Origin of the sequence: Planomicrobium stackebrandtii, assembly GCF_030814955.1 — a bacterium.
In the GTDB taxonomy this organism is placed as follows: domain Bacteria; phylum Bacillota; class Bacilli; order Bacillales_A; family Planococcaceae; genus Planococcus; species Planococcus stackebrandtii.
In genome coordinates this window covers 458,017-540,267 of sequence record NZ_JAUSWB010000002.1, presented here as the reverse complement: position 1 = coordinate 540,267, position 82,251 = coordinate 458,017, and the positions used below count along the sequence as shown (strand labels likewise).

Sequence of the window (82,251 nt, the reverse complement as noted above, 5' to 3'; positions counted from 1 at the left end):
GTAGGAGCAATTCCATCTCCATCAGCGTTTATTACACTAAAATCCAAGTTTTCTTCGAAAACATTCGAATAATACATCTCATAGTTCGAAGCGTTATCGTATGCCGCTACATAATTAAATTTCCAAAGTCCCCCTTCATCCATTGCTCCTACGGTGTAAGAACCTTCAAATAGACCACTGACTTCATTCAAGTATAACCTGATGCTAATTCCTCGATTTCCAGACGGAGGATCAAAACTTGCATTCAGGTATTTCACTCCCGAATTATCATCTTCTGCCTGGGCTTTTACTGTTATTGCTTCTCCAACAGATACTTCCTTAGAAGATACATTAATATTTTTAACTATTGGGGGAGAACCGTCTCCTTCCGCTAAAGTCGGAGAAATACTGAACACAAGTTGAAACATCAATATAAGTATTAAAAATGAAGCTACTTTTTTCATTTTAGGTCTTTTGACCATTACTAATAACCACCAATCCTGATTTTATTGAAATATGTACCATATTTATTATATAGTTATTCCGCCACGATTATAAGAGTAACTTACTATTAGTGTCGAATAAGTTTATACATAAGAAAAGTCACTCGGGATTTAGAATCCCAAGTGACTTTTCTCAAAATATTTACCTAAAGTCTTCATTCATCGCTCGTGCCAAGAACACCGAGTACTCGGCTCTTGTTGTAGAAGCGCCAGGTCGGAACGTCTCGTCCGGGAATCCGGTGGTAATGCCGTTTTCATACAGCCCCGAAATATACCCTTTTGCCCAATGACCTGCTTTTACATCATTGAAATGGTTCTTGTCGCTTGCATCCAGTTCATATGCGATGCTGATGACCTTGGCCATTTCAGAACGCTTCAAAACATCATTTGGCGCAAAAGTGCCATCCGGGTTCCCAGTGAACAAACCTGCTTTGGTCACGGCCGCAATGTAGTTTTTGCCCCAATGCTTATCTGGAACGTCTTTGTAGCCAGAAGAAACGTCTTCAATCGGTAAATCCAATGCCAAAGCCAGCATCTTCGCCGCTTCTGCACGTGTCGTATCCTTGTCAGGTTGGAAACCGCCATTCGGGTAGCCGCCAATAATTTGGTCATCCCCTAAGTACATGATTTCATCCAATGCCCAATGAACCACTTTCAAGTCAGGGAAGTTGCCGTCGACGACTGTGACGCTAATGGCCGCACTGCTGTTGCCATCAGCATCCATTGCGGTAATGGACAGATTCGTTCCGACTTTTTGTTTCTTGATGTTCACTTCATAGCTGCCTTTGGAATCGGTTGTTGCCGTTCCGATGGTAGTTGAGCCGTTTTTCACACTCACTATAGACGCCGCTTCCGCTGTTCCGATGATGCGTGTGGAGTGATGTGTCACCTTGTTCTCGAATGAAAGGGCTGGAGCTGTGCCGTCTACGACTCCGGTTTCTCTTGCTGAGCTGACATTTCCAGCCGAGTCTGTGGCAGTTACCGATAAAGCCGTGCCTGTTTGTTGCTTAGCAACCGCAATAGAGTATGCTCCGTTGCTTGCCGCTACAGCTTCGCCTAATAAAACACCTTTTGATATAACTTTCACAGTTGATCCGGCCTCTGCCGTTCCCGTTACTTTAACAGCGCCTGCAATTACTTTGTCGACTACTGGTTTTGCCGGGGGTGTGGCGTCTGTCACTGTAGTATATGTGGATTCACTGATGTTCCCTGCATCATCCATAACATAAAGCACCAGCTCCGTACCCGCAGCCAACCGTTCAATTGAGCTTTCGAAATGACCATTGCCGTTCACCTGTATGGTATTGATGATGGCATCATTGGCCAAGATCGTTAATTCTGAGTTCGCTTCTGCTGTTCCTGTAATGGATGTCGATTGATCTGTCACTTTTTGAACTATTGGTTTATCTGGAGACGTGGCATCCACTACTACTCGTTCCGTAGCTTCACTTTCATTTCCATTCGCATCCATGACAGACACGTACAATCTAGTTCCGGCGATTTGCTTAGGAATCTCCATTTCAAAGTAAGAATAACTTGAATATCCTTCCTGCGAAGAAATTATAGTACCAGCTTGATCGCGAACAATAACTGTTCCATTATCTATTTCAAATGAAAGATAACCCGAAATGCTAGTTGAATTATCCTGGATTTCATCAACTGCAGGTGAAGGAATATCTACAATCTTCAATGCCTGTCTAGCGTTAACCAATCCGTTTCCATAGTAATAATCTTTGCCATAAGCGCCCAAATCTTTTGTAGTGGTCAGTAACCGAGTCACGACCTCATCATTCGTCAGATCTGGTTCATTTGCTAAAACCAATGCTGCAACACCTGATACCACTGGCGCTGCCATAGAGGTACCACTCATCCAACCGCCTGAATTGTACGGAAGGGTCGAGTAGATGGAACTGCCGGGTGCAACAATATCGACATCATATCCATAGTTAGAAAAATACGACTGATAGTTTGAAGAATCTGTTGAACCCACCGAAATAACGTTGTCATAGGCAGCTGGATAACGTGTTTGGGAACTTGAGTCATTTCCTGCAGAAGCCACGATAACCAAGCCACTTTGATAAGCGTATTGAATCGCATTATTATAGGAAGTATTGTAAGTGTAGCTGCCAAGACTCATATTGATAATATCAGCACCGGACCATACAGCCTGGTAAATGCCTTCAATTACATCGGATGTATATGCCGTTTCTCCTTCAAAAACATCAATCGGCATAATGCTTGTTTGCGGAGCCACCCCAGTACCAAATGCATAGTTATCAATTGAACTACCAATGATACCAGCAACATGAGTTCCATGATCATCGACACTAAATCCTGTGTCTGAAGTAAAGTGTGGCGAAACAATCTGATTTGCTAAATCTTGATGATTGATATCGAACCCTTGATCTAAAACCGCCACAACAACATCAGAAGACCCCATGGTTTTATCCCAGGCTCTTTCTGTCTCTATATTTGTGTGATGGTATTGGTAGTAATTGAAATAAGGATCGTTCGGTGTGTAGGTCAGCTGAACCAAGTGATCAGGCTCTACACTTTCAATGTCTTTTCTTGCTTCTAATTCCTCAATAAAAGCATCAACCGTTTCCCCTTCCGGAACTTTTAATGTCGCGATTTCATCAGTATCCACAGTGTTTACAGTCACAGCATCCAAATCCTTCTGTTCACTTTTCACACTTTCTTTAAATGTGACGATGACTTGGTCCGTCTCTTTTGCTTGCGTGACAATCGGTTCTTCACCTTCAGCATATACACTAGTATTCAAAGTATTGCCTAATAAAACCACACTCAATAGTGCAGCTGAAATTTTCATGCCTCTTCTCATTCTCTTGTCTCCCTCAATTTATCCTATTATTGCTAAGATGTTTTATATTACCTATATTATTATACTTTATACCTAATAATAAATACTATGTAAGAAAAAATAAAACCAGCAAAGTCAGTAAAAGTACTGACTTTGCTGGTTTTTCGCATTTAGGATACTGCCGAGATTTCTCATACTAAGTTGTTTTGCCTAGTGGCGCAGTTTCTTCACTTAATGCCATTTATTGCGGTTCTATTTTCCAATCGGCGAAGAAACCTTGTTCAGGAACTCTCGAACAAGCACCAAATAATCTTCGTTTTCTTCATGCTGCGGGGAATGTCCGCTGTTTTCAAAAATGACCAGTTGCGAATTCGGGACTTTCTCTGCTATCAGTTCGGAGCATTCGACCGGGGTGATCCAGTCATGTCTCCCCACAGTCACAAGAGTAGGTACCGAAATTTTATAGAGGTCATTGTCTAAATTGAAATTCGGCTTATTATAGCGGAAGGCATAGTTATGTGTTTCATAGCGGTAATAAATAGAGTCGAGCCGCTTCTTTACCGCTTCTTCGTCAAACTCAACTGTATACAGCGGTTGGATTGCGGTGAACATTTCCTTCAGTTCTTCATTGGATTCTGTTTTACCAGCGAATAGCCGGCGGATGCCGTCTTCTTCAATGCCTGGCAAGTTGCTGTCTAATGCACGATCGATCGATAAATGATCAAAGCCGTTGTTCGAACCAGTGTCCCTTAGTAGCACATGGGTGACATTATCGGGATATCTTAAGACATATTCCAAAGTCAGAAAGCCGCCATATGACCCGCCAAGAATTTTTATCGGACCATCCACCAGTTTTTTTCGCATTTCTTCAATATCGGCCGTCCATTGCTCATGCGTGAACGGCGGGTTTCCTTGCGAGCGGCCTGAACCCCGCATGTCCATAAAGACCAGGCGATACTCATCTCCTAAAGCTGAAAAAGCCTTAATATCGCCGCGGCAATCGCCTAATCCAGGCGCTCCATGAATAAAGAAAATCGTTTCCCCTTCAGGATTGCCATGGACTTCATAATAGAGTTCATTGTCATTAATCGTTGCGAACAAATTGCATCTCTCCATTCTTAGATTATTTTTTGACGAATTTAGGGTCCAAAGCATCTCTTAGACCGTCTCCTAAGAAATTATAAGCAAGTACGACAATCGTAATGGCGACTCCCGGCAAGATTCCAAGAACCGGCGCAGTCCATATATATTGCTGAGAATTCTGCAGCATATTCCCCCATGTCGCAGTTGGTGCCTGAATTCCTAATCCCAGGTAACTGATGGCACTTTCCGTCAAAATAGCTGCAGCAATGGTCAATGTCCCGGCCACAATGATGGAAGGAACAATTTGAGGAATAATATACTTGGTTAAAATACGAAATGGCGTTGCCCCAGAAGCATTGGCGGCTTCGACAAACTCGTATTCTTTCCATTTCAACGTTTCACCGTATACAACACGCGCAATTTCCATCCATCCGGCTAAAGCGATGACCACGATAACCATAGTTGGGCTTGTGCCAAGCACGGTCAGTGCAACAAGGATAAAGAAGAAAGTTGGAATAGCCATCATGGCTTCGGTGATTCTCATCAGGATCGATTCAACCACTTTCCCAAAAAATCCTGCACAGGCTCCGACAACTGTTCCGATCAATAATGAAAACAGCATGGCAACTAATCCAACGATTAACGTTACTCTGCCTCCATGGAGCATACGGGCAAACACGTCGCGGCTTAAATCATCGGTTCCAAAAGGGTGTTGAAATGACCATCCTGCCAATGACCCCGCTGCCTGCAGTTCTTCAGGATTTACTGTCCAAACGACTGGTCCCAGAAATACCGCTACATGAATAAGCACCAAAAACCAAAATGAAGCATATGCGACTTTATTGTTGCGCAAAGCTTTTAAGACACTTGTTTTCCCTTGGCTCGGATTCGCATCAATTTCCCCAGTCAACGTCGGTTTTACTGATACCATCACTTCTCACCTCCTGTTCAAACATTTTTAACCCTAGGATCCACTCGAGAATACAGGATATCGACAAGTAAATTACAAACCACCACCACTACCGTAATAACCACAGTAACACCCATAACCAGCGGATAATCTCGGCCTCTTGCTGCTTCGATGATCAATGTGCCGATTCCGGTCCAGCCGAAAATGGCTTCAGTAATTACTGCTCCGCTCAATAGCCGCGGAATCAACATGCCAATGATGGTAATGATAGGGATCAACGCATTGCGAAGGGCATGAACGTATAAGACGATAGATTCTTTTGCCCCTTTTGCCCGAGCAGTACGAATATAGTTTTGAGAGATGACTTCAAGCATCGACGAACGCGTGAAGCGGACAATATTCGGCAGCACGGTTGTGGTTAAGATTAGGACAGGCAAGATTAAATGGGATACATATCCCCATAGACTAAACTCTCCCCCTCTAGAACCTACTCCAGAAGAAGGAAGCCATCCCAAATTTATCGAAAACAGCAAAATCAGCATAAGGCCTAACCAGAATGCCGGCACTGATAACCCAATGACACTAAAAAAATTGATGACATGGTCTTGGGCTTTTCCACGCTTGATCGCGGATAATACCCCTAAGAATATTCCAAGCAAGACAGAAATTATAATGGTGAAGACAGTCAGTTCAATCGTATAGGGAAGCCGTTCTAAAATACGCTGGGTAACGGGTTCGCTCGTATTAAAAGAAACTCCAAGGTCACCTTGTACAGCATTCGTGATCCAGTCGACATAACGCACCAACACCGGTTGATCCAATCCTAAGTTTTCAACCATGGCTTGGCGTTCTTCCGCAGTTGCATCCATCCGCATGGTACTGGATGGCCCGCCAGGAGCAAGATTGATGAGAAAAAAAGTAATAATGGTGACAATCAGCAATAAAATTATACTCTGCCCTAATCGATTAACTAAAAATCTTAACATTTCATGTCCTCCTCCCTCTAGATAGTAGGAATGGAAGTGCACTCAAGAGCACACTTCCATTTTTTATTTATTCTTCAATGTACCACTTATGAATATGGTGAAGAGCGTCGCCAAAGGCCAGATCTGGAACACCTTGTAAGCTATTGACACGCACTTGTGCTTCTTGCGGATACCAAAGGAAGATATACGGAAGCTCTTCTGACATGAACTTTTGTGCTTCAATATAAATTTCTTTTCGTTCTTCAATATCGCTGGTTTGTGCACCAGCCTCTAATAGAGCATCCAATTCAGGATTTTGATAAGCCGGTATGTTATTTCCAGCTACACTATTTGAGTGCATGTATGCAGATAGATCCGGATCCGCAGGATATCTCCACCAGTTTAAGCTCATTTCATAATCGCGGTTTACGACCACATCTTGGATCATGGAATTCCATTCCATTGCATTCAAGTTGACGTCGAACCCTGTCGACAGCAGGTATTGCTGAACCATTTGCGACACTGCTTCTAAATCGCCTTGAATTCCGATTTCAAAATCGATTGTAAATGGTTCTCCGTCCTTATCAACAATCCCGTCGCCGTCCGTATCTTCCCAACCTGCTTCTGCAAGAAGTTCTTTCGCACGTTCAGGATCATACTCGTATCGGGTTACATCATCCGTATAATAATCGGCTAATGCAGGAGCGATTCCTGCATCGGCAATGGTTCCATATCCTTTCAGAACCGTGTCAATAATATTTTGGCGATCTATTGAGTGAAGAATCGCCTGCCTCACCCGTACATCCTGATACTTCTCCACTTCCTGGTTTGCAATGATCCAGAAGAATCGAGGAGTTTCACGGGCTTCCACCGTTACGTTTTCTGCACTTTCAATTCGATCAATCGCTGACAGGTCATCCAAAGCAAAGATGGATAATTCTCCGCTAAGCAGCTGTGCAACGTGTGTGTTGGCATCGGCCAATACTTTGTATTCCACTTCATCCAAAAGTGCAATATCGCCATAAAAGTCGTCATTGCGCTCTAACACAACACTTTGTCCAGAAGTGTAGCTCTTCAATTTAAACGCTCCCGTACCAACCGGATTTTCTTTATTAAACGAAGTTAAATCCCATGGGTCTTGCCCTTCAAAAATGTGCTGGGGAATAATTTCTGTATTAAAGCTCAAATAGGCGGGTAATGCTGCCACGGGGCTATCCATAATGAATTTGACCGTGTAATCATCCACTACTTGAACCTCTTGCAGCATCTGGAAATAAGAAGTGTTATTTGCACCTAACGTTTCATTCAATACAATTTCATTAAATGTGAAAGCTACATCTTCAGCTGTGAACTGTTCCCCGTCATGCCAAAGAACATCGTCTCTCAGATGGAAGGTCCATTCCAGTTCGTCTTCCGATGTTTCCCATTCGGTCGCCAAATCAGGAATCGGCTCTAAATCTTCACCGGTTTGGGTCAACCCGGAAAAAAGGACTCTGTTTACAACATTCGATTCCGCATAGGCATTGGGGTGCCACGGATTAAATGTGGGATCGGCTACAATCGGGATTGACACGCTGCCGCCTGATTGTGGTTCACCCTCTGCCGCTTGTTCACCTTCGCCTTCTGCACCTTGAGTCGAGGTCTCGTCACCGCCCCCATACGAACAGGCAGCAAGAAGCACGATGGACATCAATAAGGTGAATAAAACAATCCATTTATTGTTTTTCATCTTCAAATTCCCCCTTAAATTATTTTGCCCATGTTTCTTCCAGCACTCTGAAAATATTGCCTCCAGCTACTTTTCGGATATCTTCTCTGCTGTATCCCTTTTTCACTAACCAGCGGATAATATTCGGGAAACATTCAGCCGGATTTTCCAATCCTTCCACATATTCCACTCTTTGCATTCCGGCCATTTGTGCACTTTTTATAGAAAGCTTTCCGGACAGCAGCTCGTGCGTCCCTACATGATCACCAAAAAGTGTATCCGGCCCAAATGCTACGTGATTAATCCCGACCAGATTTGCTGTATATTCGAAATGCTCCATAAAAGATTCAATGTTGTGCTTTGGATGATTGTGGGTAATCGTCGAATGCGGAGCCGCTTCAATTGCGATGACTCCGCCTTTTGCCGCACACGCCACGATTACATCATCAGGCTTCATGCGTTTCGTATCCCATAGCCCACGTGCGCCAGCATGATTGATGGTGACAGGCTTTTCACTCGTTTCAATGGTATCTAGGGACGTTTGGTCGCCTGCATGGGAAACATCGATGGTAATTCCCAACTTGTTCATTCGTTGAACTGCTTGTTTTCCAAAAACTGTGAGTCCACCGTCATTCGGTTCCCTTAAACCCGCTCCTAAGGAATTGGCTTCAGAGTAGACGATTCCCATGGTGCGTATGCCAAAGCCATACAGAACATCCAGGCGATCAAGTTCATTTTCGATCATCGTGGAAGATTCCAACGCTCCGACAAAAGCGATTTTCTTTTCTTTTTTGGCACGATATAAATCTGCTATGCGTTCCGCTTTAATGACCATGTCCTGGTGTGCGATATCACTGAACCGAATTCCGATATCGTGGATTACATCTGACCATTTCCAACCGGCCTGCGAAGTGACCATTGCTGTTCCATCCATGAAGTTTTCAAAAATTACATCTAATCCAGATTGGCTTAATGCTTCAAACGCTGTCCAATCACGGCCTTGACGCCTGAATTCATAAAACTCCTGTAAATTATCCGGCATGATAAACGTATGTTCATGCATGGAAACCATATAATCTTCTTCCATAATGGTTTGCACTTGTTCTTCTTCAGCCGCTGAAACCGGGTATTCATAAGGCGCAACACGATCGTTTTCTTTAGAAAGCTTGTACTCTTTATAATCCGTCCCTGCTTCTAAATACTGAAAAGATTTGTAGCCATCATAATTTTTCTTGTTTCCCTGTTTTTCGATTCGCTGTGTCATACTTACACTCCTTTTGTTTTCTATGTTTTTTTATGAAACCATAGTTAAATAAAGCTGGACTATATCGTTACAGACTCTTGGCTTTGTTCTTTGGATGAAATTGCTTGTTTGAGTGTTTGGCCTTTTTCTAGTGGGTAATGGCATGCGGCAAAATGTTTATCACGAACTTCCAGTAACGGTGGCTCTTCAATTGCACAACGTTCCGTGGCGAGTGGACATCTTGTTCTGAAATGGCATCCTGAGGGTGGATTTGCAGGAGAAGGAACTTCTCCTTTTAAAACAATTCGTTCTTTTTTAAGGCGGGGATCGGCTTCTGGTACTGTAGAAAGCAATGCAGCCGTATACGGATGTGCTGGGTTGTCGAAGATATTATCCGTTTCGGAAAGCTCTACGATTTTCCCGAGATACATGACTCCGACCCGATCCGATATATGGCGAACTACATTTAAGCCATGTGCGATAAATAGCATGGTCAATCCTAACTCTTCTTTGAGTTTCATCAGCAAATTGAGAATTTGCGATTGCACCGATACATCCAAAGCGGATACGGGTTCGTCCGCTACGACGAATTCAGGATTCAACGCCAGTGCCCGGGCGATGCCGATTCGTTGGCGCTGCCCTCCAGAAAATTCATGAGGGTAATTGTGGTAACGGCTTGGATCCAAACCAACCAGTTCAATCATTTCTTTAATCTTCTTTTCTTTCTCAGCTCCTTTCGCAATTCCATGAATGTCATACATTTCACCTATGATTTCGCCCACTGTAAATCGCGGGTTTAGTGAACTAAAGGGATCCTGATAAATGATTTGCATCTGTTTCCGAAGTTTTCGCATTTCATGGCCTTTATACGCTAAAATGTTTTCTTCTTTAAAGAACACCTGGCCATCTGTTGGTTCTTGCAGTCTAAGGATATTCCGGCCCAGGGTCGATTTTCCACATCCTGATTCTCCAACAAGGCCTAAGGTTTCGCCTCTGTAAATTTCAAACGTTACATTATCAACCGCTTTGACTAGTTTCTTGGAACCGGTAAAATAACCACCTCCTTTAATCGGAAAATATTTCTTCAAGTTCTCGATCTTCACTAAAGGTTCTGCTTGTTCAGTAGGAAGGCTCTTTGATTCCGGATTCAATAAATTCACCCCCTTTTCTGTCGTTGCTCAATGAGTCGTTTTCAAGCAGCTGGTCTACATGCCAGCAAGCGACTTGCCGGGTTCCCCTGAATTCCAAAGGCGGCATTTCTTCATGGCATTTCTCGGTAGCAAATGGACACCGTGGAGAAAAGCGGCAGCCGTCCGGGACTTCATTCAAACGGGGAATCGAACCTTCAATCGAATTCAAAGGAACACCCCGCTCGCCATCCATTCGAGGCACTGAATCGAGCAGACCTTTTGAGTACGGGTGCAGAGGTTGGTCAAAAAGGTCCTGAGTATCCGATATTTCCATAATTTTACCGGCGTACATAATGATGATGCGGTCTGCCATCTCAGCTGCGACACCGATGTCGTGTGTGATCAGCATGATCGACATATTGCGCTCCCTGCGCAATGAGCGCAACAGTTCCAAAATCTGTGCCTCAATTGTGACATCGAGTGCCGTTGTCGGTTCGTCAGCAATCAGGAGTTCCGGTTCAGACGCCAATGCGATGGCGATCATCACCCTTTGCCTCATCCCGCCGGACAGTTCATGAGGGTATTGCTTTAAGCGGGCTTTCGGGTCTGAAAGCCCGACCAGCCGGATCATTTCTTCCGCTCGTCTCCAGGCCTCTTTTTTGCCGATCGGATAGTGGAACAGAATCGCTTCAGTGATTTGTTTGCCTACGGTGAAAACCGGATTTAATGCCGTTAGCGGCTCCTGAAAGATCATCGAAATCCTCGAGCCGCGAATTTTCCGCATCTCCTCATTGCTTTTCTTTGCCAGATCTTCGCCGTTGAACTTAATCGTCCCTTCACGGATTTTTCCGTTTTCAAATTCGACGAGGCGCATGATGCTCATGGCTGTGACACTTTTGCCGCTCCCGGATTCTCCTACGATGCAAATCGTATCCCCCCTGTTCAAGTCAAAGGAAACGCCATCTACAGCTTTTACAAATCCTTCTTTTCCTTGATAAGCAGTCACCAGATTGTCAATTTCCAAAATTTTATCCACTTGCAGTCACCTCGCCTTTAAATGAATTTTTTAGTCAGGAAGTTTCTTCTGGACGGAAAGTTCACCTTGCCTAAGATGGCGTTCAGTTTTTTCACATGCTCCTGCAGGATCGGCAGCTTTTCTTCGCTTTGTTCCTGAGATAAGCGATATTTAGGGCCCGCGATGCTTAATGACCCTAAAATTTGATGCTTGTTGTCAAACAGCGGGACCGAGCAGGCAGCCACATCGTCGAAAGTTTCTCCTTCGCTATAGCACCAGCCTTGTTCTTTCACTCGTTCCAAGTGCCCAAGAAACGTTTCTTTGGATTTGATGTGCTTGGCGCTATGGGCAACCCCTTCATCTACAATGTTATGTTGAATTTCAAGAGGAAGGTACGCCAATATCACTTTATGAGAAGCCCCGATATACAAAGAGCTTCTTTTTCCCACCGATTCCGCAAAGCGCACTTTTTGTTCACTTTCAACAATTTTGACAAACACCCCTTCCTCTTCATCCAGAATAGTCAGCACAACACTTTCGCCTGTCTTCAAGGCAATTTCTTTCATAATCGGCTGAATGATGCTCGATATGTTCAGATGCTCTTCCACCACATTATTCAACTCGATGAATTTAATGCCCAACTCATATTTTTTTGTTTCCGGGTTGCAGTACAAATAGCCTTTATCCTCAAAGGTCGTCAGAATACGGTGAACGATGGTGTGGTTCATGTCTATCTGACGGGATAATTCTCTTAGCCCCCATGTTGGCGTTTCAACTGTGAAGGCATCCAATATACTTAATGCCTTATCAACTGTTTTCGAACTCATTTGTCCTCATCTCCTTGGTTCTATAATCGAACCACTGCTTCTAATAGTGTTATTAGTTATAAATTTAACACTTTTTCAGAATAAATCAATAGATTTTATCAAAATATTCTGATTTCTTTATTAAGTGTTGGAGGGATTCCGCTTCAAAGTAAGTATATCGTTATATATGGAACTAACTCTTTAGAAGAACCAAATACGTATTGCCTCCACAAACCGAAAGAAAGCCCATTCCAGTTCTGGAATGAGCTTTTTACTATTTTCTTTGGAATCTGCTTAACGAAAATCTTCATTCATCGCGCGTGCCAGGAATACAGAATACTCTGCTCTGGTTGTTGATGCGCCAGGCTGGAATGTCTCACTTGGGTATCCGGTGGTGATGCCATTTCCGTAAAGATCCAAAATATAGCCTCCCGCACAATGTCTGGTTTTGATATCACTGAAATAGTCTGTTTTGCTCGATTTCATTTTGTGCACATTAGTCGAATAAAAATCACGTTTTACGTTTAGTTGAGAATACCAGATTTTTTCTAGCGGTTGTGACATCTTCAGCTTTTAATCAGATTGGATAATTCATGATGAGCTTTTACACTTTACATCGTAACCTATTGACGACAAATAAATGGGATTTACTCATAAGAATAATAACGTGACCCTATTATTCTTATGAGCAGCGCTCTAATATCTGAAGAGGTTCTCTAACAGATTCCAACAAAGTTGTACAAATTAATAAAAGTTATCAATATGGTAATATTTTAAAAATAGTAATATACATTAACTATTAACGAGGTTATAATATAAGTAATTTGAATTACTAAATATTTTAAAAACAGTATATTATGTTTATTTTTATACCAAAAAATAAGTTAAATTAATCAATTTTAGGAGATGAAGATATTGACTAATTGCTACGTTCATAAAGAAGCCCTTTCCGTTGGTACTTGTGTATCTTGCGGTAAATTTATTTGTGAAAATTGTAATACCGAGTTAAAAGGAAAAAACACCTGTAAAAAATGTGTAGATGAACTATTTGTAGAAAACCTAAGAAAAATGGACAAATTAGAAGATACCAGTAAAGCCCAACAACCTATGGTGTTTATGAATGCTGGAGGTGGCGGTGGTGCGGCAAGCTCCTCGTCAAGCGGGAGTGGAGACTTAGCACGAGATCCTGTTTATACAAAGAGCAAAGTAGTTGCGGGCTTACTTGCTATTCTTCTAGGAACATTCGGAGTCCACAAGTTTTATTTTGGCAAATGGATTCAAGGGATTCTGTATTTAATTTTCTTCTGGACATACATCCCAGCTTTACTTGGAATTATCGAGGGAATCCGATACTTGGTGTTGTCTGATGACGACTTTGCACAAAAGTATGATAAGGGATATAGAGCTTAACTATTGTCTACTTAAGTATAAAGAAGCCGCAACCGTAAAACCTCTAGGGTTTTACGGTTGCGGCTCTTCTTTTGTGATCAATTTCCGGTCAAATAATATTATCAACTTTGGGACATTAAGAAACAACATTAGCAATTTACACAAAATTGCTGTCCACCGAATTCAAAACTATAACCTTTTTAAGTTTCGAAGAGCTTTTGGATGGTATCAGTCATATGAGATTTCTGCATCTACGCTAATTAATACTCCCTAAATATTTGTAATAGATGCTAGCGTAATTAGAAGGAGCAGTTAAAGTATTATTATAGAAAAATGAAGCTTAACTGCCCTTCTCCACGTTTTCGTTATAACTAACTTCTGTTTTTATCTGAACTCACTATTTAATGCTCTTGCAAGAAACACTGAAAACTCCGCTCTTGAAGTAGCCGCACTAGGTCTGAAAGTATTGTCTGGATATCCAGTAGCGATGCCGCTTTGAGTTATTCCTGAAACTGATTCTGATGCCCAATGGGTGGATAGTACGTCTTTAAATACTTGCTCATTATTAGCTTCTAGATTATACGCTAAGGCCAAAACCTTCGCCATTTCAGCACGAGTAATATTTCTGTTAGGCTTGAAAGATCCATCAGCATAACCATTGAACAAACCCGCAGATGTTACTGCGGCAATATCACTACTTGCCCAATGGCCATTTATTAAATCTGAATATTCAGTCTTTTTATTCGAAGCCGGTATCTTCAGTGCAGTTGCAAGCATCTTTGCTGCTTCAGCACGCGTTGTGTTTTTATTCGGCTGGAAACTTCCATTGGGAAATCCTTGAACTATATTTTCTTCTGTTAGATATAGTATTTCATCATAAAACCAATTACTGAACTCTAGATCAGAGAACTTTTCAGCTACTACGGTTACAGTTGTTTCTTTGCTTACATTTCCAGCTGCATCTTTTGCTGTTACAGATAAAATAGTTCCTGCTTTTTGTATTGGTATTGAAATTGTGTAATTCCCACTACCTGTCGTTTTAGCGGTTCCAATTACTGTTGTTCCAGCTTTAACACTAATTGAAGATCCAGCCAGCGCAGTTCCTGTTATGGTTGTTGATGTACTTGTTGGTATATTTGCTAATGGTTTTGATATTATTTCTCTATCAGACAAGTAATAGTATCCTCCTATTAATATTGTTCCTTTTACTCCTTCAATTTCTTTTACAGCAATCCCATCTGTGATATTAGCGATAGAATCTACTTCGATACTTACTGGATTTTCACTTAACTTTAGATTTCTTAAAAATATTTTAAAACCATACTGTGCATTATCTTTTGTTGTCAAATTAGTAATCCGTATGTTCTGCAAAAGTTCTTCGGGAGTATTCGGTTCAATATCTATACCACTTTCTGGTAAAGTTCCATTTGTTTTTGAAATATTGGCATTGACAATTTCTAAATTCTTTGCAGATATTATAGAAATACCTTGCCTACGATTATTAATTAAAGTTGGATTTAATATCTGTATATTTTCACTAAATTTCGCTTCTAATGAACTTCCTATATAAATTCCATCTCCCCAGCAGTTAGATATATGTGGATTCTCAATGGTAATATTTTTTGCCCCCCTTATACTTATACCAAATCCCCATTCCCCAGTTTTCCCTAGGTGGTAATCCCTGTCACCTTGTATTTTTAGTTCACCCAAAATTTTTACATTTTCGACATCAATTATTCTGATAACTTCATAATGATCTCTATCATTTGCAATAGCTTTCAAAATAGAGTTTTTTTCAAAGTCTAAAGTAATATTACTTTTCAATACTACCGAGTTATTAGTATTTATCAGATATACACCTTCCGGAACCTTTACAATTCCTCCTCCGGCTTTGCTTTGAAAATTAATGGCATCTTGAAATGCTTTTGTATCATCCGTAAGGTTATTTCCTTTAGCACCAAAGTCCATCACATTTACAGTCTGTTCAGCTTTCACTTCAACCGAGAAAAACACCATAAAAGATAACAAAAAAATAGAAATAAATACCCACAAATTTTCATAAATTATTTTTTTCATATTTTTAATGCTCCTTTAGTTGTATTTTTTATAATTATATTTTAAATATATATATATAAATATCATTATTTTTGTTTTTTTTAAAAATAATATATAATACACATTATTTTTTTTACAATAAAAAATACTAAAGTCTCTTTTTTTTAACAATATATTTAAATTTTTAAATTTTTAGTTTTAATTAAAATGACTTTTTACTATAATAAAAATAGTTTTTTTAGTTATCTTGATTCATTTTAACCGAAAATAATATCCTATTTTTTTCTTGAAAAGTAATGATATACATTTATATTTCATATATTTTTTAACAAGTTATACTTTAATGAATATTTAGATATAATTTATTAGAAATTCCAAAACATTTTCTTTATTTGATACGTAAGTGTCAAATAGTGAACACGTTGTTTCTTAGAAAAGAAAATGCCTTTCCGTTTTTTTGTCGGAAAGACATTTTTTCTTTTGGATATAACAGCCTTTCGGAAGTACCTTCGATTAGGGCATGAGATAATCGATGTTCCGTTCAGCCGTCATGTCCAGCTGCGGAAGTTCTTCAAAAAGAAATTGAAGGTAGAAAAATGGATTAAAGCCATTCTCTTTGGTGGTCTCTACGAGACTGTAGATGATGGCACTAGAATTCGCTCCGCTTGTCGAAACGGCAAACAGCCAGATTTTTCGACCGATTAAGAACGGTTTAATCGACCGTTCGGCGCGATTGTTATCTACCTCGATATGTCCACCCTTCATAAACGTTGTCAGCTTGTAGTATCGATTCAACGAATAACTTATTACTTTGCCGGTTGCTGCTTGAGGGAAATGATTTCTTTTTGTTCATTTAGCCATGCTAAATAAGCATCCAGCACAGGCTGGCTGTCTTTTTGTCTTATTTTCAACCGCTCTTTTGCGTCCAGATTTTTGATTTTACGTTCAATCGTGAATAATTGTTTAAAGAAGTTGAGTCCCTTTTGGGCAATCGTCGAACGGGCAGCACTTGATGATGGACTCTTCAATGTCTACAGCGCCTCATCGAATTTCCGGCGGACATGTGCCCAACAGCCCCCGAATTCCACATTCTCAAGCGGATTCATAACCGGCATATCCGTCAACGTTGAGATAGCCTTCGTAGCCCTTCAAGAAATCCTTCGGATTTTCACTCGACCGGCTCACTCGGTAATTGAAAAGGACCATTGGTTTTTTCGAAACGCCACTCGTTCGATAGAGCCACATGTACGACTTGGATTGTGTAGTCTTGTCAGGCTCATCAAGTATTTGTAAGCCGGTTTCATCGGCATGAAGCAGCTCTTCTTGCAGGAGTTGCCGATGGAGATAATCGTAAGATGGGTTGTGCTCGAAATCATCCAGTTCGAGAGGATCCGGCCTATCGAACAGCCCTTTTTCCAATCGCCGGTAATAGAACCAGAAACCATTGTAATCTCGGAATAGAATCTTGAGTTTGTCTTTCTTCCGATTACAGAACACAAAAAGCACATTGGAAAAAGGATTGAGCTGAAACAATCCTTGGACGATGACCGGAGATCCGTCGTTACAGTAACCAAATACACCCGCTCAACGATCCGGCTGTTCACCATAATGGGGTAAGTGTCCAAAGGACCTTTAGTAACAGTACGTCCTGGAAGCCACTCACCACCTCGATTTCTCCGTTTTTTATTTTCAATGTAATAATCCTGTCACTGCCGGTGATAAAATACCCAATAACGCGTTTTAAAATTCCCCATTCATCAAGGATAATCGACATATACCAAGTTGTAGAGGAGTGTGTGTCGATGTTGAAAATGGAGGAATTTTTTATAATTCGGAAACTGCACCAAAAGGGATGGTCGTTAACAGCCATTGCCGAAGAGACCGGCTTTGACCGGAAAACCATAAGGAAATACATAAATACCGAAAAGCTCCCTCGGAGCTCCAAGCGAACGAAACGGGCAAGCAAATTAGATCCGTATAAACCCTACTTACTTCAACGGATTCAAGAAGGCACCAACAATTGTGTGGTGTTACTCGAGGAGATGCGGGCGCAAGGCTTTGACGGGAAAAGTACAATCCTGAAAGATTTTGCGCAGCCGCATCGGGAACAGCCGAAGATACAGGCAACCCGACGCTTGGAGACGCCACCTGGTCAACAGGCGCAGATGGATTGGGCAGAAGTCGGTCTGTACGACGTTGATGAACGTCTTCAAAAAATCTATGGGTTTTTGATCGTGCTGGGGTATTCGCGGATGAAATATATCGAGTTCACCACCGACATGAAATTGGAGACCTTGATGAAATGCCACATGAATGCCTTTGCCTATTTCAACGGCATTCCGAATCAAGTTCTCTACGACAATATGAAAACGGTTGTCATTCGGCATACAACGGTAGAAATCCGCTTCAACCAAAAGTTTGAAGACTTTCTCGCTTACTACGGCGTCACGCCCAAAGCGTGCAAACCCTACCGTCCGCAAACGAAAGGGAAAGTTGAACGAACGGTCGATTACATGAAACGAAACTTCTTGTAAACGTCAAGCCAAAAGTTGACCAGGTCGCTCATTTAAAAGTTGACCACCCTCTACTTAGATCGACCTGGATTCCAAGGTCTCTCGTAAACGATAACTCTCGCCGTTCATATCGAGGATATGAGCTTTGTGAGTGAGTCGATCCAACAAGGCGGCGGTCATCTGATCATCGTGGAAAACTTCGTTCCATTTATTGAACTCCCGGTTGCTGGTGATGATCATGCTGCCTCTTTCGTAACGGCTGGAGAAAAATTGAAACATCAATTCAGCTGCTCTTTTGTGGTATGGAATGTATCCCAATTCATCGACCAGAACCAAATCAGCTGCTAACCACTTCTTTTCGAGTTGGAGGAGCTTTTTCTCGTCTTGTGCTTCCATGATTTCGTTGGCCAGCCCGGCGGCGGTATAATACCTGACCTTGTAGCCTTTCTCAATCGCGATTTGAGCCAAGCCAATCATGATATGCGTTTTGCCGGTCCCCGAATTTCCGATCATCAGGACGTTGCGTTTATCATAAATATAATTGCCTTCGGCAATTTCCAATACTTTTCTTTTGGGCACATGGGGCGCACGCTCAAAATAGAAATTGGCTAAGGTCTTCTCGACAGGGAACCGAGCTTGCTTACGCGCCAGTTCCTTCCGTTTGATTTCCCTTTCCGCCACCTCCAGTTGGAGGAGATGATAGAGAAAGGACTCATAGGTCATTTGTTGTTCGTTTGCTTCCCGAAGATAGACCTCCAGTTGCGCTCGGATGGCCGGAAGGCGCAACCGTTTTAAGTAATCTTCCAGCTGGAAATGATGCTCATTCAATGATAGATACCGCCTTTCAATAATTCATTGTAATCTCCCAATGCAGGAGGCTTTACGCGAATGCTTTCCGTGACTTCGTACATCATGGGCAGGGGATTGGCGATGGCCGGATGCAAGGTTTGATAAAGAAACTGTTTAACCGCATCGCAAGTGAATAACTGTTTCTCCACGCTCTGACGGACGGCGTTCTCGACTGCCGAAGCCGGATAATCCCGATGCAGCTTCAATACACGAATCAGTTCTTTGCCATGACCATACCGCAGGTTGGTTTCCCGGTAAAACGACTGATAAGAGGCGGGCAGTGTGTTCTTTTTCAACGGACGCGCAAAAGGGATGGCACGTGGTTTTCGCTCCAATTCATCCAGGTAATGGTCGATGTCCAATAATTCGCCGTGTTGCGTGTAAAGACGCTCGTGTTCGGCAATCGTTTCTCCGTCGATTTGTACGATGATTTTATCGACATACGCATGCAGAAACGCATCCTTCCTGCCGGAATAGCGGGTCGGGACGGAATACCGGTTGGTCTCGAAATTCACCAGTGCCAGCGTGTTAATGTTTACCCGAATGCGGCGTGCACAGTCAAACCGACCGAGAATCGGCAGGAGAAGTGCTTTTTCCTCTGTGAACCGTTGGTGCACAAGTTCAGTTGAATTCGGTACTTTATGTAAGTCGTAACGATCGCAACACATTTTCAAGTAATCATTCAGCTCTTCGAAGCTGGTCACTTTAGGAACGGGCACCAGAAATTGCGCTCTGGCTGTTTGAACGAGCTTCTCCACTTGCCCCTTCTCATTTCCTTTTGCCGGAGCACAAAATTGAGCATCGAACAAAAAGGCCGAACGAAACGCGATAAACGCTTCTTGTTCTTCCCGTTTCGTCCCTTCCAACACTTTTTTGACCGCCGTCTTCATATTGTCGTACACAATCGTCTTCGGTACGCCACCGAAATAATTGAACGCATCGAGATGCCCCTGGAATAACGCCTCTTGACGCTGGTGGGGAAATACTTTCACAAAGATTTTCCGGCTATATAGAAGTCGCATGCAAAAAAGCATGCATTTGATCTCGCTGCCATTGAGTTCGATGATGACTTCTCCCCAATCAAATTGGCCGAATTCACCCGCTTGAAATTCCAACGGAATCGAGGATGGGGGCGACAATAAATTCCACTCCTGTTTTACCTGGCGAACGAAATGGCGGACCGTCGATTCACCACCGGTGAATTGGTAGTCGTTCACAAGGCGGCGATAGATTTGTGCAGCTGAATGGCGCTGCTTCAAAGGGGCTGTTTGATCTTCCTGCATCCATTGAAGAATCAAGGGTTTGACGGCATCGATCGCTGGCCTTTTGATGGGGGCGGTTCGGGTATAGCGAGGAACCTCATTCTGTTCCAATGCTTTCCGAATCGTCTGTCGTGAATACCCCAAGTCTTTTGATAACTGCCGGATTGATCTTTTTTCCACATAATGAGTTTTCTGATAAGCTCAATATTAGCCATCTTTATCATTCCTTTTCCTCCCGAATCATGCTTGTTCTAGACAAACATAATGATACGGGAAACATGATAAAGGTGGTCAACTTTTTGATGAGCGAAACCCCTTCAAGTGGTCAACTTTTATATTAGCGTTTACACTTCTTTCAACGCCGGCATGAACCGACACTTGAAGCATTGAACCAGGACATGCGCAAATGGCTGGATCAGATCGCAAACAAGAAAAAGAATGAAACGACCCAGGAACCGCCGGTTCAGCGCTGGCAAAAGGAACAGTCTTTTCTGCAGGCTTGGGGAACGAAGGAGTTGTTCCCGACCACGCATTGGGAAATGCGTGAAGTCAGTCGCGACTGTTTCGTCTCCTACTTGGGGAATAAGTATTCCGTTCCGTTTCGGTATGCCGGTCATCAAGTGAAAATCAAGGTGACGCTGGAGAAGCAATTGGAGATTTTTGACGAAGTGGAATGCATTGCGCAACACCCGATTCTTTCTGGTGAAACACGTACTCATGTCCGCTTTGAACATTACGAGGGAATGCAGGAGGCAAAAGAAAAAGAGCGAAAACAACAGAATCCCATCGGTTTGGCGACCCAGGATTCAATCGTTTCCACTCCTTACGTTGAAGCACGTTCCCTCGCAGCTTACGCCGCCTTTGAAGGAGGTGATTTCGAATGAAATCCCTTCTGGAAGAACGGCTGCATCAGCTGAACTGGTCGCATACGGCTAGCCAGCTCGATGATTTGGTCGAGAACGCTTCTACCCATAATGTATCATATTTCGACTTTTTACACACGGTGGTTTCGGGGGAATGGGAACACCGAGAATCCACCGAATTGAACCGAAGGATTCACCGAGCGAAACTCCCTTACACCAAAACCATCCATGATTTTGAGTTGGCATTTCAACCTAGTCTTAACGAGCAACGCATCAACGAAACACTGACCTGTCGGTACATTGCGAAGGGGGAAAACCGCCTTCTCCTGGGACCGCCAGGTGTCGGCAAGACGCATCTTGCGATCGCTTTTGCATTGGAAGCCCTCACCCAAGGCTATAGTGTCCTGTTCCTCACCGCAGCCGATCTGGTCGCGGAGTGTCACAAGGCAGAAGCCAAAGGTACGGTCTCCCGGCTCATCAAGAAATGGACACGGCCGGATTTGATCGTGTTGGACGAGGTCGGCTACTTTCCGTTTGACGAGTTCTCAGCGAATATCTTTTTCCAAGTCATCTCGAAGAGATATGAGCATGGCGCGATGATTCTCACCTCGAACAAATCGTTTATCGAATGGGGAAAGGTCTTCGGGGATGATGTCTTAGCCACAGCCATTCTCGACCGCCTGCTTCACCACTCGGTGACATTTAACATCAAAGGCGATTCTTATCGCCTGAAGGAAAAGAAAAAAGCCGGAATTTATCCGGCTACCCCACCTGCAAAGTAGCTCAATTGGGGAATTTTATTCCGGCTATATTAGGGAAAAGTAAACCGGCATTGACACCTTCCACATCACTGGACCAAAGGATCTCCACTTTGCCGATATTGGCTGATTGGGGCTGTCCAATACAATTCTTTCTCTTTTCTTTTCAAAAAACTCCTCCCAGAAATTCAATTCTGGAAAGAGTATCTCATTAAGAATCTTCTATTAGAATGTGTTCGCTATTGGACGCGCTTGCGGTAAAAAAAGTCACTACCGTCAGGTAGTGGCTCTCTTGTTTTCTCAAGTGGCTCAAAATATGACATAATTAGCTCATTTCGTTGGCAGTATTCATAAATCAAGGCGCTTTTACCGGCAGGTAGTTACGTGTAAGAGCAGTGTGATAAAATTAGTTAAAAACACACATAGTATTAAGGTAGCTTAATAAACAATCACCTTAAATAAAGTTGTCTCCTTTTTTACAATATCGAATTCACATGATAGCATGTTGCTTTTATTAAAGTGTCTATTAAACCGTAATTAGTCAATAAGTTAAAGTAGATTTCAATTAAAGATATTTCTTTACTGCCTAATAGAAAACTTCTGCTCCGCCAATTTTCTCTCAAATAATTCTAATAACTGATCTTTAAACTCCGAACGCTTTAGAGCAAACTCTATCATTGTTTCGATAAATCCGAATTTCTCCCCCACATCAAAACGCTGTCCTTCAAATTCATATGCAAAAACGCGCTGGACTTCATTCAACTTCTGGACGGCATCGGTCAATTGAATTTCCCCATGAGCCCCAATCTGATGCTCTCCTAAGTATTTGAATACTTCTGGAGTTAAAATATAGCGACCCATGATGGCGTAATTGGATGGAGAAGTTCCATAAGTTGGTTTTTCGACAAATCTTTTAACCTCAATCAATTTCCCTTCAACAGAAACAGGATCAATAATACCATATCTTTCCGTATCTTTTTCAGCTACTTGCTTTACGCCAATAACACTTTTACCTGTCTTTTCGTTCTGATCCATCAATTGAGCCAGGCATGGTTCATCATTTTCAACAATATCATCCCCTAATAATACAGCGAAAGGCTCGTTACCGATAAACTTACGTGCAGTCCAAATTGCATGGCCCAAGCCAAGCGGTTGCTTCTGACGAATAAAGTGAATTTCTACTTTAGAAGTTTCTAAAACAGAATTCAGCATTTCTTGTTTACCTTTTAACATGAGTGTATTTTCCAACTCAAATGCATGATCAAAGTGATCTTCAATAGCACGCTTGCCTTTTCCGGTCACGATGATGATGTCTTCAATACCAGAAGCAATAGCTTCTTCAATTATGTACTGAATCGCTGGTTTATCGATGATTGGCAACATTTCTTTTGGCATTGCTTTTGTAGCTGGTAAGAATCGAGTTCCTAGACCTGCAGCAGGAATGATGGCTTTTTTCACTCGCATATTTGCACCTCTCGTAATCTAACTTTTCGAGACTACTTAGTTTTACAACTAAGCTAAAGCTTCTTTTACTACTAATTATATATAACACTAATTGTAAACTTTTTTATTCGAAGATTCAAAACATCCAGCAACTACTTTACGGTAGTAGATAGTATAAGAAGAAACTTAGGTTGAAATTGTTTAAACTATTTTTTTAGCTTTTAAAACTTCGACGATTCTATATATTTTAACTACTCTACGTTATTAATCGTATATTTCACAAACTTATAGTTCAACTAAACCAAACTTAAAGTTTCAAGAACTGTTCCATCTTTAAATAATAATTTGGTTATAATAAAAAAATCAATTTATTTTTTCAATACTTTCTTCTTTACTTTATTAAATAACAAAACTATTTCTTTATAGTTAATTAAGACAATTACAATAAATATAAATAACTCTAATAAATTACCTTGATTAATATTACAGTACATAACAAATATTTGGAGGAAAATCAAAGAAATTGTAAAGGAAAGTTTGAAAGTATTTAGTTTTATTTCTACAAATTTCTTAGTGTCTCTAATTCTCAATACCCAAACTATAAAGAAACTTATCATAGTCGCTATAGCTGCTCCGTTTATACCCAATATTGGAATTAGAATAATGTTTAAAATTATATTCAATAGTCCACCTATTATTGAAGTCTTAAGAACTCCCGCAGTTTTTTTCGATGCTATATAATTAGTACCTAAAAACCCAGAAAAACTAGAAAAAACAACTCCAAGAAGTAAAAAAGGAACATACCTCCAAGCTTCGAAGAAAGCATCTGAAACAATTAATCCCATTAGTAACTTCAAGAATAGAAGTATGAGAGATGTCACAATAAGCATTGTAAGCGAAAAAACATTAAATACTGTTGTATAGAATAAAGATTTTTCTTTAGAATCTGCTTCTTCAATTGCTGACATCTGCCAAGCTTGAAAAAATACTGAGTTAATAATACTTAAAATACTTGGTATTCTTACCGCTACTGCGTACAAACCCACTGAACTCAAACCCATATAATACGTAATTAAATAACGATCGGATACCCCCATAATCCACCACATTAGTGCATTAGGAATTAAGGGGATACTAAAAATTAACATTTCTTTTAAAAGTGATTTATTAAATTTTTTGATATTGATATCTTTTTTGATGTTCCCATAAAAAAAGATAAAGACACTACTTAAAGTAAATGCTGTAATAAAACTCAACAAATATCCTTTAATTGACATTTCCAAAATTACTAAAAAAAGCAGATTACTTATTAATAGAAGTAGCGACGTTACAATCCCATTTATTGCAAATAATTTAACACTGCCATTTGCCCTAACATATTGTGCTAGTAAACTATTTAAGATTTGCACCACTAAAAAAATGTAATAATACTCGATATATTCTTTAAATGGAAAAATTAATATTACAAGTGGATAACTTAGTATTAAAACAAATATACCCAAAGCGCTCACAAATAAAGAATTGATTAAAACTGACTCTTTATCATAGTTTTTGTCCATTACAAATCTTAAAATAGAGTTACTAATACTTAAAGTAAAAATGGGAATGACAAGAGTGGCTGTTACTGTCATTAAATCTACAGTGCCGAATTGGCTAGGCGTTAAATAAAATGTATATAAAGGAAGAAGAAATAAAGATATTAATTTCACACCTAAACTTCCAACAGCGAAAATCAAAGAATTATTTAAAAGTTTCTTATAAATATTCATTTTATCTCCTTAACATTTACCACTTTCATTCTATTACAATAATATAGTGTTTTATAGAGTGGTAGTTTACACTGGAAAACCTATTAAACTATAACTTTTACTCCTTAATATCTTTATACAACTTTTTAAAATTCTCATTCGATTCTATTTGTACATCTTTAATTTTTTTAAATACATCTGAAAATTTACTTTCGTTTACAAAGTTACTTAAAACTGTATCAATTTCTCCAGAATGATTATAATCTATCGAATATTTCTCGATATTTAAGTATTTGTAACTCTCTTTTCCTTTCTCCTCATAAGATATGTTAAGTGCAGGAGTACCAGATAGCCATGATAATATACACATATGTAAACGTGTTCCAACTACAAAATCAAAATTTGTTAATCTTTTTCTAAGATCATGTAAGTTATAAAAGCTGTCATCCACTTTTACACTATTTTGAACTTTTTTATCCAGTTCACTGTAGATTTTCTTTGCTACTAAAGAATCGTCTTTATACATAGGCTCTCCTTGACAAGTTGATAGGAAAGTAACTTCATATCCGTTTTCATAAAAATAATTTACAATACTCTTGATTAAATCAAAATAAACTTTCTCACTTCTATCATCAAATTTCCACTCTCTAACCGAAATTGCAACTTTATTGTTCTTGATTTTGGAATAATCAATAGTTTTCAATAAAAATGCAGCATCTTTTGTTTGAAACAAATTCTTAAAGTTTCCTAATTCCAAAGTTCTATTCATAGAAATGTCATCTCTTACATAAAATAAATTAAAGTGTTTAACATATTTAGCAAATATTTTTGAGTCTTTTTCCTTAAAAGGCCCTATAGATTGAGAATACATATAAATTTTTTTCCTTAATAAAAATTTATATAAAGTCATTAATTGAAGACGTCTTTTGAAGCTATAGTAGCTATTGATATATCCTCCTGGTGCTGAAATTATTGCATCAAAATTTCTATGTTCTTTTGATGAGATCAACAACATACTTAATATAATTAGTCCAACTACTGGAATTTTAATTACTCTTAATGGTAAAAAGGATTGAATCCAGTTTTTTTCTGGATATATTTCCTTGATTTTCTTTAAGTGAGGAACACTATAATAAACTTCATTCCCCGCCTCCTCAAATTTTTCACCTATCGAAAAAATTAAAGCTGCATCACCATTATTTAATGGAACTGTGTTCTCAATTAATATTTTCATTGTTTCTCCTATCTTCACTTAAATTTAATTAAATATTTTTTTGTATTTTAGGAACTGCTCTCTTACATCAATCTGCACTTAAGATTTCAAAGAAATCTTTTCTTATTTTATCCGAATTAAAATTACTTTGATAGAATTCTGATGCACTTAACCTCATATTATCCTTTTTCTCAATTGAAAGATTGTTAATAGAAATAATGGCTTGCTCAATTTCTGAAAGACTCGGATTTTTACTAATAATTTTTCCAAAGTCACTCTTTACAATTTCAGAATTTCCTCCTACATCAGTAGCGACTACTGGTATTCCATAAGCAAGTGCCTCCATTATAGTTACTGGTATTCCTTCAGATGCACTAGTATTAATAAATATATCAACAGGATTATTTATATAAAACTCATGAATTTTTTTGTTTTCTATAGATCCGAGTAAGTTTACTTGCAGTTTAGAATTTTTTTTTGAGTTAACTAGCTTCTTAACCTTTTCCATCTCAGTGCCGTCTCCAATATGAGTCCATGCAATTTCAATCCCAGTCATACTATCCAAAGCTCTAAATATCATGTCTATTCTTTTTATCGGAACTAGGTGAGAGCATGATACAATTCTTAACTTATTATCTGCCGAAGCCACACTTTTTCCTTTTAATAATTTTTTTGTTCCTAAATAGTTAATATTTATATTTTCTAAAGTGAGTTTTAAAGGATTTACTACATCTGCCTTATACATTTCGCATACGTTTCTGCTAATAAAGCTAACTTGATCCAATAGGGGGTGATATAGCTTTCTAAACAGTAAGTTTGTATAGAGATTTTTTTCTCCATCAATTTCGAAAGAGTGGGCCAATGAAATTACTTTAATACCAGGTAATTTTTTTTTGGATAATGCCATTGCAAAGGCCGTTCCATAATACCATGCAGAATAAAAAACCCAATTTTTTGAATCCTCTTTAGAAATTTTAATACTTTTTCCTAAAAAATCATCAAACATTTTTTGAAATGCCAAAAAACTTAATACTCTCTTCAGATATGACTTTGTAAATAATCCACTTCGAATTCCCTCGAATAATTCAATTAAGACATATTTGTTTGTAACTTTTTTTATAGATTTCAATAAACTGTTTCTTAAAGTTATACTGTTAAAAGATAAGTATTCCACATTCGAAAAGCCATTAATAGTTTCTTTTAGTTCTGCGTCATAGGGTGATATAAATATGACTTTTTTAAATGTATTAGCTGCATAAATTATTTCATTTTTTAAAAAACTATGTGTATTATGTGAGAATATAATAATATTATTACGCATGCTTTATTTCTCCTATCTACTACAAAACTCTTTTAGGATTTAAAATAAAAAACTTTTTTTGGATTCGCAGATATCTCTTCTTTTTTATACATTTCATTAACTCCAATTGCCACGCCCATTAGAATCCATGGAAACAGACCAACTCTTATTTCTCTATAAAAATAGTATCCTGTAGAAAAAACTTGATAACTTAAAAGGCCTACTAAAGAAGCTATGATTAATACTAAAACTTCTTTATTGTTTATGTTTTTCTTAATGTTTTTCAGGAAATACATTGAAATAAACAATATTAAAGAATATTGAAGGAAAAATCCTAATCCACCGTAAAGAACTAGTATATTTACTGGTTCTACTTCAATGAAAAAATTTAAATCCCCCTGACTTTGAAATACTTTAGATAATCCAAATAAATAATCCATAGGACTATCTAATAAACTAATTCCATATTCTATTTGATCTGTTCTTTCACCGCCATTTGTTTTAAATAACTCAGTCCATCTAAATACTATAGTTTCAACAAATTCGTTTCCTGCTTGATACAAAGAATATCCGAAAGCGTAGACGACTATTATCAAGACAGAAAAGTATATAGTGGGTTTAAAGCTTTTTTTATAAATATAGACATCTATTAAGTATAATAAAATTACAGCAAATACAAGAGCTAACATCCCTGCTCTGGCTTGGCTTGTGACTATATTTAAAATAGAAAGAAGTATCAGAGAAATTGAAAGTAGTTTGTACTGATTTAAGTATTTATATACAGAATATGCAAATATAAAGAAGAAAGTGGCTAATCCACCATTTGCTGTGGCAAATTGTGCTATTCCATGAACCCTTATTGCATGTAAGGATCTATCTAGATGAGATAACTGAATATCTACTTTCGTGAAAGGATACATTTCTACAAGAAATAACCTTCCTGCCCAAGGTATCCACTGTAAAACACCTATCAACATACCTACGTTTGCGATTATTAAAAAGTATTTAATAAAAACTTTAGCACCTATTTTATTCTTATAAAATATTATTAAAAATGAAATTAAAAACAAAAAGCGTACAATATACTGAATAGAATCTGTTGGAAATTTAAAAGTTCCAAATGCTGAAATTGAACCATAGAAAGCTGAAAGAAAAACTTCTAGAACTATCATTCCACAAATAATTAAAATTGGCTTTAGTACATACGGAATCGCAATTTTTCCTAGTAGAAGAATTAATAGTACAAACATTCCAATTGGTGTTAATAAATACAATACGGGTACTCCAAAAGATCCTATATTTAAAAATGGAAGTATTGATAAGAAAAGAACGAAAAAAAGTGTCACTTTGTTTAAGTTTATAGTGTAATCATTCATTTATATCTTCCTTTTCCGACACTATACTAGTATAAATTTCATTGTATGTACCTTCAATATTAGACCAATTAAACTTATTAATACTTGACACACAATTAATAGACAAATAATTGTATTTATTTATAATTTCAAGAACTTTTTCGGCAATATTTTTAGGATCGAGCGGGTTTACTGAGTATCCTATAAAACCATTTTTGAATTGTCTATCAAATCCTTGGTCTACTGTATAAATAATTGGCAGCCCTTGACTCATAGCTTCAGCATATACTAATCCAAAGGTTTCTTTTAATGAAGGCATGACAAATATATCGTGACTTCTATATACATTTAATAACTCCTCCTTTTTGAGAGGTGTTATGTAATTCACATAAGATTTTCCTATAATTTTTTTATAAATATTTTCGTCTGTAATTTTTCCTACTATAGTAAATTCAATTGAGAAACCTTTTTGTTTCAGCAACTCAATAGCCTGAAGTGTACTTGTTATATTTTTATTTTCATTAATTTCTCCAACATATAGTAATTTGAGGTTAAAGCTTTTTTCTAATCTTCGGTTACTCCCTAAGTTATTTATCCAAAAGTCATCTATTCCATTCGGAATCACAACGGATTTTTTTCTAACTTCCTCTTTTTTAAATTCGGGAATATACTTTTCAATAACAACCTCTCTATAAGCTTCCGATAAAAATACGATTTTTTGTGCGTGAAATAATATACTAAGTCCAGTTTTTCTTAAGTAAATTACTTTTTTAAAGAATATATTCACATCTGTATTTCGCACTGCTACAATATAAGGCAAATTATACTTTTTTTTCATTTTCATTGCTATATATCCATTAGAAAAAAGAGAATGAGCATGTATTAGAGAAAAATTTTCTACATCATATTTTTTTTGAAGATTCTTTTGAATCTTATAATGTTTTATATGATAAAAAAATCTATCTATTTTTTTGAAGTTAGGGCTTACCGTTATATATTTCCCATGATTAGAAATGTTTTCCTTATCATTTTTCGCTATCGGAACAAAGACATCTATATCCATCTTCTTTTGTATTTGTTTTTCATATAAGTTTTTATAAAAAAGACTTCCATTAAAGTAGGAATTTACATGTAGAACTTTTATCTTAACCAGTCCCTCCTTTTAATAATCTACAATCTCCAGTAACTATAACCTCTGTCTATAATTTCTTCTTCATTTAATATGCTTTTTATATCAATAAGCACTTTTTCTTCTTTTTTCATTTTTCCATACAGTGAATCCAATTTAGTAAGTGAAATTTCTTTGAACACATTATGTGCCACCGCTAAAATTATGCAATCAGCATCTTTGATATCATTAAAATTTGTTAATTCAATATCGTATTCTCTTTTAGCTTCTTTTGGATCTGCTTCAGAATCCACGATAATCGGATTTATTCCATACTCTCTTAAATTTTCAATGATATCAATTACTTTAGAATTTCTAGTATCTGGTGTGTTTTCTTTAAATGTAAGTCCTAATATTACTACTTTTGATTTTTTAACAACTTTGTTTGCAAGTATTAATTTTTTTATAGTGGCTTCTGCTATAAACTTCCCCATACCATCATTAATTTTTCGACCAGACAGTATAATTTGACTATGATATCCTAACTTCTCAGCTTCATATATAAAGTAATATGGATCTACACCTATACAGTGTCCTCCAACTAAGCCTGGATAGAATTTTAAAGCATTCCATTTAGTGTTCATCGCTTCTATCACTTCATTAGTATCAATATTCATACGATCAAAAACCATAGCAAGTTCATTCATAAATGCAATATTTATATCACGTTGACTATTCTCGACAACTTTAGCTGCTTCTGCTACTTTTATAGAACTTGCTCTATGTACTCCAGCTTCAATGACAAGTTCATATACTTTTGCGATTTCTTCTAAACTTTCTTTATTAATTCCTGAAACAATTTTAATTATTTTTTCTAAAGTATGTACTTTATCACCTGGGTTAATACGTTCTGGGGAATAACCTACACTAAAATCAGTTCCGCACTTTAGTCCGGACTCTTTTTCTAAAATCGGAATACATATATCTTCAGTAACACCAGGATATACTGTTGATTCATATACCACTATGGAACCTTTGCTAAGGTTTCGTCCAATAATTTTACTTGCCCCTTCTACAGGTGCTAAGTCTGGAGTTTTATCTGAATTAATAGGAGTAGGAACAGCTACAATAAAAAACTTAGCTTCTCTTAATTTCACCTCATCTGACGTAAAATCGACTTTTGCATGCTTAATAGCCTCATTACCAATTTCATTTGTTGGATCAATACCTGATTTATATAAATCAATTTTACTAGTATTTAAATCAAACCCAATTACTTTTACTTTTTTTGCAAATGCAACTGCTATTGGCATACCTACATAACCTAAACCAATAACAGCTATTTTTTCTTTATTTTTTATAATTTCTCCAAACAATTTCATTTTTATATCCCCTTTTTATATGTTTTCAATTATCCTAATAAGCTTTTTAGTTAGTACTTTAAAATCGTAATTGTAAGCTACTTCTCTTGCATTATTACCCATTTCACGGCTGCTTACTTCACTATCGAAAAGTCTAATAATTGCTTTGGCAATGTCTTCAGGACTCTGTTTAATAGCACTTATTCCGCATTTAGTACTCTCACAGATACTGTAACCGGTAGAGTAGGTCTGAATTATAGGTTTTCCAGCAGCTAAATATTCAAAAAACTTATTTTGACTTTGACCGTATTTATCCAAAGAAGTACTAGAATTATGTAAAATATTAGCATGTGACTTTTTTAAAATTGCTGGGATATATTTTTTTTCAACTCTACCTTTAAAAATAACATTATTTATATTTTCTATTTCACATCTCTGTTTTAACATTTCACTTTCATCACCTGAACCGTAGATGAGTATTTTGATATCTTCTATTCCTTCGGACTGAATAATCTTAGCTGCATCTAAAAGCATTCCAATATTGTTTACTTTCCTTATAGATCCTGCATAAACTATATTTCTAAATTTTTGGCTATCCAAATCCGAGTCACTTATTTTATTCTTCAAACTATTTTTATCAAAAGTATCTATTATGACACCGTTACTTATATGACTAACTTTGTTTAAATCGATTTCCTCTTTCCAGCCCTTATCAACTATATAGTCTTTTCCACCTTCCCAAGTCATAATTACAGAGTCAGCATTCTGATAAATCCACTTTTCACCCTGATATAAAGCTTTTATGACAGGGTTTTTTCTGCTTAATAGACCATACGCTACTATGCTTTCTGGCCATAAATCTCTTACCTCACAAATACAAGGTACGCCAAACTTTTTTGCTATCTTTATACCCGCTACCATAGTCAAAGGATGGACACTCGAAGCTAAAATCACATCTGGTTTCCCATATTTTTCAGCATATTCTTTTGCAACTACAAAAAGATTCTTATAAAAGGTGAGCATGTTCATTACTCTTTTTTTTCTATCATTTCCGTATTTAGTTGTTTTGACAAAAACAAAAGGTATGTCTCCCGAATTTTTACTCAAATACTTTTGATTTCCGGTATCAATACTTTCTTCAGAATTATGTATTGTTGATGCGCAGAAAATAGTGGGATTATATCCTTCGTTCTTTAAATTTTCTGCAAACCAATAATGTCGGCCTGCTTGGTCTTTAAACATATTTGTCGCATAATGATTCCATATCCATACATTCTTTTTCATACTCTATGCTCTCCTTGCCGGTAACCCGATATATAGACCGGCTTCTATCGTATCTTTCACCATTACTGCACCCGCACCAATTTTGGAATCTCTGTGTAAAGATATATTATTGCTAACTATGCTACCTATTCCTAACCAACAGCGACTACCCACTTTTACTGTCCCAGCTAAATGAACCCCTGGAGAGATATGAACAAAATCCTCAATAAAATTATCATGGTCTATAGTAGATCCAGTATTAATGATGCAACCTCTACCGATTTTAGTTGAAGAGTTAATAACTACACCACCCATTACTACCGTACCTTCCGCTATCTCGACTTCTTCTCCGATAACAGCTCGTGGATGAATTAATACTGGTATAGTTGCAATTAATTTATCCAATGTTTCTTGGATTTTCTCTCTTGTGGAATTACTACCTATGGCCACAAAAATATCCCATTCATCAACATATTCCTTCAAATTTTTTGTATTACCAATCACATCAAGACTAAGAGATTTTTTCAGAATTTCATCATCGTCTAAAAAAGCAATACGCTGCCATTCATTCATCTTAAGAGCAATATCTGCTACTACTTTTCCATGACCGCTAGCACCAATAATAAGAAGTTTCTCTTTCTCACTTTTGTTCATGTTTTTCAGTCCCTTTAAAAGCTTCCATAGTAACAGCAGTATTCGAGCTAATGCCTTCTCGAAGAAACACTTTCTTTAAAGTAAGCAATATAATTTTCCAATCTCCAATGAAGCTAACTTGTTTAGTATATTTTACATCGTACTTAAATTTTTCTTCCCAGCTAATAGCATTTCTACCATTTACTTGAGCAAGCCCTGATAGACCTGGTCTAACATCATGACGTTGCTTTTGATACTCACTGTATAAAGGCAAGTATTGTACTAATAAAGGTCTTGGTCCGATAATAGACATATCTCCTTTTAAAATGTTTAAAAGGCCTGGCAGTTCATCCAAAGAAGTTGATCTTAAAAACTTACCATACTTGGTCAATCGGATATGATCGGGTAATAAGTTTCCACTTGTATCTTTTTCATCAGTCATAGATCGGAACTTATACATTGAAAAGATTCTTTCATTTAATCCTGGTCTTTCTTGTTTAAAAAGTACTGGACTTCCTAATTTTGTTCGAACAAGGATAGCTACAATAAAAAAAATCGGGAGAAGAACAATAATAGCTAATAAGGAAAGAATGAAATCCATTGGACGTTTTAAAAATCGTTTATATATTCCACCTTTAGAAACACTCATACTTATTACCACAACCCTCGAATTATCTTCACTATTCTTTCTAACTGCTCATCCATAATCTTTGTATCACTAGGCAGGCAAACCCCATTCTCAAACAATTTCTCTGAAACATCCGTCCCGACAAAATCATACTTCTCAAAGTATGGCTGTATATGCATTGGCTTCCAAACTGGTCTCGACTCAATATTTTCGTTCTCAAGAGCATCCATGACATCAATTGGGCGAATCTTTCCGGTCAAGGTCATAGCGCTCAACCAATAATTCGGTTTATCCCATTCATTGTTTGGCATGAATTCTATACCTTCAAGGTCACTAAGATTATTTTTATAAAAATTGTATATGTAATTTTTTTTCTTAACTCTATTGTCCAAGACTTTAAGCTGTCCTCTACCGATTCCAGCAACTACATTGCTCATTCTATAATTGTAGCCTAGTTCGCTATGCTGATAATGTCTTGCTTGATCTCTGGATTGAGTAGCCCAAAATCTTGCTTTTGAAATACGCTCTTCATTGTTTGAAACAAGCATCCCACCACCTGAAGTGGTAATGATCTTGTTGCCATTAAAGGAAAAGATACCGTAATCACCAAAAGTCCCAGTATGCTGACCTTTGTAATAAGTTCCCAGCGATTCCGCTGCATCTTCAATCAAAGCAACGTTATATTTTATGCAAAGTGCTACAATTTGATCCATATCTGCTGATAAACCGTATAGATGGACTAACAGTACTGCCTTAACTTGGGGATACTTTTCAAAAGCCTTTTCTAAAGCCTTCGGAGACATATTCCATGTCTCGTAATCACTGTCGATAAACACCGGAATGGCATTTTGATAGATGATCGGATTTGCAGTTGCTGAAAAAGTCAAAGTCGAACAAAAAACGATGTCGTCTTTTTCAATGCCTGCGGCTTTCAAAGCTAAGTGGATAGCTGAAGTACCAGATGATAAAGCAGCGGCGGCTTTAGAACCGACTTTAGCCGCTAGTTCGTTTTCGAATCTATCTACATTTGTACCAAGAGGAGCAATCCAATTTGTATCAAATGCTTCTTTTACATATTGTTGTTCATAGCCTTCATCGCTCATATGAGGTGATGATAGAAAAATTCTCTCGGTCATTTTTGCTTGCATCCTCCCATGGTCTACGTATTATTTTATTAAAACATAGTATTCCTATCAGTTACTGACTTTTAGTAACTTTTTATCATTCAAATCAATGTTTTTTCTGTTTGCTAACTCAATCAAGACATCTTTTACTTCATTACCTTGCATCCGAGGAAATTTCTCCAAAAGATATTTCAACTCACCCTCACTAACCGGATTCGCTTTCCCAACATAAATCTTCGGAAACACTTGCTCTGTTTGAATTTCGTTTTCATTTAATAGTTCTTCAAATAGTTTTTCTCCTGGACGTATTCCGGAAAAATTGATACCAATTTCACCCTCAGAATAACCAGACAAGCGAATCAAATTCTGTGCCAAATCGACAATCTTCACAGGTTCTCCCATATCTAAAACAAACACTTCTCCACCTTCTGCTAATGTTCCAGCCTGTATAACTAAACGAGAAGCTTCAGGAATCGTCATGAAATAACGAGTCATACGAGGATCTGTCACTGTAACTGGACCACCAGCCGCAATTTGTTTCTTAAACAAAGGAATAACTGAGCCACGGGAGCCGAGTACATTACCAAAACGTACAGCCGCAAATTTCGTATCGCTACGTTTAGCAAGGTTTTGAACAATCATTTCTGCAAAGCGCTTTGTTGCACCCATGACGTTCGGCGGGTTCACTGCTTTATCAGTCGAAACCATAACGAAATTGCCTACGCCGCTCAAATGCGCCGCTTCTGCAACGTTCTTTGTACCGTAAACATTGTTCTTGACCGCTTCCATCGGATTTCCTTCCATTAACGGCACATGCTTATGCGCCGCTGCATGGTAGACAACATCAGGTTTGTACGTTTCCATAATTTCCAGGATACGTTCACGATCTTGAACATCGGCAATTATTGGAATGATTTCAGTATCAGGAGGCAGCTTTTGACGAAGCTCCATATCAATCAGGTAAATCGAATTTTCCCCGTGCCCTAAAAGCAATAGCCTTTTTGGACCAAAGCGGACGATTTGGCGGGAAATCTCGGAGCCAATCGAACCGCCTGCGCCAGTCACCAGGATGGTCTTGCTGGTCAGTTGATTGGCAATTTTGTCCATGTCCAGCTTGACTTCGTCGCGACCTAACAAGTCTTCGATTTTGACATCCTGGATATCTGTCACCGACACTTTACCGGTCATGATATCTTCAATTAGGGGAATTGTTTGTGTGCGTATTCCTGAATCCATACAGGTTTTAATCAACTCGGCGGTTTCCTGTTTGCCGAGTGATGGAATCGCAATGATGATAGTATCAATTAAGTTATCTTTCGCAATATCAGCTATGTCCTGCGTACCTCCATGCACAACACGTACTCCGTAAATATCAAGGCCTTGTTTATTTTTGTCATCATCAACGTACAAAACAGGCAATAAACCATTTTCAGGATTTGTCAATAACTGACGAGCCACTAAGGTTCCGGCTTTTCCCGCCCCTATAATTAAGGTACGTTTCAGCTCTGAATCCTTATGCCTGATTTTTTTATCCCGGAACAAGCGCCAGGACAAGCGCGAACCACCAATTAAGATTAGATGCAGCATCCATGTGATAGCCAGTGCACGGAACAAGACATCTCCTCTGTACATATACTGCACAAGACCAATTACTACGATTGACCAACTTACAGCTTTGAAAATTGAGGTTAGTTCACCAATAGAAGCGTATTCCCACACTTTGCGGTATAAGCCATAGTACATAGCTAAAGCGTGATGTGCGATGAAAATTGTTAAAGCGCTTGCCAAAAGAAACTGATTTTGAAGTACATCCGTATAGGGATAAAGCACATAATAGCCGACAAACACAGAGAAAAATACAATTAATGAGTCCACTATTAACAATAATGAAACACGGTTCTTCAGAGACATAGGGTCAATCCTTTCGTTATCCAGTACTATATTCATAAGTCAGTAAAAATCTTTTCTCATTCTAGCATACTATGAATTGGAAATGATAGGATTTTATAAACAAAATAATACTTTTTTATTATTTATTAAGCAAATATATTCCACCATTTCCCTTTACGGATGTCTTCCGGCTCTAAAACATGTAAATGATCATCCAGTAGGATGCGGTCATTGTTCTCCAGGAAAATATCAACCATGTCGTGCTGATTCTTTTTCTCGAGGTAATCCAGGCCTTCGTTGAAAAGGAACGGCCGCTTGTCCAGGCTGTGAACATCTGAGCCATAAACATGAATCAAATTAGCATCAATTAGAGTCATTGCAGTGCGTTGGATGGCTTTACCGAAGCTCCCTGCTACGGATCCTGCAGTAACCTGAGCCATCGCACCATGGAGAAGCAGCTTTTTCAACCGCTCAGGTTTTTCGATGATGCCTTGGTTGCGCTCCGCATGGGCAATAATCGGCACATAGTTGCGTGTGATCAATTGCTGGATGATGGGAACGGTGTACGCCGGAATTCCAGAGGATGGCAATTCCAGCAGAACATAACGTGATCCCGCCATCGTTAATGCTTCTTTTGCTTCCAGTTTTTCCGGCAGCTTTTCACTCAGCCGGCATTCCTGTCCGCTGTATATCTTAATTGGCAGCTGCTCTTGTGCAATGTAGCTGTTGACCAGCTCTAATTGTTTTTTTAAGGCAGCGAGGTTTGTATTGAAGTTCGGATGAAATGCGTGAGGCGTGGCAATAATGCCCGTCAATTGTTCTTCGACTGCTTTTTCCAGCATTCGTTTTGTCTGTTCCATCGTTTCAGCCCCATCATCAAGACCGGGCAGTATGTGGGCGTGTGTATCGATCATTGTGTCGTCCTCCTCAGGTGCTTAAAAAAAAGTAAAAAGGAAAATCCTTTTTACTCTGTATTTCCATAATATTGATAGTAGTAGCTGTCTTTTGCCAAGGCATAGTTATTTAACACCGCGCCAATCAGGCGGCTGTTAGAAGATTCAATGGCTTCTTTTGCTTTTAATGCCATTTCTTTTTCCGTATTGCCTGAACTAACCACTAAGATAGTGCCTTCACATTTGTTTGCAAGAATCTGTCCATCGGTTACAGAAAGAACAGGCGGAGCATCGAAAATTACAAGATCATACATATCTTTCAACTGTTCGATTAACGCTGTCATCGATTTAGAAGCAAGCAATTCAGCCGGATTCGGTGGAATTGGGCCGCAAGTCATTAAGTCCAGGCGCTCAACCGCTGTTGGACGGATGACTTCCTGGATAGAGTTTTGGCGCGTTAAGACGCTTGATAAGCCCACTGTGTTTCCCATACGGAATGTGTAGTGCGTCGTCGGTTTACGCATATCGCCATCCACCAACAAAACTTTTTTGCCTTCCTGGGCAAAAACAACTGCCAGGTTTGCGGATGTTGTCGATTTTCCTTCTGACGGTGCCGCTGATGTGACAACCAATGTACGGATTTCTGCATCCGGTGATGAAAAGTTAATATTTGTGCGCAAGGTACGGAATTGTTCCGATACGAATGAACGTGGTGTTGTAAATGAAATCAGTTTACGCGCAGTTTCCTGCAATACCTTTTTCTTTCTCGCCATTGCGTTATCCCGCCCTTCTCTTCGATGTAGTAGTTTGTTCCAGTTTTGCCTCTTCTTTAATAGGAGAAATGATTCCAAGCATTGGAATTCCAAGAATTTCTTCAATGTCCTGTTGCGTCTTAATGGACGTATCCAAGTACTCAAGCAAGAATGCGATACCAACTCCGAGCATCAAGCCAATCACAGCCGCAATGGCCATATTCAAAATTGGATTCGGTGCAACTGGCGCCGGATTTTCTTTTAAAACTGCTGGTGAAAGAATTGAGACGTTATCGACATTCATCAATTCCATGATTTCGCCTTCGAACACTTCAGCTGTTGTATTGGCGATGTCCACTGCCACTGCAGGATCCTCATCTTGTACAGTAATATTGACCACTTGAGAATTCTCAGCAGTAGCGACAGTAATTTTGTTATTTAGCTGCTCAACGGAAATATCAAGGCCAAGTTGGCTTGATACTTCGTCTAAAATCGCCGGGCTTTTGATGATAACGGAATATGTATTGATCAATTGAAGGTCAGTTTGGATGTTCTGGTTTGTCAATTGGCTGGCTTCTGTCTCTTCCTGATTAACCAAGATTTGTGTCGAAGTCTCATACATCGGGGTTAAGACTAAAAATGATACGACACCTGCGATCGTAATAGCTAAAATCGTCATAAGTGCAATTAACCCGGCCCTTTTTTTCAGGGTTTTAAAGAGGTCTTGTAAGCTGATGGTTTCTTCCATGTGGTGATTATCTCCTTTTATTTTCAAATTCTTATCATTTTTGATTCATAAACAACTTAAAATAGTATAGCATAGGTAAGAGTCGAAGGAACTTCCAATTTTAAAAAGTTATGTAGGCTATTAGAATTATTTATGCTATCTTTATTTGTAAGAATGGGTTTTTTTGAAAGGGGTATACCATGAAATTGTATAAAATTGGAGCAATAATTGCTGTTATTATTTGTATCATTGCACTAATATTTAGCTACTTAATCTGGCAAGACAGACTAGAAAATGTATTGGAGCAGCCAAAAGAAGCTGACGCACAGACTTCTGCCGAACCACAAGAAGAGCCTGAAACCTCAGAAAGTGTCGATTCTGTGAACATCGAAGACTTAACTGTTAATATGGATGACGAAGTCCAACAGTTATTTGCAGACAGAAGCGACGGCGAGAGCTTGAAAATGCTCATTGCCGGTTCGGCAGCACTTGAATCCGGTGAACCCGGCTACGCAGAGCAATTGCAAATTTCTTTAGAGGAAGCGTATGGCAACTTTATCGAAATTGATGTCGTTACAGTAGTAAGAACTTCCGAGTTTTTGGTTAACGTTGATTTGTCGGCGGGCTATGACTTAGTGCTGTTGGAGCCGATGACGTTGATGAACAATGACCGCATCGCCATTGAACAAGAGCGTGAACATATCGGTGCTTTTGAATCTGATATGACGGCTAAAGTTGCAGATTCCGTTCTTGTGCTTCATCCGCCTCAGCCAATATACGGCGCTGGCTATTATCTAGCACAAGTTACGGCACTTGAGGAATTTGCATCGATTAATGGTTATCCTTATATTGACCACTGGTCCGCATGGCCAGATACAGATGACGAACAGCTCCAAGATTATTTAACAGAAGATGGGTTGCCGAATGACAGAGGCGCAGAGACATGGGCACAAGAATTGGAAGCGTATTTTATCGCTGACTAAAGGGGAATTTGTTAAATGAGCAGAAGAGAGAAAAAGAACAAGAAGAAAAAATGGCCGTGGGTTTTAGGAATTTTAGGATTGATCGTTATTGGCCTTGGCATTTACTTGTTTACTGTCTACAATAGCTTCACCAATACACTGGAAGAAATTCATGAGCCGATCGAACGCGAAGCATCAGAAAAACGCACAACCGATCAAGGAGTAGTGTTGAGCGAACAAGATCCTTTCTCCGTAGTGCTGCTTGGCGTTGATGAACGCGAAGATGACCGCGGCCGTTCAGATACCGTGGTTGTATTGACAGTAAACCCAGCAGAACAATCCACGAAGATGGTTTCAATTCCGCGTGATACGTATACCGAGATTGTCGGACGCGGTACGATGGACAAGATCAACCACGCGTATGCATTCGGCGGCATCGAAATGTCGATGGCTACTGTTGAAAACTTATTGGATATTCCGATTGACTATGTGATGCAAGTGAACATGGAAGGCTTCCAGGATATCGTCGATGCAGTCGGCGGCGTGGAAGTAAACAATGCGATGGCGTTTGACGAGTTTGCGGCGGGGAACATTGAGTTAAATGGCGAAGAAGCATTAGGCTATGTGAGAATGCGCAAGCAGGATCCAGAAGGCGACTTTGGCCGTCAGAACCGGCAGAAGCAGGTGATCCAAGCAATCATGAAAGAAGGCGCATCGGTTAACAGCCTGTTGAATTATAGAGGCATTTTTGACGCTCTCGGCAACAACGTCCGCACGAACATGACGTTTGACGAGATGATGGATGTGCAGTCGAACTACCGTGATGCGATCGGCACTGTCGATCAGATCATTGTTGAAGATGGTACTGGTGAGACTATCAACGGAATTTGGTATTATATGATGGATGATGCTGAACTGGCAGAGATCCAGACGACGTTAAAAGAGCATTTGGATATGTAATAGATTTGAGCGCAGTCCTTTTATGGATTGCGCTTTTTCTTTTTGTGAAGTTTATGTTTTAAAGGATTTTATAAGCCGCTTCGGTCGCTTTGGAGTGGACTCCCGCGATAAGCCAGTCAGCTGAGAAACGCTGCCAGTCTTATCGCTCCGTCCCCTCCTTTTACGCGCCTCAGCTTAAGACTTGAAATACTCAGCAAATAACAGGAGTTTGTTGGGGATAGTAGAATAGTGGTTCTGGAACCGCATGGCGGCGAAAGTGCACGCGCCTGCGCTTAGATATGAGAGCGAACTTGCTATCATTGTGGGTATGAATTGAGCGGGTGCCTGGCACCTACACAACATTTTATCTATCCCTCTCAAATTTTCTCCACACAAAAACCCGCTCCTGTCGATCAGGCAGCGGGTTTTGTGGGCTATTTTACTGGACCATCTGGCGCTCCGATAAAATCATCACTTTTTTTATAGTCACCATACTTGAGTTGCTTTAAACCGTATTCTTGAACAAAGTGCATAAAGGCTTGCCGCGGCATACCAAGCTGCTTTGCGCTAACCGATGGCCCTAAGTTGTTCTTGACGTAGAGGTCTTCCATGACTTCTACCAAGGCCTTGTTATGTCGCCGCTCTACTTTTTCTCTGTAAGAGTCGTACTCCGTCATAAGCCTTTCATCTCACTTTCCTATTGATCTATATAGGTCCGTTGCATCTTCCTCCTACTAATATTTCCATTATAGTATCTTCTGACTAAAATCACTAGTCAAAATGGCATATTTCACTCCATAAATTTCTAATATCCGAACTAATAGCTCATATTGGTAGAACTTTCAGCCTATTACAAGACTTAAGGTTACTGCTAATACTCAATGCAGCCGGAAGGAAAAATCCTTGATTTCCGCCTCTTTGATGAAGTTCTCCATAACATGATCGCTTTCAAATTCACGGGCTTTGATGCGATCGCGCTTGGACATTTTCCGGTATTCCGTTTCACTCGACAGCAGTTTTTCAATTTGCGTTTGGACGCTGAAAAGTTCGCTGTCTGCGGAGAACGAATCGCCGCTTTCATACGGCGGCAATTGGTGAAGGAATCCTTCCGTCAATCCGAACGGATCGTTGATTTTGGCCGTGATTCCCGGAATGCCGCAGCCTGCCGCTTCAATGAGTGGTACGCCCATTCCGACAAAACAGAACGTATCCTGCAGCGCACGTTTCTTATCTCCTATTGTGGCAAAGTCTCCGTGCATCACGATATGGTCACGCGCCGGGGAATTGGCAATTTTCTCCCGAAGATCGTCTTCGTCCTGTCCAGACCCGTAAATATGGTATGTAAATTTCGGATCGAGTTGGATCAGCTCTTCCATGATATCAATCATGTAATAATTATACGTCCGAAAATGTGCCAGCCGTCCTATAGAGACGATGCGGCGCGACTCGAAGTTGCCCTGCGTTTCGCTGTTCGAGCAGAAATCCAGCGGCATCGGAAAGATCGAATTATTCAAGGGCTCTCCGATCGCCTTCTCGGTCATTTTCTGGATAGACGGGTTCATAAATAACAGCCTTGTATGGAACTTCGGATCGATCAGCTTGAGTGTTTTGATGACCTTTTCCGTGCGCTCTTGTTTGTAGCTTTCGGGGTGGTAGACGCCAGACAGCCGCTTGCTTGCGGGCAAAAGATACGACAACAAGAACGACTTTGGACCAAACGAATACACCAAATCGAATTTGTCTTCGAAACGCGTACGCAGCATTTTGGTGACAAGCCACATATTGACCGAAGGATCTGTCGTGTCTTCGTCCACTATGATGGTCACGCCTTTAACGGTTTCTAATTGACGCAGCAAAGGACCTCCGCTGCTGAACAGAAACAGCGTGACGTTATAGCCGCGGGCGCTGAGCCATTTGACCATGCGGACCACCAGCATTTCCACACCGCCCGGTTTCATATTTTTATGAATAAGTGCAATCGACTTGATCGGACGTGCTTGTTTTTCGAAATCGAAGAAATGGTCATTGCTGAATGTAATCATCTACTCACCCCGTCTAATGGTATCCCTTAGCGTCTTCTGAGAAAATCGGCATATTTGTATTTTTGAATGTACCAGTCGAGTGTAATGCGCAGCCCGCTTTTAAATGGCGTAAACGGCGCAAATCCAAGAACCGGCTTTTGTACAGGTGGGGATGCTCTTGAATGGAGACCGTCTCCATTTTCTTCATTGCGGTCCGGAGAAGAGCCAGGTCCCTGGAAATGTTCGTTCAGCAAGGCCGTGATGTGCTTTGCAAGCTCTCGGTCATTCAAACCGGCATTGTAATCGATTTCATAGCGAGATCCCGCTTCTCCCAAATGGAATACGGTGTCGACCGCTTCGCACAAATCAACGATAAACAACCAGTTGCGTTGGCGCCCTTGTTCTGGAATCACCAGATTGCCCTCCAGCGCCTGGCGAATCGAGCGTGGCACAAGTTCATCTTCCTGCTGCATCGGCCCAAAAACCTCCGGGCTCGCAGTGGTCACGACATTCAGTCCGTACTCTCTATGGAAACTTTGGATCATGGCACCGGCCCGTTGTTTGCTTTCGCTGTATAAGGTGCCGCATTCCGTTTCTGCAAGGGACAAATGGTGGAAACGCGACGCTGCATATTTTGGATTGGACTGATGCGGCCCTGCCATCCACGCGCTTTGCGCGGCATGCAGCAAGTTCATCGTGCCGAGCACATTGGTTTGTTCGTAGAGCCGGATTTCCCCGACCCGGTCCTGGCTGCGCGTTTCCGCCGCAAAATGGATAATGTCTGTGATGTCATAAAGCTCAAACAAATGGCTGATGGCGTAAGCATTCCGGATATCGACACGGTGGAACGAGTAGCGGTTGGCCTGATCCGGACAAGGAATGTTATCCGGGTTGGCGGCTTCGGTATTGTAATCGATATTGACCAGCTGATAATCCGGATATTTGTTTAGATAATAATGGATCATATTGGAGCCGATAAACCCGTGGCCTCCGGTGATAAGTATGGTTTTTGCACTCATAGCCGCTCACCCCCTTGCTGGATTATTAAAGAATGTCAGATAGTGTTATTAGCTTGCACACATCCTGCGTACTGCCATTTGTACCAGGAATAATTCTTATAATGAAACATTAGAGTTAAATCTAGGTTAAAAGACGTTATTTTCTAAATTTTTAATTAGTATACATCTAAATTGGATATTTTGCATCATAATATACGAAATATATAATTCTTTATGTTCATATTACATCAAAATAGTCGTGACTATCTGTATAAATGGAAATAATTTAATATTTTTTTATTTATTTTGGGTCTATTACTCGATGCTCTGTATAACCTAAACCAGTCTTATAGATCACTCATTAAATGTCTGATGCTGCTTTAAACAGCAAAATGGGTGTGATAGCGAAAAATCTGCTGCAAGCGACATTTCATAAACAGTGCCGTTGTTGAACTAACTCCTTCATTTGACCTGCAGGGATATCAAAGTGATTTTTTCGCTCATTGAAATCACTTTTTTTATTTTTTCCTTCTATATAATAAGAATCGTTTTCTACTTTGTACATAAAAAAACAAGCACCCCTTTCAGGATGCTTGCTTCTATTACTCGATTGTTATTCCGTATTTCGCAAAGCCGTTTGCTGCGGCTTCCAGGTAGCTGATGCCGCTGTCTGCAGGAATCAGGCTCTGGGCTGCTGCTGAAGTTTCAAATACCAGGCTTGGATCGCCTGTGAGTGGTGCGAATGACCAGTTGCCGTCAGCTGATGGATCGATCGTGCCGAGCTCTTCCATATAGTCCTGGATGACTTGGCGATTCTCATAGGCATAGTCAATCGTCTCCGTGGCATTGCGGACACCTGGGAAGTTGCCGCTTGCACGGTAGTTGTTGGTTACAACCAAGAACTCCTGATCCGCCGCTACAGCCTCTCCCGCGTAGGAAAGGTTCTGGATGCGGCTTGCGGTTTCGTTGACCGTGTTGCCGTCCGCATCGTATTTCGCGGGCTGTGTAATGTCGATTTCGTACGTAACTCCGTCGATGACATCAAAATTATAGGTGCGGAAATCAGGATTGATGAGCTGCTGCTCGCCGGTTGCTGCTGGGTCTACCTGCAGGAACTGACCGGCTGACATCTCGAGCCATTCTTTCAAATCCGCTCCGGTCAGTTTTAACGCGAAGACTGTGTTGTCGAAGACATACAGATCCGCTACGTTTTTGATGGCGATTTGGTCGGTTGCGATATTGGTGTAATAGTCGCCGCCGTTGCGTCCGCCTGCTTTAAACGGAGCTGCAGCTGACAACAATGGCAAGTCCGCGTTCGCTGTGCCTGTTCTCTGCTGTTCCACGTACCAGCTTTGGGCATTGTTGACGATCTGGATGGATGGATCGTCCTGCACCAATGAGAAATAGCTGTTGATCGGTGCAGTGGTTTCGCCGACCGGGCTGCGAACATATTCGATGGTGCCTTCATGCGCTTCTTTGACGGCTTCCACGACCTCTTCCGCTACCTCGTCGGTAGTGGCATCAATGGCGCGCAGTTCTGCCTGCTCGTCGGTCACTGTCCAATTTTTGCCCTTTTTCTCCAGTGTCAGATCAATGACGCCTAAATGGCTGCCGAATTTACCAGGCATCACCACAGGTGTGCCGTTGATCAAGCCCTTTTCCTGGTCGACGTTGGCTAATTCTGAATACGAGCCTGGGAAGACGTCATGGTTGTGGCCGGTGATGATCGCATCAACGCCTTCGACTTCCGTCAGCTGATAAGTAATGTCTTCTTCCCCAATGTCGTGGGTTTCGTCGCCCATCCCGGAATGCGACAGGACGACAACGACATCAGCGCCTGCTGCTTCGACTTCTGGAAGGAATTTCTCGACGGATTCAACCGCGTCTTCTGTCGTTACCTTGCCTTCCAGGTTGGCGCGGTCCCATTTCATGATCTGGGGCGCAACAACACCGATGACACCGACTTGGATGGTGTGTTCCTTGCCTTTTCCATCCACGACTTTTTTGTCGATGATGGTGTATGGGTTAAAGCGGTTTTCGCCAGTTTCGGCGTCATAGACGTTAGCATTGAGTACTGGGAACGGCGCTTCTTCTAATGCGTTGTCCAAGTAGTCCAAGCCAAAGTTGAATTCATGGTTGCCGAGTGTCGAAGCATCAAAGTCGAGTGATTCGAGCGCCGCGTATGCCGGGTGCAATTCATCGTCTTCGAGTGCATCCACAGAAACTTTATAGCCGCCGAATGGGGTTCCTTGGATCAAATCGCCGTTGTCGAACAGCAGCGTATTGCTGTTTTCTTCACGCGCCTGTTCGATCAACACGCCAGTTTTGGCGAGGCCGAGTGAGTTTGAGACTTTATCCTGGTAGTAATCATAGTTCACAAAATTGGTATGAAGGTCGGAGGTGCCGAGAATTTGCAGGGAGACTTCCTTGGCGTTTTTCGGGTTTCCACCTTTGCCCCAGCCATGTCCTTTGCCTTGCCCATGCCCTTTGCCGTTGCTTTGTGCTTTTTCCGAGACTGCTTTACCGGGTGCGTCAGGTGCTGAAAGTGCAGGCACTGCGGCAAACAAACTGCTCATCGCCAACACGGAGGCTGCGGTTGCAGCGGTCAGCTTCTTGTGAATCGTCATCAATCCATCTCCTCGTAGTAAGAATTGCGAAACAACTCCAGTATACCCTTCGCCTCCCGAAATGGAATGTGAACAGAGACCTAATTTTTGTAAATGTTCGTGAGTCTTTTTGTAAATTTAATGAATTGGGAGTGAGGAGGAAAGGCTTATGGAGGCAAAAAGTGCATCAAAAGATAGGTATTGAGTAGAGTATAGAAGAAATCGCTCCGGGAGGACGCTTTCGGGCCCACAGGATGTGGGTCATGCAGCTGGCGCGACAGGATGTCGCGGTGCCAGCTGCCGCGGGCTTGCGCCGAACTAACTCGGGCTACTGCCCGAATGGATTTCGGCACTTCGCTTTCCCCGCAGGAGTCGCCTCCCTGCGTGATTTCTTTAGTATTTTGTTAAAAGTGATGATGTCGCTGTTGTATTTAAGACAGTAACTTCTACTGTCTTACTATTAGGCTTATAAGAATGTGGCAGAAACATCGATCTATCCTATCAGTATCCAGCGAAGGCGCGTGCAACACCGCCGACAAGCGATTCTAAAACTGCACTCCATCTATCTCCCCCAAACTTAGTTAGTTTCTATTTATTAAATAACCCCAAGCTGAGCTGCGTCCACGGAGTGGGTTCCCACAATAAGACTGGCAGCGCACCTTAGCTGCCTGGCTTATTGTGGGAACCCACTTCAAAGCGGCCGAAGCGTTTATAGAACTGAAGGAAAACTACCACAACCTGTTCAGCGGCAGAACCTGATATTGCGGCGTTCGATGGTATAATAGAGGCAAAGTTTTATAGAGTTACAGGAGGGCTTGGCATGTTTCTGAGTATTCTTCTTTCACTGGCTGCGATTGCCGGCATCATCTATGGAATCAAGAAGAAAAGCGAGAAGTGGATTGTTGGTTCCACTGTTTTGTTGGCTGCCGTCATCATTGTGCTCCTACTCTTCAGCTTTATTTATTTAAGAAATCCTTATTAACAGGCAAACCTTGGTTATAAACGTTTGCTGCATTTCAATTTTTCAAAATATGTTCTATCTGCACATGCATAAATACAAAACCAGCCTTCTTATATACAGAAGGCTGGTTTGTTTTTGCTATGGGACCAATCGGTTGATCACTGGCAGTTTTTGCATGGCCAGGATGATGCCGAACGAAATGGCGAATATTAAGATCCAGACGAGCGGCACGCTGATAATCGGGTTGAACGTGGTTTCATTCAGTCCGAAGAATTTATTCAAGTAAATCTGGATGAGCGGGTGAATGACATAGATGCCGAATGTCGCCGTGCTGATCCGTGTGATCAAAGCGCTCGGTTTGATCTTTTTGCTCATGTGCTGGAATCCGATAAAGATGAACAGCGTGATGAATAAGGCGTTCGGGCGGTAATGCTCGTAGAAGAAATCATCAAACTCGCCTGCCGGCAAGCCTGCGTTCAAGTAATACGTTCCCCCAAGCGTGACAAAATAGCCGATGATGGCGAGTCCGCCAAGCGGCAGCAGGTATTTTTTCGGCACCGGATACAGCACGAGATAGGCGCCTAGCAGGAAATAGCCGATGTATGGCTCGAACAATCCTGCGGTAACGGCGAGTTCAAACTCGAAGAACTTTGGCAGGAACGGCAGGAAACAGGAAAAGCCGATCCAGAACAGCAGGAATGCCTGGAAAGTTTTCTTGTCCATGTGGTCGACGAGCAGCTTCAAAAATGGCGCCATCAAGTAGAGACCGGTAATGGTGTAGAGGAACCACAAGTGGTAATAGACGTCGTCGGTCAGAAATTGGACCAGGATTTCATAAGGGGTATACGACTCGCCCAGCTCGTAAATATTGTACAGCGTGTAGATGATGCTCCAGAAAACCAGCGGAATGACGACTTTCGCCAGCCGCTTCTGCAGGAATTGCCAGACGCTTTCTTCTTTGTCGCGCGTCAGCAGCAAGGCACCGCTGAGCATGAAGAAAATCGGCACGCACCAGCGGAGGCCGGCATCGAACACATTGGCGAAATGCCAGATCCAGTCGTCCGTGGTGGTGCTGTTGATGATTTTCGAAACTACATGAATGCCGACTACCACAAAAATCGACAAGACCCGCAGCCAATCCATATAGTCGTATCTTCTGGCCATGTGGGCAACTCCTTCTTCTCTATATGTAAAACGTTTTTCGTGAAATGATCGTTTTTGGGGTGTTGCGCCGGAGTTCCACCCTTCACCACTATCGGAATGCTTCGATATGCAGCGAGTTATTTTCTCGACTCTTTTATTCCCTTTCTCATTTTAGCCTGTCGCGGGTGTTTGAACCACTACGATTTGATTACAACTGTATGACAGACTCTATTCCATTAGCTGCCGGCATAGGTTGCGGATGTCTTCGCGGTTGGCGTCGAGCAGTTCCTGGCCGAGTCCGACCAGGGCATTCAGGTTTTCTTCCGAGCCGTCGTCGAGCTTTTCTCTGCCTTTTTCGAGCAGCTCAATCTGGAACCGGTAGTAGCGTTTGGCATCTTGCCGGTCCGGCAGCACATGATTTAATTGATGGTGGACGACGTCCGAACTGCCGTCCATCAGGATATACCAGAGCGGGCGCGCCCAGCCGAGCAGCCCCCATGTTCGGACGCCCCCAAATTCGATGGTCAGCTGCGGATTTCCGGTGCCGAGCGACACGATCAGCAACTCTTCTTCCGGGAAAAGTTCTTTTGCTTCCGCATAGGCGCACATTGCCGGGTTGTTGGCGAAAACACCGCCATCGATAAAACTGGAACCCGGATAGGCTGGAATCTTTTTCGGTACAAAATAAGTCGGAGCTGCAGAAGCCGCCCGAGCCACATCCCGCATCAAGACATCCTCTTCAATCTTCTTCGTATGCACGTCACGGCTCTTGAAAAAAGTCGTGAAACGCCCATGAATTTCATAGCTCGGAATCACGACATACGCCAAGGCTTCAGACAGCATGGTGTGCCCAAAGTATTTCTTCAAGGCTTTTTCCAGCGCACGCGCGTGGTAGCGGCGAGAAAAAATGCCGCGGGTGATTTTATAGAACAGGGATTTATCAAAAATTTCGTGAGACTCCTCCAAATAAAACCCGAGAAATTGCTCGGCTGTGTAACGGGGGTTAGCCGGAGTTTTTCTGTCCGGCGCAACCAGCCCGAGTGCCAAAATTCCACCTGTCGAGGTCCCTACCACCAAATCAAACAGCTCGGCAATCGGCTTTTCCGTCTGCGCTTCTATCTCAGCAAGCAGCATCGCCGGAATAATCCCCCGCACCCCCCCGCCATCGATGGATAAAATCTTTTTCATATCTCCCACCCGCTTTCCGGTTTTTCCAATCCTTAGAATTGTAAGAAGCTGTATAGGTTGAACATGAGCTTTTTCCGTCGCTTTGGACGCGCCGGCGCTAAGAGTTAAATTGGAGCACTTGCAAGTCTATAAGTTTTCCTATTTGTTTCATAAAGATATGTAACTGATTTGCGGGATAGCAGCAAACAAAAATCATAAGTTCAACAAAATAGCGGATTTATATCAAAAATAATAAAGTGGATATTATTCTAGTGTAAGTATTCTTATAATTTAGATAGTATCTTATTTTTTTGATAATAAAATGATCGTATACTGGGTCCTGAGATATAGTCCACGATCCAGTTTTTTACTATCTTTTTTGCATAGCTAAAATAAAGCTGGAAGGAATTTAAAATTTGGATTTATTAGGAGATTAATTGTAACAAACAAACTAAAAAAATGACTTGAAACTCATTTTTCATAAAAATAAACCTTTATTTCATTTTTTATTTGTTTGAGAAAGCCTGCTGTTATAGGGTTTCTGGGGGTAGTATTATTTTGTTATACAACTGTAATATAACTGCAATTGAATTGACGTTGTTTTTAATGTGTTCTCTCTATATAGTAAATGACAGAGCAAAATATTATTAATTCATATACTTGGATAATAAAAAACTTGGAGGAACCAACAACAATGAAAAAACTTTTCTTTACGCTACTTACAGCAGGATCATTGCTATTTGCTAACTCAGCCACGGGTGCACAAGCCGCTCAACCAGTTCAGACTAACGCAGCTTCTTCTTACGAAACTACTACTTCATCTGTACAGCAAGTTGCAGCAAGCAAAGCAACTGCAAAATCAGGTACTTTTAAAACAAAATACAACTCAAACGTTCGCGCTGATGCGGGAACAAAATACAAAGTCGTGACAATGGCTAAAAAAGGTTCAATCGCTACAGCTACTCACCAAAAGAAAGTCGGCAACTCGACTTGGTACAAAGTGAAAGTCAACGGCAAATCAGGATGGGTATTAAGCACATTGCTAACTTCTACTACTGTCAAGAAAGCTTCAGTTTCAACAGCTTCTTCTTCATCAGTCGTTTCAGCAGCATTGGCACTTAAAGGCATTCCATACAAATTTGGCGGAACGACTCCATCTGGATTCGACTGCAGCGGATTTATCCAATACGCTTTCAAACAAGCAGGCAAGAGCGTTTCACGCACAACGCTTTCACAATATGCTGAGACTTATAAAGTAAGCAGCCCGCAGCCTGGCGATTTAGTATTTTTCGCCAACACATACCGCGCTGGCATCTCGCACGTTGGTATTTACATCGGCAACAACCAGTTCGTACACTCTGGCGGAGCGAAAGCTGAAGTCAAGAGCATGAACGATCCTTACTGGGGCAAGAAATTCCACAGCTACAAACGTTTCTAATCAAATAGGATTTCCAAAAGGGTGACCCGAATGTCTGCTGAAAGCAGGCCTTTGCTGGTCCCCTTTTTTTATTTTGTTTTTAAAAAGGGACAAATTAGTTTGAAGAAATCGCTCCTGGCGAATACTTTCGGGCCTACAGGATGTGGGTCATGCTATCCCCGCAGGAGTCGCCGCCTTCCGTTCTTTCTTCCAGGTTATTTCATACTAGCAGGCGTTTAGTATAAAGCAGCTTCATAAGATAGTAGTTTCGAAGAGTGAAAAGCAGAGATTAACTCAACAGTTCTGGATTCTTTTATGCTAATAGTTGCGTCTTTTAATTTCTTACCCGGATTTGATTAGTTTTACACAGTTTCTGCTGATAGGCTCTTCAGGCATTAGCGAAGGTGCTAGTACTATGATTTCAAACCTTACACGATCTATTGCTCCTAAGATAAAGTTCAGTTTCTTCTATATAAATAGCATTATGTTGAGGCGCGTTATGATAGAGAGTGCTTATAGAGGTTAACTAACGTTTTCCGAACAAAAAAACCCATATTCTCTGAGATATACATCTCAAGAATAGGGGCTTTAAGAACTTTTTAAATTTAATTATTCTTCTACAGATTCCTTATAAATTACATTATGGTGAGAATCGTATATATAAAGAGAAGCCGGGACTACTTGATCCTCAAAAAATTGGCTGGAATCATATAATATAGCATATGGACCAGGTTCTGAAAGAATAAATTCAGAACTGAATACTCCACCTTCATATTCAATTTCCAATTCATGTGCTTTTTCCAGTAGTTCATCATCATAGATTACTGCATACGCTACGGAGTTAAGTGTTCCGAATTTCACACCTTCGCTTCCCGTCAATTTTTCAGTGCTGCTAGTGAATTCTCCGTTGTCATCCTCGTACATCAGATAAACGTCATGTTCCCCAAGAAATGCAGCGTAGTTGTTATCTTTCGTATTTAATAACGCCAGTGGTTCAATCTTTTTTTCTTTTGCAAAATCAAAAACTTCCTGATCAGTAAAAGGCTTTCCAACTTCGCTTTCTGGCTGTTCTGCCGCACTTCCTGGCAAGCAACCCGCTAACATCATTGGCAGCAAAAGTAACAGTAAATACTTAATAATAATACCTCCTTCAATTACGGAACGCTCTTTGTTGATATGAGATTGCATTAAATAAAAAGAAAATCCGTTTACTTTTTTACTTCTAACAAAATAACATTGATCACACAGGAGCCTGTTCTTTATTCATTTACAATGTCCTCAATCTGGTAGTCTCCGTACTCGTCGATAACCACCGTATAAACACCTTCATGTGAAACTGTAGACGATTCACCACTTGCTTCCCCATGATAAGTGAACTCGGCTTCCGCTTCGACGGTTGCACTGTCGCCGTTCACTTCTACACTCGTTACCGTTGTCTGGACGGCGCCGTAGATGCGGTCCTGCTCTGCGTGTTCACTAATCAGATCGGTGGCTTCCTGCTCTGCTTCACTGCCAGGCAAGATATAAGACAGATAATACGAAGATGCGGCATCGTTCAGCGAATACGGAATTAATTCGTAATAGGCGGAGATGAAGTTTGTCAGCAGGTCGTCAGCAAAATAGGCGTCTTTGACATCCTGCAGCACAACCTCCTGTTCTTCGGCAGGGATCGGGTTTTCGACCCACTCGGTCAGCTGATCCCAGATGGTGTAGATGGGAATCGTGTAGCCGGATCCCGGTTTTTCCTCGAGGATAATCGAGTTGATGCCGAGGATTTTGCCGGTGTCGGCCGCAATGAGCGGTCCACCGCTTGATCCTTGAGCGATTTCTGCATTCATTTCGTACAGGCCGGTGTATTCGAATTGGTCCAGGAAGTCAAGATCGGTGCCGGTGATTTCGCCGGTGGTGGCCGTATTGCTTTGGTCGTTGGGGCTGCCGATGGCGACGACTGGCGTTCCAATTTCCACCGGCTCCATTTCAATCTCCAAAGGCTCTTTGCCGGCCAACTCATCGACGCGGACAATGGCAAGATCCTGTGTGTCGGACATGCCGATGATCCTGCCGTTAAATTCCTGGCCGTCGCTGTTTTTAACAGTAATGTAGGTCGCGTCCAGGACGACATGGGCATTGGTCAGGATATCGCCTTGTGTATTGATCAAGAAGCCTGAACCCTGCTCAAGGTCAGTGTACAGTGTGTAGACATGCGTTTTGGCGTTGGCGATCATCGAGGACAGCTCGGTTTCTGCTTCAGGGGTCTCTTGGTCCGTCTCTGCAGGTGCTTGTGGCTGCGCCTGTTCGGTGTCAGGCGCTTCCACCGGTTCTTCTGTGTTCAGCAGCAAATAGACGCCAAATGCGATCACCAGCAGCAACACTGCCGACAAGATGGCGATAATCCGATTGTTTTTATTCATTTTTGGGGATGGTTTTTGGGTCATTGCAGGTCAGCTCACTTTTTTAATTGTTTGGGTGCCTGGCACCCAAACAATTTTTTTTAATCTTTCACCAGATCCTTGATCAATTCTTCAGTCGAGGCGTACTGTTCGCGTTCCCTTAAAAAGAAGCGGACCGGGTTTCCTTCCCGTTCGGGATCGACCATCACCAGATCAACGGCAATCAGCTTGGGCCTGATGCTGTCGAAGAAATCGAAGATGGCGTCCAGATCTTCCTCGAGATGAGGATTTTGCCGGCTGAGTTCGCCTGGAGCGAAAGTGATATTTGCCAATAGATTGATGCAATCGCCTGCGTCATTCGCCTGGTGGCAGCTGATCCATTGATCGTTCCACTCATCATAAAAGCGGAAACGCTCGGTTTCGGATTGAATGGCTGATTCCTGCCATTTGGCTTGCATCCGTTCGCCTGCCGGACCCAACTCGCTGAGAATGCTGACATTGATATAAGCCGCCACTTCTTCGATACTTTGAACCTCGTCCATTTCGCGCAAGTCCATGGCAACGCCATTTCCTTTCTGGCCATCGGAAACATTGATGATGTGGACATCAATATTCTGTTCCCTTACAAGCTCCAGAAGCTTTGTGAGTGCCTCAATTTCTGCCAGTTCGATGGTTTCAAAACTGTTTTCAGTCCCCAGCCCCAGCCAGCGGACCGCTTCATCGGTTATTGTGTTTTTCACTACTTGTTCAATGAGCGCCCCCTCTGGAGGAGCTGTAAATCCGAGCTCCTCCAACTGCGGCATGAGACTCTCTGCCTTCTGCTGCGCTTCGTAGGCCTTATGCAATGGCTTATAATCGTCCCGATAAATGGTGGCGTAGTTTTCTTCATGTTCGGTGACGGTGAAGACCAGGTCCTCCTGTTCTTTAAAGGCCATTTCGTAGCTATGCCCGTCCACGAAGTTTGGCTGGGTTTCACTGATGATTTCAACTTCCATCCCATACTTTTCTTCTATATATTCTGCAGCCAGCCTGTTGTCTTTCTGAAAGCTGAAGAATACCCAAATTACGGCTGCTAGACTTGCTAGTATAAGGATTGCCACGCCAGGTTTGATTTTTTGCCTCATGTTCCCATTTCCTTCCTCGCTTAGTCGTCAACCTGAACTGGATCGCCAGGAGTCTTTGAAACGATATACGCCTCTACTTCTTCAACACTCTGGATCCCTTCTATTTCGCGAAGGTCCAGGACGATTCCATCCGGCTCCCACCTGTTCGAAAGCTTGATTACTTGGACATCGATGTTTTGATTTCTTAATAAATCCAACAGCTTCATGATTCCTTGGAGTTCATTCGCCTCGAGGGTTTTATAACTGGTTTCCGTCTCTAAAACCAGTCTGCGAGCCGTCTCGCCTGTTTTTGTATCTTTTGCCGCATGCCGAACCATCGGGCCGCCTAAAGGCTTGGTAAAACCGAGTTCTTCGATTTGCGGCATCAGTTTATTCACTTGCTGCTGCGCTTCGTGAGTTCCGAGTACCGGTTCATAATCATCCCAATAAACGGTGGCACCGTTTTCCCGCTCTTTTTTGACGGTGAAAACCACATCTGCCTGCTCCTCAAAAGCCATTTCATAGCTTTGCCCTTCCACAAAATCCCCTACGTTAATACTGACAATCTTGGCTTCCATGCCGTACTTTTCTTCAATAAACTCTATCGCTTTGTCATCTTCGATTTGAGAATCGTTCGCGTGGCCAACAAAAAGCCAGAACAAGGCACCGAAGATGATCAGAATGCCTAGAGTCACCGCCACTACACATACAGCTAAAATCATCGGGAGTTTCTTTTTCATCCGGTGTGCTCCTTTATTCTGCTATTGGTTTTAGTTGTACAATATTTTCTACTCCCAATGCAGCATGTCTTCAATCAATTCTTCAGTGGATTCAAAATCCTGGCGTTCGTGCAAGGACAAATAGCTTGGATCCATGTCTGACCCAACTTCAGCCAACTCCAGATCTACTGCGGCAGGGGCAGGTTCCATAGCGTCGAAAAATCCAAAGATTGCTTCCATATCGTCTGCTAAATTCGGGTTCTGTTTGCTAAACTGTCCCGCTTCAAAAGTAACGGTGGCTTTGAGGATGATACATCTGCCCTTTTTGACTTGTTGGCACACGAGCCAGTTTTCGTCTGATTCGTTGTGAAAACGAAAACGTTCTGTTTCGGCTTGCGCCGCGGCATCTTGCCACGTGGCATTTAGTTCATCATTGAACAGCCTTGGATTTGTCTGAAGGATGGCAGCCTGAATTTCTTCAATGCTGTCAACGTCCTCCATTTCGCGCAGATCCATGCCTATGCTCGACGCATCCTGTTTACTCGCCAAACCAATGAGATGGATGTCCAAGTTATGCTCTTTCACGAGTCTGAACAGTGTGGCCATCGCCTCAATTTCAGCCATTTCCAAAGTTGCGTAGTCGCTTTCAGACGACAAGTTCAGGAAGCGAGCCACCTCGCCTGTCGCTATGTTCTTTAAAATGTGATGGACCAGTTCTTCAGATGGATTTTCCGTAAACCCGAGCTCCTCGAGTTGCGGCATCAGCTCTTTGACTTGCTGCTGAATTTCCTGAGTTGCCCGGATAACCTTATAATCATCGCGGTAAACGGTAGCATAATTATCTAAGTGCACTTCGACGGTAAAGACCAAATCTGGCTGTTCCTCAAAAGCCATTTGATAGCCAAGAGATTCGACGAAATTCGGTTCCGTTTTATTGACAATCATAGCCTCCATGCCATATTTTTCGCTAATATACGCCGTTGCTTTGTCATCCTCGGCTTGAGATTCTTCGGCCCGTTCCAGGTATAACGAGATTAAGAGACCGATGATGATTACAACAGGTATAGCCAGTGCCACTGCAAAGCCAATCACAATTTTTTTCATCCGGCTTGCCCCTTTTTCTTCTATTATATATTGTTTGGGTGCCAGGCACCCAAACAATTCTCTTCTTGGCTTTTTATGTTTGGAAGATCCGGCTCTTCGCAATACAACAAATAATCCGCTAAACAACTGGAATAGGGTGGGAGTAAAATTGTGGGCAGGTACGTTAAATCGAGGAAATCGTATGGAGAACGGTGGGACGCTGCGTATAACCTGTAGGAGCTGTATGGATAATCCTTCATATCCTCCACCATCGGTTCAGCGGTATTGATAGGGTTTCTATGGATGTAGCGGCTGATGGCAAGAGTACTTTTATGGGTGATGGCTTTACTGGAGTAATAGCGGCTTTCGTAAAAATAGCCGCTGTAGTTATATTTTTTCTTATAGTAATCACTGTACCGTTTGTTAATAAGGGCCATCAGTTTTCCCAACGGCACTTCGGCCGACTTTATCAACAAGTGATAGTGGTTTGTCATCAGGCAATATGCCAGAATCGTAAATGGATATTTGTTGTGGGCATAGGTTAATACCCTGAAAAAAGCAGCTTTATCCGCTTCTCCCTGGAAAATCGCCTGCCTGTTATTGCCTCTCATCACTACATGTTCATATGCGTCCGGATTCCAGATGCGCCGGCTTCTTCCCATTTTTCATCCTCCTTCTTTGAACCTTCTTTTATAGTAGAAAGAACGTCCATTTCCGTCAATTGTTGCGAAAAGGGAATAACTTATATTTGACTATGGATAAAGAGTTCAAAAATAGTTTTTCATCATTAAAGCTTCTGGAATCTTGCCAAATTGGCTTCAAAAATTTTTTTGAATTGTTTGGGTGCCAGGCACCCAAACAATTCCAAACAAAAGCCGGGAGAAGTTTCTCCCGGCTTTTTACCATGCATGCTCATTATTCTTTTGTGATAACAAAAGTTTCTTCTGTGATGAGCCCTGCCGCATCCACTACTTTCAAGGTGAACTCGTTTTCTCCAGGACTTTCAACAGGCACTGTAATGGTGATTTCTTCGTCAAATTCTCCTTCGCCATATGGCTCGGTCATCGTTTGGCTGTAGACCTCACTGTCGGTCAAGTAGACCCGGATATCGTCCATATTGTCTGTGACACTAAAACTCACTTCCGCACTATCCTGATCGGCTTCTACTGTCTCCGGTACGTCCAGCAGCTCGAGCTGGGCCGGCTGGGTATCGATGAGCACTTGGCTTCGTACTTCAAGTTCATTGCCTGCTTCGTCAATCGCTTTGGCTGTGATGTCGTTGCGGCCGTCTTCCAATGTTAAGGTATGCTGGAAAAACAGGCCGTCAAATCGATCGGCTTTTTCATCATTGATGGTAACCGAGACGATGCGTGATGGGTCTTCCACGCTGCCGAACACATCCACGCGCTGAGTGCTCAATACTTCAAACAACCCCGGTGAAATGATGGACACTCCTGGTTTTTCGGTATCAGCGACTCCCCCTGTCAGCGGTACTTCGGTTTTATTGCCAGCGGTGTCATGGAAAACTGCTTTTAGCACGTCACCTTCTTTTATGTCGACCGGCACAACATAGCTGGTGGTCACTGGTGCCAGTGATTCGTCTTCAAAGGTATCCGGATTTTCCGTCAGCTCGACGTTGTTGAGGAACACTTCCCAGCGATCCGCTCCCCCGCCCCCTGTATTATCCGCAAAACTCGCGACTGTCACGGTTTTGGTTTCCGCATTGAGCGCAGCGCTTGCAGCAGGCGCTACCGTATCAACCAAAATCGGAATCTTCAGCGACTGCCATTCGGCATTCGGATAATCAATAACGGCGCGCATTTCAATCTGATACTTGCCGTCTGCCACCATCTCACCCAATACTTCTCCGTTCCACTCATTGAGCGGGTCATAATAATAGGCGAAAACGTCGGTATAATTTTTCACTAAATTTTTTCCGGTCTGCAAAGTCCGCAGCTTTTTGCCGTCCGCATCCAGCACGTTGATCTCCAGCCCCTTGGCGTTGCGGAGCAATGAGAACACCGGAATGATCGATTCACGGCTGCCATCGCCATTTGGTGAAAAGGCGAAACGTTCAGGTGCAAAGCCTTGCTGGTGGCTGCCGCCATTGATGATCATTCCAAAGTCATCAGTCAGGAATGTGGAGGCGAAAAATGTATTAGGATCCCATGCCACGTCGTCAAAAACCGGTGCATCGTCCCATCCCCCGTTAAATCCGAAATACGGAACGGCAAGCGGCGTATTGCCGGTCACGCCTTCATTGGCATCGGTCAATGTAATAAATCCGTCAATGAAGAAGCCGTTGGTGAACCCTGCAAATTCCGGACGTCCCTGCAAGGCCGTGGCATCGATCGTCACCTGGACTTCGGCTGTGCCGTTCGCTGGCACCGTCACGGTTTCGGGTGCTGTGATGTTGACAAGATCGGTCACCACATTGGCACCGGAACGGTTTGGATCCGTCACATTAATGTTCCGCTCCGGAAGCTTCGTGACGTAATCTGTTTGGGCATTGACCGCCACGGCGTATGTTGCTTCAGTATCCGAGAAATTCTCAGCCTGCAGCGTGAAGGTCATGCGGTTGTTCTGAATTTCCTTTAATGCCACTTTGGCTTCACCGCTGTCCTGGTCGGTCAGCATGATGTCCGTTGACAGCGCGTCGTGCAATTGCATCAAGCCTGCCCCTTGCCGGCGCGGAGAAACAAATTGCCCCGCCGTCAATTCGACTGGATTGGCGGTATTCATCATGAGGTTTTTCGCAAAATTCACGCGATCCCGCCCTTCTAAGCCAAGCTCTTCAATGCGCTGGAACAACAACGCCGCTCCGCCCGCTACGTGAGGAGCCGCCATCGACGTTCCGCTCATCAAACCGTATTCATTGTCATTGAGTGTAGAGAAAATATTGCCGCCCGGTGCTGTGATTTCCGGTTTAAAGTCCAGGTTCGGCGTTGGCCCCCAGGACGTAAAATCACTCATCTTGCCGGCGGTCGGATTTGGCGTTTCCAATTTCTCTCCGTCAAAAGAAACAGTCACTCCTTTGCCGCCATCAAGCGCCGCTTTCATGGCCAGACCATCCGCCTGGAGCGTTGACATGAACGGGATGGTGATTGCCGGATCCGATTCCATATTGATCGGCCCGGTCGTGTTGTTGTAAATGATCACGCCTGCTGCCCCCGCCGCCTGAGCCGCAAACGCTTTTTCCGTAAACGCAATCGTGCCGCGTGCAATCAAAGCAAATTTGCCGTTGACGTCTTTTCCTTCAAAATCTGCCGGCTGCCCCAGCCCTGCATCCACTACTGCATAAGAATCCGCGGGCAAACTTTCCGGCTCTGCTTCATTCGCCAGCAAGTACAGCGCACGTGCGGACTCAGCGCCGGCTATTTGGTAGACAAAGCTGTCGGTGGTAATGACGCTGTTTTCAAAAGACGCCACTCCCAGCGAATCAATGGCTGTCCCCGGTGTGCCGATCAGGCCATAATCCTGGTTTTCCGCAAACGGTGCCAAGAAGCCGGAACCGCGCAGGTCTTCATTGCCTGCGGAAATGGCTACCAGAATTCCGTTGTTTGTTGCCCGTTCCACTGCCTGCTGTTCGGGGCTCGACGTATCGACAAACCCTGCCGTTGCACCGAGCGACATGTTGATGACATCCACGCCAAGTTTGATGGAATCATCGATTGCCTTGATGTAAATGTCGCCAAACGTCGAAGGAGAGTTGGCATCATTCCCGAACACCTTCAGCGCCAGCAACTGCGCTTCTGGTGCGACGCCTTTGATGCCGCCATTTTCTTCGTTGCCGTTAGCGCCAATCGTTCCGGCCACGTGCATGCCGTGCATCGACGCGCCCGGTGCTATGTCCCGGATTTCCGTATTGGCATCCATGTAGTTATAGCCAAACGGCACTTTCTGTGTAAAGAACTTGCCTTCTTCTATTTCGCTGCCGGAAACAAATGCCTCTACTTCCGCTTGTGTCAACGCAGCGGTTGTGTTATTGGTCAGCACCATGTCCTGATGATCCGGGTCAATGCCGGAATCGATAACGCCGACAATCATGCCTTCTCCTTTAAAGCCATAATCGCGCCACGCCTGCTGCGCCTGCACGAGTTCTTTTGAGTGTTTCATGGTCGGTTTGATTGTGGGACGCTGGTATTCAGTCGCTTCGTATACCGCTTTGACACTTGGCAGCTCTGCGATTTCCGCCACCTGCCCCGCCTCGACTTCCGCCGAAAAGCCGTTAAAGACGGCGGTGAAGGTTTGGAGATAATCGATGGCCGGCGCCACGTCAGCAATCGCCGTCTGTACGGTTTGCTGCTTCGCTACAGCCGCCGCTTCGATGCGCTGTTTCTGCTCATCCGGCAGCTCTTTGTAGAGCACGCCTTGTGAGGTTGCCGCTTCGATCGTCGGTTCTTCCTGCAGTTCGATGATGACCCGCACTTTCTCTTTCGGCGATTCCGGCTTGAGCAGCGTCTGCGCCAGCTTGACTTCCGGTTCCGGCGCTGCCTGCACCTGCGGACTGCCGAATCCACCCAGACCGCTCACCATCAATAATAAAATCGCCATCAATACTAACATTTTTTTCATACTTGTTCCTCCTCATTCTGAGATCCTTATCTAAATTATCAAATAATTAAGTCAACTTCATTTTTCCAGTTTATCAATCAAAAGTCCATGGTTCCAAAGCTATCTTATTTGTTAATCCTCTTCGAATTTTTTAGGTACTTTGGGTTTTCGGAGTCTCTGCTTATTTCCTTTTTTTAGTAGTATTGGGAGAGTGGTAAGTACGGGGTAGAGGTTCTATAAATCGCTTCGGTCGCTTTGGAGGGAGTTCCCACAATAAGCCAGGCAGCTGGAGAACGCTGCCTGGCTTATTGCTCCACCCCCTCCGTTGACGCGCCTCAGCTTGGTGGTTGTTTGGTAAAAAGAATCTGACTTTGTTTGAAGCAGATAGGTGGAGGGCAGTTCTGGAATCGCTTGGCAGCGGTGGTGCACGCGCCTTCGCTTGGAGAGTGGTGTGAGTGTTTGGGTGGGGTTCTATAACTCGCTTCGGTCGCTTTGGAGGAAGTTCCCACAATAAGCCGGGCAGCTGGAGAACGCTGCCTGGCTTATTGCTCCACCCCCTCCTTTGACGCGCCTCAGCTTGGTGTTGTTTGGTAAAAAGAATCTAACTTTGTTTGTAGTAGATAGATTGAGGGCAGTTCTGGAGTCGCTTGGCAGCGGTGGTGCACGCGCCTTCGCTTAGTGCTGATGAGCGGGCGATGTGTTCTACAGGAAGTTTTTGTGTTGCTACATGAAAGATCGGCGTTTCTACATGATCCATTGATGTTTCTATCTCACTATTTTGCCTCTCTACATGAACCTTTTGCCCTCTTACATGGATTCACAAAAATTAGCATTCTACAATGCCACAAGGATCCATCACTTTTTGTGAGCGATGTCTGTAAAAAAGGTGCCGCTTCCTATCCCCGGCTGTTCGACACGCGAACGGCTTCCATCTATGGGCTTGAACTTTGTGAAAACGATAAAGTTTTGGTAGGAATGGAGAAGTTTCAGATAAAGACACGAAAGGTTCCTGTAGCCGCTTCGAAAGGTAAGGTAAGAATCCAGAAAGTGACGATAGAAACTCGTCATCAGCTATGCTCTCTATCAATTACTAATAGAAAAGCAATCCATACTAATATGAAAGGAACAAACCAACGAACGATCCGCTTCGCTCCTCCAAGATTGCCCGCTTTTCGCAAGCGAAAAGCAAAAGTGCAAACCCACTATTGTCGTGAGGCTTCCTTCTGCTTTCTATCTTCACCCGCTACTATAGATATTTTCAATGTCGTAGACCCGAATGCGTCCGCCTGGAACGATTTCTCCATCTCCACGTCACACTAAAAAAACAGGCAAGCAATCAACGTTCTGATTGCTTGCCTGTTCTGTTTTGATAAGATGTTAATCCAATAGCTCCATCTTTTCGAGTGCGCGGTAGAGAACTACTGCTGTTTCAGCTCGTGTGATTTTTGCTAGTGGGTCGAAGATGTTGCCTTCGCGGCCAGTGATTAGGCCGAGTGCGTATGCTTGCTTGACGGACTCATCTGCGTAGGCTTTGATTGCTGCGTCGTCTTCAAATTCGTGAGTTGTGTCCAGGCCTTCAAGCAGTGATGCTTCCTGGTATTCAACTGCACGCATGATCATGACGGCTGTGTCCTGGCGGGAAATTTGCGCTTTTGGATTGAATGTATCTGTAGTCACTCCGCGAACGATGCCAGCACGGGCAGCTGCTTCGATTTCTTCGGCAGCCCATGTTTTGTCTGGATCTGCATCTTTGAACGTGCCTTCATAGTCTTCCAGAGGCAATTCCAGTGTACGGACCAGCAAGGCGGCGAATTCAGCACGTGTCAAATCGGCTTTTGGCGCGAAAAGTGTGTCTGTTTTCCCTTTGATGATGCCTTGTGAAGCCAATGTTTCGATTTGGGTTTTCGCCCAATGCGTCTGGATATCGGTGAATGTTACTTTTGATGCTTTGGTGATTGTGAATGTTTTTTCAGTAACGTGGCCAGCTGCATCTTCGACTGACAATGTGTATTCATTTTTGCCGATTTTGCTTACGGGCACTTTGGTTTTGATGTTTTGGTTAAAGCTTGCTTTGCCGTATGGCTCGGACATGTCTTTTTTGAAGACTTCGCTGCCATTCAGGTAAGCATAGATTTGGTCCATATTGTCTTTCACATTGAATGTCACTTCGACTTCAGATGTGTTGGCTCCCACAGTTTTTGGCGCATCCACTAATGTGATGACGGCCGGAGTTGTATCTACCAATACCTGGCGGCGAAGTTCCATTTCGTTGCCGAACTCATCTACTGCTTTGACGACAACGTGTTGAGAGCCGTCTTTGAATGTTAGGGTGTGCTCAAATTCTTCGCCATCAAACTTGTTGGCTTTGACGCCATTGACTGTCAGGGAAACGATTTTTGAATCGTCTTCCACAGAGCCTGTGACTTTCACTGTTTTTGTATCAAAAGTTTCTAAAACTTCTGGTGATGTGAAGTAGATAACCGGTGCCTTTGTTTCATTTTTAGAAGTAGCATTGAGTTCTACTGCTGTTGTGTTGCCGGCACTGTCATAGAAAACTGCTGTTACGACATCATCCGTTTTCACTGGCGCTGCCACTTGATAAGACGTGGTTGCCGGTGCAAGAGATTCATCTGCAGGCGTATCTTCGTTTTCCGTTACTTCTTCGTCGTTGACGTATACTTCCCAACGATCTGCACCAACGCCTGAAGCGTTGTCTTCAAACTTCGAAACGTTTACTGTTTTTGTTTCTGCATCGTAAGTTGCTGCCGCTTCGGGTGCTACTGTGTCGATAATGATCGGGAAGTTAATCGACTGCCACTCTGCATTCGGATAATCAATGACGGCACGAAGCTGGATCTGGTAAGCTCCATCTTTTGCTGGTTCGCCGTTGATCATGCCGTCCCAGCCGTTGAGCGGGTTGAATGTGTAAGGCAAAGTAGACGAATAATGCTTAGTCAAACTTGAAGCTGTACGGATTGTGCGCAGCTTTTTGCCTGCCGTATCCAATACATTGACTTCAAATTCTTTGGCGTTTCTCATCAAGGAGTAGACAGGGACTGCCACATCCTGCAATTCATCGCCATTTGGTGAAAAGGCGAAGCGTTCAGGAACATATTTGCCGGCATGTGTGCCGCCAGTGATATCGTTGCCTGCTTCATCTGCCAGTAAAGTCGTTTTGTAATATGAGCCGGCCTCCCACGTAAATTCGTCGAAGATGCTGGCATCGTCCCATCCGCCGTTAAAGCCGAAGTAAGGAACGACCAATTCTGTATTTCCTGTCACTTCTTCGTTTTCATCCGTCAACGTTACAAACCCGTCCACGAAGAATCCGTTTGTAAATGCGGCATATTCTTTCATGCCTTCAAGCGCTGATACGTCAACTGTCACTGAAACTTCTGCTGTTCCGTTTGCCGGAACTGTAATCGTTTCAGGTGCATTGATTTCTACATCTTCTGTTACTACATATGAACCTGTAAGGTTTGGTGCAGTAACTTCATTTCCTGCTAATGGCGCTGTATTATCGGTTTGAACGTTTACATCCACTGCATAAGTTGCGGCTTCATCAGAGAAGTTTTCAGCTTCCAATGTGAATGTGAATTTATCGTCTGCAATTTCTTTCAAAGCAACTTTTGCATCGCCTGTCGCTTTATTCGTCAACATAACGTCTGTTGATAGTGCGTCGTGCAATTGCATCAAGCCAGCACCTTGGCGGCGTGGAGATACATATTGATCTTTTGCGAATTCAACCGGATCTGATGTGTTCATCATCAGGTTCTTCGCGAATTGAACACGCTCGCGGCCTTCAAGGCCAAGCTCTTGGATGCGTTGGAACATCAATGCTGTTCCGCCGGAAACGTGAGGAGCCGCCATTGACGTACCGCTCATCAAGCCGTATTCATCATTGTTTAATGTAGAGAAAATATTGCCGCCTGGAGCTGTGATTTCCGGTTTGAAATCCAGGTTCGGAGTTGGGCCCCAAGATGTGAAATCACTCATTTCACCAGCGCTCGGGTTTTGAGTTTCAAGGAATTCCCCGTCAAATGCAACGGTCACTTTTTTGCCAGCATCCAACTGTTCTTTCATCGCAACGCCATCTGCCTGAAGTGCAGACATGTATGGAATTTCGATGGATGGATCTGATGCCATGCTAATGGTGCCTGTCGCGTTGTTATAGATAATAACGCCGATCGCGCCAGCTTCTTGTGCCGCTATGCCTTTTTCAACAAAGCCAATTTCTCCGCGTGACACTAACGCAAATTTACCAGAAAAATCTTTTCCTTCAAAATCTGCTGGTTTACCAAGTCCTGCTGCCAATACTTCATAATTGGCATTCGGCAAATCGCGCGGATCTGCATCATTGGCAAGCAAGTACATGCCGCGTCCGGCTTCTGCGCCATCCACTTGATAAGCAAAACTCATCGCTGTGATGATGTCGTTTTCAAATGACGCTACGCCAAATGAATCGATTGACGTACTTGGTGATCCAGTCAAGCCATAATCCTGGTTATCTGCGTGCGGGTAAGAAAAGCCCGAACCGAACATATCAGAGTTACCTGCTGAGATGGAAACCAAGATGCCGTTGTTTGTCGCTCTTTCAACCGCTTTTTGTTCAGGATGTGAGGAATCCACAAATCCTGCAGTCGATCCAAGTGACATGTTGATGACATCTGCACCCAATTTGATCGAATCATCGATCGCCTTTATGTAAATATCGCCATAAGTTGACGGATACAATGGGTCGTTGCCGAATACTTTCAGCGCGAGTAGCTGCGCTTCTGGAGCAACGCCTTTGATTCCGCCATTTTCTTCATTGCCATTAGCCCCTACTGTTCCGGCAACGTGCATGCCGTGCATGGAAGCTTCCGGTCCAAGGTCAAGAATTTCGTCGTTGCCATCCATGTAGTTATAGCCGAATGGCACTTTTGCTGTGAAGAATTTGCCGCTCTCGATGGATTTGTCAGCCACAAGCGCCGCTACATCAGACTTTGTGATGTCGCCTGTTGTGTTGTCTGTCAAAACCATGTCTTTGTGGCTCGGATCGATTCCGGTATCAATGACACCAACAACCAGGCCTTCACCACGGTAGCCGTAATCTGTCCAAGCCTGTTGCGCTTGAACCAATTCTTTCGAATATTTCATTTCCGGCTGAGCTTCAGGACGCTGATACTCAGTCGATTCATAGACCGCTTTAACGCCGCTTAACTCAGCGATGTCTTCCACAAGGCCTGCTTCAACTTCAGCAGAAAATCCATTGAATACGGTTGTGAAATTTTCAAGATATGTAATGCGCGGAGCGATTGAAGCGATGGATAGCTGAACGGAATCCTGTCCCGAGACAACTGCCGCTTCCAATGACTCTTTTTGGTTTTCAGGAAGGTTTTTATAGAGAACGCCTCGTTCGGTAGCGTTTTCAATCGCCGGTGCTTCTTCAAGCTCGATGATCACCCGGACCTCTTTTTCCGGATCTTCTGGATTTACGAAAGTTTCAGGAATGTTCAATTCCCCTTGTTTCAACTCCACGTTCGGCACTTCCGATGAATTTACGGCTGCCGATACCCCGGTAAGGCCGAAAACAGCTGAACTAAATGTCATCATGAAGACCATCGCCAACAATAAAAGCGGTTTTAACTTCGTCAATTTTTTTCCCCCTTAGTTCTAATTCGCAATTATAAAGAATCTTTACAATTGCACAACAACTTAAATTTACCATATTTTTTCAATGTTGCAAATAAAATTTGGTGATATTTCCTTGTTATTAGAGGTTAATTAAGAGGTTTTTACTAGATAGGGCTTGATATTATTTAGTTTCTCGAATTAATAAAAATATTTTTTTGTGGTGAATTTAAAGTTTAAAGAAATCGCTCCAGGTGGACGCTTTCGGGCCCTCAGGATGTGGGTCATGCAGCTGGCGTGACAGGACGTCGCGGTGCCAGCTGCCGCGGGACTTGCAGGAGTCACCGCCTTCCGCTCTTTCTTTAGGTTTCTTCATACAATATAGGTGGGGAGTAGAAGCATCACTGTTGACTTAATTTTGAAGAGAACATAAGGAAGCGACGGGCACTTAGTGCTTTTCGCCTGCGAAAAGCGGGCATCTAGGAGGAGCGAAGCGAAGCGGATCGCTCGTTGGTTTGTTCCTTTCATATTAGTAATTGATAGGAGCATAGCGGATGACGAGTTTCTATCGTCACTTTCTGGATTCTTACCTTAACTTTCGAAGCGGCTACAGGAACCTTTCGTGTCTTTAGCTGAAACTTCTCCATTTTTGCCAACACGTTATCGTTTTCACAAAGTTCAAGCCCATAGATGGGAACCGTTCGCGTGGCGAACAGCCAGGGATAGGAAGCGGCACCTTTTTCCAGACATCGCTCACAAAAAGAGATGGATCCTTCTGACATTGTAGAATGTTTTTTATGAATCCATGTAAGAGAGCCAAAGGTTCATGTAGAGAAGCAAAAGGGTGAGATAGAAACATCGATGCATCATATAGAAACGCTGATCTTTTATGTAGCAGCATAAAAACTTCCCGTAGAACTCACCATCACCAAGCGAAGGCGCGTGCCCTACCGCTGCCGAGCGATTCCGAAACAGCCCTCTTCTTATCTACTACACACAACATCAGATGCTATGTATAAAATACACACCAAGCTGAGGCGCGTCCACGGAGTGGGTGGAGTAATAAGACTGGCAGCATTCCACAGCTGCCTGGCTTATTGCGGGAACCCACTCCAGAGCGACCGAAGCGATTTAGAAATCAGCACTAAAACTATTTCCACTAGACAAAACCTGCTCAGCGAAGGCGCGTGCCCTATCGCTGCCAAGCGTTTCCGAAACAGCCCTCTTCTTATCTACTACATACAACATCAGATGCTATGTATAAAACCCACTCCAAAGCGGCCCCAGCTGATTTTAAAACTGCTAGAAAACAATAAAAAAACCCGATCAGAAAATCTGACCGAGCTGATTGGAACGTATTTTATTCTGTGATATATGGACGGAAAAGCGAGAACATTTTTGCGATTTCTTCACGTGTAGTGAACTGGGATGGCATGAATTTGCCGTTATAGCCTTCAACAATCTCCAGGTCATACAGCATTGTGATCGCCCGTTTTGATTCTGCGTTAAATTGGCCATAATCGCTGAATGGTGCGTAGTTGTCGATTGGATACTCATCGTTTTTCAACTCATATACACGGTTCAGCATCAAGGCGAATTGTGCACGGCTGATGAATTGTTTCGGTTTGAATTCGGTAGCCGTGACGCCGTTGATGATGCCGGCATGGTAAGCTGCGTTAATTTCATCCTGACGCGTTTGGTGAATATCCGAGATGTCGGTGAATGGCGATTTTTTCGCGTCTTCAATATCCAGCTCCAGGATGCGTGTCAGAATTGTCACTGCCTGCATGCGGCTCAAGTTTTCTTTTGGTGCATAAGTTGTGCCGGAAGTTCCTTTGATCAAATCTCTATTGTATAGATCTTTGATGAACGGGAATGACCAAGCTGTTTCTTTCACATCAGTGAACGGGAAATCTTTTTCTGGAACTTCTTCCTCTTTTTCAAATGCGATTTGTGCAAGCAATGGATCGTGATCCGATGCGCGGCCATGTTGTTCCATGAACATTGCATTGATGTGGACCATGTCCAATTCTGTGCGGTCTGCCAAATTGTTTGTTACCAACAAGTGGTCAAGAACCTGTGAGTTGCCCTGGTAATAATAAGAGTAGCGGTCTTCCACTGGCACATCTTCGACTTTATTCGTTAAAATATCGCCTTTTAATGCTTTCATTGCCGGTGTGAACTCGAAATCGTTCATGTCGCCTGCAACGATGACGTTCAAGTCTGGATCCTGCTCAAGCCCCTCAGCGATAAAGCCGTTGATGGCTTTTGCCAATTCGATGCGCTCAGGTTCAGAGCCAAGTACTGGCGGCTGGTTCTGGCCGAACAGAGGCTGGTCTCCGCCTTTTGAGTTCAAGTGTGCGCCGATGACAACGACTTGCTCGCCTTGGAATTCAAATTGTGCAGCAATTGGCTTGCGTGTGTTCGGCATAGCGATCGGCTGGACGCGGCCCGGGTTCAAGGCAAGTTCGCCGTCTACCCATGAGTTGTCCTCGGTCGCCGTTCCTTTTGTTCCTTCTGAAAGAGTTACGCGTTCAGGGTTGTACAGGTAGCCGACGCGGATGTTCCCGCCTGGCTGTCCGCCATCCTTGTTGTATTCAGGTGCAATGTCGGTCCAGGCATAAGTCGGGCCGCCTGCTGTTTTGATGCCTTCGATTAAACGTTCATAGCTTCCTGTTGCGTCGCTGTCGTTTGAAGCGATCGGGCCGTCAGTATCCTGTACTTCTACCATAACGATTACGTCAGGCGAGTTCAGGTCGTCAACGAACGATTCTGCAATGCGCTGTGCTTTTGCGTCACTTGTATGGCTTGGGTCAGCAGAAAAGTTCTCTACATTATAAGCTGCTACTGTCAATTCATCTTCTTTGTTCTCAATCCATGTTTGTTCCGGCTGTGTTCCGCCGTCTGTCAGCTCTGGCAGATCCGTTTCTTCCGCCCAAAGCTTGTAATTGCCGAAGCCGAAGCCCATGACGCCGACGATGTCGCCATTGAACGAATCGCCTGCTTTGGCTACAAAGTCTTCATTGTCGAAATCGACGGTAATGCGTTCCGGGTTGTAATCATTTTCCGAGATCAGGATTCCGCCTTGTTTATGGAATTCTGTGTTCGGCGAGTTTTCCGCTACGACAACCACTTCGCCGTAGTTTTGCGGTCCAACGACTTGTGCGTTCGGTACTGCTAAACGCATCAATTCAAGTGATTCCCAGAAATCGATGCCGTCTTCTTTTGGATCAAAAGATGTCAAACCATCGTTGTCAATGATCTCAGATGGCGGCTGTACGTCTTCTCCGATGACAATCGGTTCAGGAAGTGGAGCAGTTCCTGTTTTTACTGCGTCAGTTGCGCGGATGCGCGTGATCGGCAGGTCATTGTCTCTCATATCTGAATAGCCTTCCTGGAAATGTTCTTCCACCGTTCCGTTGACCGTTACAAGGTCACCGACTTGAAGGCCGTTTGATGCTTTGTTGACAATCAATGCTTCTGAAGTCGTCAAATCGTCATCCGGGTTAGGGTCTTGGATAACAAAGTTTGCCGAGTTGTACAGATGCGTGACAACGCCGACGATTTCATTAACGGCTACACCTTCGTACTCCGAATAATGGCCATCGCCTTGGATGTCACGGATTTTTAAGTCTCCTGTTTTCAGGACCGTGTATTCGAATGTAAAGACATCGGATGTTTCATCAGTGACCGCGATTGCTTTGATCGCTGTATCTTTTGTCAAAACGATTGGTGCTGTGTATTCAGTGCTGGCGGCAGTCGGTGCTGAACCGTCAAGCGTGTAATAAATGCTCGCATTTTCCCAGCCGGAAGCTAACGTGATTTCAGCCCCTTCTGAAACAACGCCTGGGAAAATATCGGCGTATACTGCCGGTTTGTTGACAAGTTCAAAGCTGTCAAAGCCAAGTGTTTTCACCTGGTAGGAATCATTGAATTTCGAAGCGATTCCGTTTACATGGATCAAATCGCCTTCTTTGTATTGTTTCGTGAATTGTTCAAATGTCAGTCCGTTGCGGTTATCGTTGCGGATTGTGATCGATTCGCCGTTTTCAGCAAGAGCCGAAAACTCGAACGTACCGTAATCGTTTACCGATTGCAGGCCCGTGATGGTTACGTTCTGCAATTCAACGCGCTCGCCTTGTGTGTCTTCATTGACACCGGCTGGCTCAACTGTTTGGACTGCCGGTACTTCATTGTCCGAAGACAAAACTTCTACCGTGTTCGGCTGCAGCTGCAATTCGCCGCTGTACTCAGAAACCGTACCTGTTAAACGAACGATGTCTCCTGGTGCAACTGCTGCACTCGACGTATAGACGTAAATTCCGGCTGTGTCATCCTGTGCGTAAAATGCGTTGCCGCCCCAGAATCCTGTTCCAGTTGTAACGGTTGCGTCAACCTGGATCAGTTCACCTTCCATAGTACGGGCTTCTGCCAATGAATCTACGACAGTTGCCTCGGGTGGTGCTTCGCCTTCAGATTCGATTGTGAAAGCTGAGGCTGAGCGTAGTCCTGGAACTTGGAAATAAGCGCCTAAAGTTCCAGTGATGGTAACTTCAGCTTTAAAGTTGGTCGGGTTGTCGACCAAGTTCAATCCTGCACGTGCAGCTCCTGTCGGCAATTGAACCGGAAGGATTTTTGTTGGATCCGTTTCATCCGGAGAATCGGCAAGACCTAGATTTGTAGCAGATGTAAAAGGTGCTTCCTGATCGTAATTGGTTCCGCTGGTAGCTGTTCCAACAATAAAGCCTTTGACAGTGGCCGAACCTGAGTTGTTCGCAATCGCGTCAGCGACCGTAATCGGTTCTGCGGCATTTGCCGTTGTCGCCATGTATGGCAGCATTGCGGACAATACCAGGACAAGGCTCAATAAAATCTTGCTGAATGCATGTTTGGACAAGTTTTTCACTCCTTAGTAGGGTAGTAGGATCTGCTGTAATTGTACAATAAAAAATAGGTTTTTATCATCAAAAATTTGTAATTTTTAATTTTATAAACAATTATTTATATTACTGAAATAATTTTTACAAAGTTATCCAATGGTAGACCAAAAAATTTCGTAGAAAAGCATCTTCACTGCTGGAGTTGCCGGCAGCAAAGATGCCATGATTAACGTTTATTCTTGAACATATGGTGCAAAAATAGAAATCATTTTTGCAGTTTCTGCACGGGATGTGAATGCACCTGGTCTGAATTTGCCGTTATAGCCTTCAACAATTCCCAGTTCATCCAACATTGTGATAGCTTCTTCATCGTACTTGCCGTAATCGCTGTAATCCGCAGGGTCTGTCACTTCATATTCGCCATTGACGTTTTCATAAACGCGTTTCAAAATCAAAGCGAAATGAGCGCGTGAGATGTTGGCTCTTGGATTGAATTTCGTCTCACTGACACCATTGATCATACCAGCTGCATAGGCTGCATCAATCTGTTTTGCCAAAGTTCCTGGAAGATCTTTCGTATCCGTGAACGGTGAAGCCGGTGCATTTTCAATATCTTCTACCCCCAACATACGGTTCAGGATAAGCACTGCCTGCCAACGCGGCAGCGTTTCTTGTGGCGCGAACATTGTATCTGATTTCCCGGTCATAAGGCCACGGTTAAAAACATCCGTGATATATGGTGCTGACCAGTTGTCCATGTTCACATCCGTGTAAGGAATTTTTGGGCTGATGCGGTTTTCAAGCATCGGCTTCACGCTGTCCAATGATTGGATGTGGTCAATAAACATTTCGTAATCGATGTTTCCTGGTTCACTTACACGGCCATCTTCATAAGCTGCAGCGAATGATGTGAAACCGTCGCCGCCTTTAGCAGTGAATGTGTTTGTGGCAACTTTGTAGTTTGCCTCCAAATCCAATGGTGTCATTGTATCACCCGTCTTGATGTTGACAGAAGTGACACGTGATCCCGCTGCCGCTTTAGGATCGAATGTCATTTCCATGCCTGCTACATGCAGGAAGCCGCCGTTTTCAGCTGGGAAAAGACGCACGCTGTGTTCAAGCGCCGTTTTCAGTTCTTGACCTGTCAGCTCCATGATTGCCAACGCGTTGCCGAATGGCATTGTTGTCAATACTTCCCCAACAGTGATGTCGCCGATATCGATGGATGCACGGATACCGCCGCCATTTTGAAGAGCGATCACTGTGTCAGAATCGATCGTTTTGGCTTTTGCCAACATGCCGTCTGTAATCAGGTTTCCAAGGTTAGTTTCAGAAGCTCGAACGCCGCCTTCGTTGCGTCCGCCGTTAAGGAAGATTTCAGCAGATGCTTCGGTCGACTGGTTTTTCACTTCTGCCACTTCTTCTGCAAATGGAGCAAGAAGTTCAGCTGCTTCAGCATCCGGAACGATGTCTTCTGCGTTCACGTCATGCAATTGGCCTGCGTGAGATGTGATAACGCCTTCTTCATTGAATGTCAAATCCAATTGGCCAAGGAATTTATTGTATTCATTTGCCTGTACGATTACTGTCGGATCTGTGTTTCCTTCATAAACAAAAGGTGCATCCAGTTTCACATGCGTATGTCCACCAACGATTACATCAATGCCTTCAACCGCTTCGGCCAGCAATTGATCGTTATCGAATTCCGCTGAGTCGTTAAAGCCGATATGCGTCAAAGCGACGATTTTGTTGACGCCTGCTTCTTCAAATGCTGCAACTGCTTCTTCAGCCGCTTCGATGTAGTTGGAAAATGTGATGTCTCCAGGGCTTGAAATGGAAGCTGTTTCTTCAGTAGTTAAACCGAAAACGCCGACTTGTTCGCCGTCAATTTCCTTGATGATGCCGTTATAGACCTCACCGTTATTATAGTCTGCTGTGTAAACTTCATTTTGGAGTCCGCCCATATTTTCGTCTGCTGATAAGTCAACGTTCGCTGCTACGAATGGGAAGTCAGCGCCTTCGACAAACTCAGCAAGAGATTGATGGCCGCGTTCGCTCGATCCTAAATCGAATTCATGGTTCCCGAAAGTCATAGCGTCATATTTCATCAAATTCATGAATGGCAAATCTGCCTGCCCTTCAAAGGTATTGAAGTAAAGTGTTCCAGAAAAAACATCCCCTGCATCAAGCAATAGGTTGTTCGGTTGCTCTCCACGGATTTTATTCACTAGAGCTGCCCGATTTGCGACTTTGTCCAAGTTTGCATGCGTATCGTTCGTGTGCATGATCGTCAGTTCAAAATCTCCTTCTGCCGCACTGGCTGTTTGTGGTGATTGGACACCGACCACACTTGCAGTCAGCGCAACAGCGATTGCTGATTTAAACATTTTTCCTTTCATTCGACACCATCCTTTAGAATTTTTGAGCAATTGCAGCCTATGCTGGACTGGCTCACTGGAGCTGGAGCTAGCGGAAACGGGCAAGGCCCATTTAATCAGTAAGCGCAATCATTCATTTTAAGTTTAGCATGACGAAATATATTCAACAATAGAATATTTGGAACTTTACTAATAATTTAACAATTCCTTAACAATCTTCATAGAGCAAAAGTCTTACAAAGCTTGGACTCTTCCCAGAACCCTAAACGTGTTATGATAGGTGATGTGCTTGTTTCAAAGCAGCGCCAGATTTTAGAAAGCCAGGTGATCCGATGAATTTATCCCGAAAGTATTTGAATGAAGTCCAGTATGCACGAGCCCTTGCCTTGTTTGGCGTGTTTGCTGTTCATTCCTCTTCCACCGGTCTAGGCGGAAGCGATCCAAGCTCACTTCCCTTCGCCTTGTATAATTTTTTCAACATCGCCGGAAAATTGGGCACGCCGACATTTATTTTTCTGAGCAGCTTCATCTTGTTCTATACCTATTATCACCGCGACTTGACGGTGAACTTGTTCCAAAAGTTTTATAAGAAACGTCTGTTGTATATTCTTGTTCCTTATATTGTCTTTTCGGTCTTTTATTACGTATTGAAATTGAACTTATATGATACTTTTGTGGATTTTCCCACGCTGATTTCAAGCTTCCTGACCGCACTTGCGACAGGCAAAGCACATACTCACCTGTATTTTGTTTTTGTCAGTGTACAGTTTTACTTGATGTTCCCGTTCTTGCTGTATTTGTTCAAACGCTTCAAGTTTGTCCGCAAGTATGCCATCATCCTCGGGATCATCATTCAATGGACATGGGTCACCATGAACGCGGAAATTTTCCAGGTGACGGCAAAAAATTCAATCGCTCTGTCCTATTTCATGTTCTACTTTTTCGGGGCATTCCTCGGCGTCTACTATGAACGTGTCGCTGGGTGGATCCACGATTGGCGGAAACATTGGGCTGTGCTTGCCGGAATCTTTATCGGTTACGGTGCTACGATTTTCATGTACGTAGGCATGATGTTCATGATTCGTACCCAGCAAGGCAGCTACAGCAACCGGCTGCTTGAGTTTGCATGGAGCACGCACGCATTTTTTGCGGCTGCGGTAATTTTCATTACGGTTCATTTTATCCAGAAATGGAATGTGCCAAAGTTCAAGATGTTCCTGACCGAGATTGGCGCCGTGTCTTTCGGCATGTACTTGATCCATCCGCTCTTCCTGTTATTCCTGCGGCAAATGCTGCCTAGCGGCGAACCGTTGATATTCCATTCATGGCAGCTGTTCACGTTTGCGGCGACGTTCTTCAGCAGTTGGCTGATCGTCCGTTTCTTCTATGAGTTTGTACCGCACAGCTGGATTGTCTTTGGCCAAGGCAACCGCGTGTTTAATAAACCACGAAAGACGAAAGAAGCAAAGGCATAGGTTGTGAGGCATTCCTTTTAGTTTGGGAATGCCTTTTTTATTTGGGAATAAGTTGGGGCGGGTTCTATAAATCGTTTCGGCCGGCAGCGGTGGTGCACGCGCCTTCGCTGGGAGAGTTTAGTGTGGTAGGAGTTATTTTGGCAGGTTTCTAAAGTCGCTTCGGTCGCTTTGGAGAGGACTCCCGCACTAAGCCGGGCAGCTGAGGACCGCTGCCTGTCTTAGTGCTCCGCCCCCTCCTTTGACGCGCCTCAGCTTGGTGATTATTTGAGAAAAAGAATTTTATGTTGTTTGTAGTATATAAAAAGGGGGCAGTTCAAAATCACTCGGCAGCGGTAGTTCACGCGCCTTCGCTCGGAAATTATTGGTTGCCGGGAATAGTTTTGGTGGTTTCTAGAGTTCGCTTCGGTCGCTCTGGAGAGGACTCCCGCAATAAGCCAGGCAGCTAAGGAACGCTGCCAGTCTTATTGCTCCGTCCCCTCCTTTGACGCGCCTCAGCTTAACGAGTTTTCGCAGATAGCATCTGATGTTTTTGGGTGTAGATAAAATGAGTGCAGTTCTGGAATCGCTCGGCAGCGGTGGTGCACGCACCTTCGCTTGGTGTTGCTGAGCGGGCGGTGAGTTCTACAGGAGATTTTTGTGTTGCTATATGAAAGTTCGACGTTTCTACATGATGCATTGATGTTTCTATCTCACCCTTTTGCTTCTCTACATCACACTTTTGCTTTCTTATATGGATTTGGGGAAAGATATGGTTCTTTTTCTATGAGCGAAGTTCGGCAAGAAAACGCCGCTCCTTATTCCTGGTTGTTCGCGGTGCGAACAACTTCCATTCAGGGGCTTGAACTTTGTGGAAAAAATCGATTTGGATGAAGAATAGGGAACGTTCAGGTAAGGAAGCAAAAGGTTTAGATAGAAATTTGAAAGGTTCAGGTAGCCTCGTCAAAAGTGAAGATAAGAAGAGAAAGTGTGCAGGTAGAAACACGAAATGTTGAGGTAAAAGCATCCAACCCGTCATTTACTGGCAACACCAACCAACAGCGATCCGCTTCGTTCCTTCAAGATGCCCGCTTTTCGCAAGCGAAAAGCACTAAGTGCCCCATCGCTTTCTTATGTTCTTCTCGAAATAAAGCCAACAGTGACGCTTCCATTCACCCCTCATATTGTATGAAGAAGACTAAAAGAAAGCGTGGAAGGCGGCAACTCCTGCGGGACAGTGACGGAGCAAAGCGACAGAGCGACATTAGCCGGATCCACTTGGACTGAGCGCAGCGAAGAGAGCGACAGAGGCCATGCCCACCGAAAGCGGCCGCCTGCAGCGATTTCTATACTAGAACCCAACTCATCCATTAACAGCAAACTAAAAAGGCTGTCCAAAAGGGATTTAACCTTTTGGGACAGCCTTTTTGTTTATCGGTTCTTAACTTTAGTTTTTGCTTGGTATGCCAGTGGTGCTATGCTGGCGGATGGTGCTGTAATAGCGTCGATCACGGTGCGTGCTGTAGCGTTTGCACGTTTTTGAAGCGGCGAAACGGCAGCGGTGATTTTCTCGAGCTCGTCCGGGTAGTTTGTGAAGATGCGTTCGATCGCCTGTACAAGGTCAGCGCCGTTCCAATCTTCCGCCTCTACGTGGCCGAGGACTGGCTGGGCGGCAATTTCAGCGAACGAATCGATTTTCGGGTCATAAGATAAAGCTACAAATGGCGTACAGCCGACAGCTGCAAAGATCAAGGCGTGCAGGCGCATGCCGAACAGGACATCGGATTCTTTGATGATGGCCATTTTTTCTTGGATTGTGCTGTCGAACGGTGCTATGTGTGCTTTATTTTTCATTAAGCCCTCAACGTCTTTAGAGATTTGGAAATCATGTTTTCCATGCATGGGGACAAATACGATTTCGTGCCCTTTATTTGCCAGTTGATCAAGCCCAGCTGCAATTTCCTGGAAGGCATAGGCATCACCTGCCCATTCACGAACAGATACCGTGATAACTTTGTTCTGAAAATTTTGCTGCTGGAGCCAGCTGCTGTGAAATCCGCTTGCATCGAGGCCCATAACCGGATCCGGAACCAAGTGAATTTGAGATGTAACACCGATTATTTCCAGAAGTTCTCGGGACTGCTGGTCACGCACTGTCAGCATTTTCACGGAGTTTAATACATATTTGACGATTCGCTGATTCAGCTTGCTGTTAATGGGACCCATTCCCTGCGCATAGACGAACACCGGCTTTTTCAGCTGCTGGGCAATTTTCATGACGCCTGCATAATAAGGGATGCTTTTGCGGCCGGTTTCGTCCTGCAGCAAGCTGCCTCCCCCGCTGATCAGGCCGTCTGATGACTTGATCGCTGCGTGCACTTCTTTCAGGCTCCATCTGTTGATGGCATTTACGCCATAGGTTTCAGCCGTTTGTTCCGGCTTATGTGATAGCACTGTAATTTCAATTCTTGGGTGGTACTCTCTCAGTGAATGGATAATGGCATAGAGAATCGCTTCGTCTCCCACATTGTCAAAACCATAGTACCCAGATAAAACGACTCTCAATCCTGCCACCTCATTCTTATTATAGTAATCATTTTCTTCCAAAACTTTTCATACAACCAGATCAGGATAAGTCCTATTATAAACCCGAAAACTATACTATAACCACTTCTAAGCAATGAAATCAATAGCGGAATGTGAAGATGAGTAAATGTATTCACTAAGGACAGGAAACCGATCACTCCCGGAATCAACAGGAAGTAATAAGCTTTCGGATAACTTTTCGCTACATGGAGCGCCAGGATGAACAGCGGGAAGCCAATTAGAAATTCCTTTGTTCTCGGTCTGACGTAAAGAATCTGCTCCATCAGCAACCGGGCTTGAAGTTCGATAGTGGAAACTTGGCCCGCGTTGCCTGTTCTGCTCATATAATACAAAGCGACTGCAGCGACAACGGCAATAACGACTACATGCCAATAAATCACATTTAATTTCAAGAGTTTTTTAATATTCCCGAAAATTGCATAGATCGCAACAAAAGCAATCGGCACAATATAAATTAGCGACACACCTCTGAACAAATCAATTCCCAATAAGTATTGATTGCCATTCAGCAGCACGACGATGAGCCAGATGCCGATGGCGGAAATCGCAAGCGCCTGTGCGTAAGACCGAAGCAGGTACCATTTTTTCTCTGGCTCTTTTTTCAAAAGCACAGCCCAAATCGGTGCCGTGATGGCAATTGCCAACGCAAACGCTTTGAGGATCATGCTTTGAGCTGTCACCAGGTAAAGGATGGCAGCGAGGGCTGAGCCCACCAATGCAGCCAGTGTCAGCCATTTATTTTTAAAGACGGACTGTGCCGCCAATGTCAGAAACGCGATAGCGCCAAGCAAAGCCATTGCGGTTTGCCATAGTGGCACGCTGTACGTGTCAAAAGTGCGGGAATCGCCACGGACAAAACTTGCAGGCAATGCTCTATCCACTTCCGTTTGAAGCTCCCGCAACGCGGACAGTGCCTGCTCATATTCTACTATTGTCATGTTGACGAAAAAGGCCCGCATATTGCGCTCTTTTGCGGCGCGGACAATTTTCTCTGCGCTTTCGGCGATATTGTCATTTGTGAGCCCCAGGCTGTGGAGCCGCACAAGATTCAGGTCATTGACATAAGCCAACTGATTCAAGCCCTCTTGTCCAGCAAATTCGATGCTTAGCAAGCCATAGCCGGCCTCTTTCAGCTGTTCGCCGAATTCTTTCAAACGGACAGGATCTGAACCAGCCGGTACAGCGTTTCCGCTGAACAAAACTTTATTGATGTCAGGCTGTTTAATTGTAAGAAGTTCACCGATCATCCGTTCCGTCTGTTCTTCATCCGAATAATCGCCTAACCGGGGAACCACTTTCAAGCCGGCATCCTGAATTGAGGCAATCACTTCCGAATCATAGCCTATCGGCGTTGACTGGATGCTGCTGGCTTCGCCTGGAATATACAAGTATTCTTCATCGTTTACCGTATAAGTAAATTTCTCTTCAAAAAAGCCGGCTGTGATTTCTTCAAAGTTAAACGTACCATTTGAATGCACGAATAGGCCGGGCTTATCAAAAGGCGCTTCCAGCGGATCCTGCTGGGTCAGCAGAAGATGTTCCCGCATGCGGGGGGTACTGACAGCTGTAATCAGTCCTTTTCGTTCAAGAGAACTGACCGTATCCGGCTCCAGGCTGACGCTTTGGATGCCAGCGTTCTTGAAATCCGCAAGTATGTCGGCCGGTGTAAGCGCAGGATCCTGGACGATCCAGTCTGTCATCAATTTATAGGGAATGATGGTTTCGATTTTCTTATTCGATTCTTCTATTTGTATGCGCTGGAATGCTGAGGGAATGGTCAATAGCAATGCGGCAAGGAGAATTCCGATTAAAACTTTCTTCACGTAAGTACACACCCTTAACTTTTCTTGGTTTGGCCCGGATTGCAGGCATTATTTCTTGGTGATGAATTTATTTATGACAGGAATGCGCTGCAGTACGCTTTGGTCCACTGCTTTGGTAACCAGCAGCAGAACAAAGTAGATGATGCCGCCGATTGCTGCTGCTGCCCCTACATACAATAAAGCTGCAAGTCTCGGCAGCTCTTCAAAATCCAATAGTAAACTTGGCAGCCAGATGGCTGTCCCCATGACAAGTGAAGCGAAAACGATGGTTCCGGTTTTTTTCGGGAAAAAGCTGAATCCTGTGTATTTGCGGATGGCTAGGCCATTGAGTACAAATAGGATTACATAGATGAGTGCGGTCGAAAGGGCTGCGCCTTCCAGGCCGTAAAGATTGACCAACACCACGTTCAGCGCCAATTTAATGAGCACTCCGATGATGATGATCCACGCGCCAAGGCGCGCTTTGTTAATGCCCTGCAAAACACCCGTTCCAAGTACTGTCAAAGAAGTGAACAGTGAACTGAACGACACGATGGCCAGCACTGTGCTGCCTTGCAAATCCGTGAACAAACCGAGGTTGATCGGCAAGGTCAGAACCACCAGGCCGACAGCCGCCGGAACGGACAGGAGATATGTCAGGAAAAACGTACTGTCTATCAGTTTGGCCGAACCGATTTTGTCGTTATTTGCCAACTTAGCCGAAATCGAAGGAATCAAGGGCAAAATGACCGAAGCGGCAAAAACCGTAACGATTTGGACGAGCGCCAGTCCACGTCCGTATATGCCGTAGAGTGAATTGATGTCTCCAGTTGCTTCCCCGTGCATTTTCAATGCAGTAGGGATGGTGATCGAATCGACCAGGTTCAACAGGGCCATCGTGATGGCTCCGATGCAGATCGGAATGGAAATTTTAAGGATGGTTTTGGCCGTCCCTTTGAAATTCGCCAGCTTGTACGGCAGCCCTTTAGCCACTCTCACCGCTGAGCGGTTGTACAGGATGCGCAGATAGATGAACGAACCAATTGCACCTATGATGGAGCCGATCATGATTCCGCCCGCAATCTGCTCATCGCTGTAGAGGCGGTCGACCATGAAAATGGCCACCAATAGAATCAGCCCAACGCGGATAAACTGCTCGATCACTTGCGACACTGCAGTCGGGGTCATGTCCTGATGCCCCTGGAAATACCCGCGGTAGACAGCCATATAAGGCGCCACGAGCAAAGTGCAGGATACGACGATCAACGCCAGGCGCGTTGTTCCGCCGCCAAGAACTGCAGCGATTTGATTGGAAAAGCCATAGATGACCAGAAAGCTTGTGACACCGAAAATCAAGGCCAGAATGCCGGATGTGAAAAAGATATTTTTGACTTGCTGTTCGTCCCCTTTGGAACGGGCTTCTGCAATCAGTTTGGAGATGGCGATGGGAATTCCGGCGACAGACAAGGTCAAGGCGACCATATAGACCGGATAAACCAGCGTAAAAATGCCCAGCACTTCATCTCCCGCAATATTCTGAAGCGGAATCCGGAAAAGGCTGCCGAGTATTTTTGACAGCAATGCTGCAATAGATAAGATTAACGTACTTTTGATCAGGGTATTCTTCATTATTTGCGTAATGCCTTTCGCCCGATCACGGTCGCTGCGAATTTCGGCAGCACCAGCATGCGTTTCCATCTGGAAGGCTGCTTGACCAAACGGTAGAACCACTCGAGGTTCATCTTCTGCCATAGTTCCGGTGCGCGTTTGACCGTTCCGGAAAAGACATCAAAACTGCCGCCGATGCCAATGAATACCCCTTTATCGAATTTATCGATATTGGCGCCGATCCATTGCTCCTGCCTCGGGAAGCCGAGTGCGACAAAGACGATGTCCGGAGCTGCATTTTTGATCTGCTGCGTCAGAACATGGTCGTTCCAATCAAAAAAGCCGTTGTGGCTGCCGGCAATTTGGATGCCCGGATAGTTCTGTTTGGCTTTTTTCACTGTTGCCTGCAATACTTCTTCCGCCGCTCCCAGGAAAAAGACGCTGGAGCGATTTTTGTCTGCCGTTTCAAGCAGGTCGAGCATCAAATCATAGCCGCTGACGCGTTCAGGCAATGGTTTGCCGATAATGGCTGCAGCTTTTACGATGCCGATGCCATCTG

Annotated in this window: 59 protein-coding genes and 2 pseudogenes (1 of these 61 only partly in view); 9 read left to right on the top strand and 52 right to left on the bottom strand. The window is 43.0% G+C overall.

Annotated features, from left to right (window positions below):
* From QOZ98_RS06110 to QOZ98_RS06060, 11 genes are all read right to left on the bottom strand, one after another.
* The coding region (locus QOZ98_RS06110; protein WP_308786587.1) for a hypothetical protein at nucleotides 1–461 on the bottom strand (461 nt) is incomplete at its 3' end.
* Nucleotides 462–624: 163 nt separating this feature from the next.
* Nucleotides 625–3,324, bottom strand: coding sequence for a S8 family serine peptidase (locus QOZ98_RS06105; RefSeq protein ID WP_308786586.1), 2,700 nt, complete (start codon nucleotides 3,322–3,324; stop codon nucleotides 625–627).
* A gap of 231 nt (nucleotides 3,325–3,555) precedes the next feature.
* A complete protein-coding gene (locus tag QOZ98_RS06100; protein ID WP_308786585.1) occupies nucleotides 3,556–4,404 on the bottom strand; it encodes an alpha/beta fold hydrolase in 849 nt (282 codons plus the stop codon).
* A gap of 22 nt (nucleotides 4,405–4,426) precedes the next feature.
* Complete coding sequence (locus QOZ98_RS06095) at nucleotides 4,427–5,317, bottom strand: ABC transporter permease (protein WP_308786584.1); 891 nt, start codon at nucleotides 5,315–5,317, stop codon at nucleotides 4,427–4,429.
* 17 nt (nucleotides 5,318–5,334) lie between these two features.
* Entirely contained in the window at nucleotides 5,335–6,282 is a 948-nt protein-coding gene (locus tag QOZ98_RS06090) for an ABC transporter permease (protein WP_308786583.1), read from the bottom strand.
* A 67-nt stretch (nucleotides 6,283–6,349) separates the two neighbouring features.
* Entirely contained in the window at nucleotides 6,350–7,990 is a 1,641-nt protein-coding gene (locus QOZ98_RS06085; RefSeq protein WP_308786582.1) for an ABC transporter substrate-binding protein, read from the bottom strand.
* Between the two features lie 19 nt (nucleotides 7,991–8,009).
* The gene (locus tag QOZ98_RS06080; RefSeq protein ID WP_308786581.1) at nucleotides 8,010–9,233 is read right to left on the bottom strand and encodes a dipeptidase; all 1,224 of its coding nucleotides are present in this window, start codon (nucleotides 9,231–9,233) and stop codon (nucleotides 8,010–8,012) included.
* Nucleotides 9,234–9,292: 59 nt separating this feature from the next.
* Nucleotides 9,293–10,363 (bottom strand): ABC transporter ATP-binding protein, encoded by a 1,071-nt coding sequence (locus QOZ98_RS06075; protein WP_308786580.1) that lies wholly within the window; start codon nucleotides 10,361–10,363, stop codon nucleotides 9,293–9,295.
* Complete coding sequence (locus tag QOZ98_RS06070) at nucleotides 10,332–11,378, bottom strand: ABC transporter ATP-binding protein (protein WP_308786579.1); 1,047 nt, start codon at nucleotides 11,376–11,378, stop codon at nucleotides 10,332–10,334. The genes QOZ98_RS06075 and QOZ98_RS06070 overlap by 32 nt, the downstream gene beginning before the upstream one ends.
* Before the next feature lie 17 nt (nucleotides 11,379–11,395).
* Complete coding sequence (locus QOZ98_RS06065) at nucleotides 11,396–12,184, bottom strand: IclR family transcriptional regulator (protein WP_308786578.1); 789 nt, start codon at nucleotides 12,182–12,184, stop codon at nucleotides 11,396–11,398.
* Nucleotides 12,185–12,457: 273 nt separating this feature from the next.
* A complete protein-coding gene (locus QOZ98_RS06060; RefSeq protein ID WP_308786577.1) occupies nucleotides 12,458–12,649 on the bottom strand; it encodes an S-layer homology domain-containing protein in 192 nt (63 codons plus the stop codon).
* Between the two features lie 429 nt (nucleotides 12,650–13,078).
* Between QOZ98_RS06060 and QOZ98_RS18910 the strand changes: the two genes are divergently transcribed.
* Nucleotides 13,079–13,573 carry a TM2 domain-containing protein gene (locus tag QOZ98_RS18910; RefSeq protein WP_407676699.1) on the top strand — a complete coding sequence of 165 codons (495 nt, stop codon included), beginning with the start codon at nucleotides 13,079–13,081 and terminating at the stop codon, nucleotides 13,571–13,573.
* Nucleotides 13,574–13,936: 363 nt separating this feature from the next.
* On the opposite strand, the gene QOZ98_RS06050 is transcribed toward QOZ98_RS18910, so the two are convergent.
* The 4 genes and pseudogenes from QOZ98_RS06050 to tnpB all read right to left on the bottom strand — a co-directional run bounded on the left by QOZ98_RS06050 (nucleotide 13,937) and on the right by tnpB (nucleotide 17,152).
* Nucleotides 13,937–15,628, bottom strand: coding sequence for an S-layer homology domain-containing protein (locus QOZ98_RS06050; protein WP_308786576.1), 1,692 nt, complete (start codon nucleotides 15,626–15,628; stop codon nucleotides 13,937–13,939).
* Between the two features lie 492 nt (nucleotides 15,629–16,120).
* Nucleotides 16,121–16,249 carry a transposase domain-containing protein gene (locus tag QOZ98_RS06045; RefSeq protein ID WP_308786598.1) on the bottom strand — a complete coding sequence of 43 codons (129 nt, stop codon included), beginning with the start codon at nucleotides 16,247–16,249 and terminating at the stop codon, nucleotides 16,121–16,123.
* Nucleotides 16,250–16,321: 72 nt separating this feature from the next.
* A pseudogene (locus tag QOZ98_RS06040) lies at nucleotides 16,322–16,635 on the bottom strand (IS66 family transposase); the annotation flags it as partial.
* 64 nt (nucleotides 16,636–16,699) lie between these two features.
* Nucleotides 16,700–17,152: an IS66 family insertion sequence element accessory protein TnpB gene (tnpB, locus tag QOZ98_RS06035; protein ID WP_308786597.1), complete on the bottom strand. Its 453-nt coding sequence runs from the start codon at nucleotides 17,150–17,152 to the stop codon at nucleotides 16,700–16,702.
* Nucleotides 17,153–17,409: 257 nt separating this feature from the next.
* On the opposite strand from tnpB, the pseudogene istA (QOZ98_RS06030) reads away from it, so the two are divergent.
* A pseudogene (gene istA, locus QOZ98_RS06030) lies at nucleotides 17,410–18,138 on the top strand (IS21 family transposase); the annotation flags it as partial.
* Nucleotides 18,139–18,195: 57 nt separating this feature from the next.
* On the opposite strand, the gene istB (QOZ98_RS06025) reads toward istA (QOZ98_RS06030), so the two are convergent.
* The gene (gene istB / locus QOZ98_RS06025; protein ID WP_308786575.1) at nucleotides 18,196–18,948 is read right to left on the bottom strand and encodes an IS21-like element helper ATPase IstB; all 753 of its coding nucleotides are present in this window, start codon (nucleotides 18,946–18,948) and stop codon (nucleotides 18,196–18,198) included.
* Nucleotides 18,945–20,411, bottom strand: a complete 1,467-nt coding sequence (gene istA / locus QOZ98_RS06020; protein ID WP_308786574.1) for an IS21 family transposase — start codon at nucleotides 20,409–20,411, stop codon at nucleotides 18,945–18,947. Before istA (QOZ98_RS06020) ends, istB (QOZ98_RS06025) begins: the two co-directional genes overlap by 4 nt.
* Before the next feature lie 206 nt (nucleotides 20,412–20,617).
* Here istA (QOZ98_RS06020) and QOZ98_RS06015 point away from each other — a divergent pair, with 206 nt between their 5' ends.
* Together QOZ98_RS06015 and istB (QOZ98_RS06010) are read left to right on the top strand one after the other, a co-directional pair.
* Nucleotides 20,618–21,115 carry a Mu transposase domain-containing protein gene (locus tag QOZ98_RS06015; protein ID WP_308786573.1) on the top strand — a complete coding sequence of 166 codons (498 nt, stop codon included), beginning with the start codon at nucleotides 20,618–20,620 and terminating at the stop codon, nucleotides 21,113–21,115.
* Nucleotides 21,112–21,876, top strand: coding sequence for an IS21-like element helper ATPase IstB (gene istB, locus QOZ98_RS06010; RefSeq protein WP_308786572.1), 765 nt, complete (start codon nucleotides 21,112–21,114; stop codon nucleotides 21,874–21,876). The genes QOZ98_RS06015 and istB (QOZ98_RS06010) overlap by 4 nt, the downstream gene beginning before the upstream one ends.
* Nucleotides 21,877–22,431: 555 nt before the next feature.
* Here the strand turns inward: istB (QOZ98_RS06010) and galU are convergent.
* From galU to QOZ98_RS05935, 15 genes are all read right to left on the bottom strand, one after another.
* Nucleotides 22,432–23,316 carry a UTP--glucose-1-phosphate uridylyltransferase GalU gene (gene galU, locus QOZ98_RS06005; protein ID WP_308786571.1) on the bottom strand — a complete coding sequence of 295 codons (885 nt, stop codon included), beginning with the start codon at nucleotides 23,314–23,316 and terminating at the stop codon, nucleotides 22,432–22,434.
* Nucleotides 23,317–23,663: 347 nt separating this feature from the next.
* Nucleotides 23,664–25,064 (bottom strand): oligosaccharide flippase family protein, encoded by a 1,401-nt coding sequence (locus QOZ98_RS06000; RefSeq protein ID WP_308786570.1) that lies wholly within the window; start codon nucleotides 25,062–25,064, stop codon nucleotides 23,664–23,666.
* A 97-nt stretch (nucleotides 25,065–25,161) separates the two neighbouring features.
* The gene (locus QOZ98_RS05995; protein ID WP_308786569.1) at nucleotides 25,162–26,277 is read right to left on the bottom strand and encodes a polysaccharide pyruvyl transferase family protein; all 1,116 of its coding nucleotides are present in this window, start codon (nucleotides 26,275–26,277) and stop codon (nucleotides 25,162–25,164) included.
* Between the two features lie 67 nt (nucleotides 26,278–26,344).
* Nucleotides 26,345–27,577: a glycosyltransferase gene (locus QOZ98_RS05990; protein WP_308786568.1), complete on the bottom strand. Its 1,233-nt coding sequence runs from the start codon at nucleotides 27,575–27,577 to the stop codon at nucleotides 26,345–26,347.
* Between the two features lie 32 nt (nucleotides 27,578–27,609).
* Nucleotides 27,610–28,932 carry a hypothetical protein gene (locus tag QOZ98_RS05985; protein WP_308786567.1) on the bottom strand — a complete coding sequence of 441 codons (1,323 nt, stop codon included), beginning with the start codon at nucleotides 28,930–28,932 and terminating at the stop codon, nucleotides 27,610–27,612.
* On the bottom strand, nucleotides 28,925–30,055 hold the full coding sequence (locus tag QOZ98_RS05980) for a glycosyltransferase family 4 protein (protein WP_308786596.1): 1,131 nt from the start codon (nucleotides 30,053–30,055) through the stop codon (nucleotides 28,925–28,927). Before QOZ98_RS05980 ends, QOZ98_RS05985 begins: the two co-directional genes overlap by 8 nt.
* Nucleotides 30,056–30,081: 26 nt before the next feature.
* A complete protein-coding gene (locus tag QOZ98_RS05975) occupies nucleotides 30,082–31,401 on the bottom strand; it encodes a nucleotide sugar dehydrogenase (RefSeq protein ID WP_308786566.1) in 1,320 nt (439 codons plus the stop codon).
* Between the two features lie 15 nt (nucleotides 31,402–31,416).
* Complete coding sequence (locus QOZ98_RS05970; protein WP_308786565.1) at nucleotides 31,417–32,664, bottom strand: glycosyltransferase family 4 protein; 1,248 nt, start codon at nucleotides 32,662–32,664, stop codon at nucleotides 31,417–31,419.
* Nucleotides 32,665–32,667: 3 nt separating this feature from the next.
* Complete coding sequence (locus QOZ98_RS05965; protein WP_308786564.1) at nucleotides 32,668–33,297, bottom strand: acetyltransferase; 630 nt, start codon at nucleotides 33,295–33,297, stop codon at nucleotides 32,668–32,670.
* On the bottom strand, nucleotides 33,284–33,925 hold the full coding sequence (locus QOZ98_RS05960) for a sugar transferase (RefSeq protein WP_308786563.1): 642 nt from the start codon (nucleotides 33,923–33,925) through the stop codon (nucleotides 33,284–33,286). The genes QOZ98_RS05965 and QOZ98_RS05960 overlap by 14 nt, the downstream gene beginning before the upstream one ends.
* 5 nt (nucleotides 33,926–33,930) lie before the next feature.
* The gene (locus QOZ98_RS05955) at nucleotides 33,931–35,040 is read right to left on the bottom strand and encodes a DegT/DnrJ/EryC1/StrS family aminotransferase (protein WP_308786562.1); all 1,110 of its coding nucleotides are present in this window, start codon (nucleotides 35,038–35,040) and stop codon (nucleotides 33,931–33,933) included.
* Nucleotides 35,041–35,097: 57 nt separating this feature from the next.
* On the bottom strand, nucleotides 35,098–36,939 hold the full coding sequence (locus QOZ98_RS05950; RefSeq protein ID WP_308786561.1) for a polysaccharide biosynthesis protein: 1,842 nt from the start codon (nucleotides 36,937–36,939) through the stop codon (nucleotides 35,098–35,100).
* A 125-nt stretch (nucleotides 36,940–37,064) separates the two neighbouring features.
* Nucleotides 37,065–37,832, bottom strand: coding sequence for a tyrosine-protein phosphatase (locus tag QOZ98_RS05945; RefSeq protein ID WP_308786560.1), 768 nt, complete (start codon nucleotides 37,830–37,832; stop codon nucleotides 37,065–37,067).
* Between the two features lie 50 nt (nucleotides 37,833–37,882).
* Nucleotides 37,883–38,584 carry a CpsD/CapB family tyrosine-protein kinase gene (locus QOZ98_RS05940; RefSeq protein ID WP_308786559.1) on the bottom strand — a complete coding sequence of 234 codons (702 nt, stop codon included), beginning with the start codon at nucleotides 38,582–38,584 and terminating at the stop codon, nucleotides 37,883–37,885.
* 4 nt (nucleotides 38,585–38,588) lie between these two features.
* A complete protein-coding gene (locus tag QOZ98_RS05935) occupies nucleotides 38,589–39,311 on the bottom strand; it encodes a YveK family protein (protein ID WP_308786558.1) in 723 nt (240 codons plus the stop codon).
* Nucleotides 39,312–39,490: 179 nt separating this feature from the next.
* Here QOZ98_RS05935 and QOZ98_RS05930 point away from each other — a divergent pair, with 179 nt between their 5' ends.
* Nucleotides 39,491–40,273, top strand: coding sequence for an SGNH/GDSL hydrolase family protein (locus QOZ98_RS05930; protein ID WP_308786557.1), 783 nt, complete (start codon nucleotides 39,491–39,493; stop codon nucleotides 40,271–40,273).
* 15 nt (nucleotides 40,274–40,288) lie between these two features.
* The gene (locus QOZ98_RS05925; protein ID WP_308786555.1) at nucleotides 40,289–41,212 is read left to right on the top strand and encodes an LCP family glycopolymer transferase; all 924 of its coding nucleotides are present in this window, start codon (nucleotides 40,289–40,291) and stop codon (nucleotides 41,210–41,212) included.
* Between the two features lie 413 nt (nucleotides 41,213–41,625).
* On the opposite strand, the gene QOZ98_RS05920 is transcribed toward QOZ98_RS05925, so the two are convergent.
* From QOZ98_RS05920 to QOZ98_RS05905, 4 genes are all read right to left on the bottom strand, one after another.
* Entirely contained in the window at nucleotides 41,626–41,868 is a 243-nt protein-coding gene (locus QOZ98_RS05920; protein ID WP_308786554.1) for a hypothetical protein, read from the bottom strand.
* A 201-nt stretch (nucleotides 41,869–42,069) separates the two neighbouring features.
* The gene (locus QOZ98_RS05915; protein WP_308786553.1) at nucleotides 42,070–43,233 is read right to left on the bottom strand and encodes a glycosyltransferase; all 1,164 of its coding nucleotides are present in this window, start codon (nucleotides 43,231–43,233) and stop codon (nucleotides 42,070–42,072) included.
* 26 nt (nucleotides 43,234–43,259) lie between these two features.
* Nucleotides 43,260–44,231: a GDP-mannose 4,6-dehydratase gene (locus QOZ98_RS05910; RefSeq protein ID WP_308786552.1), complete on the bottom strand. Its 972-nt coding sequence runs from the start codon at nucleotides 44,229–44,231 to the stop codon at nucleotides 43,260–43,262.
* A 581-nt stretch (nucleotides 44,232–44,812) separates the two neighbouring features.
* Entirely contained in the window at nucleotides 44,813–46,837 is a 2,025-nt protein-coding gene (locus QOZ98_RS05905; protein WP_308786551.1) for a bifunctional 2',3'-cyclic-nucleotide 2'-phosphodiesterase/3'-nucleotidase, read from the bottom strand.
* Between the two features lie 799 nt (nucleotides 46,838–47,636).
* On the opposite strand from QOZ98_RS05905, the gene QOZ98_RS05900 reads away from it, so the two are divergent.
* Nucleotides 47,637–47,798, top strand: a complete 162-nt coding sequence (locus tag QOZ98_RS05900; RefSeq protein ID WP_308786550.1) for a hypothetical protein — start codon at nucleotides 47,637–47,639, stop codon at nucleotides 47,796–47,798.
* Between the two features lie 117 nt (nucleotides 47,799–47,915).
* On the opposite strand, the gene QOZ98_RS05895 is transcribed toward QOZ98_RS05900, so the two are convergent.
* Together QOZ98_RS05895 and QOZ98_RS05890 are read right to left on the bottom strand one after the other, a co-directional pair.
* The gene (locus QOZ98_RS05895; protein WP_308786549.1) at nucleotides 47,916–48,941 is read right to left on the bottom strand and encodes an acyltransferase; all 1,026 of its coding nucleotides are present in this window, start codon (nucleotides 48,939–48,941) and stop codon (nucleotides 47,916–47,918) included.
* Between the two features lie 207 nt (nucleotides 48,942–49,148).
* Nucleotides 49,149–50,108: a CBASS cGAMP-activated phospholipase gene (locus QOZ98_RS05890; protein ID WP_308786548.1), complete on the bottom strand. Its 960-nt coding sequence runs from the start codon at nucleotides 50,106–50,108 to the stop codon at nucleotides 49,149–49,151.
* Between the two features lie 673 nt (nucleotides 50,109–50,781).
* On the opposite strand from QOZ98_RS05890, the gene QOZ98_RS05885 reads away from it, so the two are divergent.
* Entirely contained in the window at nucleotides 50,782–51,525 is a 744-nt protein-coding gene (locus QOZ98_RS05885; protein ID WP_308786547.1) for a C40 family peptidase, read from the top strand.
* Between the two features lie 588 nt (nucleotides 51,526–52,113).
* Here the strand turns inward: QOZ98_RS05885 and QOZ98_RS05880 are convergent.
* The 10 genes from QOZ98_RS05880 to QOZ98_RS05835 form a co-directional block, all read right to left on the bottom strand.
* Complete coding sequence (locus QOZ98_RS05880; protein WP_308786546.1) at nucleotides 52,114–52,692, bottom strand: hypothetical protein; 579 nt, start codon at nucleotides 52,690–52,692, stop codon at nucleotides 52,114–52,116.
* 71 nt (nucleotides 52,693–52,763) lie between these two features.
* Nucleotides 52,764–53,939, bottom strand: coding sequence for a trypsin-like peptidase domain-containing protein (locus QOZ98_RS05875; RefSeq protein WP_308786545.1), 1,176 nt, complete (start codon nucleotides 53,937–53,939; stop codon nucleotides 52,764–52,766).
* 56 nt (nucleotides 53,940–53,995) lie between these two features.
* Complete coding sequence (locus QOZ98_RS05870) at nucleotides 53,996–55,018, bottom strand: hypothetical protein (protein WP_308786544.1); 1,023 nt, start codon at nucleotides 55,016–55,018, stop codon at nucleotides 53,996–53,998.
* 20 nt (nucleotides 55,019–55,038) lie between these two features.
* Entirely contained in the window at nucleotides 55,039–55,737 is a 699-nt protein-coding gene (locus QOZ98_RS05865) for a hypothetical protein (protein WP_308786543.1), read from the bottom strand.
* 48 nt (nucleotides 55,738–55,785) lie between these two features.
* The gene (locus QOZ98_RS05860) at nucleotides 55,786–56,820 is read right to left on the bottom strand and encodes a hypothetical protein (protein ID WP_308786542.1); all 1,035 of its coding nucleotides are present in this window, start codon (nucleotides 56,818–56,820) and stop codon (nucleotides 55,786–55,788) included.
* 23 nt (nucleotides 56,821–56,843) lie between these two features.
* On the bottom strand, nucleotides 56,844–57,461 hold the full coding sequence (locus QOZ98_RS05855) for a transposase (RefSeq protein WP_308786541.1): 618 nt from the start codon (nucleotides 57,459–57,461) through the stop codon (nucleotides 56,844–56,846).
* 253 nt (nucleotides 57,462–57,714) lie between these two features.
* Entirely contained in the window at nucleotides 57,715–61,374 is a 3,660-nt protein-coding gene (locus QOZ98_RS05850; RefSeq protein WP_308786540.1) for a S8 family serine peptidase, read from the bottom strand.
* 1,356 nt (nucleotides 61,375–62,730) lie between these two features.
* Nucleotides 62,731–66,990, bottom strand: coding sequence for a S8 family serine peptidase (locus QOZ98_RS05845; protein WP_308786539.1), 4,260 nt, complete (start codon nucleotides 66,988–66,990; stop codon nucleotides 62,731–62,733).
* Between the two features lie 1,336 nt (nucleotides 66,991–68,326).
* Nucleotides 68,327–71,872, bottom strand: a complete 3,546-nt coding sequence (locus QOZ98_RS05840; protein ID WP_308786538.1) for a DUF6359 domain-containing protein — start codon at nucleotides 71,870–71,872, stop codon at nucleotides 68,327–68,329.
* Between the two features lie 207 nt (nucleotides 71,873–72,079).
* A complete protein-coding gene (locus tag QOZ98_RS05835; protein ID WP_308786537.1) occupies nucleotides 72,080–74,245 on the bottom strand; it encodes a 5'-nucleotidase C-terminal domain-containing protein in 2,166 nt (721 codons plus the stop codon).
* A 311-nt stretch (nucleotides 74,246–74,556) separates the two neighbouring features.
* Between QOZ98_RS05835 and QOZ98_RS05830 the strand changes: the two genes are divergently transcribed.
* Nucleotides 74,557–75,699 carry an acyltransferase gene (locus QOZ98_RS05830; RefSeq protein ID WP_308786536.1) on the top strand — a complete coding sequence of 381 codons (1,143 nt, stop codon included), beginning with the start codon at nucleotides 74,557–74,559 and terminating at the stop codon, nucleotides 75,697–75,699.
* 1,407 nt (nucleotides 75,700–77,106) lie between these two features.
* Here the strand turns inward: QOZ98_RS05830 and csaB are convergent.
* The 4 genes in view from csaB to QOZ98_RS05810 are tightly spaced (at most 48 nt apart) and all read right to left on the bottom strand, a layout consistent with a single transcriptional unit that may run on beyond the window.
* Nucleotides 77,107–78,240, bottom strand: coding sequence for a polysaccharide pyruvyl transferase CsaB (csaB, locus tag QOZ98_RS05825; protein ID WP_308786535.1), 1,134 nt, complete (start codon nucleotides 78,238–78,240; stop codon nucleotides 77,107–77,109).
* A complete protein-coding gene (locus tag QOZ98_RS05820) occupies nucleotides 78,237–80,105 on the bottom strand; it encodes a DUF5693 family protein (protein WP_308786534.1) in 1,869 nt (622 codons plus the stop codon). The genes csaB and QOZ98_RS05820 overlap by 4 nt, the downstream gene beginning before the upstream one ends.
* Before the next feature lie 48 nt (nucleotides 80,106–80,153).
* Nucleotides 80,154–81,713, bottom strand: coding sequence for a putative polysaccharide biosynthesis protein (locus QOZ98_RS05815; protein ID WP_308786595.1), 1,560 nt, complete (start codon nucleotides 81,711–81,713; stop codon nucleotides 80,154–80,156).
* Nucleotides 81,713–82,251, bottom strand: partial view of a WecB/TagA/CpsF family glycosyltransferase gene (locus QOZ98_RS05810; RefSeq protein WP_308786533.1) — the 3' portion only. It continues 196 nt past the right edge of the window; 539 of the gene's 735 nt are visible here — the last part of the coding sequence; its start codon lies off the right edge, out of view — the gene reads right to left on this strand; its stop codon occupies nucleotides 81,713–81,715. The genes QOZ98_RS05815 and QOZ98_RS05810 overlap by 1 nt, the downstream gene beginning before the upstream one ends.

Excerpts from the sequence above, each read along its gene's own strand:
- QOZ98_RS06105 (WP_308786586.1), bottom strand. The coding sequence starts at position 3,324 with ATGAGAAGAGGCATGAAAATTTCAGCTGCACTATTGAGTGTGGTTTTA.
- QOZ98_RS06095 (WP_308786584.1), bottom strand. The coding sequence starts at position 5,317 with ATGGTATCAGTAAAACCGACGTTGACTGGGGAAATTGATGCGAATCCG.
- QOZ98_RS06090 (WP_308786583.1), bottom strand. The coding sequence starts at position 6,282 with ATGTTAAGATTTTTAGTTAATCGATTAGGGCAGAGTATAATTTTATTG.
- QOZ98_RS06085 (WP_308786582.1), bottom strand. The coding sequence starts at position 7,990 with ATGAAAAACAATAAATGGATTGTTTTATTCACCTTATTGATGTCCATC.
- QOZ98_RS06080 (WP_308786581.1), bottom strand. The coding sequence starts at position 9,233 with ATGACACAGCGAATCGAAAAACAGGGAAACAAGAAAAATTATGATGGC.
- QOZ98_RS06065 (WP_308786578.1), bottom strand. The coding sequence starts at position 12,184 with ATGAGTTCGAAAACAGTTGATAAGGCATTAAGTATATTGGATGCCTTC.
- QOZ98_RS06060 (WP_308786577.1), bottom strand. The coding sequence starts at position 12,649 with ATGAAATCGAGCAAAACAGACTATTTCAGTGATATCAAAACCAGACAT.
- QOZ98_RS06050 (WP_308786576.1), bottom strand. The coding sequence starts at position 15,628 with ATGAAAAAAATAATTTATGAAAATTTGTGGGTATTTATTTCTATTTTT.
- istB (WP_308786572.1), top strand. The coding sequence starts at position 21,112 with ATGAAATCCCTTCTGGAAGAACGGCTGCATCAGCTGAACTGGTCGCAT.
- galU (WP_308786571.1), bottom strand. The coding sequence starts at position 23,316 with ATGCGAGTGAAAAAAGCCATCATTCCTGCTGCAGGTCTAGGAACTCGA.
- QOZ98_RS06000 (WP_308786570.1), bottom strand. The coding sequence starts at position 25,064 with ATGAATATTTATAAGAAACTTTTAAATAATTCTTTGATTTTCGCTGTT.
- QOZ98_RS05995 (WP_308786569.1), bottom strand. The coding sequence starts at position 26,277 with ATGAAAATATTAATTGAGAACACAGTTCCATTAAATAATGGTGATGCA.
- QOZ98_RS05990 (WP_308786568.1), bottom strand. The coding sequence starts at position 27,577 with ATGCGTAATAATATTATTATATTCTCACATAATACACATAGTTTTTTA.
- QOZ98_RS05985 (WP_308786567.1), bottom strand. The coding sequence starts at position 28,932 with ATGAATGATTACACTATAAACTTAAACAAAGTGACACTTTTTTTCGTT.
- QOZ98_RS05975 (WP_308786566.1), bottom strand. The coding sequence starts at position 31,401 with ATGAAATTGTTTGGAGAAATTATAAAAAATAAAGAAAAAATAGCTGTT.
- QOZ98_RS05970 (WP_308786565.1), bottom strand. The coding sequence starts at position 32,664 with ATGAAAAAGAATGTATGGATATGGAATCATTATGCGACAAATATGTTT.
- QOZ98_RS05965 (WP_308786564.1), bottom strand. The coding sequence starts at position 33,297 with ATGAACAAAAGTGAGAAAGAGAAACTTCTTATTATTGGTGCTAGCGGT.
- QOZ98_RS05960 (WP_308786563.1), bottom strand. The coding sequence starts at position 33,925 with ATGAGTGTTTCTAAAGGTGGAATATATAAACGATTTTTAAAACGTCCA.
- QOZ98_RS05955 (WP_308786562.1), bottom strand. The coding sequence starts at position 35,040 with ATGACCGAGAGAATTTTTCTATCATCACCTCATATGAGCGATGAAGGC.
- QOZ98_RS05950 (WP_308786561.1), bottom strand. The coding sequence starts at position 36,939 with ATGTCTCTGAAGAACCGTGTTTCATTATTGTTAATAGTGGACTCATTA.
- QOZ98_RS05945 (WP_308786560.1), bottom strand. The coding sequence starts at position 37,832 with ATGATCGATACACACGCCCACATACTGCCCGGTCTTGATGATGGGGCT.
- QOZ98_RS05940 (WP_308786559.1), bottom strand. The coding sequence starts at position 38,584 with ATGGCGAGAAAGAAAAAGGTATTGCAGGAAACTGCGCGTAAACTGATT.
- QOZ98_RS05935 (WP_308786558.1), bottom strand. The coding sequence starts at position 39,311 with ATGGAAGAAACCATCAGCTTACAAGACCTCTTTAAAACCCTGAAAAAA.
- QOZ98_RS05930 (WP_308786557.1), top strand. The coding sequence starts at position 39,491 with ATGAAATTGTATAAAATTGGAGCAATAATTGCTGTTATTATTTGTATC.
- QOZ98_RS05925 (WP_308786555.1), top strand. The coding sequence starts at position 40,289 with ATGAGCAGAAGAGAGAAAAAGAACAAGAAGAAAAAATGGCCGTGGGTT.
- QOZ98_RS05920 (WP_308786554.1), bottom strand. The coding sequence starts at position 41,868 with ATGACGGAGTACGACTCTTACAGAGAAAAAGTAGAGCGGCGACATAAC.
- QOZ98_RS05915 (WP_308786553.1), bottom strand. The coding sequence starts at position 43,233 with ATGATTACATTCAGCAATGACCATTTCTTCGATTTCGAAAAACAAGCA.
- QOZ98_RS05910 (WP_308786552.1), bottom strand. The coding sequence starts at position 44,231 with ATGAGTGCAAAAACCATACTTATCACCGGAGGCCACGGGTTTATCGGC.
- QOZ98_RS05905 (WP_308786551.1), bottom strand. The coding sequence starts at position 46,837 with ATGACGATTCACAAGAAGCTGACCGCTGCAACCGCAGCCTCCGTGTTG.
- QOZ98_RS05900 (WP_308786550.1), top strand. The coding sequence starts at position 47,637 with ATGTTTCTGAGTATTCTTCTTTCACTGGCTGCGATTGCCGGCATCATC.
- QOZ98_RS05895 (WP_308786549.1), bottom strand. The coding sequence starts at position 48,941 with ATGGCCAGAAGATACGACTATATGGATTGGCTGCGGGTCTTGTCGATT.
- QOZ98_RS05890 (WP_308786548.1), bottom strand. The coding sequence starts at position 50,108 with ATGAAAAAGATTTTATCCATCGATGGCGGGGGGGTGCGGGGGATTATT.
- QOZ98_RS05885 (WP_308786547.1), top strand. The coding sequence starts at position 50,782 with ATGAAAAAACTTTTCTTTACGCTACTTACAGCAGGATCATTGCTATTT.
- QOZ98_RS05880 (WP_308786546.1), bottom strand. The coding sequence starts at position 52,692 with ATGCAATCTCATATCAACAAAGAGCGTTCCGTAATTGAAGGAGGTATT.
- QOZ98_RS05875 (WP_308786545.1), bottom strand. The coding sequence starts at position 53,939 with ATGACCCAAAAACCATCCCCAAAAATGAATAAAAACAATCGGATTATC.
- QOZ98_RS05870 (WP_308786544.1), bottom strand. The coding sequence starts at position 55,018 with ATGAGGCAAAAAATCAAACCTGGCGTGGCAATCCTTATACTAGCAAGT.
- QOZ98_RS05865 (WP_308786543.1), bottom strand. The coding sequence starts at position 55,737 with ATGAAAAAGAAACTCCCGATGATTTTAGCTGTATGTGTAGTGGCGGTG.
- QOZ98_RS05860 (WP_308786542.1), bottom strand. The coding sequence starts at position 56,820 with ATGAAAAAAATTGTGATTGGCTTTGCAGTGGCACTGGCTATACCTGTT.
- QOZ98_RS05855 (WP_308786541.1), bottom strand. The coding sequence starts at position 57,461 with ATGGGAAGAAGCCGGCGCATCTGGAATCCGGACGCATATGAACATGTA.
- QOZ98_RS05850 (WP_308786540.1), bottom strand. The coding sequence starts at position 61,374 with ATGAAAAAAATGTTAGTATTGATGGCGATTTTATTATTGATGGTGAGC.
- QOZ98_RS05835 (WP_308786537.1), bottom strand. The coding sequence starts at position 74,245 with ATGAAAGGAAAAATGTTTAAATCAGCAATCGCTGTTGCGCTGACTGCA.
- QOZ98_RS05830 (WP_308786536.1), top strand. The coding sequence starts at position 74,557 with ATGAATTTATCCCGAAAGTATTTGAATGAAGTCCAGTATGCACGAGCC.
- QOZ98_RS05815 (WP_308786595.1), bottom strand. The coding sequence starts at position 81,713 with ATGAAGAATACCCTGATCAAAAGTACGTTAATCTTATCTATTGCAGCA.